The organism is Bacillus sp. cl95, assembly GCF_900115925.1.
In the GTDB taxonomy this organism is placed as follows: Bacteria; Bacillota; Bacilli; order Bacillales; family Cytobacillaceae; genus Neobacillus_A.
In genome coordinates this window covers 57,672-173,014 of record NZ_FOYF01000006.1, presented here as the reverse complement: position 1 = coordinate 173,014, position 115,343 = coordinate 57,672, and the positions used below count along the sequence as shown (strand labels likewise).

Annotated in this window: 115 protein-coding genes, 2 pseudogenes and 1 riboswitch (2 of these 118 cut by a window edge); of the genes and pseudogenes, 85 read left to right on the top strand and 32 right to left on the bottom strand. The window is 38.7% G+C overall.

Annotation, left to right across the window (positions count from 1 at the left end; all coding sequences use genetic code 11):
* A protein-coding gene (locus tag BMZ31_RS16535) for an NAD(P)/FAD-dependent oxidoreductase (protein ID WP_090833035.1) crosses the window boundary here: on the bottom strand, window positions 1-120 show its 5' end (the start). It extends 945 nt beyond the left edge of the window; 120 of the gene's 1,065 nt are visible here — the first part of the coding sequence; the start codon lies at window positions 118-120; its stop codon lies off the left edge, out of view.
* 287 nt (window positions 121-407) lie between these two features.
* Between BMZ31_RS16535 and BMZ31_RS16530 the strand changes: the two genes are divergently transcribed.
* A complete protein-coding gene (locus BMZ31_RS16530) occupies window positions 408-647 on the top strand; it encodes a YuzB family protein (RefSeq protein WP_090833034.1) in 240 nt (79 codons plus the stop codon).
* Window positions 648-712: 65 nt separating this feature from the next.
* Here BMZ31_RS16530 and BMZ31_RS16525 read toward each other — a convergent pair whose 3' ends face one another.
* On the bottom strand, window positions 713-1,405 hold the full coding sequence (locus tag BMZ31_RS16525; protein WP_090833033.1) for a DUF2225 domain-containing protein: 693 nt from the start codon (window positions 1,403-1,405) through the stop codon (window positions 713-715).
* Between the two features lie 273 nt (window positions 1,406-1,678).
* Here BMZ31_RS16525 and BMZ31_RS16520 point away from each other — a divergent pair, with 273 nt between their 5' ends.
* A complete protein-coding gene (locus tag BMZ31_RS16520) occupies window positions 1,679-2,041 on the top strand; it encodes a HesB/IscA family protein (RefSeq protein ID WP_090833032.1) in 363 nt (120 codons plus the stop codon).
* A 59-nt stretch (window positions 2,042-2,100) separates the two neighbouring features.
* On the opposite strand, the gene BMZ31_RS16515 is transcribed toward BMZ31_RS16520, so the two are convergent.
* Window positions 2,101-3,096 (bottom strand): NAD(P)/FAD-dependent oxidoreductase, encoded by a 996-nt coding sequence (locus BMZ31_RS16515; RefSeq protein WP_090833031.1) that lies wholly within the window; start codon window positions 3,094-3,096, stop codon window positions 2,101-2,103.
* Between the two features lie 392 nt (window positions 3,097-3,488).
* Here BMZ31_RS16515 and BMZ31_RS16510 point away from each other — a divergent pair, with 392 nt between their 5' ends.
* The 7 genes from BMZ31_RS16510 to BMZ31_RS16485 all read left to right on the top strand — a co-directional run bounded on the left by BMZ31_RS16510 (window position 3,489) and on the right by BMZ31_RS16485 (window position 9,191).
* Window positions 3,489-4,706: an NAD(P)/FAD-dependent oxidoreductase gene (locus BMZ31_RS16510; RefSeq protein ID WP_090833030.1), complete on the top strand. Its 1,218-nt coding sequence runs from the start codon at window positions 3,489-3,491 to the stop codon at window positions 4,704-4,706.
* Between the two features lie 88 nt (window positions 4,707-4,794).
* Window positions 4,795-5,283, top strand: a complete 489-nt coding sequence (locus BMZ31_RS16505; RefSeq protein WP_090833029.1) for an NUDIX domain-containing protein — start codon at window positions 4,795-4,797, stop codon at window positions 5,281-5,283.
* Between the two features lie 140 nt (window positions 5,284-5,423).
* Complete coding sequence (locus BMZ31_RS20445) at window positions 5,424-5,561, top strand: YuiA family protein (RefSeq protein ID WP_175478155.1); 138 nt, start codon at window positions 5,424-5,426, stop codon at window positions 5,559-5,561.
* Window positions 5,562-5,692: 131 nt separating this feature from the next.
* Entirely contained in the window at window positions 5,693-6,016 is a 324-nt protein-coding gene (locus BMZ31_RS16500) for a YuiB family protein (RefSeq protein ID WP_090833168.1), read from the top strand.
* Window positions 6,017-6,431: 415 nt separating this feature from the next.
* Entirely contained in the window at window positions 6,432-7,157 is a 726-nt protein-coding gene (locus BMZ31_RS16495; RefSeq protein ID WP_090833028.1) for a 3D domain-containing protein, read from the top strand.
* Window positions 7,158-7,241: 84 nt separating this feature from the next.
* Window positions 7,242-7,622 carry a DUF309 domain-containing protein gene (locus tag BMZ31_RS16490; RefSeq protein ID WP_090833167.1) on the top strand — a complete coding sequence of 127 codons (381 nt, stop codon included), beginning with the start codon at window positions 7,242-7,244 and terminating at the stop codon, window positions 7,620-7,622.
* 60 nt (window positions 7,623-7,682) lie between these two features.
* Window positions 7,683-9,191, top strand: coding sequence for a leucyl aminopeptidase (locus BMZ31_RS16485; RefSeq protein ID WP_090833027.1), 1,509 nt, complete (start codon window positions 7,683-7,685; stop codon window positions 9,189-9,191).
* A gap of 100 nt (window positions 9,192-9,291) precedes the next feature.
* Here BMZ31_RS16485 and BMZ31_RS16480 read toward each other — a convergent pair whose 3' ends face one another.
* Window positions 9,292-9,747, bottom strand: coding sequence for a YuzC family spore coat inner layer protein (locus BMZ31_RS16480; RefSeq protein WP_090833026.1), 456 nt, complete (start codon window positions 9,745-9,747; stop codon window positions 9,292-9,294).
* Between the two features lie 274 nt (window positions 9,748-10,021).
* Between BMZ31_RS16480 and BMZ31_RS16475 the strand changes: the two genes are divergently transcribed.
* The 3 genes from BMZ31_RS16475 to BMZ31_RS16465 all read left to right on the top strand — a co-directional run bounded on the left by BMZ31_RS16475 (window position 10,022) and on the right by BMZ31_RS16465 (window position 12,336).
* Window positions 10,022-10,405: a hotdog fold thioesterase gene (locus BMZ31_RS16475; RefSeq protein WP_090833025.1), complete on the top strand. Its 384-nt coding sequence runs from the start codon at window positions 10,022-10,024 to the stop codon at window positions 10,403-10,405.
* Window positions 10,406-10,572: 167 nt separating this feature from the next.
* Window positions 10,573-11,727, top strand: a complete 1,155-nt coding sequence (locus BMZ31_RS16470; RefSeq protein ID WP_090833024.1) for a cation:proton antiporter — start codon at window positions 10,573-10,575, stop codon at window positions 11,725-11,727.
* Between the two features lie 51 nt (window positions 11,728-11,778).
* Window positions 11,779-12,336 carry a DUF5366 family protein gene (locus BMZ31_RS16465; protein WP_090833023.1) on the top strand — a complete coding sequence of 186 codons (558 nt, stop codon included), beginning with the start codon at window positions 11,779-11,781 and terminating at the stop codon, window positions 12,334-12,336.
* A 62-nt stretch (window positions 12,337-12,398) separates the two neighbouring features.
* Here BMZ31_RS16465 and BMZ31_RS16460 read toward each other — a convergent pair whose 3' ends face one another.
* A complete protein-coding gene (locus tag BMZ31_RS16460) occupies window positions 12,399-14,264 on the bottom strand; it encodes a transglycosylase domain-containing protein (protein WP_090833022.1) in 1,866 nt (621 codons plus the stop codon).
* A gap of 309 nt (window positions 14,265-14,573) precedes the next feature.
* Between BMZ31_RS16460 and kapD the strand changes: the two genes are divergently transcribed.
* Window positions 14,574-15,194, top strand: coding sequence for a 3'-5' exonuclease KapD (gene kapD, locus BMZ31_RS16455; RefSeq protein WP_090833021.1), 621 nt, complete (start codon window positions 14,574-14,576; stop codon window positions 15,192-15,194).
* A gap of 45 nt (window positions 15,195-15,239) precedes the next feature.
* Here kapD and BMZ31_RS16450 read toward each other — a convergent pair whose 3' ends face one another.
* Window positions 15,240-15,620: a kinase-associated lipoprotein KapB gene (locus tag BMZ31_RS16450; protein ID WP_090833020.1), complete on the bottom strand. Its 381-nt coding sequence runs from the start codon at window positions 15,618-15,620 to the stop codon at window positions 15,240-15,242.
* Between the two features lie 170 nt (window positions 15,621-15,790).
* Between BMZ31_RS16450 and BMZ31_RS16445 the strand changes: the two genes are divergently transcribed.
* From BMZ31_RS16445 to gndA, 6 genes are all read left to right on the top strand, one after another.
* Window positions 15,791-16,513, top strand: a complete 723-nt coding sequence (locus BMZ31_RS16445) for a peptidylprolyl isomerase (RefSeq protein WP_090833166.1) — start codon at window positions 15,791-15,793, stop codon at window positions 16,511-16,513.
* A gap of 178 nt (window positions 16,514-16,691) precedes the next feature.
* Entirely contained in the window at window positions 16,692-16,901 is a 210-nt protein-coding gene (locus tag BMZ31_RS16440; RefSeq protein WP_090833019.1) for a hypothetical protein, read from the top strand.
* A 92-nt stretch (window positions 16,902-16,993) separates the two neighbouring features.
* On the top strand, window positions 16,994-17,545 hold the full coding sequence (locus tag BMZ31_RS16435) for a superoxide dismutase family protein (RefSeq protein WP_090833165.1): 552 nt from the start codon (window positions 16,994-16,996) through the stop codon (window positions 17,543-17,545).
* A 522-nt stretch (window positions 17,546-18,067) separates the two neighbouring features.
* Window positions 18,068-20,368: a glycoside hydrolase family 65 protein gene (locus BMZ31_RS16430; RefSeq protein WP_139205968.1), complete on the top strand. Its 2,301-nt coding sequence runs from the start codon at window positions 18,068-18,070 to the stop codon at window positions 20,366-20,368.
* 14 nt (window positions 20,369-20,382) lie between these two features.
* The gene (gene pgmB, locus BMZ31_RS16425; RefSeq protein ID WP_090833017.1) at window positions 20,383-21,051 is read left to right on the top strand and encodes a beta-phosphoglucomutase; all 669 of its coding nucleotides are present in this window, start codon (window positions 20,383-20,385) and stop codon (window positions 21,049-21,051) included.
* Window positions 21,052-21,395: 344 nt separating this feature from the next.
* Complete coding sequence (gene gndA / locus BMZ31_RS16420; RefSeq protein WP_090833016.1) at window positions 21,396-22,808, top strand: NADP-dependent phosphogluconate dehydrogenase; 1,413 nt, start codon at window positions 21,396-21,398, stop codon at window positions 22,806-22,808.
* 42 nt (window positions 22,809-22,850) lie between these two features.
* Here gndA and BMZ31_RS16415 read toward each other — a convergent pair whose 3' ends face one another.
* Window positions 22,851-24,011: a MalY/PatB family protein gene (locus tag BMZ31_RS16415; protein ID WP_175478154.1), complete on the bottom strand. Its 1,161-nt coding sequence runs from the start codon at window positions 24,009-24,011 to the stop codon at window positions 22,851-22,853.
* 94 nt (window positions 24,012-24,105) lie between these two features.
* Between BMZ31_RS16415 and BMZ31_RS16410 the strand changes: the two genes are divergently transcribed.
* On the top strand, window positions 24,106-24,360 hold the full coding sequence (locus tag BMZ31_RS16410; RefSeq protein WP_368086655.1) for a DUF1871 family protein: 255 nt from the start codon (window positions 24,106-24,108) through the stop codon (window positions 24,358-24,360).
* Window positions 24,361-24,401: 41 nt separating this feature from the next.
* On the opposite strand, the gene BMZ31_RS16405 is transcribed toward BMZ31_RS16410, so the two are convergent.
* A complete protein-coding gene (locus BMZ31_RS16405) occupies window positions 24,402-25,232 on the bottom strand; it encodes an alpha/beta fold hydrolase (protein ID WP_090833013.1) in 831 nt (276 codons plus the stop codon).
* Between the two features lie 176 nt (window positions 25,233-25,408).
* On the opposite strand from BMZ31_RS16405, the gene BMZ31_RS16400 reads away from it, so the two are divergent.
* The 3 genes from BMZ31_RS16400 (at window position 25,409) to yugI (ending at window position 27,801) form a co-directional block, all read left to right on the top strand.
* A complete protein-coding gene (locus BMZ31_RS16400) occupies window positions 25,409-25,909 on the top strand; it encodes an Lrp/AsnC family transcriptional regulator (RefSeq protein WP_090833012.1) in 501 nt (166 codons plus the stop codon).
* The gene (locus BMZ31_RS16395; protein WP_090833011.1) at window positions 25,909-27,072 is read left to right on the top strand and encodes an aminotransferase; all 1,164 of its coding nucleotides are present in this window, start codon (window positions 25,909-25,911) and stop codon (window positions 27,070-27,072) included. The genes BMZ31_RS16400 and BMZ31_RS16395 overlap by 1 nt, the downstream gene beginning before the upstream one ends.
* A 330-nt stretch (window positions 27,073-27,402) precedes the next feature.
* Entirely contained in the window at window positions 27,403-27,801 is a 399-nt protein-coding gene (gene yugI / locus BMZ31_RS16390; protein WP_090833010.1) for a S1 domain-containing post-transcriptional regulator GSP13, read from the top strand.
* A gap of 84 nt (window positions 27,802-27,885) precedes the next feature.
* On the opposite strand, the gene BMZ31_RS16385 is transcribed toward yugI, so the two are convergent.
* Window positions 27,886-29,280: a sigma-54 interaction domain-containing protein gene (locus tag BMZ31_RS16385; protein WP_090833009.1), complete on the bottom strand. Its 1,395-nt coding sequence runs from the start codon at window positions 29,278-29,280 to the stop codon at window positions 27,886-27,888.
* 358 nt (window positions 29,281-29,638) lie between these two features.
* Between BMZ31_RS16385 and BMZ31_RS16380 the strand changes: the two genes are divergently transcribed.
* Window positions 29,639-30,838 (top strand): ornithine--oxo-acid transaminase, encoded by a 1,200-nt coding sequence (locus BMZ31_RS16380; RefSeq protein WP_090833008.1) that lies wholly within the window; start codon window positions 29,639-29,641, stop codon window positions 30,836-30,838.
* Window positions 30,839-30,903: 65 nt separating this feature from the next.
* On the top strand, window positions 30,904-32,190 hold the full coding sequence (locus BMZ31_RS16375) for a Glu/Leu/Phe/Val family dehydrogenase (protein WP_090833007.1): 1,287 nt from the start codon (window positions 30,904-30,906) through the stop codon (window positions 32,188-32,190).
* A gap of 257 nt (window positions 32,191-32,447) precedes the next feature.
* On the opposite strand, the gene BMZ31_RS16370 is transcribed toward BMZ31_RS16375, so the two are convergent.
* Window positions 32,448-32,681, bottom strand: coding sequence for a DUF378 domain-containing protein (locus BMZ31_RS16370; protein ID WP_090833006.1), 234 nt, complete (start codon window positions 32,679-32,681; stop codon window positions 32,448-32,450).
* A gap of 143 nt (window positions 32,682-32,824) precedes the next feature.
* Here BMZ31_RS16370 and BMZ31_RS16365 point away from each other — a divergent pair, with 143 nt between their 5' ends.
* From BMZ31_RS16365 to BMZ31_RS16355, 3 genes are all read left to right on the top strand, one after another.
* Complete coding sequence (locus tag BMZ31_RS16365) at window positions 32,825-33,988, top strand: iron-containing alcohol dehydrogenase (RefSeq protein WP_090833005.1); 1,164 nt, start codon at window positions 32,825-32,827, stop codon at window positions 33,986-33,988.
* Window positions 33,989-34,219: 231 nt separating this feature from the next.
* Window positions 34,220-35,566: a glucose-6-phosphate isomerase gene (locus tag BMZ31_RS16360; protein ID WP_090833004.1), complete on the top strand. Its 1,347-nt coding sequence runs from the start codon at window positions 34,220-34,222 to the stop codon at window positions 35,564-35,566.
* A gap of 397 nt (window positions 35,567-35,963) precedes the next feature.
* Window positions 35,964-36,371 carry a YugN-like family protein gene (locus tag BMZ31_RS16355; RefSeq protein WP_090833003.1) on the top strand — a complete coding sequence of 136 codons (408 nt, stop codon included), beginning with the start codon at window positions 35,964-35,966 and terminating at the stop codon, window positions 36,369-36,371.
* Here BMZ31_RS16355 and BMZ31_RS16350 read toward each other — a convergent pair.
* Window positions 36,352-37,362, bottom strand: a complete 1,011-nt coding sequence (locus tag BMZ31_RS16350; RefSeq protein ID WP_090833002.1) for an ion channel — start codon at window positions 37,360-37,362, stop codon at window positions 36,352-36,354. The genes BMZ31_RS16355 and BMZ31_RS16350 overlap by 20 nt on opposite strands.
* Before the next feature lie 221 nt (window positions 37,363-37,583).
* Between BMZ31_RS16350 and BMZ31_RS20975 the strand changes: the two genes are divergently transcribed.
* Window positions 37,584-37,712 carry a hypothetical protein gene (locus BMZ31_RS20975; protein ID WP_302846857.1) on the top strand — a complete coding sequence of 43 codons (129 nt, stop codon included), beginning with the start codon at window positions 37,584-37,586 and terminating at the stop codon, window positions 37,710-37,712.
* Between the two features lie 136 nt (window positions 37,713-37,848).
* Window positions 37,849-38,022: an aspartyl-phosphate phosphatase Spo0E family protein gene (locus tag BMZ31_RS16345; RefSeq protein ID WP_090833001.1), complete on the top strand. Its 174-nt coding sequence runs from the start codon at window positions 37,849-37,851 to the stop codon at window positions 38,020-38,022.
* 165 nt (window positions 38,023-38,187) lie between these two features.
* Here the strand turns inward: BMZ31_RS16345 and BMZ31_RS16340 are convergent, their stop codons facing one another.
* Window positions 38,188-38,697, bottom strand: a complete 510-nt coding sequence (locus BMZ31_RS16340; protein ID WP_090833000.1) for a CBO0543 family protein — start codon at window positions 38,695-38,697, stop codon at window positions 38,188-38,190.
* A 228-nt stretch (window positions 38,698-38,925) separates the two neighbouring features.
* Here BMZ31_RS16340 and BMZ31_RS16335 point away from each other — a divergent pair, with 228 nt between their 5' ends.
* The 3 genes from BMZ31_RS16335 (at window position 38,926) to BMZ31_RS16325 (ending at window position 41,712) form a co-directional block, all read left to right on the top strand.
* Window positions 38,926-39,552, top strand: a complete 627-nt coding sequence (locus BMZ31_RS16335) for a LysE family transporter (RefSeq protein ID WP_090832999.1) — start codon at window positions 38,926-38,928, stop codon at window positions 39,550-39,552.
* 133 nt (window positions 39,553-39,685) lie between these two features.
* Complete coding sequence (locus tag BMZ31_RS16330; protein ID WP_090832998.1) at window positions 39,686-40,783, top strand: carbohydrate kinase; 1,098 nt, start codon at window positions 39,686-39,688, stop codon at window positions 40,781-40,783.
* Between the two features lie 14 nt (window positions 40,784-40,797).
* On the top strand, window positions 40,798-41,712 hold the full coding sequence (locus BMZ31_RS16325) for a pseudouridine-5'-phosphate glycosidase (RefSeq protein WP_090832997.1): 915 nt from the start codon (window positions 40,798-40,800) through the stop codon (window positions 41,710-41,712).
* A 147-nt stretch (window positions 41,713-41,859) separates the two neighbouring features.
* Here BMZ31_RS16325 and sugE read toward each other — a convergent pair whose 3' ends face one another.
* Window positions 41,860-42,180 carry a quaternary ammonium compound efflux SMR transporter SugE gene (gene sugE, locus BMZ31_RS16320; RefSeq protein ID WP_090832996.1) on the bottom strand — a complete coding sequence of 107 codons (321 nt, stop codon included), beginning with the start codon at window positions 42,178-42,180 and terminating at the stop codon, window positions 41,860-41,862.
* 421 nt (window positions 42,181-42,601) lie between these two features.
* Here sugE and BMZ31_RS16315 point away from each other — a divergent pair, with 421 nt between their 5' ends.
* Entirely contained in the window at window positions 42,602-43,858 is a 1,257-nt protein-coding gene (locus BMZ31_RS16315) for a tetratricopeptide repeat protein (protein WP_090832995.1), read from the top strand.
* Window positions 43,859-43,872: 14 nt separating this feature from the next.
* Window positions 43,873-44,013: a hypothetical protein gene (locus tag BMZ31_RS20440; protein ID WP_175478153.1), complete on the top strand. Its 141-nt coding sequence runs from the start codon at window positions 43,873-43,875 to the stop codon at window positions 44,011-44,013.
* A gap of 254 nt (window positions 44,014-44,267) precedes the next feature.
* Here BMZ31_RS20440 and BMZ31_RS16310 read toward each other — a convergent pair whose 3' ends face one another.
* The gene (locus tag BMZ31_RS16310; protein WP_090832994.1) at window positions 44,268-44,504 is read right to left on the bottom strand and encodes a helix-turn-helix transcriptional regulator; all 237 of its coding nucleotides are present in this window, start codon (window positions 44,502-44,504) and stop codon (window positions 44,268-44,270) included.
* A gap of 147 nt (window positions 44,505-44,651) precedes the next feature.
* Here BMZ31_RS16310 and BMZ31_RS20970 point away from each other — a divergent pair, with 147 nt between their 5' ends.
* The 8 genes from BMZ31_RS20970 (at window position 44,652) to BMZ31_RS16270 (ending at window position 53,170) form a co-directional block, all read left to right on the top strand.
* Window positions 44,652-45,227 (top strand): TetR/AcrR family transcriptional regulator, encoded by a 576-nt coding sequence (locus BMZ31_RS20970; protein ID WP_090832993.1) that lies wholly within the window; start codon window positions 44,652-44,654, stop codon window positions 45,225-45,227.
* A gap of 519 nt (window positions 45,228-45,746) precedes the next feature.
* On the top strand, window positions 45,747-45,953 hold the full coding sequence (gene copZ / locus BMZ31_RS16300; RefSeq protein ID WP_090832992.1) for a copper chaperone CopZ: 207 nt from the start codon (window positions 45,747-45,749) through the stop codon (window positions 45,951-45,953).
* Window positions 45,954-46,175: 222 nt separating this feature from the next.
* Window positions 46,176-48,614 carry a heavy metal translocating P-type ATPase gene (locus BMZ31_RS16295; protein WP_090832991.1) on the top strand — a complete coding sequence of 813 codons (2,439 nt, stop codon included), beginning with the start codon at window positions 46,176-46,178 and terminating at the stop codon, window positions 48,612-48,614.
* 21 nt (window positions 48,615-48,635) lie between these two features.
* Window positions 48,636-49,466 (top strand): hypothetical protein, encoded by an 831-nt coding sequence (locus BMZ31_RS16290; protein ID WP_090832990.1) that lies wholly within the window; start codon window positions 48,636-48,638, stop codon window positions 49,464-49,466.
* A gap of 148 nt (window positions 49,467-49,614) precedes the next feature.
* A complete protein-coding gene (locus tag BMZ31_RS16285; protein WP_090832989.1) occupies window positions 49,615-50,475 on the top strand; it encodes a hypothetical protein in 861 nt (286 codons plus the stop codon).
* Window positions 50,476-50,546: 71 nt separating this feature from the next.
* Window positions 50,547-51,098, top strand: coding sequence for an RNA polymerase sigma factor SigX (sigX, locus tag BMZ31_RS16280; protein WP_090832988.1), 552 nt, complete (start codon window positions 50,547-50,549; stop codon window positions 51,096-51,098).
* On the top strand, window positions 51,073-52,287 hold the full coding sequence (locus BMZ31_RS16275) for a hypothetical protein (protein ID WP_090832987.1): 1,215 nt from the start codon (window positions 51,073-51,075) through the stop codon (window positions 52,285-52,287). The genes sigX and BMZ31_RS16275 overlap by 26 nt, the downstream gene beginning before the upstream one ends.
* Before the next feature lie 109 nt (window positions 52,288-52,396).
* Entirely contained in the window at window positions 52,397-53,170 is a 774-nt protein-coding gene (locus BMZ31_RS16270) for an SDR family oxidoreductase (protein ID WP_254778888.1), read from the top strand.
* A 346-nt stretch (window positions 53,171-53,516) separates the two neighbouring features.
* Here the strand turns inward: BMZ31_RS16270 and BMZ31_RS16265 are convergent, their stop codons facing one another.
* Window positions 53,517-55,601, bottom strand: coding sequence for a transglycosylase domain-containing protein (locus tag BMZ31_RS16265; RefSeq protein WP_090832985.1), 2,085 nt, complete (start codon window positions 55,599-55,601; stop codon window positions 53,517-53,519).
* A 155-nt stretch (window positions 55,602-55,756) separates the two neighbouring features.
* On the bottom strand, window positions 55,757-57,250 hold the full coding sequence (locus BMZ31_RS20965; protein ID WP_090832984.1) for a TerD family protein: 1,494 nt from the start codon (window positions 57,248-57,250) through the stop codon (window positions 55,757-55,759).
* A 436-nt stretch (window positions 57,251-57,686) separates the two neighbouring features.
* Here BMZ31_RS20965 and BMZ31_RS16255 point away from each other — a divergent pair, with 436 nt between their 5' ends.
* The 4 genes from BMZ31_RS16255 to BMZ31_RS16240 all read left to right on the top strand — a co-directional run bounded on the left by BMZ31_RS16255 (window position 57,687) and on the right by BMZ31_RS16240 (window position 62,132).
* Window positions 57,687-58,991 (top strand): ABC transporter substrate-binding protein, encoded by a 1,305-nt coding sequence (locus BMZ31_RS16255; RefSeq protein ID WP_090832983.1) that lies wholly within the window; start codon window positions 57,687-57,689, stop codon window positions 58,989-58,991.
* 213 nt (window positions 58,992-59,204) lie between these two features.
* A complete protein-coding gene (locus BMZ31_RS16250; protein WP_090832982.1) occupies window positions 59,205-60,065 on the top strand; it encodes a carbohydrate ABC transporter permease in 861 nt (286 codons plus the stop codon).
* On the top strand, window positions 60,065-60,880 hold the full coding sequence (locus tag BMZ31_RS16245; RefSeq protein ID WP_090832981.1) for a carbohydrate ABC transporter permease: 816 nt from the start codon (window positions 60,065-60,067) through the stop codon (window positions 60,878-60,880). The genes BMZ31_RS16250 and BMZ31_RS16245 overlap by 1 nt, the downstream gene beginning before the upstream one ends.
* Window positions 60,881-61,085: 205 nt before the next feature.
* The gene (locus BMZ31_RS16240; RefSeq protein WP_090832980.1) at window positions 61,086-62,132 is read left to right on the top strand and encodes a LacI family DNA-binding transcriptional regulator; all 1,047 of its coding nucleotides are present in this window, start codon (window positions 61,086-61,088) and stop codon (window positions 62,130-62,132) included.
* A 23-nt stretch (window positions 62,133-62,155) separates the two neighbouring features.
* Here BMZ31_RS16240 and BMZ31_RS16235 read toward each other — a convergent pair whose 3' ends face one another.
* The gene (locus BMZ31_RS16235; protein WP_090832979.1) at window positions 62,156-62,491 is read right to left on the bottom strand and encodes a helix-turn-helix domain-containing protein; all 336 of its coding nucleotides are present in this window, start codon (window positions 62,489-62,491) and stop codon (window positions 62,156-62,158) included.
* A gap of 276 nt (window positions 62,492-62,767) precedes the next feature.
* Between BMZ31_RS16235 and BMZ31_RS16230 the strand changes: the two genes are divergently transcribed.
* The 5 genes from BMZ31_RS16230 (at window position 62,768) to BMZ31_RS16210 (ending at window position 66,212) form a co-directional block, all read left to right on the top strand.
* Window positions 62,768-63,361 carry a CalY family protein gene (locus BMZ31_RS16230; protein ID WP_090832978.1) on the top strand — a complete coding sequence of 198 codons (594 nt, stop codon included), beginning with the start codon at window positions 62,768-62,770 and terminating at the stop codon, window positions 63,359-63,361.
* Between the two features lie 155 nt (window positions 63,362-63,516).
* The gene (tapA, locus tag BMZ31_RS16225) at window positions 63,517-64,293 is read left to right on the top strand and encodes an amyloid fiber anchoring/assembly protein TapA (protein WP_175480301.1); all 777 of its coding nucleotides are present in this window, start codon (window positions 63,517-63,519) and stop codon (window positions 64,291-64,293) included.
* A 24-nt stretch (window positions 64,294-64,317) separates the two neighbouring features.
* On the top strand, window positions 64,318-64,881 hold the full coding sequence (sipW, locus tag BMZ31_RS16220) for a signal peptidase I SipW (protein WP_090832976.1): 564 nt from the start codon (window positions 64,318-64,320) through the stop codon (window positions 64,879-64,881).
* A 31-nt stretch (window positions 64,882-64,912) separates the two neighbouring features.
* Window positions 64,913-65,545: an LPXTG cell wall anchor domain-containing protein gene (locus BMZ31_RS16215; protein WP_090832975.1), complete on the top strand. Its 633-nt coding sequence runs from the start codon at window positions 64,913-64,915 to the stop codon at window positions 65,543-65,545.
* A gap of 43 nt (window positions 65,546-65,588) precedes the next feature.
* Window positions 65,589-66,212 carry a TVP38/TMEM64 family protein gene (locus BMZ31_RS16210; protein WP_090832974.1) on the top strand — a complete coding sequence of 208 codons (624 nt, stop codon included), beginning with the start codon at window positions 65,589-65,591 and terminating at the stop codon, window positions 66,210-66,212.
* A gap of 27 nt (window positions 66,213-66,239) precedes the next feature.
* Here BMZ31_RS16210 and BMZ31_RS16205 read toward each other — a convergent pair whose 3' ends face one another.
* Window positions 66,240-66,578: a cupin domain-containing protein gene (locus BMZ31_RS16205; protein ID WP_090832973.1), complete on the bottom strand. Its 339-nt coding sequence runs from the start codon at window positions 66,576-66,578 to the stop codon at window positions 66,240-66,242.
* A gap of 111 nt (window positions 66,579-66,689) precedes the next feature.
* Here BMZ31_RS16205 and BMZ31_RS16200 point away from each other — a divergent pair, with 111 nt between their 5' ends.
* From BMZ31_RS16200 to BMZ31_RS16175, 6 genes are all read left to right on the top strand, one after another.
* Window positions 66,690-67,151 (top strand): DinB family protein, encoded by a 462-nt coding sequence (locus BMZ31_RS16200; RefSeq protein ID WP_175478151.1) that lies wholly within the window; start codon window positions 66,690-66,692, stop codon window positions 67,149-67,151.
* Window positions 67,152-67,456: 305 nt separating this feature from the next.
* Window positions 67,457-67,635, top strand: a riboswitch (cobalamin riboswitch).
* A 95-nt stretch (window positions 67,636-67,730) separates the two neighbouring features.
* Window positions 67,731-69,536 (top strand): DUF4430 domain-containing protein, encoded by a 1,806-nt coding sequence (locus tag BMZ31_RS16195; protein ID WP_090832971.1) that lies wholly within the window; start codon window positions 67,731-67,733, stop codon window positions 69,534-69,536.
* Between the two features lie 29 nt (window positions 69,537-69,565).
* Window positions 69,566-70,291: a DUF4430 domain-containing protein gene (locus BMZ31_RS16190; protein ID WP_090832970.1), complete on the top strand. Its 726-nt coding sequence runs from the start codon at window positions 69,566-69,568 to the stop codon at window positions 70,289-70,291.
* Between the two features lie 14 nt (window positions 70,292-70,305).
* Window positions 70,306-71,184, top strand: coding sequence for an energy-coupling factor transporter transmembrane component T (locus BMZ31_RS16185; protein WP_090832969.1), 879 nt, complete (start codon window positions 70,306-70,308; stop codon window positions 71,182-71,184).
* Window positions 71,166-72,797 carry an ABC transporter ATP-binding protein gene (locus tag BMZ31_RS16180; protein WP_090832968.1) on the top strand — a complete coding sequence of 544 codons (1,632 nt, stop codon included), beginning with the start codon at window positions 71,166-71,168 and terminating at the stop codon, window positions 72,795-72,797. Before BMZ31_RS16185 ends, BMZ31_RS16180 begins: the two co-directional genes overlap by 19 nt.
* Window positions 72,798-72,817: 20 nt before the next feature.
* Window positions 72,818-73,471 carry an ECF transporter S component gene (locus BMZ31_RS16175; RefSeq protein ID WP_090833164.1) on the top strand — a complete coding sequence of 218 codons (654 nt, stop codon included), beginning with the start codon at window positions 72,818-72,820 and terminating at the stop codon, window positions 73,469-73,471.
* 219 nt (window positions 73,472-73,690) lie between these two features.
* On the opposite strand, the gene BMZ31_RS16170 is transcribed toward BMZ31_RS16175, so the two are convergent.
* From BMZ31_RS16170 to BMZ31_RS16155, 4 genes are all read right to left on the bottom strand, one after another.
* Complete coding sequence (locus tag BMZ31_RS16170; RefSeq protein ID WP_254778886.1) at window positions 73,691-75,145, bottom strand: HAMP domain-containing sensor histidine kinase; 1,455 nt, start codon at window positions 75,143-75,145, stop codon at window positions 73,691-73,693.
* Window positions 75,129-75,815 (bottom strand): response regulator transcription factor, encoded by a 687-nt coding sequence (locus BMZ31_RS16165; RefSeq protein WP_090832967.1) that lies wholly within the window; start codon window positions 75,813-75,815, stop codon window positions 75,129-75,131. The genes BMZ31_RS16170 and BMZ31_RS16165 overlap by 17 nt, the downstream gene beginning before the upstream one ends.
* A 76-nt stretch (window positions 75,816-75,891) precedes the next feature.
* Entirely contained in the window at window positions 75,892-76,953 is a 1,062-nt protein-coding gene (locus tag BMZ31_RS16160) for a hypothetical protein (protein WP_090832966.1), read from the bottom strand.
* A 210-nt stretch (window positions 76,954-77,163) separates the two neighbouring features.
* Window positions 77,164-78,693 carry an ATP-binding protein gene (locus BMZ31_RS16155; protein WP_254778884.1) on the bottom strand — a complete coding sequence of 510 codons (1,530 nt, stop codon included), beginning with the start codon at window positions 78,691-78,693 and terminating at the stop codon, window positions 77,164-77,166.
* Between the two features lie 148 nt (window positions 78,694-78,841).
* On the opposite strand from BMZ31_RS16155, the gene BMZ31_RS16150 reads away from it, so the two are divergent.
* The 5 genes from BMZ31_RS16150 (at window position 78,842) to nadE (ending at window position 83,102) form a co-directional block, all read left to right on the top strand.
* Window positions 78,842-80,287, top strand: coding sequence for an HD-GYP domain-containing protein (locus BMZ31_RS16150; protein WP_090832964.1), 1,446 nt, complete (start codon window positions 78,842-78,844; stop codon window positions 80,285-80,287).
* A 174-nt stretch (window positions 80,288-80,461) separates the two neighbouring features.
* Window positions 80,462-80,923 carry a VOC family protein gene (locus tag BMZ31_RS16145; RefSeq protein ID WP_090832963.1) on the top strand — a complete coding sequence of 154 codons (462 nt, stop codon included), beginning with the start codon at window positions 80,462-80,464 and terminating at the stop codon, window positions 80,921-80,923.
* 175 nt (window positions 80,924-81,098) lie between these two features.
* Window positions 81,099-81,548 (top strand): SRPBCC family protein, encoded by a 450-nt coding sequence (locus tag BMZ31_RS16140; protein ID WP_175478159.1) that lies wholly within the window; start codon window positions 81,099-81,101, stop codon window positions 81,546-81,548.
* A gap of 101 nt (window positions 81,549-81,649) precedes the next feature.
* Window positions 81,650-81,997 carry a VOC family protein gene (locus tag BMZ31_RS16135; protein ID WP_090833162.1) on the top strand — a complete coding sequence of 116 codons (348 nt, stop codon included), beginning with the start codon at window positions 81,650-81,652 and terminating at the stop codon, window positions 81,995-81,997.
* 277 nt (window positions 81,998-82,274) lie between these two features.
* A complete protein-coding gene (gene nadE / locus BMZ31_RS16130) occupies window positions 82,275-83,102 on the top strand; it encodes an ammonia-dependent NAD(+) synthetase (RefSeq protein WP_090832961.1) in 828 nt (275 codons plus the stop codon).
* Window positions 83,103-83,151: 49 nt separating this feature from the next.
* On the opposite strand, the gene katA is transcribed toward nadE, so the two are convergent.
* Entirely contained in the window at window positions 83,152-84,609 is a 1,458-nt protein-coding gene (gene katA, locus BMZ31_RS16125; protein ID WP_090832960.1) for a catalase KatA, read from the bottom strand.
* A gap of 479 nt (window positions 84,610-85,088) precedes the next feature.
* Between katA and BMZ31_RS16120 the strand changes: the two genes are divergently transcribed.
* The 5 genes from BMZ31_RS16120 (at window position 85,089) to BMZ31_RS16100 (ending at window position 90,425) form a co-directional block, all read left to right on the top strand.
* Window positions 85,089-86,522, top strand: coding sequence for a GntP family permease (locus BMZ31_RS16120; RefSeq protein WP_090832959.1), 1,434 nt, complete (start codon window positions 85,089-85,091; stop codon window positions 86,520-86,522).
* Between the two features lie 56 nt (window positions 86,523-86,578).
* Window positions 86,579-87,280 (top strand): CoA transferase subunit A, encoded by a 702-nt coding sequence (locus tag BMZ31_RS16115; RefSeq protein WP_090832958.1) that lies wholly within the window; start codon window positions 86,579-86,581, stop codon window positions 87,278-87,280.
* Between the two features lie 15 nt (window positions 87,281-87,295).
* A complete protein-coding gene (locus BMZ31_RS16110) occupies window positions 87,296-87,949 on the top strand; it encodes a 3-oxoacid CoA-transferase subunit B (RefSeq protein ID WP_090832957.1) in 654 nt (217 codons plus the stop codon).
* Between the two features lie 14 nt (window positions 87,950-87,963).
* Window positions 87,964-88,749: a 3-hydroxybutyrate dehydrogenase gene (locus tag BMZ31_RS16105; RefSeq protein WP_090832956.1), complete on the top strand. Its 786-nt coding sequence runs from the start codon at window positions 87,964-87,966 to the stop codon at window positions 88,747-88,749.
* A gap of 275 nt (window positions 88,750-89,024) precedes the next feature.
* A complete protein-coding gene (locus tag BMZ31_RS16100) occupies window positions 89,025-90,425 on the top strand; it encodes a sigma-54 interaction domain-containing protein (protein WP_090832955.1) in 1,401 nt (466 codons plus the stop codon).
* A gap of 70 nt (window positions 90,426-90,495) precedes the next feature.
* Here the strand turns inward: BMZ31_RS16100 and BMZ31_RS16095 are convergent, their stop codons facing one another.
* The 3 genes from BMZ31_RS16095 to BMZ31_RS16085 all read right to left on the bottom strand — a co-directional run bounded on the left by BMZ31_RS16095 (window position 90,496) and on the right by BMZ31_RS16085 (window position 93,468).
* A complete protein-coding gene (locus BMZ31_RS16095; RefSeq protein WP_090832954.1) occupies window positions 90,496-92,175 on the bottom strand; it encodes a hypothetical protein in 1,680 nt (559 codons plus the stop codon).
* A 144-nt stretch (window positions 92,176-92,319) separates the two neighbouring features.
* Complete coding sequence (locus BMZ31_RS16090) at window positions 92,320-92,874, bottom strand: cysteine hydrolase family protein (RefSeq protein WP_090833161.1); 555 nt, start codon at window positions 92,872-92,874, stop codon at window positions 92,320-92,322.
* 162 nt (window positions 92,875-93,036) lie between these two features.
* On the bottom strand, window positions 93,037-93,468 hold the full coding sequence (locus tag BMZ31_RS16085) for an Lrp/AsnC family transcriptional regulator (protein WP_090832953.1): 432 nt from the start codon (window positions 93,466-93,468) through the stop codon (window positions 93,037-93,039).
* A gap of 136 nt (window positions 93,469-93,604) precedes the next feature.
* Between BMZ31_RS16085 and BMZ31_RS16080 the strand changes: the two genes are divergently transcribed.
* On the top strand, window positions 93,605-94,312 hold the full coding sequence (locus BMZ31_RS16080) for an MOSC domain-containing protein (protein WP_090832952.1): 708 nt from the start codon (window positions 93,605-93,607) through the stop codon (window positions 94,310-94,312).
* Window positions 94,313-94,454: 142 nt separating this feature from the next.
* Here BMZ31_RS16080 and BMZ31_RS16075 read toward each other — a convergent pair whose 3' ends face one another.
* Window positions 94,455-95,459 carry a YeiH family protein gene (locus BMZ31_RS16075; RefSeq protein ID WP_254778882.1) on the bottom strand — a complete coding sequence of 335 codons (1,005 nt, stop codon included), beginning with the start codon at window positions 95,457-95,459 and terminating at the stop codon, window positions 94,455-94,457.
* A 156-nt stretch (window positions 95,460-95,615) separates the two neighbouring features.
* A pseudogene (locus BMZ31_RS16070) lies at window positions 95,616-95,936 on the bottom strand (ABC transporter substrate-binding protein); the annotation flags it as partial.
* 235 nt (window positions 95,937-96,171) lie between these two features.
* On the opposite strand from BMZ31_RS16070, the gene BMZ31_RS16065 reads away from it, so the two are divergent.
* The 3 genes and pseudogenes from BMZ31_RS16065 (at window position 96,172) to BMZ31_RS16055 (ending at window position 99,556) form a co-directional block, all read left to right on the top strand.
* A complete protein-coding gene (locus BMZ31_RS16065; protein ID WP_090832950.1) occupies window positions 96,172-98,352 on the top strand; it encodes a malate synthase G in 2,181 nt (726 codons plus the stop codon).
* A gap of 182 nt (window positions 98,353-98,534) precedes the next feature.
* Window positions 98,535-98,675 (top strand): annotated as a pseudogene (locus BMZ31_RS16060) (ureidoglycolate lyase); the annotation flags it as partial.
* Window positions 98,676-98,779: 104 nt separating this feature from the next.
* A complete protein-coding gene (locus tag BMZ31_RS16055) occupies window positions 98,780-99,556 on the top strand; it encodes an IclR family transcriptional regulator (protein ID WP_090832948.1) in 777 nt (258 codons plus the stop codon).
* A gap of 190 nt (window positions 99,557-99,746) precedes the next feature.
* Here the strand turns inward: BMZ31_RS16055 and BMZ31_RS16050 are convergent, their stop codons facing one another.
* Complete coding sequence (locus BMZ31_RS16050) at window positions 99,747-100,826, bottom strand: YsnF/AvaK domain-containing protein (protein WP_090832947.1); 1,080 nt, start codon at window positions 100,824-100,826, stop codon at window positions 99,747-99,749.
* A 270-nt stretch (window positions 100,827-101,096) separates the two neighbouring features.
* The gene (locus tag BMZ31_RS16045) at window positions 101,097-101,957 is read right to left on the bottom strand and encodes a YsnF/AvaK domain-containing protein (RefSeq protein ID WP_090832946.1); all 861 of its coding nucleotides are present in this window, start codon (window positions 101,955-101,957) and stop codon (window positions 101,097-101,099) included.
* Window positions 101,958-102,144: 187 nt separating this feature from the next.
* Here BMZ31_RS16045 and BMZ31_RS16040 point away from each other — a divergent pair, with 187 nt between their 5' ends.
* The 9 genes from BMZ31_RS16040 to BMZ31_RS20435 all read left to right on the top strand — a co-directional run bounded on the left by BMZ31_RS16040 (window position 102,145) and on the right by BMZ31_RS20435 (window position 110,448).
* Entirely contained in the window at window positions 102,145-103,026 is an 882-nt protein-coding gene (locus BMZ31_RS16040; protein ID WP_090832945.1) for an ABC transporter permease subunit, read from the top strand.
* A complete protein-coding gene (locus tag BMZ31_RS16035; RefSeq protein ID WP_090832944.1) occupies window positions 103,019-105,406 on the top strand; it encodes an ABC transporter permease subunit in 2,388 nt (795 codons plus the stop codon). The genes BMZ31_RS16040 and BMZ31_RS16035 overlap by 8 nt, the downstream gene beginning before the upstream one ends.
* A gap of 180 nt (window positions 105,407-105,586) precedes the next feature.
* Window positions 105,587-106,540, top strand: coding sequence for a Gfo/Idh/MocA family protein (locus tag BMZ31_RS16030; protein ID WP_254778896.1), 954 nt, complete (start codon window positions 105,587-105,589; stop codon window positions 106,538-106,540).
* 147 nt (window positions 106,541-106,687) lie between these two features.
* Window positions 106,688-107,605, top strand: coding sequence for an ABC transporter ATP-binding protein (locus tag BMZ31_RS16025; RefSeq protein ID WP_175478149.1), 918 nt, complete (start codon window positions 106,688-106,690; stop codon window positions 107,603-107,605).
* Window positions 107,598-108,443, top strand: a complete 846-nt coding sequence (locus BMZ31_RS16020) for an ABC transporter permease subunit (RefSeq protein ID WP_175478148.1) — start codon at window positions 107,598-107,600, stop codon at window positions 108,441-108,443. The genes BMZ31_RS16025 and BMZ31_RS16020 overlap by 8 nt, the downstream gene beginning before the upstream one ends.
* 38 nt (window positions 108,444-108,481) lie before the next feature.
* Entirely contained in the window at window positions 108,482-109,249 is a 768-nt protein-coding gene (locus tag BMZ31_RS16015) for a hypothetical protein (protein ID WP_090832940.1), read from the top strand.
* A 23-nt stretch (window positions 109,250-109,272) separates the two neighbouring features.
* A complete protein-coding gene (locus tag BMZ31_RS16010; RefSeq protein WP_090832939.1) occupies window positions 109,273-109,737 on the top strand; it encodes a GNAT family N-acetyltransferase in 465 nt (154 codons plus the stop codon).
* 34 nt (window positions 109,738-109,771) lie between these two features.
* Entirely contained in the window at window positions 109,772-110,209 is a 438-nt protein-coding gene (locus BMZ31_RS16005; RefSeq protein WP_090832938.1) for a VOC family protein, read from the top strand.
* Between the two features lie 62 nt (window positions 110,210-110,271).
* The gene (locus BMZ31_RS20435; protein ID WP_217644045.1) at window positions 110,272-110,448 is read left to right on the top strand and encodes a hypothetical protein; all 177 of its coding nucleotides are present in this window, start codon (window positions 110,272-110,274) and stop codon (window positions 110,446-110,448) included.
* A 40-nt stretch (window positions 110,449-110,488) separates the two neighbouring features.
* On the opposite strand, the gene BMZ31_RS16000 is transcribed toward BMZ31_RS20435, so the two are convergent.
* A complete protein-coding gene (locus BMZ31_RS16000; RefSeq protein WP_090832937.1) occupies window positions 110,489-111,316 on the bottom strand; it encodes a GNAT family N-acetyltransferase in 828 nt (275 codons plus the stop codon).
* Between the two features lie 135 nt (window positions 111,317-111,451).
* Here BMZ31_RS16000 and BMZ31_RS15995 point away from each other — a divergent pair, with 135 nt between their 5' ends.
* Entirely contained in the window at window positions 111,452-111,931 is a 480-nt protein-coding gene (locus tag BMZ31_RS15995) for a GNAT family N-acetyltransferase (protein ID WP_090832936.1), read from the top strand.
* A 45-nt stretch (window positions 111,932-111,976) separates the two neighbouring features.
* On the opposite strand, the gene BMZ31_RS15990 is transcribed toward BMZ31_RS15995, so the two are convergent.
* Complete coding sequence (locus tag BMZ31_RS15990) at window positions 111,977-112,870, bottom strand: CPBP family intramembrane glutamic endopeptidase (protein ID WP_090832935.1); 894 nt, start codon at window positions 112,868-112,870, stop codon at window positions 111,977-111,979.
* A 203-nt stretch (window positions 112,871-113,073) separates the two neighbouring features.
* Between BMZ31_RS15990 and BMZ31_RS15985 the strand changes: the two genes are divergently transcribed.
* From BMZ31_RS15985 to BMZ31_RS15975, 3 genes are all read left to right on the top strand, one after another.
* Entirely contained in the window at window positions 113,074-113,634 is a 561-nt protein-coding gene (locus BMZ31_RS15985) for a TetR/AcrR family transcriptional regulator (protein WP_090832934.1), read from the top strand.
* A 56-nt stretch (window positions 113,635-113,690) separates the two neighbouring features.
* Window positions 113,691-114,632, top strand: coding sequence for an SDR family NAD(P)-dependent oxidoreductase (locus BMZ31_RS15980; protein WP_090832933.1), 942 nt, complete (start codon window positions 113,691-113,693; stop codon window positions 114,630-114,632).
* A 141-nt stretch (window positions 114,633-114,773) separates the two neighbouring features.
* On the top strand, window positions 114,774-115,343 hold the beginning of the coding sequence (locus BMZ31_RS15975) for a methyl-accepting chemotaxis protein (RefSeq protein WP_175478146.1). 1,128 nt of this gene lie beyond the right edge of the window; only the first 570 of its 1,698 coding nucleotides appear in the window; it begins with the start codon at window positions 114,774-114,776; its stop codon lies off the right edge, out of view.

The following is a 115,343-nucleotide window of genomic DNA, read 5'->3' as shown; positions in this document are numbered from 1 at the left end:
ATGGTATGGGACGCGGTCAACGAGAGTAATGGCCACATCATCTGGAAGATGATCGGGCAAAAGTTCGTTAAGCATTTTCATGCCGCCGTATCCTCCACCGAGAATCACGAGATTTTTCATCTTGAATTTCCCCTTTTATCCGAATACTGTTAAAGTTCCATTCCCACTCCATTTATATTATAAACAAACTGGGTTTACCTAAAGACGTGTAGCTTTTGAAAAAAGAAATCGTTTGCATAGTAAATTAAAAAAATTTCTACCGATTAAATACCATTAAAGATTATAACGAAATTATGGCAAAATAACAACAATTAATGTGAATTCCTTGACAGTTCTTGTCGATTAATGGTAATTGACGGTACCGTGGAAAAAAGGTAGAGTAGGTAGTTAGTAGAGAGGTGAAAAAGATGATTCAGCCAATCATTGAATTTTGTATCAGTAATTTGGCCAGTGGTGCCCAACAAGCTCGTGAAAAGTTAGAGAGAGATCCTAATTTAGATATAGTGGAGTACGGTTGCCTTGGATATTGCGGTAAATGTGCTTCAACATTGTACGCGTTAGTAAACGGCGAAGTTGTAACCGGTGACACCCCAGATGAATTAGTCGATAACATTTATCAATATTTGGACGAAAATCCAATGTTCTAATAGAAAGGGAGCTCAGCATTTGCTGAAGCTCCCTTGTTTTTATTTTATTAAACGAGACTTTTACGCTAAACGTCCAATAATCTGCTTTCACGAATATCATGCCAACGGTCACGAGCCATTTCTATAATCCGAGGTTCAACCGATTGCTTCTGCTTTTCAATCACTTTTGAGAAATACTTAACAGCTTGGTCAATTGCTCCATTTCTTCTTGATAGTTCACCAACCAAGTATAGGATCTTTATTTCCGATACTTGTGTTCCACGGAAATCATCATTCAAATATGATTCGACGTATTCATGAACGGCTAATTTGATAAAACGCTGTTCCTGTGCGGAATCTTCTAGTGTACGATACAGCCAAGCCACGCGTAAGTACATGCCTGCGAGTGTAATATGCTTTTCCTTTTTTAATAAGCCACAAAAGATGGCTAATTTATAGGCTTGGATAGCTTGGTGAATGGTCCTTTTTCCGCCAAAGTCTCTTGTGACCCATTGGCTGCTCACTTTTTCGAATATTAATTGCTCAGCGCCAGGTGGGAAGTATTTCGTTGAATCATCGGAAAAGGAGAATCCGCAATTCGGGCAAACGTTTATATGATAAAAAATAGGATTGGTATCGTCACTTGCATAAATTGGGAAGAAGTCAGTATCATACTCGGTTACTTTTACAAAACGGGAGCGGACTCGCTTTGTTGTAAAAGCTTTCTTACATACGAGGCATTCACATTTTTTGTCAAAAATAGGTTCTAATTGAGTCATCGTCCTCACCCCGATTGATCGTATTTGAACACGTTGTTAATACCATTGTCATGGTTCTTATGTACTACATATTATAACGTATATTGTATTTAAGTGGTGAAAAAGTCTTGTGATTTTGTAAAAAAGTCTGCAAATGGGGTATGTTGAGCAGAGATAGAAGAGGTTCAAATGGTTGAGTGCATGGCTGAGACTGTATATACTATAATTAGTAAGATGAAATGAGCTAAAACCTTAATGGGTAAAATAGAAAATGGATGTAGGGGAGGAAGTAAAATGAGTCAAGTTGTAATTTTGACAGAAGCGGCAGCATCTCAGGTAAAAGAAATGATGAAACACAATGAGGAAGAAGGCGCCTTTTTACGTGTAGCAGTTAAAGGTGGAGGCTGTAGCGGACTTTCATACGGCATGGGGTTCGAGCACGAAGTGGGAGAAGATGACCTGCAAACAGAACAATTTGGCGTTCGCGTACTAGTTGATAAAGAAAGTTCACTTATTTTGAATGGTACTACAATTGATTATAAGCAATCGATGATGGGCGGCGGATTCACTATTGAAAATCCGAATGCTATCGCTAATTGTGGCTGTGGATCTTCATTTAAGACAGCTACAAATGCAGGCAAGCCTGAAGATTGCTAAAATATGTTTCTAAAAACAAAGGCGTCCGAATACGGACGCCTTTGTTTTTTGGTCTTATGTTACTTAAACATAGAAGAGCTGTGTAGAGGTTGGATCTTAGCTTTTGGATCGATATATGCTTTGGCATTGTTGACAGCGGTTGGAGCTTCACCAAATCCGCAGGCAATTAGCTTTACTTTTCCATCATATGTGCAGATGTCACCAGCTGCATAAATTCCGGGTACATTTGTCTCCATTTTAGAGTTAACGACGATCGAGTTCTTATCGATTTCAAATCCCCACTCTTTAATAGGTCCTAGAGAAGAAACGAATCCATAGTTTACAACTACTGAATCAACATCTAGCGCTTCTCTTCCTTCTCCATTTGCTCCTTCTAATACTACTTGTTTAATTCCCGTTTCGTCTCCAACAAGGTCAGCAGGAACGAAAGGAGTCTTAATTTCTACTTTTGAGTTGTTTAAGTTTTCAACGCTATGTTCATGAGCACGGAATTTATCACGGCGATGAACAATTGTTACTTTCTCAGCGATAGGTTCTAACATTAATGCCCAATCTACTGCGGAGTCTCCGCCTCCAAATACGACTACCTTTTTACCAGCGAATTGGTTTAGGTCATCGATGAAGTAGTGAAGATTCTTGCCTTCGTATTGCACAGCGCTTTCCAATTCTAAGCGGCGTGGTTGAAATGCACCGTTCCCAGCTGTAATGATGACTGTTTTTGAATAATGCACTTCCTTATTGGTAGTCAGTTTAAAAACGCCATCCTCTTGTTTTTCAAGTTTTTCAACAGACTGCTCTAAAGCCACAGCTGGTTCAAACTTTGCCATTTGCTCTTTTAGATTGTCGATTAGTTCTTGAGCGCGTACTTTAGGGAAGCCTGCTACATCGTATATGTATTTTTCAGGGTAAAGCGCAGACAATTGACCTCCAAGTTGTGGCAAGCTTTCGATGATTTTTACAGATGCTTGTCTCATGCCGCCATAAAAAGCAGTGAACAATCCAGCCGGACCGCCACCAATAATTGTTATGTCATAAATTTTTTGATCTTCCTTCACACCATATCCCCCCAACACTGTTGTAAGAACTCCACATTATATAATATCACATATGAGAATTTATCTCATCAATTGTGAGGAATATTGAGAATAATATAATTAAAGGCGTTATTTTTGTAAAAGTGTTGATATATCAAGGAAAGGCTAGTTTTTGTGCTTTAAAAAACTGAATTTTCTTAAGTATTACAAACTAGATAATTCGCTTGAAAAACGTATTAAAAAAGCATAAGATGAAGTGTAGGATTATTTGTGACGAAAATAGCACATTTTTTTGTAATCTATAGTGAAGTAAATCACAAACTTTTTCATGCAACTTAAAATAATTTTTTGAGATGCAGTGGAAGCTAAGAGAAAGAAACTAAATGAAAATATAAAAGGTGGAAGTGATCACTTTGAGAAAGCCTAAAATTGTGATTCTAGGAGCTGGCTACGGCGGTTTGATGACTACTGTACGCTTGCAAAAGTTAATCGGAAACAACGAAGCAGACATCGTATTAGTCAACAAGAACGACTACCACTATGAAACAACTTGGTTACATGAAGCTTCTGCTGGTACAATGCATCATGATCGTGTACGTTACGACATCCGCGATGTAATTGATACTAGCAAAGTTCAATTTATTCAAGACACAGCTCTTGAAATCAACAAAGAAGAAAAGAAAGTTATTTTAGAGAAAAGTGAAATCTCTTATGACTATCTTGTTGTTGCTCTTGGTGCTGAGCCTGAAACTTTCGGTATTAAAGGCTTAAAAGAATACGCTTTTGGAATCGTAAATGTAAACTCTGCTCGTCAACTTCGTGAGCACCTTGAGTATCAATTTGCGACTTACAACACTGAAGAAGAGAAGAACGATGATCGTTTAACAATCGTTGTTGGTGGTGCAGGATTCACTGGAATTGAGTTCCTTGGTGAATTAACAAACCGTGTTCCTGAGTTATGCCATGAATACGATGTTGACTTCCATAAAGTTAAGATCGTATGTGTTGAAGCAGCTCCAATGGTTCTTCCAGGATTTGATCCTGAGCTTGTTACCTACGCAGTTGCTCAACTTGAAAAGAAAGGCGTAGAATTCTTAATTGGAACTGCCATTAAAGAATGTACTCCTGAAGGTATTATCGTTGCAAAAGGCGAAGAAGAACCTAGAGAAATCAAGGCAAATACAGTCGTTTGGGCTGCAGGTGTACGTGGTAACTCAATCATTGAAAAGTCTGGCATCGAAGCAATGCGTGGTCGTGTAAAAGTTAATTCAGATCTTCGTGTTCCAGGTCATGATGATATGTTCATCATCGGTGATTCATCATTAATCATCAATGAGGAAATTAATCGTCCATATCCGCCAACGGCTCAAATCGCAATGCAACAAGGTGAAGTTTGTGCGCGTAATCTAGCAGCATTGATTCGTGACAAGCAAGATCTTGAGTCTTTCACTCCTGACATTAAGGGTGTTGTATGTTCACTAGGTGAAGATGATGCAATCGGTCTTGTATTTGGGAAAAAGTTATATGGTGGATCAGCGTCATTCATGAAGAAAATGGTTGATAACCGTGCTCTATTCATGATTGGTGGACCATCACTTGTATTGAAAAAAGGTAAATTCAAAGTATTATAATAAATGGGGCTGATTCAAAGACAGATGCTATATGTCTTCGAATCAGCTTTTTTGAATAGGTAGGTAAGTTCTTTAGGGAGGTAGTTGAATGGGCACTACCCATAAACGTGGTCATGTGTGGCTTGCAGTATCGGGTCTGGTTAAAGACAAGGACGGAAATTGGTTAGTTGTGAAGAAACGTTATGGTGGATTGAAAGGGCAATGGTCTTTACCTGCAGGTTTTGTTGAGGCTGGTGAAACAGCTGATGAAGCCATAATAAGAGAAGTACGAGAAGAAACAGGGATACAATGTAAAGTGGAAGGTCTCATTGGTCTTAGAACAGGAGTCCTCAACGAAGAAATTAGTGACAATATGCTAATCTTTTCACTTATTCCAAGTGAGAAACAAAATATCAGTCATCAAGTCGCTGAATTGTTTGAGGCGCAATTCATGTCGCCTGAAAAACTCAAAGCGGAAAAAAATACATCCATCCTCCTTCACTACATAATGGGATTAAATTCTTCTATAAAGCCTGGAAAAGACGATTTAAACCCAGGAGATCACTTCGGATATACAACGTATAAAGTATTTTTGTAATTTTCCGTAAATTGAAGAAACGAAGAGAAAATGAAAGAAAACACTCAATGTATTCGTTTACATTTAAGAATTTGAGCCTTTCCCTTTTTGGTTTTTCTTGATATATTATCAGAAAATTAAAATAATTTATAAGGGAGCTGATGAGAGTGGCAAGTTTGAAAATCGATACAAAGGATTGTGTGTACTGTTCTGGAAAGGGGTATTTTCAATTACTGTTAGGTGGATCTGAAACTTGCACTTGTTGTGGAGGCTCCGGCAAGAAAAACGCGAAATCTTAATTAAGTTTTCTAATCGTAAGCGCGTTCTGCGTTTACGATTTTTTTATTTGTATTTTAAACGAGGTGGACATTATGTATTGACTCCTATTTTTACATTCAGTACACTTAAAAGTGATGTGTATAGGGAGGTTATGCAAATGTCCATCGGTGTATTAATCATATCGATGTTACTCTTTTTCGTCCTATTTTTTGGGATTGGCTTTTTATTAAACATGTTATTGAGAATGTCTTGGGTCATGGCGATTATTTATCCGATTATCTGTATCTTCATTGTAGATAAAGTTCGTTTTATTGAATATTTTAGGAACTCGGAAAGTGCTTTTAGCCAACTTGGCGAAAATTTTGCTTCTTTGGCAGCAGCCGATTTACTCATTTTGTTTAGTGGGCTCGCTGGTGCGATTGTTGCCGGAATAACGATTAAACTTTTACGTAAAAATGGTTACCAAATGTTTTAAAGTAGAGACTGAAGCCTTTTTTAAGAGGTTCAGTCTTTTTTTATGCTCTTTTCGCAAACTTTGTTGTTTTCACAAGCAAAAGTAAAAGTCGGTTTCTGGATTTTTACGATTTTTTATGAATTCTTGGTTCAGTAACTTTTCGAAAAGAGCCTCGAAGCCATAAAGAATGCGGGATGAAAGTAGCATCTCAAAAGCAACAATCAGTGCGAAAACAGCCTTATTGCATAGAAGAGTGTTGATACCTTAGAAACCCTTTTTTCAAGAGGTTTCTAAGGTGTATTTTTATGTTTAGATGAATATTGATTTTTGTAAGAAAATTTCCATTTTTTGAATCTTTTTTTATTTTTTTCCCGAAAGTATGAATATTTCTCTGTAGCTTGGGAAATTAATACTCTTGGGAGGAGTGATAGATAGAATGCTTACTTTAAAAATTTGGACAAGGCGTTTTGCCATGACATGTTTGTTTCTGATGGCATTAATGACGACCTTTCAATCAATCTCTGGAGTAGAGGCTAAATCACTCGTACAAGGTGGAACGTATCACCAAAATGAGACGAAGAGTAACAAAGATGAACGAAAAGCTTCTTATTTTTCTCATAAACTTAAAAGCATTGGAATCGCACTTAAGAAAATCAAAAGAGCTGCGCAAGAGGAAACGCTTATTTCCGCAAGTCATGCAGTCGCAGCGGAGCCGAAAAGCTTAGAAGAACAAATCAACTGGTCACAATATCCGAAAAAGACCGTTGTGGCTACAGGCTACACAGCGGGGGTTGAATCCACTGGTAAGGATAAAAATCATCCCGCATATGCCATTACATACTCAGGAGTAAAGGTAAAGCGTGATTTATATTCGACAGTAGCAGCTGACCTGAATGTATTCCCAATTGGAACAGTTCTTTTTATCCCTGACTACGGTTTCGGAGTGGTCGCTGATAAAGGCGGAGCCATTAAGGGAAACGAGCTTGATCTCTATTTTGATACTGTTAAGGATGTATTCAATCAATGGGGGAAAAAGACTGTCGATGTTTACGTAGTTGAGATGGGTGACGGAGATTTGTCAGAAGAAGAATTAACACTATTGAATGAAAATGAATCGATGCAAGTATTCCGTCAGCAATATACAGGCTCTGAAAGCCGTTAAAACAGGCTTAGGCCTGTTTTTTTTGTGTTAATTTCCTTAGGTTTGCTAAAATAAATAGAACAAGGGAGGGTGAAGAGAATGGCAGTGGGAGATTACCCGCTTGAGTACTATGAGTTTTTTGTAAAGTTTAATGAAGGAGACTATTACACATGCCATGACCTCTTAGAAGAAATGTGGATGTCTGAAAAAGACAATCTGTTTCTTAAAGGCCTGCTTCAAATGAGTGTAGCCATTTATCATTATGAATATGGCAATATAAAGGGCGCACGGACGATGATGCAAACAGCTCATAATTATTTACAAAAATATCGCCCTACTCATTGGAGTCTCAATTTGGAGAAAGTATATGTTTTTATTGAGACATGTTTAAAACTGATACCTCCGGATATTGATAAGGTGCTTTTTGAAGAAGTGAGTAATCTTCCATCCTTCCCGGTATTGCACCTATATATGGAAGAAGAGTAGAAATTCGAAATATAGGCACTTTTTCGTTATAATATAATTAAAAACTTTGGGGGAATAAGAATGTTTGTATTAAAAAATGAAATTCTTTTTTCAAATGAACATGAAAACATTGTAATCGGACTTTTCGACAAGAATTCAAAACTTGAGGGAATTTTAAACGAATTAGATAGTCTATTCGAGGGACACCTTCAAAATCTAATGAAAAGCGGAGATATTTCTGGTAAATATAAAGCTATTTCTAAAGTACATAGTTTCGGGAAAATTGGTTCTAAGAGAATTTGGTTTGTAGGATTGGGGAAAGAAAAGGATTTTACTTTCGAAAAGGGACGCGAGGCTTTTGGGAAGCTGTTTAAGCAACTAAAGGCTGAGAAACAAGAAGAAACAGCAGTTTTATTGGACACCTTTGTCAGTGAGAAAGTGGAAGAAATTGATGCTGCTCATGCCTTAGGTGAGGCGCTTTCATTATCTACATATAAGTTTGAAGGATATAAACAAAAATCAAATGAGCCAGAGAAGAACATGAAAGAAGTCAATGTATATAGTGGCAGCCTTGATCAGGATGAAATCAAAGCTTCCTTAAATGTTGGTTACGTATATGGAAATGCAACAAATTCTGCGAGAACGCTTGTAAATATTCCTGGAAACATTTTGACTGCTACGGCAATGGCTGATTATGCAAAAGAATTGGCTGCTACGTACGATTTTGAAATTGAGATTCTTGAAAAAGAAGATCTAGAAAAGTTGGGTATGGGAGCATTCCTTGCGGTTAACCAAGGATCAACTGAGCCACCAAAAATGATCGTTTTAAAATATCAAGGAAAAGAACAATGGGAAGATATAATTGGTTTAGTAGGTAAAGGGATTACATTTGATACAGGTGGTTATTCGATCAAGCCAAAAGACGGCATTGTCGGGATGAAGACTGATATGGGCGGGGCTGCTGCGGTATTGGGAGCAATGGAAATCATCGGAGAACTTAAGCCTGAACAAAACGTAATTGCAGTCATTCCAGCTACAGATAACATGATTAGTGGAAATGCATTTAAGCCTGACGATGTGATTACTTCTCTGAGTGGGAAGACCATCGAAGTTCTCAATACTGATGCGGAAGGCCGACTTGTTCTGGCAGACGCTGTAACCTACGCAAAGCATCATGGTGCGAATTATCTTGTGGATGTAGCAACATTAACAGGTGGAGTAATCATTGCTTTAGGAAATGATACAACAGGTGCAATGACAAACAATGAACAACTATTTGAGCAAGTTCTGGAAGCATCATTTGAAGCGGGTGAACCTGTATGGCAATTGCCTATTTTCGAAAAGGATAAGGAAAGAGTGAGAGGAAGCAAAATTGCTGACCTTAATAACTCTCCTGGAAGAGATGGTCACGCCATCATGGCAGGCGCTTTTATTGGAGAATTTGCCGAGGATACACCATGGGTACATCTTGATATTGCAGGAACTGCGACAGCTAGTAAGGACTCTGACCTTGGACCATCAGGTGCGACTGGGGCAATGACAAGGACACTCGCGATTTTTGTGGAGCGTTTTGAAACACCAGAAAAGTAATCTAAATGAAAAGCTTCAGGATAATGTCCTGAAGCTTTTGTGATTTTCGTGCATTTAGCATTATGACTATAGGAAGTTGCATGGATTCCGCTTTTCTGGTTTATGACCAGCGGAAATTTAGGATAAGTCTGCAACAGTTGTTTTCTGGTGTAGGAGTATACCTGAAATCAAAATGGATGCCGTCAGGATCGTAGGTAATAACTGGAGTGTGCTTAATGCCAGTTTTTCTAACGATTTGATTTATACGATCTGTTTTTGATTCTTGGGCAAAGCGCATCAGGGAGTCGGCAAACTCCTTTGATTGAGCAATTGTTGATGAGAGTAACCTCGCATCAGAAAGAAGCTGATCCATTTGCTTTCCAGCAGTCATAAATGTTTTCGAGTTGATAGGTGGGTAATTTCTTGGTGGCACAAATGAAGTTTGGGAATAGGACTGATAACTATAGGGATACTGATATCCGGTTGGATAGTAAGTTTGAGGAATACCTATTCCAGTAGGGTATGTGATGGATTTGTTTGAGTGATTTATGTAAGGGTTCCAGTAGTTCATATTCATGGACAGCTCCCCCTCTATACTTTCTTAACTGTGAGACGGTTCATTTTATGCAAAGCCATTCTTCTATAGACCGCCACATTGAGAAAGTACAATTAAAAAAGGAAAAAGGACTAGACATGTAGAATTTGTAAGGTGCCAGCGTTAACCTGAAAAAAGGGGAAGTGACTGGACCAAAAACTTAATTCATTCGTCCTTATAACAGGACATCCATTAGTAGCAGTTAAGAATGATGAATCTAAAAATAGAATGTTTTACATAAAAGGAGGAGAAAAAGATGGAATTAAAGGGTACGATGATTGAAGCGCTAGGGATTGAAATTACTGTCCTTGAAAAAGGTAAGGTAGTTGCAACTATGCCAGTCGACAGTCGCACACGTCAGCCATTTGGAGTGCTGCATGGCGGGGCATCTGTTGCTCTTGCTGAAACAGTGGCAAGCGTTGGTGCTTTTCACCTTGTTGATCAGGAAACAGAATCAGTTGCAGGTCTTGAAATCAATGCCAACCATATTAGGGCAGTGAAGGATGGCATAGTAAGAGCAGAGGCTACGGTACTACACCAAGGCAGGACAACAATGGTATGGGATATTAAGATTTTCGATGAGCAGGAACGCCTTGTATGTGTTTCGCGTTGCACAATGGCTGTTATAAAAAGGAAATAAAAGTTTAAAAGGACCGTTACTCGACTATTTATGTTATAATGTTGGAAACAGTATAAACGTATTTTTGGAGGAGCCTGTCACTATGGGATAACTATGTCCTAATGGTGGCGGGCTTTTGTATTTTTTTCTTCTAGATACGAAACATAAATAAGAGGGGTGGTCATTTGATGTTGATTCTTCAATTGGCATTGATTTTATTTGCTTCAAAAATTGCAGGGGAGATAAGTGTGAGACTTGGTCAACCCTCAGTTCTTGGGAAATTGTTAATAGGAATAGTTCTTGGGCCATCAGTCCTGGGGCTCGTGACAGAAACTGAAACGTTAAAGGAATTTAGTGAAATCGGCGTAATCTTACTTATGTTCATTGCGGGGTTAGAAACGGACCTTGACGAATTTAAGCGTACAGGCAAGGCGGCATCTTTTGTCGGTGTAGGGGGAATTATGGTACCTCTTTTTATTGGATACGGTACGGGTATCGTTCTTGATATGAGTCAAATTCAGGCTTGTTTTTTAGGTTTACTCTTGTCAGCCACAAGTGTAAGCATTTCCGTTCAAGCTTTGAAAGAAATGAATTATTTAAAATCGAGAGAAGGATCGACCATATTAGGAGCCGCTGTTATTGATGACATTCTTGTCATATTAGCATTAGCATTCTTGATGAGTTTCGCCGGTGGAGAAGTGAATCTTGGCATAGTAGTACTTAAGAAGGTAATTTTCTTTGCAGGTGCCATTTTGGTAAGCTGGAAAGCAGTTCCTTGGTTTCTAAAATTGTTCGCACCACTTAGAGTAACAGAATCTGTTATTTCTTCGGCCTTGATTATTTGCTTTGTATTTGCATATTTAGCTGATTACGCGGGGGTTGCAGCAATCATTGGTGCCTATATTGCCGGCATTGCGATTAGCTTGACTGATCATAGGCATGTTGTTTTTGAAAAAGTGGAAACGATAAGTTATTCCATTTTCGTACCTGTTTTCTTTACTTCTATTGGAGTTGCGGTTGGTTTTAGTGGTGTTGTCGAAAATATCGGTCTGGTACTAATACTCAGTGTGTTAGCTATTCTTACGAAATTAATCGGAGCTTCTCTTGCAGCGAAGTTTTCGGGTTTTTCATGGAACAGCTCACTGGGAATCGGTTCTGCGATGGTATCGCGTGGTGAGGTTGCATTAATCATTGCTGGGATTGGACTAGATGAAAAATTGCTAAATCAAGATATGTTTGCTGTTATTGTAGTAGTGGTCTTAGTTACAACCATCGTTACACCACCAATGATGAAGATGTTTTTTAAGCCTCAAAATGAAATTAGGCAGTCTAAGGTTGTCTAGGTAATAAATTTCCTTCATACTGTTCTCATCAAGACTTAGGAGAAACAAGAAATGAAGAACACATATTTAACGAGCTACTTCCCGCTCTTATCCATGATATTATTTGGATTGGCGCTTGCTATCCGTTCAGAGTTTGTACTGCTTGGTTTTTTAAAAGAAACGGGCATATATGAAGGAATGCTTGAGTTTTTTACCGACAGTTCTATGAAACTTTCGCTGCTTATTCTTCTTGTAATGTTATTTTTTATGCTATTTGCTACTCTAAAGGTCATTGCGGATACATTGAATGAGCTTTCACTCCTCTTTTTCTCGCGTGACGATGACGGTGAGAGTTTAAAGAAAGTAAGGAAAGGACCTATCATTTATTTGATTGGTGGACTTGTCTCTTTGTTTAGTGTCAATAGCTTTGTCGGTATTGGCGCAATTTTTGCACTAACGACACTGATTTATTTTATCTACTTTGTATTTGCTGTCAGCATAAAGATTACGATGTCAGGTTTGATCGGAATGATCTTTTTCCAAGTGATGGTATGGTCTACACTCATTTTAGGGATGCTTTACTTAGTTCTTAAAGTGTATAACAGCGTCATCGCAAGCTTGCCTATTTAAAAAAAGGATGATCACCGATTTAATTTTGGTGTCATCCTTTTTTCATTATTTAAACAGAAATTTTATCGTACAATATCCCTCCAAATGAGAAGGTGTGGGGCTTTGCTTTCGATAGGTTTCATGTTTTCGGGGCGATCTTTACCGACCCAAACACTTGCTGTCAGTTGATCTGTTAAACCAACGAACCAAAAATCTTTATAATCGTTCGTTGTTCCCGTTTTTCCACCTGCATAAGGATGAGGAACAGCTGCTTTTTTGGCGGTACCTGACTGTATCGTTTTGCTAAGTAAAGTGCGCATTTTAACGTTTGTCGTGTCACTCCATATTTTTATAGGCTTGTCATTCCATTCGTATAGAAGTTCACCCTTCAGATTGGTCACTTTCCTAATAGCTCGAGCCGGCTGATATTGGCCATTATTTCCGAATGTCGTGTAAGCCGATGCCATTTCAAGAGGCGTCATTCCTGTAGTGAAACCTCCGATAGCGGCAGACAATCCGTAATCAGCTTCAGTCACTTTCTTAAAATTGAATTTTTCCAGATCAGTGAAGCCCGCCTCCACTCCAATTTCATTTAACATCCTAACCGCCGGTGTGTTATATGAATGAATAAACGCATTCTCAATCGTCACGTTTCCATACGTAGAATGTCCGTAGTTTTCAGGGCAGAAGCCATTTTTACAAAAAGCAGCACCGCTGATTCGCTTTGATAAATCTGCATGTGTTCTTTCAATATAAGGAGCGTAGACAAGCAGAGGCTTAATTGCTGAACCAGGCTGGCGGTAGGCTTGATATCCTCGATGAAAGTCGTATTTGTGATAATCTTTTCCTGCGGTAAGGGCGATGAGCTGATGACGCTGCTGTCGAATGACAGCACTCGATCCCTGAATTCCATCATCATTCAAATGTTTTCTTAACGCATCGGAAGCTTTAACTTGCACGTCCGGTTCAAGTGCGGTGTATATTTTAATCCCTGATGCTAAAACCTCTTTGTAACGTTTATCCAGATTACGGAGGACCTTTTGTTTTTGTTCATCGCTTGTAGAGATCAAGAGTTGGTCGTGAAAACCCTCTTTTTCTGAAATAAGCATTTTAAGTTCTGCCTCTGCATAAGTTGTGTATTCCGGAAATAAATCACGTTTTTGTTTTGGGTTTAGTTGGATATACTCACTCTTCATGGCGGTAGATTCTTCGGGTGAAACATATCCTTCATTCTGCAGTTGGTCTATTAATCTTTCTTGGCGTGTTTTAGTTGCTTCAAAGTTTTTCAAAGGGTCATATAGAGAAGGATTATTTGGTATAGCACATAGGAATGCTTGTTCAGCACGGCTAAGGCTATTTACGCTTTTTTGAAAATAGGTTTGTGAGGCTGCTTCGACTCCATATGCTCCGTTTTGAAAATAAATAGCATTTATGTAAAGCTCGAGTATTTTTTCTTTAGAAAGTGATCGTTCAAGTTGGTATGCATACAATACCTCACTTAACTTTCGATTGTATGTCCGTTCATGATTTAGATATAGATTGCGAACAAGCTGTTGCGTAATGGTACTGGCTCCTTGATCAATTTGTTGGTTTTGAAGATTGATTGAAAGAGCTCGTCCCATTGAAACTAAATCAAACCCTGGATGTTCATAAAACTGATGATCCTCTGAAATGATGAATAAGTTCTTTATAAACTCCGGAATTTCTTCTGAATCAAGGTTAATACGGTTTTCAGGTAGAGATAATTCAGTTACAATTTGATCTTTATGATCAAAAATCAAACTCGTTTGTGAAAGTTCAAAAGTATCCAGTTTTACTTCTTCGTCAAGAAATTCGTGAATGTCCTTTACCTGTCCTGCCTGAACCGCAGTTAATGAAACAAGAAGGGCAAAGAAAGGCAGAAGGGCAAAAGTCATCATAAAACCAAAAGTAGTTCTTACATTTTTCATCGTATTTTGTATTCCTTATCTTCTTTAGGTTAAAATTCGTATTGTTGTAATTGTGGTCTTGTGCGCTTAGATTTAAGTTTATGAGGGTTGAAGGCAAGGCGATTTCGTTTTTCTTATTATCGGATGGATAGTCTATTACTTGAGGGTTTTTTGAAATCGTTTATTGTGGAAAAATTTAAAAAAATCCGCTAACATTCATGCTATAATAAGAGAAATAATAAAATAAATAGATAAGTAGCACAGTTATTTGTACAGGTTTATTAATATATTATTAACAACAGGTGAGAGGAAAGGAGAGAAGATATTTCGATGAAAAAACCAAAGCATTATTTGTTTATAGATTTTGAATTTACAATGCCTGAGAGAAATGGCCGCAATAAAAACTTTTTCCCGGAAATTATTGAAGCGGGAATGGTATCAGTCGTTGATGATGTGATCCAAGAAGAATTCTCCTCGTTTGTCATCCCAGTTGCATTTCCAAAACTTTCAGACCGCTGTAAATCATTCCTACATATCACTCAGCAGCAAGTGGATAGTGGGATCACATTTCTAGAACTCGTTGACAAAATGAAAGAATACAACAATGGCTTTGAAAATACAGTCATTACGTGGGGAAACATGGACATGAGGGTATTGCGGCAAAATTGCTTGCAGGCCGGTGTAGATTTTCCTTTTCAAGCGAAGGAAATTGACTTGTCTATGGAATATAAGCGTTTCTTTGGAGACCAAAATCAAACAGGCCTATGGAAAGCTGTTCAAGAGTATGGAAAAGAGGGGACTGGCAAGCATCATCGTGCACTTGACGATGCGTTGACGACTTTCAATATTTTCCGTCTTGTTGAGAAGGACAAAAAGTATTTAGAAAAACCCAAGCCTACAACAATCGGTGATCGAATAGATTTTACGAAGTTATTAAACGAGCTAGCATAAAAGGGGCTGAGGATCCGTCAAAGCCCCCTTTATATACACAAGCCCTTATTTAAAATAATCTTTTTCAAGTGAATATATAGATTGTAAGCTTCTTTCTGCCCATTCCGTGGATGTAGCGGATAACTCGATCTTAATATGATCCACTGCTTCACGTAATGAATCTTTGTATTCAGGCATCTCTCCATCAAAAGGTTTTACCATTTGTTTTGGTACGTTCGTTTGTTCTCTAAACGCCAGTGCACGACGCTCATGAAAAAAAGAGACCTCTGCTTCCTTCGGATTATGTAAATCTCCCTGCATTGGATGTTGGGCCACCGCTAATACTCTGACTAAATAAGTCTGAGGACGAATATCTGTAATCTCCCCGATATATTTTCCCGTTTTATAAATAGCCGTAACCTTATCCCCTATTTGGAATTCTGTCATAAGAATCGCTCCTTTATTTACGTAATGAACCAAACCTATATTGTTATTCATTATTATGAAGGATTGGTGTCCCAAAAACCATGTGCAAATGAATACATTTTCATGTAAAGTAAAAGAAAACTCTCCGTTATACGGTAGAGAAGGGTGATTGGGAGGTATTTTTTGTGAAAATGAGAAAATACGTAATGATTCTAGCTGTCATGCTATTGTTGTCAGCGTGTGGCACAACAAAGGACAAGCAGGACACAACTTCTGGAAAAAAGACTGAATCTAAAACAGAACAAACTACGGGTAGTAACGTGGAAGGGTTCCCGCAACTATTTTCAGAAGTGGCAAAGAATGAAAGATTGGTTGAAATGCAAACCTCTGAAGGAAACATTAAAATTAAGTTGTTTCCTGTTGAAGCTCCAAAAACGGTTGAAAACTTCATTAAGCATAGTGAAGAAGGATATTATGACGGTTTGATTTTTCATCGGGTCATTAAAGACTTCATGATTCAAGGCGGAGACCCTCAAGGAAATGGAACTGGGGGAGAAAGTATCTACGGACCTGCATTCGAAGACGAGTTCTCAAAGAAATTGGTTAACCTTCGTGGAGCATTATCCATGGCAAACTCTGGCCCTAATACAAATGGAAGCCAATTCTTTATCGTTCAAAATAGTAATATTGAAGAAGGTATGAAAGAACAGTTGGAAACAGCAGGATATCCGAAAGAACTTGTTAATGCTTATGTGGAAAACGGTGGAACACCATGGCTTGATTTCAAACACACGGTATTTGGACAAGTCATTGAAGGAATGGATATCGTCGACAAGATTGCTAATTCAGAAACAGTAACAAATGACAAGCCGAAAAAAGATGTCATCATCAAGAAAATCAAAGTACTTCAATAAGGCTCTTTTCGTAAACTTTGTTTTTTTCTATAATGAAACCAGTAGTAATTTAGCGTCTAGAATTTCATATTGAGGAAAAGAGCAAGAAAAAAGAATCTATACGTGTTGTTTCATTTTTCGTAAAAGCAATAATCAATGCGAAAACAGCCTTCAATAATGTTAGAAAGGGGAGAATGAGATGATTGAATGGTACATTCTATCCTTATTTTTATATTTTCCAGAAGATAAAACTGAGTATATCCCAGCCGCGATTACTTTTTCCATTTTCTTTGTAGCAGCAGTCCTAACAATGAGATTCATCATAAAAATCTCAAAAAGGGACGCAGAAAAAGCAAAGGAATTTGAAGAAAGAATCATGCAGAAACAAAATGATGAAAAGAACAGCTAATTTTAGCTGTTCTTTTTTTGTACCCATTTGTATATGTGAATGTTGGTTGGGCAAAAATAATCACAAATTGTCTTTTGGAGGATACTTTTATGATGAAAAAGAGCTGGATCATCATTCCGATGCTGTTATTATCGGGATGTTTGGAGGAAGAGATCAAGAACGTCAATGTTGATATGTTCAACCCTGCAGGGGATTCCCTAGGAAAAATAAAACTTACTCAACAAGCGAGTGGAGTGAAATTGGAGTACGATTTGTCAGGACTTGAACCAGGGGAGCATGCCATACATATCCATAATGCCGGTAAGTGTGAACCGCCTGATTTTAAATCTGCTGGCAACCATTTCGATGCAGACAATAAAGAACATGGCTTACTGCACCCGAAAGGTCCACATGCAGGTGATTTGCCAAATCTAATCGTAGGAGAAGATGGAAAGGCAAAAGGAGAATTTATGGCAGCGCAGGTATCCCTGAAGGAAGGAAAAACGTCCCTTTTCACGAAGGATGGAACTTCCATCATCGTACATGAAAAAAAGGATGACGGTATGACCCAGCCAGCAGGAAACTCTGGAAATCGAGTTGCTTGTGGAGAAATATCCAAGAATAAAGATAAAAAAGACCAGAAAAAAGCTCAGGATGAAAAGTGATGAGACTGCTTTTAAAAGCAGTCTTTTGTTTTGGGATGAGAAGTTAAACCATTCTAACACCTGCCCCAAAGCAAAGAAAGTGGGGAGGTTAATATTTGATTGCTTTTCTCAAAATTCAGTCACGCGTAATTATAGGGTATTCGCACGGGATTACGTTCCAAGTTCGCGGGATTTCAAAGAATAGCCGTGGGATCTTTGCTCATCTTAGATAGTTAATGAAAAGATTGCTAATATGTTTGTGAAATAGGCTTATATTTTTTGCAGATGATTTGGTGGTTCATCTTATGACTTTCTTAGATTTTCAAAGCCCATCGCTTTTCTGATAGTAATTAGTGCAAACGCTTTTATTTTTTGATATACTCAAATTGCCCTAAAATGTTCTTAAATAGGCGTTATTATATTACTTAAATGAATTTATAATAGATTCATATTGACCGAAAGGTAATTTTTTTTCTGATTTTGGGAAAGCGGTTGCACAAATCGGTAAATGTTTGGAAAAATCGAAAATAAAGGATGAAAATCATGAAAAGATTATTTGAAGTTAACAGTTGGAAGATAGTAGAGAATGAACTTCATAAAGAGGATTTTCGTTTAGCAGAAAGTATGACAAGCCTTGGTAACGGGCACATGGGTATGAGAGGGAACTTTGAAGAATCCTATTCTGGAGATTTTCATCGCGGCTCGTATGTGGCTGGTGTATGGTTCCCGGACAAAACACGTGTTGGCTGGTGGAAAAATGGTTATCCAGAATACTTTGGCAAAGTAATCAATTCAACCAACTTCATAGGAATCCGTGTGTTGGTAGATGGAGAAGAAATCGATCTTTTCAAAAATGATGTAAGAGAATATTATCGCGAACTTGATATGCAGCATGGTGTTCTAACTCGTACGTTCACTGTTACGCACGGGGAAAAGGAAACGGATGTTAAAGTGGTGCGCTTTCTTTCTGTAACGGATAAAGAGCTTGCGGCAATTCAATATACCGTAACGCCGAAGAATTACGATGGCGAGATTACGTTCATTCCTTACTTGGATGGAGATATTCGTAACGAAGACTCTAACTACGATGAGGATTTCTGGACGGAAATCAGCAAGGAAGCAACAGAATACCATGCAAGCCTTGTGATGAAAACAAAGGATAATCCTTTTGGTACACCGACTTTCCAAGTTGCTACATCGATGAAAGTTGAAGTAGGTGGCGAGGTAGTTAGCGTTGAAGCAACTTCAAAGAACGAATATGTTGAAAATAAAGTGGTTGTGAAGGCTAGCCAAGGAAAAGCGGTTAATCTTGTTAAATACGTGGCAGTTACAACGGACCGTGACTATCTAACAAATGAACTGACTAACAAAGGCAAAGAAGTATTAGAAAGAAGCTCAGAGAAAGGCTTTGAACAACTTCTAAATGAACACAGCAATGGATGGTTGAAGCGTTGGGAAATGGCAGATATTGAGATAAGCGGGGACGACGAAGCACAGCAAGGCATTCGTTTCAATCTTTTCCAACTGTTCAGTACGTATTACGGAGAAGATGCTCGATTAAATATTGGACCGAAAGGTTTCACTGGGGAAAAGTACGGTGGTGCGACCTATTGGGATACTGAAGCTTATGCAATCCCATTATACTTATCAACGGCTTCACCTGAAGTAGCACGAAATCTTTGTGTTTACCGTCACAATCAATTGGATGGAGCCTATCACAATGCTAAACAACAAGGTTTAAAGGGTGCGCTTTATCCGATGGTAACTTTTACTGGTGTTGAATGTCATAATGAGTGGGAAATCACTTTTGAAGAAATCCACCGTAACGGAGCCATTGCTTATGCGGTTTATAATTATGTTAATTACACTGGTGATAAGAATTACCTTCATGAATACGGAATAGATGTCCTAACAGGTATTTCACGTTTCTGGGCAGATCGTGTTCATTACAACAAGAAGAAGGACCAGTATATGATGCATGGCGTAACAGGGCCAAACGAATACGAAAATAATGTGAATAACAACTGGTACACGAACTTGATTGCAACATGGACACTAAGATATACGCTTGAAGTCATCGAAGCACTTAAGGCAAACGGCCATGGTGACCGTGTAGAGGGACTAGCGATTAATAGTGAAGAAACTTCGAAATGGCAGGACATAATTAATAAAATGTACTTCCCATATGATGAAGAACTGGATGTATATGTTCAACATGATACTTTCCTTGATAAGGAATTAATGACGGTTGATGAATTGGGAGTAGAAAATCGTCCAATTAACCAAAAATGGTCTTGGGATCGTATTTTGCGCAGTTGTTTCATTAAGCAAGCCGACGTACTTCAAGGACTATACTTCCTAAATCATGAGTTTTCGATGGAAGAAAAGCGTAAGAACTTTGAATTTTATGAGCCAATGACTGTACATGAATCATCATTGTCGCCATGTATTCACTCCATTCTTGCTGCAGAACTTGGCATGGAAGAAAAGGCATATGAAATGTATAACCGTACAGCAAGATTAGATCTTGATAATTATAATAATGATACGGAAGATGGTCTTCACATCACGAGTATGACTGGCGCTTGGCTTTCCATTGTCCAAGGGTTTGCTGGAATGAGATCCGCTAACGAAGAGCTTTCATTTGCTCCATTCATTCCAAAAGCATGGGACCGCTACTCATTTAAGATTGTATACAGAGATCACATGATTACAATTGAAGTCAATAAAGATGAGGTTACACTAACACAGGAAGGTCCTGCATTATCCATGAAGCTTTACGGCAAAGAAGTTACGCTTCTGCAAAATGGAAAATTGACTGTGCCTGTGGAAGTACGCCATTAAGAGGAGGCTACAACTTGAGTAAACCACTACAAGCATTCATTTTTGACCTGGATGGTGTTATCACGGACACAGCCGAATATCATTATTTGGCATGGAAAGCTCTCGGTGAAGAGATCGGTGTACCATTTACACGTGAATTCAATGAAGAGTTGAAGGGCGTTTCCAGAATGGATTCACTCGAAAAAATATTGTCACTAGGCAATAAGCAAAATGATTTCACGCAAGCGAAAAAGGAAGCGTTGGCAGCTAGCAAGAACGACCATTATGTACGCTTGATTGAAGGAATTTCTCCAAATGATATCTTGATTGGGATAGAGAAATTAATCGCTGATATTAAGAGTAGAGGCTACAAATTAGGTCTTGCTTCTGTTAGTAAGAATGCTTTTAGTGTTATGGATAAATTGGGGTTGACTTCCCAGTTCGATATTATTGTGGATGCGGCGAAAATTAAGAATGGAAAGCCAGATCCGGAAATTTTTCTAAAAGCGGCCGAAATGCTCAATGTAGAACCGACAGCGTGCATTGGAATTGAAGATGCAGCCGCTGGAGTTGACTCCATAAAAGGAGCAGGCATGTTTGCGGTTGGAGTCGGTAGTGTGGATTCCTTAAATAAAGCTGACATCGTATACGGAAGCACAAAGGAACTTTCACTTGATCGAATTTTAGATGCATACGAAAAATAATAAAGTGTAAAGGGTAGTCTGGCAAAAGTCGGACTGCTTTTTTTTTTGCATTTTTGGAATACTAAGATTGAAGATTGTTGCTATGAAATTTTTTTTGAATTATTATAGATTTATATGAAATATTTTTTATTGTGATTTAAATAATCTTAGTTCTTCTTTGACCACTTTTGATAGAGTCAAAATTGATTATTGGGGTAAAGAATGTTGATATGCTAATGAAAATTCTGTGCGTATTAAGGAAAACTAAGGTGAACTTGCAATGAAGTTTGCATTTAAACAAAGATTACTGTCGGCAATGGCTACCAATAGTGGGTGCTTATGCTCTTTTGGAAAGGATGATTAGGATGGAAAAACAGCAAATTGGTGTAGTGGGTGTCGGAGTAATGGGGAAAAGTCTTGCTCTCAATTTCGAAAGCAGAGGATTCGGTGTATCACTTTTTGACATTTCCGCTGAAAAAGTAAATGAAATTATAGAAGAAAATCCAGGGAAGAAGCTAAAAGGAACGAGCGATGTAAAAGAATTTGTCACTTCATTGGAAGTGCCACGCAAAATCCTGATCATGGTCAACGCAGGACCAATCACAGACAAAGCGATCGATTCGTTGCTTCCTCATCTTGAAAAGGGCGATATCTTAATTGATGGAGGAAACAGCTACTATGAAGAAACGATTCGTCGAAATAAACGACTTGAAAGCGAAGGAATTCACTTTATTGGAGCAGGTGTATCCGGTGGTGAAGAAGGTGCCTTAACAGGTCCAGCTATCATGCCTAGTGGACAAAAAGAAGCGTACGATCAAGTTGAGCACATGCTGACAGCTATTTCTGCAAAAGTAAATGGCGATCCATGTTGTACATATATTGGTCCCGATGGAGCGGGGCACTATGTGAAAATGGTCCATAACGGGATTGAATACGGTGACATGCAATTGATTTGCGAAGCATACCACCTCATGAAGGACAGCATGGACTTAAGCGCTCAAGAGTTACATGAAATCTTCAGTGAGTGGAATAAAGGTGAACTTGATAGCTACCTTATTGAAATCACAGCGGATATTTTTACTGTTGTCGATGAAGAAACAGGAAAGCCGCTTGTTGACATGATCCTCGATACAGCTGGACAAAAGGGTACAGGAAAATGGACGAGCAAGAGTGCGCTTGATCTGGGTGTACCATTATCCATTATCACTGAATCTGTTTTCACAAGATTCTTGTCAGCAATGAAAGAAGAACGCGTGAAAGCAAGTAAGGTTCTTAACGGCCCAAGCCATAAACCTTTCTCTGGCAATAAAGAAGAGTGGATTGAAAAAATCCGTAAAGCTTTATATTTGAGCAAGATTTGTTCTTATGCACAAGGGTTTGCTCAACTTCAACATGCTTCTAAAGAGAATGGATGGGACTTGAAGCCAGGTGAAATCGCGATGATTTTCAGAGGCGGCTGCATTATTCGTGCAGGCTTCCTTCAAAATATCAAAACAGCTTATGACCGCAACCCAGCTCTTGACAATCTGTTATTAGATTCTTACTTCAAGGAAATTGTTGAAAGCTATCAAGAAGCAGCTCGAGAAGTAGTAGCAACAGCAATCATTTCTGGAGTGCCAGTTCCTGGACTAGCAAGCGCACTTGCTTACTATGACAGCTACCGTTCAGAAACATTGCCTGCTAACCTTCTGCAAGCGCAAAGAGATTATTTTGGTGCACACACATATCAACGTATTGATAAAGAAGGCACTTTCCACACTGAATGGCTGAAGAAATAAAACGAAAGCGGCAACCGAGAAAGAATCGGATGCCGCTTTTTTCTATTCAAATGCGATTCTTAATCTTTCAAGCCCTTCTGAAAGCAGGGATCGTGGGCAAGCGATGTTCATCCGCATAAATCCTATTCCTTCCTTACCATACTTGGATCCAGGCTCAAGGGCGACTTTTCCTTTTTTGATGAGACGCTTCACCAATTCGGTCTCGTCGAGATGGAGTTTGCGGCAATCTAGCCATAACAAGTAAGTTCCTTCTGGAGTGCTAAATGTAATCTCTGGAAGGTGTTTAAGCAGGTACTGTTCTGTGAAGGAGATATTACCACTTAAGTATTCCAGCAGTTGTTCCAGCCATGGTTCCCCGTAACGATAAGCATTTTCCATCGCGATGATACCAAATGTATTCAAAGTGAAAAAGCCTTGTCGCTCTGACATCTCCTTATATTTTTGCCGCAAATTTTCATTCTCAATAATCACTGCAGATGCTTGGAGTCCCGCGAGATTGAAGGTTTTACTTGGTGATACAAAGGTGATGACGCGGTTAGAAAGGGTTATACTTAAAGATGCAATAGGTACATGAGTGCCTTTGACAATGAGGTCTGAATGAATTTCATCGGAAAGTATCAAACAATCGTATTTCTCGCACAATTCACCAATTTTGATTAGCTCATTCTTGGTCCAGACCCGCCCAACCGGGTTGTGCGGATTGCATAAGATGAGGAGACGAACACCAGACTGCAACTCTTTTTCCATGTTATTAAAATCAATCTCATACAAGTTGCCCTTTAAAAGTAGTGGGGAATGAATAGCTATACGGTCATTCTTATTAATCATCTCAAAAAAAGGTGTATAAACAGGTGTGTGGATCATGATTCTATCACCCGGATTGCTAAAGCTCTGAATCGCTGTACTTAGCGCTGCTACAACTCCGTTGGCATATAGAATCCAGTTAGACTGTACCTGCCAATCATGACGTTTCTTGAGCCAATTGCTAATCGCTGTAGCCGTCGTTTCAGGGACGAAGGTATATCCATAGACAGGATGCTCGGCCCTCTTTAAGATAGCATCAATCACTTCTCTTGGTGGTTCAAAATCCATGTCTGCTACCCACATCGGGAGTAAACCTTCTCCGCCAAAAATATCCTTAGTTAGCCCCCACTTAACTGATCCTGTATCATTTCTGTCAATCCTTCTATCAAATATGCTCATATCCACACCTCTAACATAGGATTTATGTGTTCTTCTATAATCTATGATAAAATATGATTGATAAATGTGAAATTGAAAAGGTGATAATATGGAGATGCAAAAGACGAACCTGCAGATTGTTGATATATTAAATGACTGGGATCCTTTTCAGTTTGGTCATGGTGGTTACGAACCTGAAATTGCGGATATCGTCCAGGCTGTTCATGAACTTGATAGTCCTACAGAACTTGCCCTTAGGATACAGTCTATTTTTGAATTTTCCTTTGAAAAGATTCTTCCACTTGAAGAATGCTTAAGAATAGCAAATGAGCTTCTACTAGTGAAAAACGATGGATCTTGTTCTATATAAAAACGGCAGCCAAAGAGCTGCCGTTTTTTCTATTCAAACTCTTAAGCCGACTCAATGAAAGATTTAATCATTTCATAAACTTCCTCGGGCCGTTCTTCTGGAACTAAATGACCTGTATCATCTAAAACGATTAGATTTGAATTTGGAAGATCTTTGTTAAGCCGTTTACCAACAGATAAAGGTACCACCTTGTCATGTTCACCCCAAATAAGTAAACACTTCGTATCGATTTTTCTAAGGTCCTCAACTGATAAATCCCCCTCACGATGTCGAATCATCTTAGTGAGTGCAATGAAAATTTCGTCCTCAAGGAAGGGCTGTAAATAACCGTACAGCATTTCATCGTTAATAAGTGATTGGTCATGTACCACTTGTTGCAAATTTTTACGAACACCTGAACGTGCCAGCCAGAATTTTACGTATAAATGGAAATATGGAATATAGCTTGTAAAAATTAATGGCAGGTTAGAACGCTTTAAGTAGCCAGAACTACATAGAAGTATTGCTTTCTCTGCAAAATCAGGTCTTAACTTAAGGATGTTCATGACAATTTGTCCGCCCATAGAATGTCCAATCAAAATCGGATGCTCAATCGACAATTCCTCCATCAAAGCTACAACGGTATTCGCTATATTTTTATATGAGTAAATAAAATGATGAGATTTTCCGCTTTTCCCGAAAGGTGGAAGATCGACAGAAATTACCTGATATGTTTGATTAAGCAATGGAATCAGCCTTCGAAAGCTGAATGTTGAAGAAAGAAACCCGTGCAATAAGACGATTGTTTGGTTAGAGCTTGGATTAGGATAACGCTCGTAATAAACCTCTATTCCATTGACCGTCTGATTTCCGGAAAAAATGGTTTGTTCCATAAGACCGTCACTCCCAGTTCCACAATTTCTATTCAGGATAATTAATCCTTATTTTCCCCAAGAAAACAAACTTCACACGTTCATTTTGGAAAATAATAAGAAAGAAAAAGCTAAAAGGGAAGGAATTTTGTTATAATATCGATATTTCAGAAAAATATAAAATGGGGGTAACACAATTGAAATTGACCCAAAAAGAGTTGGAAGTCGCAGGTTTACTAGAAATGGATTCACGGATTTCAAATGAAGATTTGGCCAAAATGGTCAGCATTAGCATGGAGGAATTAACAGAAATCATTACGAAGCTGGAAAAAGAAAAAATTCTCGTTAAATATACTTCAGTTATCAATTGGTCACGTGTTGAAGGACATGAGGGTGTGACCGCAATGATCGATGTCAAAGTAACACCAAAGCGCGGTGTTGGTTTCAATGAAGTCGCCCAGCGTATATATCGCTTTAAGGAAGTGAAGTCCGTATATCTCATGTCAGGCGCGTATGACTTGTCGGTTATTATTGAAGGAAGATCAATGAATGAAGTGGCACATTTTGTTTCGGAAAAGCTTTCAACCCTTGATTCAGTACTTTCAACGACTACACACTTCATCCTAAAAAAATATAAGCACGATGGAACAATTTTTGAACAGAATGATGAAGATCGTAGAATAGTGGTGTCGCCTTAATGAATCAAACAAAACGTTATTTGTCTCAAACCATTGAACAACTTAAACCTTCAGGCATTCGGAGGTTCTTTGATTTGGCAGCTGGAATGGAAGGGGTCATTTCGTTAGGAGTTGGGGAGCCTGACTTTGTAACACCTTGGAACGTCAGGGAAGCAGCGATTGTTTCCCTTGAGCAGGGCTTTACATCCTATACTGCAAATGCTGGCCTCATTGAGCTGCGCAATGAAATAAGTAAATATATGACTTCATTTGCAGTTGATTATTCTGCCCAATCAGAAATAATCGTTACAGTTGGGGCTAGTCAGGCAATCGATATAGCTTTTAGAGCCATATTGGACCCCGGTGACGAAGTCATTGTATTTGAACCTAGCTTTGTATCTTATGTGCCCCTCATCGTGCTTGCAGGAGGTAAGGCGGTCACAGTGCAAACGACAAAAGATAATGATTTTAAGGTTTCACCAACAGAACTAGAAAAAGCCATTACTGCAAAAACGAAAGCGATCCTGTTATGCTCTCCTAACAATCCGACTGGTACGATGCTTGGTAAAGAAGATCTGCAGGAAATTGCAAATATTGCAGCCAAATACGATTTGCTTGTAGTTTCTGATGAGATTTATGCGGAATTGTCTTATGATGAACCATTTACGAGCTTTGCCTCATTAGAGGGAATGAAAGAGCGCACCATTTTGATTTCAGGTTTTTCAAAAGGATTTGCCATGACGGGCTGGCGATTAGGCTTTGTTTGTGCTCCAGAGCAATTAACTGCAGCGATGTTGAAGATTCACCAATATGCCATGATGTGCGCTCCTACTATGGCTCAATTTGCCGCTTTGGAAGCATTAAAGAATGGAAAAGAAGATATTCTTCATATGAGGAAAAGTTATCGACAACGAAGAAACTATTTTGTACAGTCGTTAAATGAAATGGGACTAATCTGTCACAATCCAGGTGGAGCCTTTTATGCATTCCCGTCGATTGAAAATACCGGGATGAATTCAGAAGAATTTGCAGAAAAATTGCTTCTTGAAGAAAAAGTGGCAGTCGTTCCAGGTAATGTTTTTGGTCAAAGTGGAGAAGGGCATGTAAGATGCTCTTATGCATCATCTATCGAACAACTTCAAGAAGCCATAAGGCGAATGAAGAAGTTTGTTGATAAGCTTTAAAGCGGTCTTTATGTTCAAAAAAAAAGAGGACAAACCATGAAGGTAAGTCCACTTCAAAAAGGGGGAATACTAGAAATCCTTATATGAAAAGGTTATCCAAATTCCACCTTTTTATACATCCTGATCTTCCTAAAAATATTTTTTTGGACAATTTTACTAAAGATAAAATTTAAGTGGTTAAATCCCTTTGAATGTTAATCTTTTTTTGTATGAATGGGAACAATAAAGGGAGATTATAAATATTGAGCTTTGATTAATTGGAGTAACTGTGATATAATTTTTAATTGCGTATATAAGAGATAAAATAAATATTTATTTAGGAGTGTTCTCATGTCAGAAAAGATCGAAACTGGAAGTGTTTTAAAAGGTAAAGTAACTGGAATTCAGCCATACGGTGCATTCGTTGCATTAGACGAAAATACACAAGGGCTTGTGCATATTTCTGAAATTACTCACGGTTATGTTAAGGATATCAACGAGCATTTAAAAGTGGGCGATGAGGTAAATGTAAAAGTTTTATCTATCGACGAAAAAGCTGGAAAAATCGGTCTTTCTATCCGCGCTACAGAAGAAGCACCTGCTCAACCAGCAGCTGCTGCAAAAGCTAAGAAGCCTCGTGCTAAACGTCAAGCAGCTCCAATCATGACTAGCACTGAGCCACAAGAAGGCTTTAACACACTTAAAGACAAGCTTCAAGAGTGGATCGACCAATCACAAATGAAGATCTAATGAATCATTACGCAAAAAGGGTGTCAGAACCAATCGCATTGTGCGAAAGGTACTGACACTTTCTTTTTTGGAAATCATTTGTTCCTATGCCTTTCGTAACCCATGTTTTCTCACTCTATACTGAAGGTTTTGCCTGCTCATGTTCAGTGCCTTTGCTGCCTTCGTAATATTGTTTTGATGGTGTTCAAGTACTTTTAAAAGATAAAATTTCTCGGCATCCTCCATATAATCTTCCAACGATTTGATGGGCTGGTTGCTTGGAAGAGAAGGTGCAGGTGAATAAGGGACCTCTGGTTGTAAGGGTGATTTATTTCTAAAGTGTATTGGTAAGTGTGAAAAAGTTATTTTTTCCTCATAATCAAGTAAGTTCAATGTACCTTCGATAACATGTTCGAGTTCACGAACATTACCAGGCCAATTGTACAATAGAAAGGCATCTAAAACTTCCTTTTCTACACCGGTAATGGTCATGCCAAAAAGCTGACTATATTTCTCGATAAAATAATAAACTAAATCCTTAATGTCCTTTTTTCGTTCCTTCAAGGGAGGAATGAAGAGTGAAACGACGCTTAAGCGATAATAGAGGTCTTTTCTTAATCTCCCATTGGCAATGGCGTCGATGGGATCTTCGTTTATCGTAGCGATAATTCGAACATCTATATCTCGATCCTTTGTATCCCCAATTCTTCTCACGGAACGCTCTTGGATTACTCGTAGAAGCTTTGCCTGTAAGGCGGGACTCAATGAGTTTAACTCGTCGAGCAACAGTGTGCCTCCTTCAGCTTGTTCAAATAAACCGGCTCTTTCTATCGCGCCTGTAAATGCCCCTTTTTTCGTGCCGAATAATAAGCCTTCTATCAAAGTGTCAGGCAGTGCTGCACAGTTCTGAGAGATAAAGGGTTTGGATGAACGAGAGCTGCCATTATGTATGCTCTGAGCGAATAATTCCTTACCTGTACCGGTGTCACCAATAATTAAAACAGATGAACTGGTCCTTGTCGCACGCTTGCTGCTTTCAATCACTTCCATCAATTCTTTGCTCTTACCGATGATACTGTCAAAAGTATATTTTGCTGCTCCTTTTCGGTCCATATTTTCTCGGATGAGTCGTTCGAGTTTGGTAACGTCTCGAGCAACTTCAATGGCGCCTACCTTTGTTCCGTTATCGATAATAGGAAAGGTATCATTGATTGTAGTGATCATATGACCTTTATTATTGAAATAAGTTTGCTTAACATTTTTGATTGTTTTACCGTATTTTAAAGCTGCCAATAAGGTGCTGTCTTCATTTTGATGAAAGGAAAAAACGTCCAGAAGATTTTTGTCCAAAACATCCTGCACTTCCATACCCTCTATTTTCTTCATCTTTTCATTGTAAATAATCGTTTTTCCATTCGTATCAATCACATGGATACCGATATCAATCATTTGTAAAATTTGTTCGTAAATCGTATTTTTAAGCATTATATCTTCTTCCATCTTTAGCTCCTTTTTGATTCAGTGTAATCCTTAAGGGGTTTAAGGGCAATTAATTTTTGCATAGAAACCGCCAAAATATTTTGCATAAATGGGACGTGTCTCTTAACTCGCCCCACATCATCCACCGCGCTTTCGTTCAAATACAGTGGCTTGTCAAGCAGTTGTTCTGATGAAGTAACTATTCAGAGTCATTATAGAAATCACTTATTACAACTTAATTAACGTTGGCATGAAAATTGCACGGATGAATTAATAGGGGAATGGTTCAAAATTTTAACGGAAGACTATGAAAAGGCTTTCTTGTCCGTTAAAATGATAATGTTAACCAAACTCATCTAGAGAATGGAGGAATATTCATATGACACAAACGGTTAAATCAAAATCTTTAATTGAACAAACTGAAAAATTTGGTGCCAATAACTATCATCCTCTTCCAATTGTTATCTCAAAAGCGGAAGGTGTGTGGGTGGAAGATCCTGAAGGTAATAAATTTATGGATATGCTAAGTGCCTACTCAGCAGTGAATCAAGGCCATCGCCATCCTAAAATCATTCAGGCGTTAAAAGATCAAGCGGATCGCGTAACATTAACATCTCGTGCTTTCCATAATGACCAACTTGGTCCTTGGTATGAAAAAATATGTGAACTAACGAATAAAGATATGGCATTGCCGATGAATACGGGTGCTGAAGCAGTAGAAACGGCTGTTAAGGCTGCTCGCCGTTGGGCATATGATGTTAAGGGTGTTGCAGATGATCAGGCTGAAATCATTGCTTGTATCGGTAATTTCCACGGACGTACGATGACAGCTGTATCATTGTCATCTGAAGCAGAATACAAGCGTGGATTCGGCCCAATGCTACCTGGCATCAAATTGATTCCTTATGGTGATATTGAAGCGCTAAAAGCGGCTATTACGCCTCAAACTGCTGCATTCTTGATTGAGCCAATTCAGGGCGAAGCTGGTATTGTCATTCCTCGTGAAGGATTCATGAAAGAAGCATATGAAATGTGTAAAGAAAACAATGTGCTTTTCATCGCTGATGAGATTCAAGCAGGTCTTGCCCGTACAGGCAAAATGTTTGCTTATGAGTGGGAAGGCATTGAACCTGATATGCTTATTTTAGGCAAAGCATTAGGAGGGGGCGTATTCCCGATTTCATGCGTTGTAGCGAATAGAGAAGTGCTTGGTGTCTTCAATCCAGGTTCACATGGTTCCACTTTTGGAGGCAATCCAATGGCATGTGCCGTATCCATCGCTTCATTGGACGTATTAGTTGATGAAAAGCTTCCTGAACGTTCTTTAGAACTTGGGCAATATTTTATGGAAAAGCTACAAACAATCAACAATCCTATGATAAAAGAAGTTCGTGGACGCGGTCTTTTCATTGGCGTCGAATTGACAGAGCCTGCTCGTAAATATTGTGAAGCATTAAAAGAAGAAGGACTTCTATGTAAAGAAACGCATGATACAGTTATCAGATTTGCACCACCACTTGTCATTACAAAAGAAGAATTGGACTGGGCAATCGAACGAATCAAAAAAGTACTTGCGTAAAAAGATAGAGCAAATGTACTTTGTATTAATGATAAACATTTCTAAATATAACTAGGGGTGCCGTAATGGGGAAAGTAGAGACGAAAGATCCTAAAGTAAATCAAAAAGCTGATGAATCACTGAATTTGTTAACATCTACACAAGTTGTCATCAAAGAAGCATTGGACAAATTAGGTTACACGGATGAAATGTACGAACTGTTGAAGGAACCATTAAGAATGTTGGCGGTTCGTATACCAGTTCGCATGGATGATGGCTCAGTAAAGATCTTTTCTGGGTACCGTGCCCAGCATAATGATGCGGTGGGTCCTACAAAAGGTGGAGTTCGATTCCATCCAGAAGTGGATGAAGAAGAAGTAAAAGCACTTTCTATGTGGATGAGCCTTAAATGCGGTATCGTTGACCTTCCTTATGGGGGAGGAAAAGGGGGAATCATTTGTGACCCGCGCACGATGTCAATGGGCGAATTAGAGCGATTAAGTCGTGGCTATGTTCGTGCCATTAGTCAAATCGTTGGACCAACAAAGGATATTCCGGCACCAGATGTTTATACAAATTCACAAATCATGGCTTGGATGATGGATGAGTACAGTAGGCTTCGTGAATACGATTCACCAGGGTTTATCACTGGTAAGCCACTTGTACTCGGAGGATCTCAAGGACGCGAAAAGGCAACTGCACAAGGGGTTGTAATCTGTATCGAAGAAGCTGCTAAGAAACGTGGAATAAGCGTTGAAGGTGCAAGAGTTGTTGTTCAAGGTTTCGGAAATGCTGGAAGCTTCCTTGCGAAATTCTTGCATGATGCTGGTGCGAAAGTAATTGGAATCTCTGATGCCTACGGAGCTCTCTATAATCCAGATGGCTTAGATATTGATTACTTACTTGATCGTCGTGACAGTTTTGGAACTGTAACTACATTATTTGATAATACGATTACGAATCAAGAACTTCTTGAACTTGAGTGCGACATTCTTGTCCCAGCAGCAATCTCTAATCAGATTACTGCTAACAATGCGCACAACATTAAAGCTTCGATTGTTGTTGAAGCAGCTAATGGTCCAACAACGCTGGAAGCAACTAAGATCCTTGCTGAGCGAGGAATCTTGCTTGTACCAGATGTATTGGCTAGCTCAGGCGGAGTAACCGTTTCTTATTTTGAATGGGTTCAAAACAATCAAGGATATTATTGGAGCGAAGAGGAAGTAAACGAAAAGCTTCAAAAGGTACTTGTACAGTCATTCAACAATGTTTATGAAACGGCAGAACAACGAAAAGTAAACATGAGACTTGCAGCATATATGGTCGGGGTCAGAAAAATGTCTGAAGCGTCCCGTTTCAGAGGTTGGGTCTAAACTCGTCTTCTCTTAACGTAAACCTATTCTCGTTAAGATTGTTGCTTTTACGTTTTGAGCAAAAACACGTATAAAGACTTATTTCGTGCTCTTTTCCTAAACAAAAATTTTAAAACGCTAATTTTTACGTGGTGAAAGGATAGAAAAATCCTTACAGCCGGCTTTTCTTGTTTCCATAGCCACAGATTATGAAAAGAGCCTAACGCAAAAAAACCTTGCAGTAACTGCAAGGTTTTTTTGTTGTATATAAATTGAAACTACCGAGTTGGTTTTGTTTCAGGAGATCTTTCATGCTCTTCATTTGGAACGAAGAGTAGTCCTAAATTAATCAAACCGGCGATACCCACTAAGCCATAAATAATTCTGGCTATTGCAGAATCCTGACCGCCAAAGATATTGGCTACTAAGTCAAATTGAAAAAATCCAATCAGGCCCCAGTTTATTGCGCCGATTATTGTAAGCACTAATGCAATTCTTTGAATTGTACTCACTGTGATTCCTCCTTAAGTTAGGGATTCGTATTTATTTTGTGCAATCTTTATTCAATTATTCACGTATTTTTAAGCCTTCTTTTTTGCAAAAGGGGGGAAAATAATCAATAATAGACATGCTATAAAATGGGAGGATGATGAATATGCAAAGCTTTACATATTGGAACCCTACAAAGTTGATTTTCGGTAGTGACCAATTAAGTCAGCTTAGAACTGAAATTCCTAAATACGGAAAGAAAGTATTGGTTGTGTATGGTGGCGGAAGTATAAAACGTAGTGGTTTATATGATGCAGTAATGTCTGAACTCCAAGAGCTGGACATTGAAGTGTTTGAATTAGCTGGAGTCGAACCTAATCCTCGTATATCTACTGCACGAAAAGGCGTGGAACTGTGTAAAAAGGAAAATATCGATTTCCTTCTTGCTGTAGGTGGAGGGAGCGTAATCGATTGTACAAAGTTGATTTCAGCAGGAGCTCTATACGATGGAGACGCTTGGGATATAGTTACAAAAAAGGCAATGGTGAATACTGCCCTACCTTTTGGAACGATTCTAACTTTAGCTGCGACAGGATCTGAGATGAATTCTGGTTCTGTCATCACGAACTGGGAAACAAATGAAAAATACGGTTGGGGAAGCCCTGCAGTATTTCCAAAGTTTTCGATTCTTGACCCAAAGAATACATTTACTGTACCAAGAGATCAGACCATTTATGGAATTGTCGATATGATGACTCATGTAATGGAGCAATATTTCCATCAAGTTGAAAATACTCCTTTGCAAGATCGTATGTGTGAAGCCGTTCTTACTACGGTTATCGAAACAGCTCCTAAGCTTCTAGAGGATCTTGAAAATTATGATTACCGTGAAACGATCTTATATAATGGGACAATTGCATTGAATGGAATGTTGCAAATGGGATACCGCGGTGATTGGGCAACTCATAATATTGAACATGCGGTTTCGGCTGTATATGATATCCCTCATGCAGGCGGACTGGCTATACTTTTCCCAAATTGGATGAAGCATAACTTAAAAGTTATGCCAGCTCGCTTTAAGCAGCTTGCTGTTAGAGTGTTTAATGTTGACCCGACTGGGAAGACAGACGAAGAAGTTGGTCTTGAAGGCATCGGCAAACTTCGTGCATTCTGGACAAGTTTAGGCTCTCCAACCCGACTTGCAGATTACGATATCGATGAAAGCAAACTTGATTTGATGGCTGATCGTGCAATGGCGAATGGAGAATTCGGTAACTTTAACAAGTTAAACCGTGAAGACGTCATGGCTATTTTAAAAGCTTCTTTATAAGAAAATAAAAAGAATCCGGAAATAATATATTCCGGATTCTTTTTATAAACGCATTCGTTTGCTTCGAGGTGCTCTAAAATTTGTCGAATATCACTGGTCGTTTTAGCGTTTTTTTCAAAATGTAAGAAAAATATCGAAATTGGACACGCTTACATGGTGGGTACTTTCTTGATAAAGACGCTCGCAACCGTTAAAGTGATTATTGAAAATAAAATTAAGGAGGATCAACACATGACACATGTTCGTTTTGATTACTCAAAGGCACTTACTTTTTTTGGTGAACACGAACTTACATACTTGCGCGATGCTGTAAAAGTAGCCCATCATTCTCTACATGAAAAAACAGGGGCAGGAAATGACTTCTTAGGTTGGATTGATCTCCCATCAGAATACGACCGTGAGGAATTCTCTAGAATCCAAAAGGCGGCAGAAAAAATAAAATCGGATTCCGATATTTTGCTTGTTGTGGGAATCGGCGGATCGTATCTAGGAGCTCGTGCTGCCATAGAAATGCTTCAACATAGCTTCTATAATGCTATTACAAAAGAACAACGCAAAACACCACAGGTTATTTTTATTGGAAATAACATCAGCTCAACTTATTTGAAGGATGCAATGGATTTATTAGAAGGCAAAGATTTCTCCATTAACGTCATTTCTAAATCGGGAACGACAACTGAGCCAGCAATTGCTTTCCGTATCTTCCGCAAACTTCTTGAAGAGAAGTATGGAGTTGAAGAGGCACGTAAGCGTATTTACGCAACGACAGACAAAGCAAGAGGGGCACTAAAGACTCTTGCATCTGAAGAGGGATACGAGTCGTTTATCATTCCGGACGATGTCGGAGGCCGTTATTCTGTCCTTACAGCAGTTGGTTTATTGCCGATCGCAGTAAGCGGAGCAAACATCGAGGAAATGATGAATGGTGCTGCAAAGGCACAAGAAGATTTCGGGCAGTCAGAGCTTGAAGAAAATGCTGCCTATCAATATGCTGCCGTAAGAAATGCATTATATAATAAGGGCAAGACCATTGAAATGTTGATTAACTATGAACCAGGTCTTCAATATTTCTCTGAATGGTGGAAGCAATTGTTTGGTGAAAGTGAAGGAAAAGATCAAAAAGGAATTTTCCCTTCTTCAGCCAACTTCTCTACAGACCTTCATTCATTAGGACAATATGTACAAGAAGGAAGAAGAGATTTATTTGAAACCATCATCAAGGTCGAAAAACCTCGTCATGAACTAGTGATTGAAGAAGCGGCTAGCGATTTAGATGGATTAAATTATCTTGCTGGTCAAACAGTTGATTTTGTGAACAACAAGGCCTTCGAAGGTACAATGCTGGCTCATATGGACGGAGGAGTACCTAACTTGGTCGTTTCCATTCCTTCTATGGACGAGTACACATTCGGATACTTAGTGTATTTCTTTGAAAAAGCTTGTGCGATGAGCGGCTATTTACTCGGAGTAAATCCGTTTGACCAACCAGGTGTAGAAGCATATAAAGTGAACATGTTTGCATTACTTGGTAAGCCAGGATTCGAAGAAAAGAAAGCCGAGCTAGAAAAACGCTTATAAGAAAAGCGCAAGCGCCCTGATTAGCCCCGACAGGCATAAGACGAAGCGCGCAGTTCATCCTCGAAAAGGCTATCGCCTTTTCTTCGTGCGATGATGATGCTTTCGAAGCGTTCCTTGTCCTGATTTCTGGAGCGATTTGGCTTATGACCAAGGTTGTTTCGGCTTTAGGAAACAACCCCGAGGGGCTGGGCGCTGGAGCTAGACAGTTATCTCTGTTAAATTTATATACTATACATTCTTATCTGAAATAAAATACGAAAGAGCTGACTCAAAATTATGAGTCAGCTCTTTCGTTTTTCTGCTTTGCTCCAGCACAATTAAGGCCGATTGAGCTTTATATCATGAAAATCACTCTTTAGGAAATACTAATAAAAAATGCTGAAATGAGGGTGAAACGATGTTTAAGATTACGTCAAGACTTGAAAATCAACAGTTTGACTTGTTTAAGCTTGAACAAAAATTAAAGCCAATCGGATATGAGATTGGAGGAAACTGGGAATATGATCACGGCTATTTTGATTATAAAATAGATGATCAAGTTGGTTATCAATACCTCAGAGTCCCGTTTAGAGCCATTGATGGTCAGCTTGATGCTAGAAATTGTACAGTAGCTTTAGAAAGGCCTTTCCTGTTATCGCATAAGTATCAACGAGGCATTGACGATCATGCCGAAATTGGGAACCTTTCAGCATCGTTCAATCAATTTCAGGAGCCTGTTGATAAGGATGCGAGTTTTCCGCTAAAATACATTGATACAGGAAAGGCGTTAGTAACGGAACTTGAATCTATTCTATTGGGTGATTAGAAGCGTTCATTGTAATCAGAAAATCACCAATTTCAATTAACATATGATGAGGGGGATGAACGATAATGTTCTCCCCTTTTTTTAACCCAAGTAAAAGTAAGCCTCGTAAAAGCAAGACATTACTTGCTTCAGAGAAATTGCAGGCTATGACCGAGTCATCTGAAGGGATGACTTGTAATTCACGACTTCGTAAATGTTCAAACACCTCTTGAATCAAACCATGACTGACTGAGGAGTCAAGGCTATTAAGCATGAAAACACTGATGAAATTGTTTGTTTGAATGATTTCATCAGCACCTGCACGTTTTGCGTTAATAACCTGATCTTTTGTGAGGATTTCCACTATGCAAGGAACCCCAGGAGCTATGCCCTTAATGGAAAGTAGGGTCAGAATACTATTCATATCTGCTTGTAATTCATCTTTGTTGGGATCAGCTGTAATTAAAACTTTTCGTGCTTCCTGAATGTTACAACGCATCATTGTTTCATCAAGATGTGCTTTTCCTTTTATAAAATGGACGTGCTTAAATGGAAGTGGATTTGCATTGAGTGTATCATCAACAAGAACAATCTTCACTGGAGGCATAAAATTTAAAAGGTTGGAAATTACTTCCTTAGATCGTTCGTTCCAGCCGATTATGATGTAGTGTCCCTTTTCCTTGTAGGTGCTTTTACCGACAAAAAATGAATTTTGTTTTGTTACCGTGGAAGCTGCAAGAGTCGAAAAGTAAGAAGTAACAAAGCCCGCACCGAGCATGATAAGGAGGACGGCAGCAATCCTTCCAGGCAACGTTTGAGGAACAAAGTCCCCATACCCTACAGAAGTCGCCGTAACAATGGCCCACCAAATTCCATCAGTTACATTTGGGAATGTCGCTGGTTCCAAAAAATGAATGATAATTCCAAATAGGAAGAGGAAAAGTACTGTGATTGTAAAAATCCTCATGATTAATGGGAGTCTAATAAATAAGGAATGTAATTGATTAGCCACTTTTAAACCTCTTTTCAACCAAAACTACTAAATAGTATTCCCTTATTTACTTTTTTTAACAGTTAGACTTCTTCTTGCTCACTAACTAAACTAATTCGAAATGACTAGTTTTTTAAGGAAATAAAGTTTAACGGTTGAGTAAGATTGTCTTATGAAAATAGGAATGGTCGACTACTTAAAGTATAAATTTCAAATTATGGGGCATGAATGGAGGAAGCAACATGAAAATCACAATCGATGGAATTATTCTTGCAGTAAATGAAACACTAGAAGACCTTGAAACAGCGATGAAAACTGGGAATCAAGCATTCACAAGGATACCTAGGAAGACCGATGTCGTTATCTTCTAGGATTTTCAAAGAGGAAAAAGTGCATTCTTAATAGAAGATGTTATATCTAGAAATATGTTTTACTTGTTGGATAAATGGAAAAAACTTTAACATTACGGAGCTCATATTTACCACTTTTTAAAAAGGAGAGAAACTCATGGATTTTCATATGGATAACCTCATTTCCCAAATAGAAGAAAAAAGGCATTCCATGATTAATCTTGCCCATCAGCATGGCTATACGAGTTCTTATGTTGTTCAATGCAGTCAAGAATTGGACGCGCTTCTAAATGAGTATCGTCTTCTTAGGGATGGTACTGGTCTCCATTAATTTTTTTCTATATTTTCAGTTATGAGATTCTGACTAATCATGTCAGGGTCTCTATTTTTTTATTTTCCACAAGTAAATTGCCATCAAGGCATAGATAATGAAGAGTATTATCATGAAAAGAGGGGTGGAAAAATGACTTTCAAACATTAAAATCAACACCCTTATTTATTTTAAATGACTAAAAGGTGGATGGAAGAAAATCAGTAAGACAACAATGATTGGGAAAGAAAGGGCTAAAGCTAAGATTGGCTTCTTAAAGTGCACCCTTAAGAGAGTGAACATGATGATATTAAACATGATGGACCATTTTAGATTCCATCCATTTTCATAAACAAAAAGTCCCTTTTTTGCAAAGAGCCATTCAATCACAGAAAAATAAGCAATCCAAGCAACTAGATATATGTATTTTCTACGCCCTGTTGGAAAAAAACGCAGATAAATCATGATTATCACCGGGATAATAAAATAGGAAAATACAAGGTCAATAATTGTATGATTAAGCCATCCGGATTTGGCCTTATACATCCAGAGCGTATGATCATAAAAAACAAAATTATATGTAAGATTGCATACGATAAAGTATAGAATGGTCGGGTAATACTCTTCCCATCTTTTCCAATCTACAAAATACTTTGCAAAAAAAATATATACCGCCACAACTAAAAGTAAGTACATTCGTGCTAAGCCCCCAAAATCATTTTTGGATGTAATTATATTATCTGTTATTTTATAGGTAATTATCATAAGCTTTGAAAAATAAAAATAATCTTAATCCCTCATATGGAGAACTAGAAAACCGACCATTGAGTAAAGTTTCTTTCTTGTAGGGGTTGTACTTTCGCTTTTTGCTGAATAGAAATCATTAGACAGGCTTTCTATTTTGCAAAGGAGTGAAATTCCTGAATGAGTATATTTGTTAGTTATATCTTGTTGGGACTATCCCTGGCAGCACCAATCGGACCAATCAATGCTGCCCAAATTGACAGGGGGATTAAATTCGGCTTTTTTCATGCTTGGATATTGGGAGTCGGAGCCATCTTCGCTGACGCCATTTACATGCTGATTGTATATATTGGTATCGTCCAATTTATCGATACACCTTTCATGAAGTCATTTCTTTGGTCATTTGGTGCCTTTATTCTTATTTATACAGGGATTGAAGGTTTGGCAGGGGCAGGTAAATTGGAATTGAAAGAAAATCGGAAGCCTGAACCGCTATGGCAGGCATTCCTATATGGATTCTTTATGTCATTGTCTAATCCGTTGACTATCTTATTTTGGCTGGGGATTTATGGTGCTGTTCTGGCTAAAACTGCAGCTACTGTTGGCAATAGTAAATTGATTTTGTACAGTTGCGCCATTTTTATCGGCCTTGTTACTTGGGATATTTGGATGGCCGCCGTATCAAGCAGTTTTCGGAGATTTTTACATAAAGGCATTTTGAAGTTCATTTCCATGATTTCAGGAGTAACGCTCATTGGATTCGGTATCTATTTTGGATATCAAGCTATTAAAACGATATTCCTTTAAGTTTTGAGGTACTAAAGGTAACTTTAGTGCCTCTTTTCATTTATAGAATGTTATGAAAAAGTAAGCAATTGCAAAAATTGGTAAACTAAGTTTATAATTTAAACAAATGTTTATAAGGCGAGGAGCAATGGACATGAATGAAAAGGAATCTCAGATTTTAGCTCTTATCAATGAAAATCCATTTATTTCTCAAAACGATCTCTCTGATAGATTGGGATTATCACGCTCTGCCATTGCAGGCTACATCTCTTCGTTAACAAAACAAGGAAAACTATTAGGCAGAGCTTATGTGCTTCCGCAAACAAAGGATGTACTTTGTGTAGGCGGTGCAAATATAGATAGGAAAATTCAAGTGCTGGAAACCATGCAATATGGCACTTCCAATCCTGCTCAAAGTTCTCAGTCTGCAGGCGGAGTCGCTCGAAATATTGCAGAGAATTTAGGAAGATTAGGATGTAAGACGGGATTGCTTACAGTCGTTGGAGACGATAAAGAAGGTGCGTGGCTACTGGACCATACAAAGGCTTATTCTGATATTACGGCCACGCAAACGTTTAATCATGCTGCAACAGGTTCATATACGGCCGTATTGGATCAGAAAGGTTCCATGGCGGTGGCATTCGCAGATATGTCCATTTGTAATTCCGTCGATTGGGCTTTTATTGACAAGAAATGGGGTCATTTTAAGTCTGCTAGAATGATAGTTGTAGATACTAACTTTCGGCCAGATGTACTAGAAAAAATCATTAGACGCTGTGAGGAAGAAAATATTCCGATTTGCATCTCTCCCGTTTCTTCCCCAAAGGTAAAAAATTTGCCTGAGGATTTAAATGGGGTAACGTGGCTAATAGCCAATCAGGGTGAAGCGGAAGCTTTAACTGGTACCGAGATAAACAGTGAGGGTGAATTTTATAAAGCGGCTGAAATGATCTTGAAAAAAGGTGTTAAGAAGGTCGTCATCACAAGAGGTGACAAGGGCCTTATTTATTTTACAGAATCTAATGAAGCAGGTGCATTACTCCCACCTGAAGTCAATGTCTTAGACGTAACGGGTGCTGGAGATTCACTTGTTGCAGGTATCATTTATGGAGAACTCAAAGGGTTGAACACAGACGATGCATGTAAAATCGGCATGACGTGCTCCATGCTAACCTTGCAGTCGGGTGAAACAGTTAACCCAGAGCTTGATCATAAACAATTGTTGGAAGCTTATAAAAAATACTTCCGCTAGGAGATGGACGAGATATGTTAAACGAGTGGTTGCAATATTCAGATGAAGTTTTAAATGCACAAAAAGAGAACATGCCAATTGTTGCTTTAGAATCTACCATCATATCTCATGGCATGCCATACCCTCAAAATGTGTCAACTGCAAAGGAAGTTGAAAACATCATTCGTTCACATGGGGCCGTTCCAGCTACCATTGCTATCCTAAATGGGAAAATTAAGATTGGTCTTTCGAATGACGAACTGGAATTCTTAGCCCAAAGCAAGGATATCGAAAAAGCGAGCAGACGCGACATTCCATACTTAATCGCAAAAAAGAAACACGGAGCAACCACAGTGGCAGCTACGATGATCTGCGCAGAACTTGCTGGTATTGAAGTCTTCGTAACAGGTGGAATCGGCGGTGTGCATCGCGAGGCTGATAAGACCATGGATATCTCTGCAGACCTACAGGAACTGGCTCAAACCAATGTGGCTGTAATTTGTGCGGGAGCAAAATCAATTTTGGATATCGGTTTAACACTTGAATACCTTGAAACTCATGGAGTACCTGTTGTAGGCATGGAAACGGATGTGCTGCCAGCATTTTATACAAGGACCAGTCCTTTTCATGTGAATTACAAAGTGGATTCAGTAAGTGAAGCTGCAGACCTTATAAGAACGAAGTGGGAGCTTGGGCTAAAAGGCGGGGTTGTCATTGCGAATCCTATTCCGACAGAAGATGCCTTGGAAGAAAGCTTTATAACAGAAGTTATCGAAAATGCTTTGCATGAAGCTAAAATCAAGCAGATTACGGGTAAGAAAGTGACTCCATTTTTATTAGGAAAAGTGAAGGAACTTACTGAAGGCAAGAGTTTAGTAGCCAATATTGCCCTTGTGAAGCATAATGCTAAAGTTGGCGCAGGAATTGCTGTGCAATTGCAAAGAAGATAAAAAAGAATATAAGAATTTAACGGAGTTAGCTGTCTAGCTCCAGCGCCCAGCCCCTCGGGGTCATAAGCCAAATCGCTCCAGAAATCAGGATTTCCTGCGCGCTTCGTCTTATGCCTGTCGGGGCTGAACAGGGCGCTTGCGCTTTTCTTAATTTCCGGCAGTGAACTTTAAACCGATGATTCCGACTAAAATGAACGTTACAAACATGATACGCATCAAATCCTTTGGCTCATTAAACAAGATCATTCCTAATATGACTGCTCCTACAGCACCTATGCCTGTCCAGATAGCATAGGCAGTTCCAATCGGAAGTGTTTTTGTTGCCAAAGCAAGAAAATAAAAACTGATTGCCATGCCAACGACTGTAATGACCGAAGGATACAACTTAGAAAATCCATTAGAATATTTCAACCCAATCGCCCAGACGACTTCAAATATTCCTGCTATCAATAAATACACCCACGCCATTTATGTATTCCTCCTATTATTTCATTTCCTTACTGGTTAAAGTCAGTGCTAACAGAGTCTCCTAATAACACAACTCTTATCAATAAAAGCCCGGAAAGTATTAGTTTTAATATCCTTCCAGGCCTTTTGTTCGGTTGAAAAACTTAGTCCAATTTATTATATAAGAAGACGAGGGAGTGTCAAGTATTTATACTTGATTGGTTTGTAAATCCCGAAAGTAGTAGGCAATAAGATGAGGTAGGCTTAAAAAGCAATCATTCTAAAATACTAAATGATTATTTTAAATAAATTATTTTTGTTAATTGTTCATCAGAAAAATTAGTGTTTTTAGAAAATTTCCCAACTATTTAAACTTGCCAAATCGCATAAATTGATAGAAAAGTCTAAAAATAGTTCTTTTAGTATCTTTACATAACGTACAATGGTGGTAGATTTAAGGAAAAAGGTTGGTGAAGCTATGAAACTCGGTCCGCTGATTAAATATTACAGAACCCAAAAAGGGTTGAGGCAGAAGCAATTGGCTGTAGGTATTTGTTCGATCCCACATCTGAGTAAAATAGAAAACAACTCAAAAGAAGCCAATCCCGAAACAATTAATCTTTTACTTGAGAGGCTTAACATTGCTTGCGAGGAGATCCATGAGAAAGAGACTTTGATCAAGGAACAGTTGATAGAGCTCAATGAAAAGATCAGCTACTACTTCAAAAATGATGCTGAAATCATCTTTCAAAACTTGCAAAAGTGGGAAGAGTTAATCCCTTTTTCCTCATATCTTTATACATACGAACTTTACAAGTACAGATATCTTTTATTCGTTGGAAAACTGTCGGAAGCAGCCGCTCAACGAGACCTATTAAACAAGTGGAAAAATAATTTTTCCCAACAGGAGAGGTATTTATTTTCCTATTACAATGCTGTATTTTGGATAATGAAAGGAAAATATTCAAAAGCTGATCTCATTCTGGAAGACATATTTACTGACCAGAATATTGAAGTTACTCCTGGTGAGGTTTTCTACCATCGTGCACTTGTAAAAAGTGCATTAGAGGAATCGGGTCACGCGATCCATTTTGGCAAGTTGGCACTGCAGTCATTCATGAATCAACACAATTTTACCAGAATTCTTCATACACTCATGTTATTGGGTATTAACTATACTCATTCAAAAATTTATGAAGAAGCACTCGGCTGTTTTAATCACTTAATCAGGAATGCTGAATTGCTAAACGGTAACACGTTACTGCCACAGATCTACCATAACATGGGGTTTTTGCAGAAACAGATGGGGCAGTTAAAGAAGGCTCTATTTTATTTTGAAAAAAGTCTAGAACTTCAAAGTGAGGACACGCAGCATTATATCATTACATTATATGCATACGGTGATGTTCTCTTCATGACAGAAGAGCGGGAGAGAGCAAGAGAGAGTTTTGAAAGGCTTTCGGACTTGGCAACAAAAACTGAAAATAAGAAATACGAAAGGTTGTCAAGGTACTTCTTAATGGCACTTGATTCAGATATGGAATCGATACAATATCTTGAGCAAAGTGTCGTACCTCTTCTAGAGGAAAGTCATGAACATCGTGAAGACTTGATTGGATTCTATAAACGCCTAGCTGAACACCATAAGAATATGAACAACTACGAAAAGGCTGTTTATTATATGGAAAAAATAAAATGATGGAGGAGAAGCGAATGAAAAAGACTTTGTTATCTTTATTTGGTGGGAGCGTTCTAGCATTGGGGATTTTAGGGTTTGCTGGACTGGGAGTCTACTCTCATTCCGCAGTGGAAAACGATAAACCGGTTGAGCATCCTATTCAACCTCCAGTTTGATCAATTGTACAGTTTAATAATGAATGAAATTTGAGAAAGAAGGGAATGTGGCCTTCTTTCTTTTATTTAGGCTCTTTTCGTAAACTTTGTTGTTAGTGTAACAAGAAAAAGCCGGCAGTAGGGCTTTTTCCCAAACCATTACGGGTTTTGCGTTTAAAACTTTAAATGGAGGAAAAGAGCACGAAATAAGAATTCCTACGTGTTTTCACTTTCATCGTAAAAGCAACATTCATTGCGAAAACCGCATTTGTTTTTTAACAAAACGGTGGAGTACCTTTACTTAACTCGGAAACGATTGATGCGATATTTTGCATTTGCTGTTCATCCAAATCGAAAGCTTGTTTGATTTTACTTTCAAGATTAAATGTAATCCGTCTTTTCCCGACTTCTACTAATGCGATGAGGGCAAAACTGCAATTCACCATTTTAGCAAAATCGCGTTGCGTCAGATTATAACTTTCACGAATGTATTTAATAATCTCTTTATTCATCTTATCCCCACTTTAATAGAAGATTAATAGAAAATGGTCAAAATTAAAATTAGCATTAGGGTAGGAGAATTGTCAATACTTCCGAATCTAAGTTTACAACGAATATCAACCGTGTATAATCTTTAAGTATTAGGAGGTGCTAGTATTATGCAATATCAAAAGCCAGAGATTAAAGAAAAAATAATAGGTGCTGCCACGCAAGAGTTCCTTGAAAATGGTTTCGAAAAATCTTCTCTTCGTACAATTGCTAAAGGTGCTGGCATGACGGTTGGGAACATTTATCGCTATTACGAAAATAAAGAAGCCTTATTTAATGAAATTGTGTTACCTGCAATCCTTTCGCTAGAAGAGTTGTTCAAGATGAATAAAGATGGAAATTTAAACGCAATGGAAGTAGCTGAAAATCTAATATTACATTTACCAAATCTTCTTGATTCCTATCGCATCCCCTTGCTAATTTTATTAAAAGGAAGTAAAGGCTCCAGCGTTGAAAATGCTCGTGAACTACTTACTGACGTCTTGAAAGAGGACATTAAAAAGCATATTGAAGTATATAATCGGGAATCAAACCAAGTGAAGTTAAACCCTAGCTTAGCTAAGCCATTGGCCGTAGGATTCCTTGAAGGTATTTACGATATTATTTACAGTTACGATTGTGCGGAAGAAATACAAAAGTTGACGATAGAATATATCCACTTCTTTTTTTACTGGTCGATCAAATAATCGACCTGCTCTGTTTATTGAAGTTATTTTTTTACAATTTCCAAATAATCTCCTATAATTTAGAGGTAATTTATTCCTATGGGGATTTTTTATTTATTGTAAAAATAAACACATGTTTATTAATGGAGAGAGGTGAATGAAATGAAATTGGAATGGTACACAAGGCCAATGTGACTTGTTTGTAAAAGGTAACGTGGAATTTTGTCGAACGAAAATAATAAATATTTTTGATTAATCAGTTGCATACTATAGGGGGGTATAGTATAAATATATTAACAAGAGGAATCAGTCAGAAATTGGGGCAGCTATTGATTCCTTAAGCCTTTCACGTTTAATGGGATCAACAATAGGAACCAACATTCTCTGGAATATTGATCACAATGAACACTGTTTCGGGTTACACCTATTTGAACATTCTTATTGCATTGATATCGCTGTTTAGTGTGATATTGATACTCGGAAAAAATTTTAAATCTTATCAATAATCAATTAAACATTCATCAATTAGGAGGAATTAAAATGAAAATTGTAGACTTGAAAGTAAATGGAATGTCTTGCGGTCACTGTGTAAAAGCGATTGAAGGAAGTGTAGGGAAATTATCTGGAGTGGCAAATGTCAAAGTCGATTTACAAGGTGCTCGGGTGAGTGTGCAGTATAACGAAAATGAAGTGACCATCGATCGTATAAAAGAAACGATAGATGATCAAGGGTATGACGTAGAATAAAAGTTGATTTAGAGTAAGAGTGAATCCAGCCATAAAAGTGCTTAATCCATAGGAGTGTGTGAATTCGGCGGTAATTAAGTAGAATCCGACGAAATAGGAAATTATTCCGACGGAGCACAGCAATAATCCGACGGAGAACTAAGATAATCCGACGAAGAGGACGAATCCTATGCGGAAAGTTAATTTTTCGTCGGTGATCCAGAAAGAAAGGAAATGATTCGTATGAGTCAACAACTTGCTAAAGATACGAGCATGCAAATAAGTGGAATGACATGTGCGGCTTGTGCAGTCCGAATCGAAAAAGGTTTGAAGAAAACAGAAGGAGTCATGGATGCCAACGTAAATTTTGCTTTAGAAAAAGCAATTGTCAGTTTTGATCCTTCCAAGACCAATCTTGATGTACTTCAAGCCAAAGTCAGAGACCTCGGTTATGAGGTTGTAACCGAAAAAGTTGAATTTGATATTCTGGGAATGACATGCGCTGCGTGTTCTACTCGAGTAGAAAAGGGCCTCAATAAAATGCCAGGGGTTTTCCAGGCAACAGTCAATCTAGCTTTGGAAACGGCAACGGTCGAGTATGATCCAGCAACTGTGACCGTGAATCAATTGATGAAGAAAGTGGAGAATATTGGATATGAAGCTAAGTTAAAAGAAGACTTAAAATCGCAGGAAACAGCCGATCATCGTACTCGTGAAATCGAAAACCAGAAAGGAAAGTTTGCTTTTTCTCTGATACTCTCGATTCCGCTTTTGTGGGCGATGGTCAGTCATTTTGAGTTTACTTCATTTATTTATTTACCTGAAATGTTCATGAATCCTTGGGTACAACTCGCATTGGCTACACCTGTTCAATTCATTATTGGTAAGCAGTTTTATGTTGGTGCATACAATGCTCTTAAAAATAAGAGTGCCAACATGGATGTGCTTGTTTCACTTGGAACATCAGCAGCTTATTTTTACAGCTTATATTTATCGCTTAAGTCTTTGAGCACAAACGAGCATATGGTGAATCTCTATTTTGAAACAAGTTCCGTGTTGATTACACTAATCATTCTTGGAAAGCTTTTTGAAGCGCAAGCAAAAGGTCGCTCCTCGGAAGCGATTAAGAAGTTAATGGGGATGCAAGCGAAAACAGCTATTGTAGTCCGTGAAGGTGTTGAACAGGAAATTCCTTTGGAAGAAGTAGTTGTCGGAGATGTCCTTTATGTTAAACCAGGTGAAAAGGTACCAGTGGATGGAGAAATCATCGAAGGTCGCTCAGCACTAGATGAATCCATGTTAACGGGTGAAAGTGTTCCGGTGGATAAAACGGTTGGTGATTCAGTCATAGGTGCGACGATTAATAAGAATGGCTTTTTGAAAATGAAAGCAACAAAAGTAGGGAAAGACACAGCACTCGCTCAAATCATAAAAGTAGTTGAGGAAGCGCAGGGTTCAAAGGCTCCAATTCAACGCCTTGCCGATCAAATTTCGGGTATTTTCGTTCCAATCGTAATAGGCATCGCGGTCATCACATTCTTGATTTGGTTCTTATGGGTGGCACCAGGAGATTTTGCCGAAGCGCTGGAGAAATTGATTGCAGTACTTGTCATTGCCTGCCCATGTGCACTTGGCTTAGCAACACCTACAAGTATTATGGCAGGTTCGGGACGCGCTGCTGAATTCGGTATCCTCTTTAAAGGCGGAGAGCACCTGGAAATGACTCATCGCATCACATCGATCATTCTTGATAAGACGGGAACAGTGACCAATGGTACACCTGTATTAACAGATGTGATTGTTGAAAACGGGATTAGTGAACAAGAGTTTTTGGCCCTGGTCGGTTCTGCAGAGAAACAATCTGAACATCCTCTGGCCGAAGCAATTGTATCTGGAATAAAGGAAAAAGGAATCTCTCTACACGATGTTACCGATTTTGAAGCGATTCCAGGTTACGGTATTAAAGGTTTTGTGAATGGCAGAGAACTCCATATTGGAACAAGAAAATTGATGGCTAGCAATGCCATTATTGTTGACAAAGGCCTTGCACAAATGAATGCACTTGAACGAGAAGGAAAGACAGCCATGCTGGTGGCAATTGATCAAACTTTTGCAGGAATTGTTGCGGTGGCGGATACAGTGAAGGAAACTTCCAAACAGGCCGTACAGCGCCTGAAAGATATGGGTCTTGATGTCATCATGATTACGGGGGATAATCGGCAAACTGCCAGTGCGATCGCTTCACAAGTCGGTATAAATCACGTCATCGCAGAAGTTCTGCCAGAAGGAAAAGCTGAAGAAGTCAAAAAGCTACAGGCAACCGGCAAAAAGGTTGCTATGGTCGGAGACGGAATTAATGATGCACCGGCGTTGGCGCTTGCGGATATTGGGATGGCAATCGGTACAGGTACAGATGTGGCAATGGAAGCGGCGGATATTACTTTGATGCGCGGAGACTTAAACAGTATTGCTGATGCCATATTGATGAGTAAAAAGACAATTCAAAACATACGTCAAAATTTGTTTTGGGCATTCGCATACAACACATTGGGCATTCCTATTGCAGCATTAGGCTTCCTTGCTCCGTGGCTTGCTGGAGCAGCGATGGCATTTAGTTCGGTGTCCGTCGTCTTGAATGCTCTTCGTTTGCAAAGGGTTCATTTAAATCAAAGAAATTCATAAATCCAGATTGGAGAGTTATTTATGAAAAAGTGGATATTTTCAGGGATCTTCTACCTTTTGATAGTGGTAACTGGATATTGGGGTTATACAAATTTCATTGCTGATGAAAAAACAGCGGACCATGAAATGGCGGAAGAAAGTGCAGGGCATGGTAGTGAGCATGAATCTGAGGATAATGATGACAATCACAAGGAAGAACATGGCGCGGGGAATAGTGATGTGCAGGTCGATGTTTCATATATAGATGGAAATATTGAAATTTCTTTAAAGAATAAAAACAATCAACCCGTAGATAAACTTGAAGTCAATCATGAAAAGCTTTTGCACTTGATCGTTGTAAATGAGCATCTCGATCAGTATTATCATCTTCACCCTGAACAAACAGGAGAGGGGACTTTCACGGTTAAAAAAGACTTTGAAGAAGGTTCTTATAAGGCGTTTGTGGATATTAAACCTAAAGACTTGTCTTACGAAGTGAAGCCCATTCCGTTTAAAGTCGGGAATCCAGATACGACTCATGGACATAATGGTGGTTTAGAACCTGACAAAGAACATATACAAACGATTGATCAAGAAACAGTTGAAATGGAAATGAGTTCAATGAATGCAGGAGAACCTGTTACTCTGACATTTAAGCTTAATGAAACAAACTTACAGCCATATCTTGGTGCCATGGGGCATGTCGTCATTTTAGATGAGGAAGCAAATCAATATTTGCACGTTCATCCTGCCGATCACGATAAGCCAATTTTTGAAACAGAGTTTCATGAACCTGGCATTTATAAGATCTGGGCTGAATTCAAGCAAGATGGCAAAGTCCGAGCCTTTCCGTTCATTGTAGAAATTAAGTAGTCGAATTATCTAGCAAACCATGAACCCCTTTCGGTAATGAAAGGGGTTTTATATTTTGACAATTAATAGAAATATGTAACTATTACCATTTCTCATCCGTCTAAGTCTTAGCGGTAAGTAGAAAAATTTGGTTAAGGGGGCAGGTAGGATGATGAAACGTGTTTTAGTCGTAGGTACTTTACTATTGCTCATTATTGCGGGATTGATTCTGATTCAACCGAAAAAAGAGCAAGCGAAAGAGGGCGATACCTTTTATAAAATCAACACGTCCGAAAACATCAAATATGCATTTCCATCAAGACCTTTCGATTCAACTGTGACACTTGAATCAGTTGGGTGGCATAAGGGGAAATTCACAGCGATCATCAGTACAAAACTATACAATGAAAATGAATACTCAAGTGCCTTTAAGTTTTTTTCACCCACCATTCACTATAAAAATAAGAAATACATACTTATGGATAAAATTTGGGTGTCCGGTGCACTAGAAGGTTATAAGAATAGTATTAGCACTTACGCAATCACCTCTAAGAATCCATCTGTTCCTGAAGGAGAATGGCCAGATAAAATTACGATGAACGGAGTGGAGTTCAAGCTTCCTCCTAAACCTACCAAGGTTGCTAGCATCCCAACCTTCAAGCCTTTAGTGAAGAAAACATCCGACTTGAAAAGCGAAATTAAGCTAGGTGAAAAAATATATAAGATTAGTGCTTTTGATTTTACTAGCAAGGGTGGATCAGTCTCTCTCAATGTCAACGTTTCAGGTGAGGGATTAAAAGAGAACCGGACCTTCCTCTTAAAAGATGAACATGACCGAATTTACAGTTTTAAAAGAAGCACGCTTCCGATAGACTATCAACAAGGTGACAATCATGCGGAACTGGAACTCAATCAGCCTATCTCCAATGATGCCACTCATCTTGAGTTTGTTGTTGCAGATGCAGAATTCGTCCAATCCTTCCTATACAAAGTAAAAGATGAAAAATCGACCATTTTATACGAAAAGTAAAAACCATGGGTAATTGTTGTAACTTTTTCGAGGTTGCCTACGACTCATCTAATGGATAGGGGGCGACGGAGATGCGCGACGTTTTTGATGAATTGTATGAAAAGTATCATCATGATATTTTTACTTTTCTATTTTACATGACGAATAATCGTGAACAGGCTGAAGACCTGGTTCAGGAAGTATATATAAGGGTATTCAAGTCTTATGAAGGTTTTAAGGGAAACAGTTCAGAAAAGACGTGGCTATACTCTATTGCAAGACACGTGGCCATTGATCATTTTAGAAAAAGTAAGAGTTGGAAGCAGAAAGTTTTGGCTACTTTTGATTGGACGAGAGATCAAATCATCGATACTACGCCCCTACCCGAAGATCTGACACTTTTAAATGAACAGTCCCGTGAAATATATAAATGCTTGGAAAAATGTTCAGTTGATCAACGGGCTGTCATCGTTTTAAGATACATGCAGTCCTATTCCATAGCGGAAACGTCTGATATTTTGGGATGGTCAGAGAGTAAAGTAAAGACCACTCAGCATCGAGCTCTAAAAAAGTTGAAAGAGTTGATGGAAAAAAAAGTTGGAAGGGAGGTGAGCAGTGATGCAAGACAAGAAGTTGCAAGATAAGTATATAATCGATTTGTTAAAAGAAATGCCAAATGTTCGTGACGAACGCTCCAAACAAGAAGTGTTTGCCAAAGTAGAAGCAGGTTTACGAAAAAGGAAACAAAAGCAGTGGATCATGCCGCTAATATCTATGGCAGCTGTTGCATCTCTTCTCTTCCTTCTTACACCACCTTTTATGGACCAAATGCATCACAATAATAAGGCGGAGAAAAGCGAATTCAAATCGAATGAAAATCAAATTTCAATGAAAGCAGAAACCGGCAAAATGGATAAAGCTGTGAGTGATGTGCAGCATTTTGATCGTTTGGATCCCTTTCAAGGAAATGTGCTAAATGAAATTCCAACTGGTAAAGTGTTGATAACATTCGGTGTTCCGGATAAAAATGCCCAAACGGTCATACCTGTTAGCGTGCTAGTCGATGAATCTAAAGAAACACCAGTTGCTGAACTTTACGAATATGCTCCACAGTTGCCTTTGGAAGATTTGGGTCTGGGAGAATTCAATTTAACTAATTATGACATGAAAATGGTTGATGAAATCGTGACTGATGACCAAGGTCAAAAGGTCGATGTAGGAGACTATGTCACCATCACCGTTCCAGAAGGCAGTGACCTGGAACATGGAACTGATACTCGCGAAATATTTAACGAATCAGTAAATGAAACGTTTCGTTGGCTAAATTTCTCTAAGGCGGAATACTACTCAGGAACGAAGAATGGTATTTTATTTGAGCAAATGTCTGCTCCGGAATCAGGCATCCAAGTGTATAAACATCAAAGTAAAGCTTATTGGCTGTATCAATTTGATGAGAAGCATCCGGTATTGTTGGCTCCTTATAAGGGGGATCTTGAACAGTATGATTTTGAAATTGCTTTAAGAGAAATGCAGAAGGATATCCCTGAAAGAGGCTTAAAAGCATCGATTCCTGCTGATGTTGTCATTGAGGGTGTGACAGAGACAAAGGGTGATCCGAATGTCGTCGTAAAGTTTAAGCCTGGTACAGTGTTAGAAAATAATGAGGTTTACATGCAAATGATGGAAGCCATTATGATGACAGCGGCGGACTTTGCCTTAGGTTCGGTCAGTTTTGAAGGCGTCGATAATATTGATCAAATTGGAAATGTCATGCTAAAGGAGAAGAATCCCGTGCCGATAGCACCAAATCCAATTATATTAATGAATCCATAAGTGTGAAAAGGAACCTGTCTTTAGTGACAGGTTTTATTTTTGGTAAAAGGAAGGTAGTGGTACGATATAATAGGTAATGGAAGATAAAACCAAAGGGGGGCGAGTGAGATTGCAAAATCTTAATGGGAAGATAGCAATAGTAACTGGAGCAACTCGCTTAAAAGGAATCGGCGCCGCCATATGCAAAGAGTTAGCAGCCAAAGGTGCGCACATATTTTTTACATATTGGAAAACGTACGATGTGGATATGCCTTGGGGCGTAGAAGAGGAAGAACCTGCAAATTTACAAAAGGAAATTAGAAGTTTGGGAGTCAAATGTGAAAAGATAGAATTGGATTTATCATTGGAAGATTCAGCCGTACACTTGTTTGATGAAGTGGAAGACCGAATGGGAAGACCGGATATCTTAATCAACAACGCGACTTTTTCTGTCAACGACACATATGAGACCATAAGTGGAGAAGCTCTAGACAAGCATTATGCCGTCAACGTTAGGGCTACGACACTACTGAGTTCAGAGTTTAGTAAACGCTTTGACAAGGGCAAGGGAGGCCGCGTTATCAATATGAGCTCTGGGCAAGCTCTTGGGAAAATGTCTGGAGAAATATCATATGCGATCACAAAGGGAGCGGTGGAGACATTAACTTACACGCTATCTTCCGTTCTGATGGAAAAGGGAATTACCATAAACGCTGTTGATCCAGGACCGACGGACACAGGATGGATGAATGATGAATTAGAAGCAGAAATCGCAGTGCAATTTCCACTTGGAAGAGTAGGTCAACCTAAAGACGCCGCAAGATTAATTGCTTTTTTGGCAAGCGATGAAGCAGAGTGGATAACCGGGCAAATTATTCATTCAGAAGGCGGGTTTTCTAAATAGAGGTTTTGTACAGTTGGATATTCATTGAAGAATTAACTAGTTGGTGACTTGTAAACGCCTTGTTTCTGGGCGGTTTCAAGTCTTTTTTTTGTTGGAAACGAACTTGGAGGTAAGAAAATACTCTAAATGTGTAATTAGAATCAGTGGAAGTATGGTGAAGATGATTAACTCATTTACAGGGATGGAGATTTGTTATGTTGGACGAGATTTATGCGGTGTAAAAAATATTTGTTATGTTCAGCAACTTTTGCGTTTACTTCAGATTATTCAGAAAACTAAACGGAGCAAAAAGTAATTTCAAATTAAAAAAAGGAGAAAGCCATAACAGCTTTCTCCTTCAACATTATTATTGTGTAATTTGCTGTAACTTATCTTTTAGACGTCCTGCATTTTCTATCATTTTGATAATAGTCGCATCGATTTTTTCTTTCCACTTAGGCGCTTCTTCTTTAAGCTTTCCGCCTACTTTGTCAGCATTTTGTTTCAGTTCCTCTTCTAACACTCTTATTTTTTCGGTGGCAGCTTTATCTGATTTTCCTGCTAATATCGTATTAACCGAATCGACATCAAATTCGGCAGGTTCCACATCATCAAGAGATCTTTCCATGATCGCTCTAAAAATTGGAACGACAGTCTCTGAGCTGCTGGTTGAGAGATAATGTTGTCTGTCCGTTTTGTCATAACCAAGCCAAACAGCTCCAACGAGGTTAGGGGTATAGCCAACGAACCATTGATCTTTCGTTCCGTCAATATCCTTGTATGGCAATTGAGTAGAGCCTGTTTTTCCAGCAATATCGACTCCGCTAATTTTCGTTCGTTTTCCGGTACCAGTTTCAACGACATTCAAAAGCATGGATGTCATTTTATTTGCCACCGAACGCGATGTTACTTTAACGGTCTCTGAATCGTGTTCCGCAATAATGTTTCCGGTCGGTCCCACGATTTTTGTAATGATGTGGGCATCTTCTCGTTTGCCCTCATTTGGAAATGCTGAGTAGGCTTCTGCTAATTGTAATGGTGAGATGCCATTATACATGCCGCCTAGTGCGATACCTAAGTTCTTGTCTTCTTTCTGAATAGGAATCCCAAAGCGTTTCAGAGAATCAAGTCCTTTATTCAAACCAATTTGGTCTAAGAGCCAAACAGCAGGAATATTGAGAGATTTTTCAACTGCTTCGTACATAGGGACTTCACCTGCATAAGTTTTTGAAAAGTTCTCAGGTTTGTAATTATCAAATGTTAACGGCTTATCAATCAAGTTAGAATTGTAATTATAGCCTTCTTCAAGAGCGGGTGTATACACAGCCAATGGTTTTAACGTAGAACCAGGCTGAGCCTTAATATGGGTCGCGCGGTTAAAGCCACGAAACACTGTTTCACCACGTCCACCGACTAGACCTCTCACTCCGCCTGATGCAGGATCAAGCAAGACTGCTCCACTTTGTACGGAACGGCCAGGGAACAGTGAATTTCTCTGATAAACCTGTTCAAGTCCCCCTTGCAAGTTTTGATCCATTTCCGTGTAAATACGATAACCCCTCGTTAGGATTTCATCCTGAGTAAGTCCATACCTCTTAATCGCTTCATCAAGAGCCGCATCCACATAATAAGGATACTTACGCTTGACCAAACTTCCTCCACCATCACGAAGCTTGATTTTCTCATTCTTGGCATCTTTATATTCTTGATCTGAAATCATGCCATGTTCATTCATTTTCATCAAAACAAGATTTCTACGCTTAATCGCTCTGTCATAATTATTGTAAGGATTCAGATAAGAAGGGGATTGTAATAACCCGCCTAAAAGTGCTGCTTCACTTATGGTGACCTCAGAAATATCTTTATCAAAATACCGCTGTGAAGCCTGTGCGATACCCCAAGCACCACTACCAAAGTAAACCTGATTTAAATACATTTGGAGAATTTCATCTTTTGTATAGGTTTTTTCAATTTTTACTGCCAGGAAGAGCTCCTCAGCTTTCCTCCGGTAAGACCGCTCAGATGATAGTAAGGCATTTTTCGTCAGCTGTTGTGTCAGTGTACTTCCGCCACCGGTAATTCTTCCAGCAAATATGTTCCCGAACAAAGCGCGAGCGATTCCCTTCACGTCAAACCCGCTATGCTCATAGAAGCGTTCATCCTCAATCGCAACTACCGCATTCGGCACATGTTTAGGCAATGTTTTTATTTCAACGCCTTTTGTCCGGTTCGTTCCAACATACGTAGCCACGTCGCCGTCTTTATCATAAACGACAGTCGATTGACTTAAGCCGGCTTTCAAAGACTTAACATCAACCATGCCTGCTATGACGGCAAAGTACAGAATCGTAAACAGAAGAACCGTAAGCGAAATCAATAAGATATATTGAGTAAAATGTTTTCTTTTCCAGAAGCGCACAAAGGCTTCCAAATACTTGTGTTGTCTTTCCATATTAGACCTCGGACTTTCTTTGCATTCAGCATTGCATCAATCTTTGAACAGTGCCCATGCTTTTTATCATTCTTTGAGAATTATTATAGTACAAATAGTTGAAAATATGAAAACAGCCTTATCCAATAAGTTGGACAAGGCTGCTTCTTCAAAAATTACGATAAAAATTCAGCTGGATTTAAGCCAAGTTCACGGCAAATTTCAGATACCATTTGCTGTTCATTTTTATCAAAGTGTCCGTCAGCAAATCCAATCGCAATACAGAATCGTGCGACGAGACGGGCGATTTCTGGCTTTGAGCGAACCTTGCCTAAAGCTCTAAACGCTTCAGCACGTCCTAAAATAAAGTCGTACTCGATTCTTTGCACGAAGTGATTGAATTGCTGGATTACCTTATTAGTATCAAACACTCTGAGTTCTTCACTTTGGTTTACAAACTCGAGCATCTTTTGACGTTCAGCAGGATCTAATCGGCCATCCGCCATACCAACTAGGGCGCAAGCAGCAACGACTGCATCAAGTACATCCTGACTCTTGTAACGATTGAAAAGTTCCATGGCACGACGTTTTTGCTGATTAGCCCATTCCATATAATCCGTTTGATTAGGTGACCAGCCATTTCCACAGCTATTGCAACTGAATTTCAATTGATTTTTGCCAATGAATCCGCCAAGCAGCCCCACAGGACCTAAAATTAGCCCACCAATCGCAGCTTTCCCGATTCCAAAGCCCTTTTGACCAGTGCGTACATTCGTCGAGTGGCAGCGTGGACAAGCAATACTGTCGCCGCCGTAAGTTTGTGAAGATGATAATGGCTGTAGATTGTGATGAGATGGTGACATTTGATTTTGTGAAAAAGAACCCTGATTTGATGTTGGATAGGTATGTTGTTGTCCAAAATTATTTTGTGTACCATAACTTGATTGATTCTGACTCCCAAATCCAGTTTGTCCAAATCCTTGAGGGGACCCCATTCCGTTTTGACTGCCAAATCCACTTTGACCATTAAAATTTTGTTGGTTGAACGAATCTTGTCCGCCAAAATTCTGAGTAGGAGGTGGTGGTGCCGGAGCGTCGTCGACACTTACCCCAAAGTTTCGGCAAAGAGCTGCAAGTCCACCTTGAAAGCCGCTGGCAATGGCATTGAATTTCCATTCGCCGTTATGACGGTATAATTCGGAAGCAACAATTGCCGTCTCAACCGTAAAGTCTCTGCCAAGGTTAAAGCGAATCAACTCTTCACCATTCCGTTCATTAAGAATTCTCACGTATGCATTGGAAACTTGCCCAAAGCTTTGACCTTTCATTTGAGCATCGTGAATAGTGATTGTAAAAGCGATACGATGAATGTGCTGTGGTACTCGTCCTAAATCGATGCGAATTTGTTCATCATCGCGTTCACCCGTTCCCGTTCGATTGTCTCCGCTGTAAAGAATCGAGCCGTTGCCTCCAGAAGGATTGTTATAAAAAATAAAGTCTTGATCACTTTGAACTTTTCCGGTTTGACCTAGCAAAAATGTAGAGGCATCGAGGTCAAAATGAGCACTATGCTGACTGACGTCCCAGCCCAATCCGACGACGACATTTTGCAAGCCAGGATGAGATTTCGTTAAATCTACTTTTTGACCTTTGCTTAAGGTAACACCCATATCAATCACTCCTATTAAAAGATAACGTACTATAGAAACACTTCTACTCTTTACGTTATCAAAAAGGAAAAGGTTTCACAATTTTGACAGATATTTATTCGCTGTTTTTTTAGGGAAAAATAGCCATGGAAGTATATATATATCTAGTAGAAACAAGCATTTCCAATACGTTGGTCCAAGTGCCGAAGGAGATCTAAAGAAAAACCTTCTAATAGTTTGATAATTTAATATTGTACATTTTTCGGAAGTATGGTACATTGGTTTTGCAGATTAATGCAACCGATTTCATTGGTTGGTTTTTTTCAAATGATAAGGGTAGTATATACATAGTTAAAGTTTGGGAGCATACTTTTTGTGAGGGTTTCTCGCAATTTTTTGCAATTGTATGCAACCGCTTTCCTTATCAAGCCAAATAAAAAAACGGAGGGTGAATTCAATGAGAGGCAAAAAGACGTTATTAAGCATCATCTCAATCATGTTCATTTTTAGCATCGTTCTTGCTGGCTGTTCTTCTAAGAAAGAAGGCGGTAATGCTGAAGGTGGTAAAGACAAAGAAGTAACGCTTGATATTTTCCAATTCAAAGTGGAATTCAAGGATCAATTCGAAACTGTTGCTAAGGAATACGAAAAGAATAACAAAGGTGTTAAAATCAACATCACAACTGTTGGTGGCGGAGAAGATTACGGAGTTGCTCTTAAATCTAAATTCGCTTCAGGTCAAGAGCCTGCAATCTTCAACGTTGGTGGACCACAAGACGTTGCTGACTGGGAAAAGAACCTAACTGACTTAACTGATACAGAAGCAGCTAAAGCAGCTCTAGATGGCACTTTAGACGGCGTTACTAAGGACAGCAAAGTTCTAGGATTACCGTACAACCAAGAAGGTTACGGCTTAGTTTATAACAAAGCAATTTTTGAAAAAGCTGGCATCAAAGCTGAAGATATCAAAGATATGGCAAGCTTAGAAGCAGCAGTTAAAACTTTAGATGAGAAGAAGGGCGACCTAGGTCTAAAAGCTGTATTCGCTTTACCTGCTAAAGAAACTTGGGTAACTGGATTACACTTATCAAACGCTTTCATCGCGCCTGAATTCGATAACAACGTTCTAAAAGCTTTCGAAGCTAAGAAAGTTGAGTTCAAATACGGCGAGCAAATGAAGAACTTCTTAGATCTTCAAAACAAGTACTCTGCACAACCAGTAGTAAGCCTTGACTACTCTCAACAAGTTGAAGAATTATTCTCAACTGGTAAAGTTGCGATCATCGAACAAGGTAACTGGGTATACGGTTCTATCGCTGGTATCGACCAAGAGTTGGCTGACAACGGCGTAGGTCTTCTTCCAATTCCAGTTCCAACTTATAAAGAAGATGCAATTCCTGTAGGCGTACCAATGTACTGGGCTGTAAACAGCAAGAAAGACGAAGCTACAGTTAAAGAAGCTAAGAAATTCTTAGACTGGTTATACACTTCTGAAGAAGGTAAGAAAAAAGTTGTTGAAGATTTCAAGTTCATTCCTGCTTACGAAGGATATGACACTTCTAAAATCTCTGATCCACTTTCTAAAGCAATCTACCAAGCTGCACAAGACGGCAAGACAATCGGCTGGACTTTCATGGGCTACCCAAGCGCATGGGGTATGGATAAGCTTGGCGTTAACATGCAGAAATACCTAAGCAAAGAAATGACTTGGGAAGAGTTAGTTGCTGATTCTCAAAAAGCTTGGGAAGATGCACGTAAATAAGGAACTGTCCCTTTAGAATTTCATATGAGCAGAAACAAAGTAGCATTCTATGCTACTTTGTTTTGCTAAAATGACTCTGCATATTAGGTCAGTTAAACAAGCCTTGCGGGCAGTTTGACTCCTCTTCTAACCGAGGAGGAGGACTAGTGCTCGTTAACGTTTGTAAGGCACCATAGAACCACACATACTTTTAGTTTTTAGGAGGGATTCACCATGCGATCACGCGATTTATCGTATTGGCTATTTCTGGCACCTGTATTGTTTGCATTAACGATGGTAGTAATCTTGCCACTAGGAATGGGTGTTTATTACTCATTTACTGATTGGAACGGAATTGAAGCAACTGCATTTGTAGGCTTCCAAAACTACATGGATCTATTAAAAGATAAGGAATTTAGAGATGCATTATGGTTTACAGTTAAATTCTCAATTGTATCCATCATTCTTATCAATTTCTTTGGTCTTTCATTGGCACTGATTGTTACTTCAAAAATCAAATCAAGCAAGTTTTTAAGAACAATTTTCTTCATGCCTAACTTAATTGGTGGTCTTATTCTTGGATTCATCTGGCAGTTCATCTTTTTGAAAATCTTCGCTAGCATTGGCGAATTACTAGGTATTGAAGCATTACAAGGTTGGCTGTCTACGACTGAGACAGGCTTCTGGGGAATGGTTATCTTAATGAGCTGGCAAATGGCCGGTTACATCATGATCATCTACATTGCTTACTTGGAGAGCTTACCTGCAGAATTGCTTGAAGCAGCTGAAATCGACGGTGCAAGCCCGTTACAGCGCCTTCGTTATATCGTATTCCCGCTTGTGGCACCTGCCTTTACGGTAAGTATGTTCTTAACTCTTTCCGGGTCATTCAAACTTTACGATCAAAACTTGTCATTAACTGGCGGTGGACCATACAATTCAACACAAATGGTCGCGATGGAAATTTTCAAAACAGCCTTCGGTGAAAACCAAATGGCATACGCACAATCAAAAGCAGTTATATTCTTCATCATCGTTGCAGCAATCTCATTGACACAAGTTTATATCAACAAGAAAAAGGAGGTTGAAATGTAATGGGGAAAAAATATAGACTTCCTTTAGAAATACTCGGTATTGTACTGGCCCTATTATGGCTTTCACCTTTCTATTTAATGATCGTCAACTCTTTTAAAACGAAAAAAGAAATGTTTACCGATGTATTAAGCCTTCCTGCTGTATTCACTTTGGATAATTATAAAGAAGCGTTTATTGAGCTCGATTTTATCAAAACCTTCTTTAACTCATTGCTCATTACAGTAATCAGCGTTGCCATTATCATTGTTTTCTCATCCATGGCGGCATACGCTCTGTCACGTACAAAAAGTAAGATCAGTACAGTATTGTTCTTCTTGTTCGTAGCAGCCATGTTAATTCCATTCCAATCAGTTATGATTCCTCTTGTGACGATCTTCGGAAAAATGGAACTATTGAACCGTTTCGGAATCATCTTCATGTACCTAGGTTTCGGAAGCAGCTTATCGATCTTCCTCTACCACGGAACATTAAGTGGTATTCCGAAGTCTCTGGATGAAGCAGCTACAATCGACGGATGTAACAAGTTCCAGGTGTTCTGGTATGTAATTTTTCCAGTGTTAAAGCCTATTACAGTAACCGTTGCAATCCTTAACACAATCTGGATTTGGAATGACTACTTACTTCCATCTCTTGTTATCAATCAAGAGGGTATGCAAACCATTCCGTTAAGAATGTTCTTCTTCTTTGGAGAATATACGAAGCAGTGGCATTTAGCTCTTGCTGGATTAACAATCGCAATCATTCCTGTCATTATCGGATACTTCATTGCTCAACGTGAAATCATTAAAGGGATTTCTGAGGGCGCTGTTAAGTAAACGAACTATAAAAACAGAAGCTTAGCGGAAGCCCAGATTATGGCGCTTCCGCTTTTCTAAGATAAATACCAATCAAAGGGAAATAACTGTCTAGCGCTAGCGCTGGCGCTTTTCTAAGAACAATGAAATTCAAATTTAATGTAGATAACGGTCTAGCTCATCGCCATAATCAGGGCGATTGCGCTTTTCTAAAGAGGAGGAACCAATGGCTGTTACGATTAGAGATGTCGCGAAAGAAGCGAACGTTGCACCATCCACGGTTTCACGGGTCATTGCGGACAGCCCAAAAATAAGTGAAGAAACAAAGAAACGTGTCCGCGAAGTAATGGAAAAGCTTGCCTATTACCCCAATTTTCAAGCACAAAGCCTTGCTCAAAATAGTACACAAACAATCGGTGTCATCATGCCGAACTCTGCGTACCATTCATTTCGAAACCCGTTTTTCCCTGAAGTGTTACGTGGAATCTGTACAATTGCGCATGCGAGCAAATTTGGAATCTACTTATCTACTGGTGCAACAGAATGTGAAATCCATGATGAAGTAGTTTCTATGGTGCAAGGAAGAAGAGTGGATGGGATTGTCCTTTTATACTCCCGTGCTAATGATAAAACAATCAAATATTTGCTTGATGCGGATTTTCCTTTCACAGTTGTCGGAAGACCTTGTTCATATATTAGCGAAATCACATTTGTTGATAACGATAATGTCGCAACGTCAAAGTCCGTGACAAACTATTTGATCGAACTTGGCCATCGTAAAATTGCCTTTATTGGAGGAAATCAGGATTTTGTCGTGAATGTTGATCGATTAAGTGGTTACAAAGCTGCATTAAAAGAGGCGGGTATTACTTTTAACGAAGATTACGTCGTTCTCGATCATATTGTTAAGACAGAAGCTCAACAAGCCATCAAAACACTTATGGCCCTTGATACACCGCCTACAGCACTTGTCACAAAGGATGATCTGATTGCCTATGAATTAGTCAGTCATTTGGAAGAACTAGGATATAAGGTTCCTGAAGATGTTTCAATGGTCAGCTTTAACAACTTGATGCTTTCTGAACACTCCAAACCGCCACTATCTTCTGTAGATATCAATATTTACGATCTTGGCTACGAAGCAACGAATTGTTTAATTGAAAAAATAAAGAGTCCTGCCAAACTCGCAAAACATATCATCATTCCGACGAAGTTTATCGAAAGGAAATCGTGTTCAAGAATAATGGAAGCGGCTTCAAAAGAAAGAGGATAATCTGATGATTATCCTCTTTCTTTTCACCTTATTTCCTGCTTTTTGAACTTGTTATACCTTCGATATTCCTCAAAGTCTTCTTTACTCATTCCTTCTTTAATCGCCATCAGCAACATGTTTGTCCACTCTTCGTCTAGTACATGGTTACCAACTTTACCTTTATCGCTTATTCCAAGAAGATAGTCAATTTTACACTCCAAAGTACCTGATACCTTCATTAAGAATTGCAATGAAGGATTGGTTTGGAGATCTCTTTCTATTTGACTTAGATAAGATTTTGAAACATCTGAAAGTCTAGCAAGCTCGGTTATCGAGTAACCTTTTCTTTTTCTCAGCTTTTTTATTCGTGAACCTATCATACCCCTCCTCCTACTTTGAAAAAGCATACATATCGTTCATTATAAAGAAAAATACGTTCTTTATAAAATGCGAATTAGTGAGGATTTGAGAGTAAAATACAGATTTAAATTGAAAAATGTTCGTTTTAACGAAAATTCGGACTTTTTTGAGGTTTTATATCTCGGGACTTTTGTCTTATACTCGGAGTATGAGTTCTTTAAAGAGAACGAAAACGTTCGTTTTAATCTCTATAAAGAGTTCTCATAAAAATTAATGGGTTAAGAGGAGGATTTCAAATGAGTCTTAAAAAGAAATTAGGTCTGGGCGTAGCTTCAGCGGCTCTAGGCTTGTCATTAATCGGTGGGGGTACATATGCATACTTCAACGATAAAGCAGAAACAACTGGGAAATTCCAAGCTGGAACATTAGACCTTAATGCTAATCCAACTACAATCATTAGTGTTGATAAGATTAAACCAGGTGACACAATGTTACGTTCTTTCAAATTAAAGAATGATGGAAATCTAGATATTGCAAAAATCTTACTTGCAACAAGCTACACAGTTACTGACGCGAATAATAATAATACAGATGATTTCGGAAAGCATATCCGTGTAAACTTCCTTTCAAATGCGGATAAATTGAATCTTCCAATTTATTCTACTACTCTTGACCAATTAAAGACATTGTCACCTGATGTAATACAAAATAGCATCTTTGGCGGTTGGTTAGCTGAAAGAGGCGGAAAGCTTGCAGCTGGAACAGACGATACTCTGTGGGTACAATATGAATTTGTTGACAATAACCAAGATCAAAACATGTTCCAAGGAGATACTTTAGATCTCAAATGGACATTCGAAGGTAAACAAGGTGCAGGTGTAGCAAGATAATTTTTTACGAGGAAGGGTGGAGTTCCACCTTTCCTTTGGTTAATTTTCTACAAATCAAATTGAGTTTAGTTTACCAATTTGATTTGTAGAAAATTAATTTCAATTAAGTTTGTTTAATCATAAGTACTTTGCCGGGGGTGTTAACAATCAGATGCTTGAGAGCAAGAAAATACCAGAATAAGAGCTTGGGTTTAATAATATCAATTAAACTATTTACGTTATGTTACATAGGTATATTTTTATTTTCATACTTAACTTTTAATACTGGTGCTTTTTATAACGATACTTCCAAGGTTGTGGGTACTTTTGAAGTAGGAACGTGGGAAACTCCTCCAGATAAATGGGATAAGAGCTCTTTAGCATTTCAAGATCAGGACAGAACAATTAATATGACTTCTGTTGATAGCATTAGTTGTAAGCCATTAGAAATCGGAGCACTGATAAAAAATAATGGCGCTGACATGAATGGACCTTCTGAATACGAAGTATATTTCAGTGCCAATCAAAATCCTATGAAAGGTCAGAAAGTGAGTTCTGGGGTGATTAATCCACTTATTTCAAATCATTCCGAAGTTCTAAAATTTATTGCTGCCAATCCTGGTAATTACAAATTTAGGGCATTTCAAAGACCTGGCCACGGTAACAAGAGTGATAGGCAAGACTTATGGAGTGAAACGATTACCTTGACTTGTGATAATAAGGCAATAGATTCAAGTGCAGACGTTGAAAAAGAAAAAGTCGAAGATTCAACTCCACCAGAAGGAGAGAATACTCAGGATAAAACTGTTCAACCTGAAGAAGAAAAAGTAAATACGGATGCAGTGAATGAACAAACTGATACATCAAATACTCAACTAACAGATCAGCCAAATGAGAATAATGAAGAGACTGGAACAGAGATCGTGCCATCTAACGATACAATTTCTCCATAGTATTTTTAAAGAGAAGGTGAAAAAATGAAAGTGAAAAAAGTTTTTAGCAACTTAATTACTTTATCATTGATATTACTCCTAATTTTAATGGTATATATAGTGGTTTCGTCGAAGCTAGCTGGAGGGGAGCCACAAGCATTTGGATATCAATTCAAGACTGTTCTATCTGGTTCAATGGAACCTGGAATCAAAACGGGATCAATTATTGTAGTAAAACCTGTTGATGAAAATACAAAATATGAAAAAGATGACATTATTACATTTAAAGTTGATGAAAAAAATTTGGTCACTCATAGAATTGTTGAAGTTGTGAAAAATGCAAATGGGGTAATGTATCGAACTAAAGGAGATAACAATAAATCTGAGGATATGGAATTAGTTTTATCTCAAAATGTCGTTGCAAAATATGTGGGAATAAATATTCCTTATTTAGGCTATCTAACAGACTATGCAAAGTCCCAAAATGGCAGCGCGTTATTACTTATTCTTCCTGGATTATTGTTAATTGGTTACTCGATAGTATCCATTTGGAGAACTATATCACAGATTGAAAAAGCAACCAATAATAAAGTTGAAAAATCAGCTTAAAAGACTATAAATATAAAAAAGGGGGTTAATAATGAGATTAAGAAAGATACTTCCTACTTTATATCTCATGATTGGATGTATATTGATAAACAATCTGTTTTCCAACTCCATATTGACGGTCTCTGCTGAAACTCAAGAAATAGATATATCGACTTCACCAGAAAAAGTATTGTTTGAGATAACGAATTTTAAGCCAGGTGATTGGGCTGAAAGGACATTAACGATTACAAACAGTGGAAAACAGGATTTTAACTATTTATCTTCCATAAAATTAAAAAATGGTTCAGAAAAATTATATAATGAACTATTATTAACAATTACAGATAAGGAAAAAACGTTGTTCGATGGAAAAATGAAAGATTTCAATAAATTAGAAGTCAGATATTTAGAGAAAAATAGTTCCGAAAAGCTAAATTTTAAAGTTACAGTTCCTCTGGAGCTAGAAAACGATTTCCAAGGGTTAGGTAGTGAAGTCGAATTCAAGTTCTACGTTGATGGTACTCTTGGGGGAGTTCTTCCTGTAAATGGCCCACACCTTCCTAATACAGCAACGAACATGTTTAATTACATAGTTGCAGGTGTTGGATTGATAGGGACAGGTTTATTTCTCCAATTTTTCTTATCAAGAAGAGTGAGAATTGAAAAGTGGTTAAGAAGATCTTGATGCAATTGATCAAGATCTTTCTTCTATATAGGGAGGTTCTTAAATGAAGCGAATTATTACCATCATAATCATGAGTGCTTTTTTCTTTTGGGGTTACTTAGAAAAGGAAGTATTCCTCTCAACAATTGAGCTCGGAGGTCCGTTGGCTATAATGTCAGGCATCCTATTTGTTGGATTACTGGTATTTTTTCCAATAATTCCTTTTTCAGTTTTTGCAGGGACTTTAGGAGCAACATTTGGTGTGTCAATTGGTGTAGCCATTTCATTGTCAGGTATCATTCTAGGCACTACTTTCATGTTCTCCATGGCTAGATATGGCTTTTATGATTGGGCACAGAAGACGATGAATAAATATCCTAATCTTAAAGAATATGAAGGTATTTTTCAAAAGAATGCTTTCCTTGGGATATTGGTAGCTCGATTAGTACCAGTCATTCCATCACCGATTATCAATATTTTGTGCGGGGTAAGTAATGTTTCGTACATATTATTTATCTTGGCTTCAGCCATTGGAAAGTTGCCGTCCATTTTAATTTTTACGTATGCAGGCAGTATGTTTACAGAAAGTAAAATTTTATCCTTTTCTATATATGGTGCTTATTTTATGGTGATTTTGATATTATCTTTCATAAAATTAAGAAGAAAACAAGTCAAGATAACAGTCTAAATTACTTCGAAGAATCGAATCCTGTGTCTAGCTTTTAACTCGATCTCCCCGACTATTAGGCTGGGAGGTTACCAAAAATTCGATCCGTTCATCAGACTCGTTAAACATTTGATGTGGAACAAGGGGTGGGACTTCCATTCCTTCTTTTTCGTGTAGGATGACTTTGGTCCCGTTCATCTCAAGTGTGGCCGTACCCTTTAGGATGTAGAAAAATTGCTGTGCTTTTTCGTGATAATGACGAACTTCTGCAGTATGGGGCGGCATTTCTTCATAGATGATGCTAAGATTATCATTTTTAACAAGATGCCAGCCATCACAATCCTTACCCCATTTGTAATGTTCAGCGGTCTCTTTTGTTACTTTCATAACGTTTACCCCTTTAATTCATTTACTTATTATTCTATTACTCTTTACTAGATTCCTACTATATAATTCTCGATAATTTAATTGTAAAGAAACAGAAATGGAGGAATGTTTATGAAAAAATCGCAACAAATGTTTAATTACCATGTGTGGGCAACGGCAAGCTTACTGGAATTCATTAATAATTGTCCGGAACTTTATGCTAAAAACCTAGAAAGTGTCTTTCCATCCATTCGAGCGACATTTGAGCATATTTATGAGATTGATCGAATGTGGTTTGTTCGCATCACCGGAAAGGAAGAGTTAGAGCATGCTGGATTGAAAACGCCTTACGATGCAAAAATAACTCTAGCAAAACTACATGAAACAATGATTGACTACTTTAAAAAAGAAGATTCTAGTAAAAGAGTCACCTATTACAACTCGACTGGTTCAAGTTTTGAAAATAAGTTATCGGATTTGCTCATTCACCTCGCAAATCACGGTACGTATCATCGAGGGAATATCACGGCTATGCTGCACTCGCTTGGACATAAGAGTATTTCTACCGATTATATCTATTTTTTAAGGAAGTAACGGGGTATATACAGGTGGAAATTTGGTAGGTGGAATATTTTAACGGCGGTTACGGACTTTCTAACGGCGCTTGTTGAGATTTAACGGCGGTTATAGACGCTCTAACGGCGCTTGTTGACCCTTTAACGAAATTTCGACAAATCCGAAACTTGTTTTACCTCTAGAGGTATTTTCAACTTACACCAATGCAACAACTACGTCATGAATTTTCAAAATAGTATACAAACAAATCGTGTATTTGTATAATAAGCATGACATAAAAAAATAGATCGGCAAAAACAGGTGCTAATGCTTGGTTTCAACTTAACCTCAGTTGGGGAGAAAGCAAAACTATTAGCTTAATAGGGAAGTTTGGTTAAAAGCCAACGCGGTCCCGCCACTGTAAATGGGAGCAACCTATATGAAGTCACTGTCCAACAGGATGGGAAGACATAGGGAGCTATGATCATGAGCCAGGAAACCTGCCTGTTTTTTCGCACCAAAAGCCTACGCGGATAGGAGGGTGTTAAGAATGGTAGCGTTTATCCTGCTTGCCTTCTTAACCTACAAAACCTCCTCCTTTCATAGGGGGATTTTTTTATGTGTAAAAAGGAGAGGGGTAAGAAGATGGTAAAACGTAGCAGTAATTGGTTCTTATTGATAACGCTTGTATTTGGGTTCATGATGAACGCCTTACATATACCTGTACAAGCAGCCGAACAAACACAAGCATCGACACTTACGGTTGTTGGCGGTGAAACGGAAGGTACGATCTTTCCAGAAACATCAATCACACTTGGAGAGAGTGAAACAGCATTTGATACGCTAGTGAAGGCTGTTGGACAAGACGAAGTTGAGTATATGGAATCACCCTACGGAAAGATGATTTCAGGTATAAAGAACGTTAAGGCAACAGGCAACAATTATTGGGCTTTTTATATCAATGGAATTTCTGCACAAGTGGGTGCTGATAGCTATCAGGTGCAAGATCAAGACAAGCTTACTTTCAAATTAGTGGATTGGACAAAGCCAGCTGAGGCTTCGGCTACCCTTTCAGTTATTGGAAAAGACGGCAAAGAGTTGGTGACACCTCTTAGTGAAGTTGCCTTTTTAGGTGAACCTACCGCATTTCAATTTTTGCAAGTAGCCGTTGGCCCTAACCAAGTACAATATGAACAATATGACTTTGGGAAAATGGTTACTTCCATTAACGGTGTAGCTGCTGAAGGTTCAGATTACTGGGGCTTTTACGTGAATGGAAAAATGGGAGAAGTGGGTGCTGACAGCTATAAGCTTAAAGCAGGAGATGTGGTAAGCTTCAAGTATGAATCCTCGTCACCACCGGTTACTCCAGGAGAAGGAAATGACAAGCCAGCGGATTCAATTGCAGCGGATACTGTAAAAAAATCGGTCGGAGGTGCCATTCAATACGCTTTAAAAAATCCAATTGGCGACTGGGAAGCCATTGCGCTTAAACAAGCTGGCAAGGAAATTCCGACTACTTATTTGGAAACCTTAAAGAAACTTATCAAAGACAAGAACGGTAGATTTTCAAGAATTACTGATTACGAAAGATATACGCTCGGCATTTTAGCCGCAGGTGGCAATCCCACAAATATTGAAGGATTCAATCTAGTAAAGAGCATTTATGAGGGGAACGTAACAAAACAAGGATTGAACGGCGTTGCCTACGGTCTAATAGCTTTAGATAGTACGAATTTCGAAGTGCCGCAAACTGCAAAGTGGACAAAACTGAAGCTGATTACAGAGCTTTTGAACAAGCAAAATGCTGATGGCGGCTGGTCATGGGATGGCAGTGTAACAAGTGACTCCGACACAACTAGCATGGTGCTAACAGCTCTAGCTCCTCATAAAGAAGAGACAGGAATACAAGCGAGCATAGACAAGGGTACTGTTTTCTTGGCAGATCAATTCACTGCTGGAAAAATTGATAATAGCTCAACAGCTTCCCAAATCGTTATTGCCCTTTCCGCTCTTGGTCTAGATGCGAATGAGACAAAGTACACGAAAGCAGATGGGACGAGCGTGATGGAGTACTTATTATCCTTTCAAAATGCTGATGGTGGATTTGATTGGCAAGGAGGCGATGTGAGTGATACATTCTCAACTTCTCAAGGAATACAGGCAGTTGTGGCCTATCAGCTGATGCTAAATGGAAAAGGTTCACTATACAATCTTCCTTTATCTCTTGTAAAAAATGAAACGGTCACCCCTGCGCCAAAACCGGTAGAACAACCGCAAAAACATACCGATAAAGCTGCTGGAGACAAAGCAGGTCATCGACTTCCTAATACAGCAACAAATGACTATAATGTTTTAGCTTTCGGTATTTTGTTGATGATGATAGGTGTATTTTACTTTACGATACAAAGAAGGAAAGCATAAATTATTGATTGCTGGGAGGATGATAAGATATGCAACGATGGATGAAATTTGCAGCGATCATTCTGGCTATTGTTCTCTGTTTCAATTTAGCTGGCTGCAGTTCAGAAGCTGAGAAAGGCCATATTTCTGAAGAGAAAAAGATGGTTTCCAAAGTTGAGGAATCCGAGGAAAAGAACAAGGATGAGAAAAAAACGGAAGCAACTTCTCCTGCAAAAGATTCTCCTGTTTCCGAGGCACCTGCAAAGACTGAAGCAACTGAAAATAAAGAAACAACCTCAGTTCCTGACAATACAACGGTTCAGTCAAAACCTGCTGCCCAGACGGCAAAGCAGCCAGCACCTGCGACAGCACCGACTAAGCAACAGCCAACAACACAACAACCTGCAACGACTACTCCGACTCCAACGCAAAAGCCTGCTGCGAAACCAGCTGCACCTGAGATGGCTGTCACAGTTTCAATTGTCGGACCGAGTGACCGTGGAACCATCTTAGGGGCAACGAAAGTTACCTTTAAAGAAGGAGCCACAGTCTTAGATGTGCTCGTTCAGTTAACAGGAAAACGAAATATCCAGCTTGATTATAGTGGAAGCGGAGCAACCGCCTATGTGGCTGGGATTGATAACATATATGAATTCGATTACGGTGCGAAAAGTGGCTGGATTGGCAAGCTAAATGGAACGAGTCTTGGTAAAAGTGCTGGCACGGTCAAAGTGAAAGACGGAGACAGCATTCAATGGCTTTATACTGAAAAGTAAACGGAGAAACTCCAATGGAAAATAGATTCGAACGACTACATCCGATTGTGAATTTCATATATTATGCAGGGGCGTTAACCTTGCTCATCTTATTGCTGCACCCGATTTTTTCAGGTGCAGCTTTTGTGGTTATCTTATTCATCCATTTTGTCCAAGACCGTTTCAAAGGACTGAAACAATGGTTAATTTTCATGGTGATGAGTGGGAGTTTGATTTTCCTATTTAATCCGCTTTTTAATGAACGGGGGCGCCACGTCTTATTTGTCGTTAGTGAACATCATATTACTTTAGAGGCAGTTGTTTATGGAGGGATGACAGCACTATCAATCATGGGAGTAATTGCACTTTTTGTATCATATAACTTGGTCATGACTCCTAATAAACTGCTATTCCTCTTTTCAAAGCTTCTTCCGCAATTTGCCGTGTTGCTGATGCTTACATTGCGATTCATCCCGCTTATGCGCCGGAGGCTAGAGGAAATCACGGTCGTCCAGAGCAGCAAAGGTTTATCTCTCGCACAAGGAACGTGGCGGTCAAAAGCCCGCATTGGCATGCAATACATTCAAGTCCTTCTCACCTTTTCCTTAGAGGAGGCTATACAAACAGCTGACTCCATGAAAGCAAGGGGTTATGGTCAGAAAAAGCGCACAAGCTATGATTTTTTTATTCTTAATAAGATCGACATTGCCAGCATGTTTTTTCTGATTCTCTTGCTGGTCATCGTGTTTTATGGGCGTTTCATCGGCCATGGTCAATTAGTCATTTATCCGCTTATGGAAAAAATAAGTCTGCAAGGAAATGAGATTGTCTTTTTGATAACATATATGATGTTTCTCAGTTTTCCGCTTTTGATTGAAATAGGGGGCAAAGTCCGATGGAAATTATTCAACTAAACAACGTGTCATTTACCTATCCGAACTCAGACAAGCCCGCGTTAAAAGACGTTTCACTGAAGGTTAATAAAGGACAGTTTGTTGTGCTTTGTGGTCCCTCTGGATGCGGTAAAAGTACCATGCTCCGCTTATTAAAAGAGGAAATCAGACCACACGGTGAGTTTTCCGGGGAAATCTTCGTATCAACTGGGGAAGAAGGTGGGGCAGAGAGTCGTGGGAACGATGTGGGTTTTGTGTTTCAGGATCCTGAAAATCAAATAGTTTCCGATGACTTCCTTCACGAAATGGTATTTGGACTAGAGAACCTCGGTTTGCCAACAAACGAAATGCGGAGCCGAGTGGCCGAAATGGTTGGTTTCTTTGGGGCAGAATCGCTGTTAAATCGAAAAACACATGAGCTCTCAGGTGGAAAAAAACAACAGATGAATCTTGCTTCCGTGTTATTGATGCAACCGGATATCTTATTGTTAGACGAACCGACAGCTCAACTTGATCCTGTCAGTTCAAGAGAACTTCTCGACATGCTGGTCCGATTGAATGAGGAGTTCGGAATGACAATCATTATGGCAGAGCATCGTTTAGAAGAAGTTTTCACGCTTGCGGATCAAATTGTGATGATGAAGTCGGGTGAAATCATTCATAATGGTGCACCAACAGAAGTGATTGAAGAAATCTGGAATACACCACGGAAAGTATATGTTCCAACCATCCCATCACTTTTTTTGAGTGTTTCACCTAATGATAACCTTCCTCTTACGGTAAAAGCGGGAAGACAACAAGCCACCAAGTTGGAGTTTTATCCGAAGGCACTAAAAGAATCATGCTGTGGCGATGAAATTATGAAAGCAAAGGATATTTACTATCGGTATAACCATGATACAGAAATGGTGCTAAACGAAATGTCCTTTACTCTTCAAAAAGGTGAAATTTACGCACTGTTAGGTGGAAATGGAGCAGGTAAATCGACTTTCCTTAAGTTGATGTGCGGAGTTTGGAAACCGGTAAAAGGAAAGATCACTTTACATAATCAACCATTAAAGTCGTATCGAAAAAAAGAACTTTCCCGACAGATCGGATATTTACCGCAAAATCCAAAGTTATTTTTTATCGAAGATAGTGTTCAAAAAGAAATAGAGATGACTATGGAGCTTTGGGATGTAAGGGATAAGGTATTTGTTTCGAAGATTGTTGATGAGCTTGAGATTGGTCATCTTTTAGAAAGCCATCCTTATGATTTGAGCGGAGGAGAGCTGCAAAAAGCTGCGCTGGCCTGCATCCTTCTTAGAAAACCAGAAATTCTCCTATTAGACGAGCCAACGAAAGGGCTTGATCCTATTTCCAAAGGGAAGCTTGCACTTATTTTAGAACAACTTCGTAAAGAGGGAACATCTATCTTATTATCCACTCATGATGTTGAGTTTGCTGCGCAGTACGCAACCCGTTGCGGTTTGATTTTTCAAGGGAAGATAACTGCCGAGGCGGCGCCAAGTGATTTCTTCCAAGGCAACTTCTTTTATACGACGATGATTCAAAGACTGTTGCGAGGTCTGCCCAATCAGAATGTCGTTACCCTCAAGGAGGCGATTGAGCGGTGCAAAGTAAAAGAATTCTAGGAGTGATCATTTTACTTGTGATGATTGCTGGCTTCCTGCTTGTCTCGGTGAAGTGGGAAGAGTCATATTTATGGCTAAGCTTTGCCATGGTAGGTTTGTCACTCCTTATGTTTCTTATCCGTTTTGAAAAAAGAAAAGTCGAACCCCGTGAATTAGTACTGATAGCAGTATTAGCCGCGATTGCCGCTGTGGGGCGAATTCCGTTTGCGAGCATCCCAAGTGTGCAGCCGACGACTTTCATCATTATGATGTCGGGCTTTGTGTTCGGCTCGGAAAGTGGTTTTTTGATTGGAGCGGTTGCAGCACTTGCATCGAATATGATTCTTGGTCAAGGTCCTTGGACGCCATGGCAAATGGTAGCCTGGGGGCTGGTAGGGATGACAGCGGGATTGCTTCGCAAAACGCCTGTTATGAACAATAAATATGGAAGAATCTTCTTTGGTATTGTGTGGGGATTCTTGTTTGGGTTAATCATGAATGTTTGGGGATTGCTAAGTTTTATCCAATCTGGCGTTCCGCTTGATTATAAAACGTTTATCACCTATTTCGGGGCAAGCGTATTATTCGATTCCATGCACGCCGTGTCAAATGTATTCTTTTTGCTTGTTTTTAGCGGTACTTGGCTCAAAATATTGATGAGATTTAAGAGTAAGTATGGTTTGTTGGAACGTTGATGAGTTTTATTGTGGAGAAATTACACCAATAGTGGGTTTTTGCTATTGGTTTTTTTATTTCAAATGGTGAGTGGGGAGGTTATTGTGTAACTGTTTGGTTTACTTGGGGTAAATCGCACTTTTACTCGCGCAATTCTATATTCTACTCGCACCTATCCTTTTTTGAACACAAACTCATATAAAAAAGAAAGGACGGCCATCCACGATGGACCGTTCTCGCTACATCCATTTTATAAAAAATGTACTGCCCTCATCTGAACTCTCTTCTAAAAACAAATCCGCACCAAGTGCCTTGGCGAGCATCTTGCTAAATGGTAATCCAAGTCCAAGACCCCGTACTTTAAGTTTTTTATTTTCTCCTCGGAAGAACCTCTCGAAAATGAACTTTCGCTCGGCTTCAGGAATGCCACTACCAGTATCCGTTACTCGAATACCTTCTTCGGTAAGGGTGACGGTAATTTTCCGTGGCTCATTTTGCAAAGATTGATATGCGTTATTTAGTAAATTAATCAGAATCTGCTGAAGGCGAAGCGGATCCGTTGTACGATAAACCGTATCCTCAGGCAGTATCGTTTCATAATCAAAATTATTTTCCTGTGTTTTAACCCAATCTTTCACAATATCGGAAATCATATCGTTCAAGTTACAATCTTCCGGACGAATAGTGACCGCTCCTGCAGATAAGGAATTAAAATCAAGTAAATCCGAAATCATCGTTTGCATGCGGTATATTTCTTTCATGGTAATATCTAGGAATTCAGTCTTTTCTTCTCCATCGACGACCCCGTCACGAACTGCTTGGACAAGTCCACTAATTGCCGTAATAGGCGTTTTCAAATCGTGGGTCACACCCGCCAAAAGTTCAGCTCGTAATTTTTCAAGCTGCATTAAACGTTCAGCCATTTCTTTAAAAGAAGTAATAAGATCGTTTATTTCCAACTCATTACCGCTGGTATTCAATAATATATCGTAATTTCCCTCTGCCACGAGCTTTGCAGCTTTAGAAACCTCTTGGATTGGCTGTGCTATTTTTCGTGAAAGGAGGTAGATGATGCTCCAACCGAGCATTCCAAGCCCTACTAGCAGAATAATCAACAATCTGTATTCCTGATTCACATTTTTTAAGTCATCCGCATTTTGCATGACAAATACCCAACCGACCGGTTCATCATCAAAAACAATTGGCGATTTAACGAGATAAACTTCCTTAGAATTCACTATTTGCAGCTTTTGAATGGTTTCTTCGCTGCTTAAAACTTCGGAAGGGATTCTTTTTAGAAGGAGGGGATGATTGTCTTTTGGACCTGAGTGCATCCGCTTTTTATTGGTCAAGATTTCACCATCTACACTGCTGATCAGTACCATCGGCTCCTTTTCAAGCTGAAGCAGCCTCGAACGATCCTCAAGCATCTTATTAAAAAAAGGATCAAATCCTATATTTCCATTTTGTTGAACGACGCGGTCTGCCGTCTCGTTAGCCAAATATTCCATTAAATTTAGACGGTGTTCTAACGTAGTTTTTTGAATCCACCAAATCGAACCAGCACCTAAAATCAGCAACCCAATTAATAATGTAAATAAGTACCTGGTTGTCCAATAACGCAATAAAGTTGTCCTGCTTTTTTTTGGAAAAATGATTTTCCCATCTGAATTGTCATTATTTATCGTAAACACTGAATTGATACCCCAATCCTCTTAGCGTGCGAATTTCACCTTGTGTTGTTGGCCATGGTTCGAGAACTTGGCGGATGCGTTTTATGGCTAAATCCACCGCTCTGTCACTACCATCATAATCCATGCCCCATACGTGTTCGATTAAGTCTTCCCGTGTAAAAGTACGGTTTGGATGTTCTGATAAAAAAAGAAGTAATGAAAGGTCTCGTGGTGTTAAATTCACTGTCGCACCATTTATACTTACTTCATGTGAATCAATATTTATTTTTAAGCCGCCGAATTGTCGGATGTTAGCTGCTTCAAGTGCAATACTAGAACGTCTCATGACCGCGTTTACCCTCGCAACGACTTCTTCCCCGATGAAGGGTTTGGATATGTAATCGTCTGCACCTTGATTGAGTCCTTTTAGGCGATAATCAATATCTCCAAGTGCGGTAAGCATGATCACTGGACAAGCGCTCATTTTCCGGATTTCTTCAAGGACTGTCCAACCGTCCATATTAGGCAGCATTATGTCCAAAAGCACAAGGTTCGGCTGCTCATCAGCAAAAATCATTACTGCATCACTACCGTCATAAGCTTGCAATACTTGATAGCCTTCACGCTGTAAGTAGACGGTTAAAACCTTCGATATGGAAATCTCATCTTCAACGACAAGGATCTTTTTCATAGCACGACCTCCTACTTCCAATATACAAGAAAAATCCCCGTAATTGTACCGGGGATTAAGTTATTAACATTTATATCTAAAAATTATTGAAAGATGTTGCCTCGGCTCCTGTAACTTCATCCATTCCTGGTCCAGACTGCATGCCACCATGTCCGCCTTCATGTCCCATGCCTTTACAGCCGCCATGCCCCATACCCATGCCGTGTTTACCACCAAAACCATCGTGACCCATGCCTTTCATTTTGAAACCGAATCCGTCTTCATTTAGCAATGCATCAAGTTTATCGGAATCTTTGTCCTTGATTGCTTTTATCAATTCGTGGACGGATTTATCTTTTGTATCGATTTTTAGTTCTTTTGCCAGTTTTGTGATTTTCTTCTCTTGTACTTCAGCCGCAATTTGTCTGATCGTTTTCCCGTCGATCGTGACATCATATTGCTTAGCTTCTTTTTTCACCTTTGCTGTCATTACTTCTTGCGCCACTTCGCGAATATCCTTACCTTCCACAGTAATATCATATTTCGCTGCCTCTTTCTTTACAGATGCAGTGAATACTTCTTGAGAAAGTGTTTGTAGATCTTTGCCTTCTGAGGAAACACCTAATTCTTTAGCTTTTTTATTAAGAGTGGCTGTGCGGATTTCCTGCATGATGGTTTGCTCGTCTTTGCCATCTGTGGATACACCAAGTTTTTTAGCTTCTTTCTTCAAGTTGGCAGAGCGGATTTCCTCATGAAGTGTTTGAATGTCTTTTCCAGTTGTTTTAATCCCTAATTCTTTCGCTTCAGCTTGAACTCTGGCAAGGGCTACTTCTTCTGCTAATGTTTGAACATCTTTTCCAGTAGTCTTAATGCCAAGTTCTTTTGCTTCTTTCTTCAGCTGGACTTCACGGATTTCTTTCATTAGCGTTTCAGCATCTTTACCGGATGTTTTAATACCCAATTCTTTCGCTTTTGCGATTAGCTCTTCTGAATCAACTGCAAATCCTTTGTGACCAAATCCTTTTCCAACATCCCATTTGAATACTTTCTCTGCGACAGCTCCCACCGGAGTGTCCGACTTTGCTGCGAAAGATGTAGTAGTGTAAGCTCCGAATAATAATGCTCCTGCAACCGTTAATCCTAAAACTGACTTTTTCATGATATTTTCCTCCTAAGTACTTGTATTGTTGTAAAAAGCTCTTGCTGAACTTCTTACTCATAATTTATCAAGGCAATGTGTCAGGAAAATGTCAGGATAAAACTTTATTAGATTAAATAGAAAATTTTATTTCAATCTGTAAAGGAGTCCGAGGTTGTGAATGTGTCAGGTAGGTGTCAAACGCTTAAAAACGCGAAAAAAGATCAGCTATCAGCCGATCTCTTTTTGAAGAGGAAGTGTTATGGTGAATGTCGTTCCTTTATTTAGTTCACTATCAACCTTGATGATCCCTTTATGATGATGGATAATCTTATGGCTCACCATTAGCCCAAGGCCGTTACCTGTTTCTTTTGTTGTGTAAAAGGGTTCGCCTATGCGTTTTATTTGTTCTTCATTCATGCCAAGTCCTTCGTCGGTAATGGAAATGGAGATATCTTTATCAGTTGCGTTTACTTTGATGGCAATTCTCCCGCCAACAGGCATGGCTTCTATTCCATTTTTGATGATGTTTAAAAATACTTGTTTTAACTGATTTCGCTCCCCATAAACAGTGATTTCTCCAGGAGGGAAATCATAATCGATGACAACGTTTTTTAGATTGGTTTCAGCTTCCAGCAACTTGATGACACTTAGGACTATTTCTGTAATATTGCATTTGCTGAAATAGTAGGTATGTGGTTTGGCGAAAACCATGAATTCACTTACGATAAAATTAATGCGGTCGATTTCTTCAAGTACAATGTCGGAATACAACGAGGGAGGATTTTCTTGGGATTGACTTAATAGCTGTACGAATCCTTTAATCGTGGTCAGTGGATTACGTATTTCATGAGCAATCCCAGCAGCCAGTTCTCCGACCATTGATAGTTTTTCTGCTTTATGGAGCGACTCTTCTGCAGCTTTCTTCTCCGTAATGTCGTATTGGATGGAAATATGTTGATAAGTTTGGCCATCTTCATCGACAAAAGGAACGAACGTCGTATCGACCCAATATTTTGTTCCATCCTTTGCTTGGTTGAGAATTTCACCCTTCCAAACTTTTCCTGATCGAATCGTTCTTAATATCTCTTGGAAAAATTCTTCAGAATGATAACCTGAATTATATATGGAATGATTCTGACCAAGCAGTTCTTCCTTCGAGTACTTAGTGATTTTACAGAATTTATCATTTGCATAAATGATACGGTCATCTTTATCAGTTACCGCAAAAATGGTTGCTTCATTTAATGCTTTCTTTAAATCTGATAGTTCTCTTAATGTAATTCTTAGATCCTCATTAGATTCATCCAAAGCAAATCTTGTTGTTAACAAACTATCATCATAATGGTTAATGATTGTTTTTGAAACAAGATTGATGAGTGGTTCTACAATCTTAATAATCTCAAACAATGATTTGGTCGATAGTTTTCCGTTATCAAATTCCTCTTCCATCATTTCTAGTATGTAAGTTCTTGATAATGAGAGATAATGCACGGCAAGGTCAAAGCTTACGAATGTCCCAACGGCTTTTTTCCCGATTTGGTTTGCCCAATCAATTAAGCATTGTTTGATTGATTCGTCTCTCGTAATCAAGTACTCTCCGATAAAAGAAAAGATTTGTTGCCATTCATCTTCTTTCAATTTTTCAGTAAAGTAATGAATTGGATTGTCCTCTGTTTGACGATGCATCGTTTCTAAGGCAATAAAAGTGCTTTTCTGTTTGATCTTCCTGCCAATCCGTTCGATATCTAGGTCCATCATTTATCCCTCATCAATATAAGTTATACGGAATTTCCATAAGTAATAACTTTCAACATGAATCAGCAAATTTCCTGCATTTTTTTATCTTTTCAGAATTAACAATATGTTATTATGTAGCTATCAGTCTAAAAAGTAAACGGAGATCAAGATGAAAAAATCTCATTTCATTCCACACTTTCTCATAATCGCTTTTCCTTATCTTATTTTTGAATGTTTTAGATTAGGTATTTTTCAAGACAAAAGTATCGGTACGCCGATTGAACATTTTTACGTCGTGAGTATCGTTGCATTATTTGCCATGGGAATAGCGATTGCTGTAGGGATCGCAGGTTACCGGGTCAGGAATATAAAAATTGGTTTCTTGTCATTATCTTTTATTTCGCTCGCAGAAATGTTTTCTGTTCACGGTCTCTCCACACCAGAATTCCTTTTAAACACGAATCATTTAATGGGAGCTGCCGCACAATTAAGCATGTTGCTTGCGACAATTTGGCTTTGGTTATCTTCTTTGCCAACAGACCACAAATTCATAAGTGTCCTATCAAAATTTCAGCGTTCCTTGATTCCTATTTGGACTCTCATGTTAGCTGTTTTTAGTGGAACAGGTTGGTTCTTTCCTCATTTAGTACATTTCATCCCATTAACAGTTCAACCAATTAATTATTTTATAACGTTCATTTTACTGGGATTGAACGGTATTACGATGTATCGCTATTATCAGTCTTACCGTTTTTCAAGGTTTCCTCTTCAAATAGCCATTGTGTATAGTTCTGGATGGATCAGTATCTCTCAGTTGATCATGATAGGTGGGCAGCCTTGGAATATTTCTTGGTGGATTTATCATTATTTACTGTTAGCATCCATGATTGTCATGTTAGCTGGTCTGATCAAGCAATATGGAGTAAAAGGAAATTTAGCTGCTGGAGTTAGGGCTTTGTTTACCAATGATCCATTCGAGAGGGTGACAGGCAGTATGTCGCCAAGTGTAAAATCACTAATACTTGCAACGGAAAAGAAGGATTCGTATACCGCTGGGCATACATTCAGGGTAACGATGTATGCTTTAAATCTTGCTGATGAGCTTCGACTGAAGCCTGATCAACTGCGTGCACTGGCACAAGGAACTTTACTGCATGATGTTGGCAAGGTAGAAATTCCAGATTCGATTTTGAACAAGCCTGGCAAACTTACCCTGGGAGAGCGTAAGATCATTGAAGAGCATCCCATTGTCGGTTATGAGTTGTGCAGAGAACTAGGTATCATGAAAGAAGAGTTAGGCATTATCCGATCTCACCATGAAAAATGGGATGGAAGCGGATATCCTGATCAGCTAAGTGGGAAAGACATTCCAATGTTGGCACGTATTACTGCTGTAGCAGACGTTTATGATGCCCTTACTTCTGACAGGGCCTATCGGAAAGGCTGGGAACACGGGAAAGCAATTGAATTTTTGATAGAGCAAAAAGAGAAGCATTTCGATCCTGTTTGTGTGGATGCATGGATCAACCTTTGCGAACGTAATCCTGAAGTTTACCTATATCCAACTAAAAAGATTAATGAACAGACAACGAGCGAATTAATTTCTACTTTTTAATTTAAGATTCAAAGAAGTTGTGGGCACATCCTATTTATGGCTCACAGCTTTTTTTATTTAGTAATTATATACTCAGTCTTTTGTCTGAGAACAAGTTAAGTCTAATTTCCAATGTTAGATTTGCAGTGGACTATTAAAATGAGGATAGAATTATAACATTGGGAGGAAATGGTCATGAGTATGATTGAAGGAATCTTTGAAACTCATTTAGAGGTAAAGAACCTAAAGGAATCTATGGAGTTTTATGAGAAACTGGGTCTAAATCTAGGATTGTTTGAAGAAGGAAGAAGAAGGGCCTTTTACACAATGGGAAAGGAAGCTCTTTCAATGATTTCAATTGTTGAGAGAGAGAATCCTAATTTACGTCACATGGCTTTTCGCATTGATATAAATAATTTAATGAACATGATTTCTTTTCTAAAAGAAAGAAACATCACCATCCTTCCAGGTTGGGAAGGGGCAAGTATTGAAGAACCGATGGTATACCCATGGTTAGGTAGTGCTTCCGTATTCTTTAATGATTATGATGGCAATAGGCTTGAGTTTCTGGCGGTATTACCTGAAGGTCCGAGAAATGATATTGATCAAATTTTCCTTTCGCTAAGTGAGTGGGAAAAATTACATCGTATCTCATAATAAAATATATTGGTGCATAGTCCAAGAAGGATTCATGCGCTTTTTTGTGGAAGTAAACAATTGTATCACAGGAATCTAGTTCAATAAGTACCATAAAAGTAACGAAACTTTTTGATGTATAACTTAATGATGTAACGGAAGAATTAAGTAAATGTTGTGAAAGGGAGTTGATTTTATTTTGGATACTAGAGTAAAGACGAAATTAAAGATATTAAAGCCAGCTCATGAGGTATTTGAAGCCATAGTAGATCCTGAGAAAATCGGGAACTTTTGGTTCTCGTCAAGTTCTGAAAGATGGCAACAAGGCAAGACTGTCACATTAAGATATGAAGAATACGAAGCAGAAGGGGATATAAATGTATTAGAAATCGAAGAAAACAAGAAAATTGTGTTTTCCTGGGGAGGGGGAAATAATACAGAGACGATTGTGACAATTACTCTAAAAGAGTTGGATAAAAAAATAAACACAATTATTGAAGTGAACGAATCAGGTTTGAAAGCAGATGACCCTGAAATGGTAACCAGAATGATTGGTCAAAAGGAAGGCTGGGTCTATATGTTATGTTGTTTAAAGAGTTATTTAGAAAATGGTGTTAAAAACATGAGAGCATCATTAATTCATTAGTATCATGTCAAAAAATACTGATAGTTACTAATTTACTTGAGAGTTGTTGGAAGTTATTGTGATTGTATAAATACCATTTTTGATAAAGGGGGATTATGATGTTGATCAAAGGTTTTGGAGGCATCTTTTGGAGAACTAAAAACTTGGATGCTATAAAAAAGTGGTACAGTGAGGTTTTAATGATTGATATACAAAATTGGAACGGGGCTATCATCACGCCTCAATCGGGGAACCAAACAGTATTTTCGTTTTTTTCTGAGGATGACAACTATTTTCCAAAAAATCAGCAAGTGATGTTGAACTTTCAAGTTGAGAACTTGGAGGAAAGTATGAAGCACCTTAAAGAAATGGGTGTAGACCTTGTGAAGGAACAAGAAAACAGTGAATATGGAAAGTTTATTTGGATTGAAGATCCAGAAGGAAGAAGAATTGAGCTTTGGGAGAAATAGTAGAGTTTTGATGAGAGCTTTTATACTAGGTGTCTCTCATAGAAGAAGCAATCATGGAAAGGGAGCTTCCTGAATTCCACTTATATGGGTGAACGTTGCACATTCAAAAGATTATATACATATTAATTGACTAATTTCCCGTGTTTAGACAATATTAAAATAATCATGGAGTCCCTTATTTGCAAACAGAGTTTTTGTTCTGCTGAAACTGGGCATATCATAAAGAGAGTGGCTTTTCCGTTCCTAATGGAGAGCTTCATGACAGGAGGTAGTTGAATTGAATTTACAAGAGCAAATTATTCGCGACTTGGATGTGAAGCCATCCGTTGACCCTATTGAAGAAATCAAGAAAAGGATCGCTTTTTTGAAAGAATATTTTCATGGAGCAAAAGCAAAAGGATTCGTATTAGGAATTAGTGGAGGTCAGGATTCAACACTAGCAGGTAGATTAGCACAACTGGCGGTGGAAGAGCTTCGTTCAGAAGGACATGAAGCCAAGTTTGTTGCTGTCCGTTTACCGTATGGCGTTCAGAAGGATGAAGACGATGCACAAGCAGCATTGGATTTCATCCAGCCTGATGATATCATCACTTTTAATATTGAGGCGACTGTGCATTCCTTTGGGGCAAACTATTTAGAAGCAGCAGGTGAAGAGTTGACCGACTTCAATAAAGGTAATGTAAAAGCACGACTTCGTATGGTGACGCAATATGCCATTGCAGGCCAAGTTGGTTTGCTTGTTATCGGAACAGACCATGCGGCGGAAGCCGTTACAGGATTCTTCACTAAATACGGTGATGGAGGGGCAGACTTACTGCCGCTTTCAGGATTGAACAAACGGCAGGGAAGGGAATTATTAAAGGAATTGGGCGCAAGTGAACGTTTATATTTAAAAACGCCAACTGCCGACCTTCTTGATCAAAAGCCTCTGCAAGCTGATGAGACTGAACTTGGTTTAAGCTACGACCAAATCGATGATTACCTAGAAGGGAAGAAAATTCCTGACGAAGATGCGGCAAAAATCGAGAATCGCTACTTGGTTTCACAACATAAGCGCCATTTACCGGCTACAATGTTTGATACATGGTGGAAAAAACAATCTTAAATACCAAAATGCCTGGCTGCAATTGCATCCAGGCATTTTTCTTTTAAGACTATTTCACTTCCTGTGGCAGGGCAATTCCAAGACCTTCAGCAACACGTTTGCCGTAATCAGGGTCTGCTTTTAAGAAGTGTTGGATTTGACGTAGTTTAATATCTTCGCGAGCAACAGGTTTAATGGCTGCTACGATGTTTTCAACTAGACGTGCCTTTTCTTCTTCCGATAACAAGCGGTACAAATCACCTGCTTGAGTATAGTGGTCGTTATGGTCGTATCCAACGCTATCAGCTACACCAGTAACAGGTAGTGGACTTGGTTTATGTTCAGCAACTTCTTTAGGTCCGCCAAAGCTGTTTGGCTCGTAGTAGACAGAACCGCCGCCATTATTGTCAAAACGCATTTGTCCGTCACGCTGATAATTGTTTGCTTCGTTGCGCGGTCGATTGATTGGTAGCATTTGATGATTGGTTCCAACACGGTGACGATGAGCATCGTGATAAGCAAACAAGCGACCTTGCAACATTTTATCTGGAGATACTTCAACACCAGGAACTAGTGTGCCAGGTGAAAACGTAGCTTGCTCTACTTCAGCGAAATAATTCTCAGGGTTTTTATTGAGTACCATTCGGCCCACTTCAACCAGAGGGTAATCCTTTTGTGACCATACCTTCGTCACATCAAATGGATCGAAACGATAAGTATTCGCATCCTCAAGCGGCATGATCTGCACATAAAGTTTCCAAGCAGGGAAGTCACCTTTTTCAATTGCATTAAATAAGTCCTCTGTATGATAATCAGGATTCTCTCCTGCAATTTGAGCCGCTACTTCTGGAGCCAGATTCTTTACGCCTTGCTCTGTTTTAAAATGGAATTTTACCCACACTCCTTCACCTTGTTCATTCACCCATTTGAATGTGTGGCTGCCAAATCCGTGCATATGACGAAGAGTTGCAGGAATACCACGATCTGACATCAGAATCGTTACTTGATGCAGTGATTCTGGCGAAAGTGACCAAAAATCCCAAATAGCTGTTGGGTTTTTTAAGTGTGTTTTTGGGTCGCGCTTTTGTGTATGGATAAAATCAGGGAACTTGATTGCGTCACGGATGAAGAATACAGGTGTATTATTTCCGACTAAATCATAGTTTCCTTCTTCTGTATAAAATTTGACTGCAAAACCGCGTGGGTCACGAACAGTGTCAGCAGAACCAAGTTCTCCTGCAACTGTAGAAAAACGAACGAAAAGCGGTGTGCGCTTGCCAAGATGAGATAAGAACTTAGCTTTCGTATATTCTGTTACGTCATTTGTTACTTCAAAATAGCCGTGTGCACCTGCGCCTTTAGCATGAACAACGCGCTCTGGAACACGCTCTCTATTAAAGTGGGCCAACTTTTCTAGCAAATGAACATCTTGAATCAATGTTGGGCCACGCGATCCAGCAGTCATTGAATTCTGGTTGTCCCCAACGGGAGCACCCCAGCTTGTAGTAAGACCATTTTTATTACTCATCTCAGCTTCACCCCATATTAATTATTAAATTAGAATCATTACAATTACGATGATAACATTTTTCGATCGAATTGCAATGCTAAATTATAATTATTATAAATAAATAAAAATTATTCCTATTAGGACAAGAAAATTTCTCGACAAAATCCAAGCTCTATAAAAAGACTTACATTTTCTTCCTGATAAAATTCCGAAATTCCGTAATTGTGGAAATGATAGTGAAACAAAATTCCAGAAATACGGAATATGTTAAGGGATTTAGAAAGTATAAAATATGAAGTTATTACTATAAATAACTTGTTAACCAAGCCTTCTAACGGGAAATTCGAAATTAGTTGATGTATTATTTAGAAAAAACAGAAAAGTTGGCACGTTAATTGCAAAATAGATTATGTAATGTAACTTGGCGGAAAGGAGTTAGAGATGTTTTGTAACCGCTTTCTATTTTAAGTAGAAAATTATCTTAAAGGGGGATCTCTATGGACTTGATTGTTATTTTATTAGCGCTCGGACTTCTCATGTTTGTGGCATATCGCGGTTTTTCAGTTATTTTATTCGCTCCGATTTGTGCACTTTTTGCTGTTTTATTGACTGAACCGGATTATGTCCTCCCATTCTTTTCGAGCATCTTCATGGAAAAAATGGTTGGCTTCATTAAGAACTATTTTGCTGTTTTCTTATTGGGAGCTATCTTTGGAAAAGTTGTTGAAATGTCTGGATTGGCTGAATCAATCGCAAAAACGATTGTTCGTGCAATTGGTGCAAAAAGAGCCATTCTTGCCATCGTTCTTTTAGGTGCAATTCTAACATACAGCGGTGTGAGTTTATTCGTTGCCGTGTTTGCGATTTTCCCATTTGCAGCACAATTGTTCCGCGAAGCGAATATTCCAAAAAGGCTTATTCCTGGAACCATCGCTCTAGGTGCATTCACGTTTACAATGGATGCATTACCAGGAACACCACAAATTCAAAATGTTATTCCTACTACATTTTTCAAAACAAATATTTATGCTGCACCAACTTTAGGAATTTTAGGAGGGCTTTTTGTCCTCGCGGTTGGACTATTTTACTTAGAATCTCGTCGTAAGAAGGCTGAAAGAGCAGGGGAAGGTTACTTTGGATTTGCCAGCGAAACAGCTGCAGCAGCGGAAAAGCTAAGCAAAGAAGAAGTTTTTCAAGAACTATCTACAAGTCAGCCACTTGCTCGTCAAATTTTAGCATTTGTTCCTCTAATTCTTGTAGGAGTTATGAATAAGGTTTTTGTAACGGCAATTCCGAAATGGTATCCAGAAGGCTTTGATTTTAAAAAGGTTGGATTAGAAGCACTTGGTGTAGTGGATGTTTCGACTGTTGCTGCGATTTGGGCTGTTGAGATGGCGTTGATCGTCGGAATTGTTGCGACAATCCTATACGATTGGAAACGCGTGACGCAAAACTTTAAAGAAGGTTTGAATGCAAGTATCGGTGGTTCGTTATTGGCAACGATGAATACGGCTGCTGAGTACGGATTCGGTGGTGTCATCGCAGCTTTACCTGGCTTCAAAGTCATTAGTTCTGGAATCGCTGGAACTTTCTCAAACCCACTTGTTAACGGTGCAGTAACAACGACTACGCTTGCTGGTATCACAGGTTCAGCATCAGGCGGTATGGGAATTGCATTAAGTGCTATGTCTGAAACGTATAACAAGGCCATTGCGGCAGCCAATATTTCTCCAGAAGTCATGCACCGTGTTATTTCGATGGCATCGGGTGGTATGGATACACTCCCACACAATGGTGCGGTCATCACATTACTTGCGGTTACAGGATTAACGCATAAGCAATCATATCGTGATATCTTTGCCATCACAATCATCAAGACATTGGCGGTATTCTTCATCATCGCACTTTACACGTTATTTGGCATCGAATAAGACTTCTCTCTGAAGCTTGAACAAGGCCAAAGTGATTATTGAAAGGAGACTGAAGTATGGCAAATGGAAAACTATTAACTTCTTTTGAAAAAGCCATTGAAGGAATTCAAGACGGAGCGACCTTAATTGTCGGCGGATTTGGATTGTGCGGGATACCTGAAAAAGCCATTTTAGCCTTGAGAGACAAAGGTGTAAAGGACTTGACGATCGTCAGCAACAATTGCGGTGTCGACGATTGGGGGCTTGGGTTATTACTTGCCAACAAACAAATCAAGAAGATGATTTCATCTTATGTGGGTGAAAATAAAATCTTTGAACAGCAATTCTTAAGCGGGGAATTAGAGGTCGAACTTGTGCCTCAAGGTACGCTTGCTGAGCGAATTCGCGCTGGTGGAGCAGGTATTCCTGGTTTCTATACGGCCACAGGTGTGGGAACGCCGATAGCAGAAGGGAAAGAGCATAAGGAGTTTGACGGGAAGACATTTATTTTAGAAAAAGGGATTGTCGGAGATTTTGCGCTTGTTAAAGCATGGAAAGCCGATCCGCTTGGTAATCTCATTTACCGAAAAACGGCTCGAAACTTTAATCCACTTGCAGCATCAGCTGGTAAGGTAACAATTGCGGAAGTGGAAGAAATCGTTCCAGTTGGAGAGCTTGATCCTAATCAAATTCATACGCCAGGCATTTATGTTCAACACGTCCTGGATGGCGGAGCTTACGAAAAACGTATCGAACGTAGAACGGTAGCCCGAGTTTAAAGGAGGTCATGAACCATGGATGTTCGTTTGAAAATTATTAAACGTGCTGTAAAAGAAATTGAAGATGGCATGAATGTAAATTTAGGAATCGGGATGCCAACGCTCGTAGCGAATGAAATTCCTTCCGATTACAGTGTCCTTTTACAATCTGAAAATGGCTTGCTTGGAATCGGGCCCTATCCAGATGAAAGTGAAGTTGATGCAGACTTAATCAACGCAGGGAAAGAGACTGTGACTGCTGTTCAAGGTGCTTCATATTTTGATAGTGCCGAATCGTTTGCGATGATTCGTGGAGGTCATATTGACCTAGCTATTCTTGGTGGTATGGAGGTATCTGAAAATGGTGATCTTGCCAACTGGATGATTCCTGGGAAAATGGTTAAAGGTATGGGCGGAGCAATGGACCTTGTCAATGGCGCAAAGAGAGTGGTCGTTGTCATGGAACATGTAAATAAGCATGGTGAATCTAAGGTGAAGGATGCATGCTCACTACCTTTGACGGGAAGACGTGTTGTTCATCGTTTAATTACAGAGTTGGCCGTATTCGATTTTACAGAAGATGGAATGGTTCTATGTGAATTGCAGGAAGGTACGACTTTAGAAGAAGTACAAGCGAAAACAGAGGCTGCATTTTCTATCAGCCCACAGTTACTATCTAGAATCAATTAGAAGGAGGGGCAGCAATGGGAAAGCTTCTAGAAGGTAAGACAGCATTTATTACAGGTTCCGGCAGCGGCATTGGTTTGGAAATCGCCCGAGCGTTTGCTCTTGAGGGTGCAAAGGTTGCCATTTCGGATTTGAATGTGCAAAGCAGTGAAGCAGTGGCAGCAAAGCTAGTAGAAGAAGGCTTTGAAGCGATTGCAACTCCATGTGATGTGACAGATGAAGTTGCTTTTAAGAATAGTTTAGAAAAGGCCTATCAGACCTTTGGGCGCCTGGATATTCTTGTGAACAATGCTGGTTTACAATACGTATCACCTATTGAGGAGTTTCCTACTGAGAAATTCGAATTCTTGGTTAAAGTGATGCTCACTGCGCCTTTTGTTGGCATAAAAAATGTATTCCCAATCATGAAGGAGCAAGGATTTGGCCGTGTGATCAACATGGCTTCCATAAATGGTTTAATTGGTTTTGCTGGTAAAGCAGCATACAATAGCGCGAAACATGGAGTGATTGGCTTAACGAAGGTCGCTGCCTTAGAAGGAGCAGCCCACGGTATTACGGTAAATGCGCTTTGTCCAGGCTATGTGGATACACCACTCGTTCAAAATCAGTTGAAAGACTTGGCGGTAACAAGGAATGTTAGTCTGGATCGCGTCATTGAAGATGTCATCTTCCCGCTAGTTCCACAAAAAAGGTTATTAGCCGTTTCAGAGATTGCTGATTATGCTGTGTTCTTAGCGAGTGATAAAGCGAAAGGCGTCACAGGGCAGGCTGTTGTCCTGGATGGCGGATATACTGTGCAATAACAATTGGGCCCGGCTTGCGCTGGGTCTTTTTCTATTTTGAGTGAATTGGGAGGAAAAATGGCTTTCGCAAGATTCTAGTATATTTTCGCAAAATTCCATGTGAATTTCGCTAGATTCCTCCTCACTTTTGCAAGAATGGGAGTCTGTTTCGCAAGATTGAAATATATTTACAATTAAATAGAAAGTTATCCCAATACCTATTTTTCTTATATTTCGTAAATAGAAGGAACACTTTGTTATAATATTAAGAAAAAGTGGTAAAGGTGAGAAAAGTGATGAATCTTGGAATAGAACATATCCCTTATAGTTGGCTCCAGGAAATTATCAATCTCTCAGCAGAGCGAATTGTAGTGGTGGATCGTGAGGGTGTCATTTGTTATATCAATGAAAAGTATTGCGAATTTCTTGGAACGACGGTCGAGTTCGCTACGGGCCGCCATGTAACAGAAATAATTGACAACACCAGGATGCATATTGTGGCAAAAACAGGTCAAGCAGAAATAGCGGCACTTCATCCTATCAATGGGAGCGATATGATTGCAAATCGTTTTCCGCTTATCGTTGAAGGAGAATTAGTTGGCGCATTAGGAACGGTAATGTTCCGTACACCTGAAGATTGGTGGGATTATAAAAGAAAAATCCAGCCGTTGCTTGAAGAGCTCAAATACTATAAGACTAAACTTGAAAAAGATTTAAAAAGTAAATATAGCTTTCAAGACTTAATAGGGGAAAGTAACTCTTTCCAGGCCGTAAAAATGCTTGCAGAAAGAATATCGGGTAGCCAATCAGCCGTTCTACTATTAGGAGAATCGGGGACTGGTAAAGAATTATTTGCGCATGCGATACATAGTAACAGTGCGAGGGCATCGTTTCCATTTGTTCCGATCAACTGTGCGTCGATTCCGGAACATTTATTGGAATCAGAACTCTTCGGCTATGAAGATGGAGCCTTTACGGGGGCGAAAAAAGGCGGTAAAAAAGGTCAATTTCAAATAGCAAACTATGGGACGATTTTTCTCGATGAAGTAGGTGATATGCCGCTCCCGATGCAGAGCAAACTACTTCGTGTTCTTCAAGAAAAAGAAATTCAACGGGTAGGTGGACAGACGTCCATTCCTGTAGATGTACGTATTATCGCCGCGACCCATCGAAATCTTGAAAAAATGGTGGAAGAAGGAAAGTTCAGGCAGGACCTGTATTATCGCTTGAATGTCATAAAAATAGAAATTCCACCTTTGAGAAAACGCAAAAATGATATTGCATTGATTGCAAGTAACCTTCTAAAAAAGCTGGAGAAGAAGTTCCATCGTCAACATTTGCACTTATCAAGGGAAGTCATCGCAAGATTAGAATCTCATGATTGGCCAGGGAATATCCGTGAACTTGAAAATGTTCTCGAGCGGGCCATCAATGTTCTTGATGATTCAGTCGTTGAACTTCACCATTTGCCATTATATTTAAAGGACCAGGAATTATTAGTCGAAAATCAATTGACATCGCCACAAGAAAAAGAACTTCCATTAAGACCTTTAAAGGATACAATGGCAGACGTAGAAAAACAGGCCATTCAACAGGCGCTTGAAGTAACGAACGGCAATAAGCTTGAAGCCGCCAAACTTCTGCAAATTGGGAAGACTAGCTTTTATGAAAAATGTAAAATTCATCATATCTCTTAAGAACCTTAAGTTAACAGTTCAAACAAAAAGCAGTCCAACAAGGCGTTGGTCTGCTTTCGATTTCTTAAACTTAATCTTGAATATAAGGAATGTTCTTTAGATGACTCGTATGCTCACGCATATAAACGTAAAACTGATCGTACCGCACCCATTTTAAAGGAAACTTTACGCTAAGCTTATTTTCACGGTCGTAGACCAGTACGTACTTTTTGTTGTATTCAACTTTTCTAATTTCGGCGAGGTCAATACTTTGTGTATTATTGCCATCGAAGGCAAGCAACTGTTTGCCCACAATCGCCACGCTTCTCTTCTTATTTCTATTCAACTCAAAGACTGTCAATATCGCACCAAGTACCGTAAATCCTAGCGGAACAACAAAATGATCCTGAATTCCATCTAACAAAGCTCGGACCCATTGGGTAATAAGGATAGCGTAAAAAAACCACAAACCTTTACTTACTTTTGGTTTACTTTCATAATAAACCGTATTCTCATATTCAATTTGTTCAGCTTCTCGCTTTTTAAAAAAAGCGGCTTTATGCTCTTCTAAACTTAGTGAATCAAACTCAACGTAATCTGTATAAGTTCCATCCCATAAATGTGCAGTATCATCGCCATCCTCAAGTGCATAACCACCGGTCCAACCTACATAGGTGTGGCTGCCCTCTTTGAATCTCATTAAATAGTAACGGATAGGCTGCCCGTAAGCATTCTCGGTTTGTACCTCATCGACAATTTTAATTTCCTCAGGAAAATGTGCAAAGCCATCTTCTTCTGGTAAATTGATAATCGTTGTAAAGAGACGGGTTTTTGCTAGTAACTTTTGTTTTCCAGTAGTTATAGGGTACAAATGCGCTTTATTTTGATCAGATAACTCCCAATACACCATTTCTGCACTTTCAATATGTTCAGCACATTCACGTAAAGTTTCTTTTTCGTAAGGTAGGTTTTTGCTCACGCAAACAAGCAGTGCTTCTGTCCTAATCAGAGGGTCATTAAAATGAAGAGCTTCTTGCAATGCCTGTTCTGTTTGAGTTGAAAAATAAAACTCCATTGAATTTAACAGCAACCGCAAGTGATCACGGAGAGAAAAGTAGCTATCTTTCCATGATGTATACACAAATTTTGTCGTGTATTCCTTATCGTATTTCAAGTATTCTTCCTTTAAGTTTTGATAATCGCTTATCAATAGTGGAAGGACAAAATTTCTATTATAGCTACGTTCCAAACCTGATTTATGGAGTGACAATATGAGTTCATACATCATGAACTTATAATGAGGAGACTGGATTTGTTCAATTGTCTTATCAAGTATTCCCTTTGTAAAGGTAGGATAATTACCTAGTTCCACAACAGGTAAATAGGCTTTTTCCGTTTGGATGAGATGGATGATTTTATCCTCTAAAACAGAAAATATCACATCGTCTTCCGTCGGAAGGAGAAATTCAATGGCTCGTTCTTTTGCCATTAAATGAAATCCATCAAAGTGTTTTAACACAGCTTCGATGACTTCAGGCATCGGAAAGTCACAGACAAAATCAATCAAGTAATAGGATGGGTTATCCCATTTGTCTACCGGATCAGGAAATCTTGACGCAGCCGTTTTAACAAAATCCTTAAGCACATCAATTTGAACTTCTAAACCTTCATCTAATTTATACTGATAAAGCTGATCCATAGCTTCGAAGCGCTTAGCGGGATCTTCGCTTTTGACCCCTCGTAAAATCCCTTTTAGTTTTAACTCGACCATTTTATTCCGCCCTTATGTATGTAGTTAATAACTTCATTCTATTTCAAGTCTATTTTTACCGTCAATTACAAATAGCGGAATGGTCCTATTAAAATGAGGGGGGATGAAAAAGGCGTAGTTCCAAAGAGAACTTACGCCACCTGTTTAACTTAAACTAAGAAGTGTATCCGTATCAATAATTGTAGCAAACTCTTCATTAAGATTCACAAGCGTCATATTATGAATGGTTTCTGCCGCATAAATCTCGCCATCAGGGCCTTTGCGATCGAAGGTAGCTGTGGCATCGGAAACTAGATAAGTATCAAATCCGAAATTCCCTGCCATTCTTGTTGTGGTTTCCACACAATGGTTTGTAGTCAAACCTACGACCACAATTGAACGAATGTCTTTTTCTCTTAATCTTTGCTCCAAGTCAGTTCCGATGAAAGAGCTATTCACATTCTTTTGAAGAACCGGCTCGTCATTATGGGGCTCAAAGCCTTCTTTAAATTTATGTGTATCCTTTAAATGGTAAAATAAAGAACCTACTGTCAGTCTCGAAGTGTGTTGGATGTGAAAAATCGGGCGTTCAGTTTTACGCCAATGAGCAAGTAGCCTCAAAATATTTTTTTCAGCTTGTGGATTATTGCGTCTCCCCCAGCTAGGATCATTAAAAGCTTGCTGTACATCAACAATAATCAAAGCGGTGTCCTGCGGAATATTTTTCAACGTTCATTTCCCCTTTTCATTTGATATCTTTATTTTACGTAGATTGTTAGAAGGAAGAAATGCAACAATGAAAGTAGATGCCACCGCAAAACTTTTTAATGTAAGAGTATAATAGTTGAAACTTAACTTTTGAAAGTACTGCTCTTTCAAGGTTTATTCATGAAATTGTATCGGTCTTCCATCAATGGGAGAAGAAAGGGTAATCAAGGTGGAGGATTTTCCGTATTTCATTGTGTTGTTAATGAAATCTTCAAGCTTGGCTACAGATGATGTCATAATCCTAACTATGTAACTATATTGTCCAGCCAAACGGTGACACTCAACGACATCTGGATAAGTCTTGCAATATTCAACGAATTGATGGCATTTTTCCGTATCAAATAAAATAAATGCTGATATCGGTTTATTCACTTTTTCAGGATTTAAGGCAATCGTATAGTTTCGGATAACGTCTTTTTCTTCCATCTTTCTAATTCTTTCTGCGGCAGCCGGTGCTGTAAGGGCTACTTTTTTGCCAAGTTCTGTCATCGTTATTCTTCCGTTCAATTGAAGTTCTTCTAAGATTTTTAAATCGGTAATATCCATTTTCATCTTCCACCTTTTCATTAAAGGGTGTGCAAGGAATAAATTTGCATCATATATATTTAAAATATTACAATAAATGAAATAATTGGTCACCCTAGAATTATATAGCTAAAAGAGTTGTTGGGAGGTTAAGAGATTGAGAGTAGGCATTGTGAAAGAAATATATAGATATCCAGTAAAATCAATGGGTGGAGAAAGATTAACTGAAGTACCTATTATGGCCAATGGTATAGTTGGAGATCGTTCATTTGCCATTAAAATGAACGATAAGTATTTAACGGCGATCGAAATGCCGGAGTTATTTGCCCATCAAGCAGTGCTCAATAGTGATGAAGAAGGCTATGGTACTAAGGTGACAACACCTGATGGCCAAGAGTTTGATTGGAATGACCAAAGTTTCATCAACTACATGGCCGATAAGACAGGTGATCGTAATCTTGAACAAGTGGAGAGTCAGCCAGAAGAAAGAGGGGCTTATTGGGAAGATCATCTTTTAATCATCTCTGAATCCTCATTAATGAAAGTTGCGGACTTATGTAATGAAGATGAATTAAATATGAAAAGGTTTAGGCCGAATGTTGTTATTGAACTGGATAGTGGGGTTCCTTTTGAAGAGGAGCAATGGTTCGGAAAGAAATTGGTTATCAACGATATTGAATTGACCATCAACTCACATTGCCCACGTTGTGCGTATGTCAATATCGATCCCAATGATCCTGCCAAGAAAAACCCTAAAATCCTAAAGACAATAGTAAAAGAAAGAAAAGGGAACTTAGGTGTTTACGCCTCTGTTGTAAACCAAGGGACGTTAACAGTTGGGGCGGAAATATTTCTAGTAGATTAGGAAAAAGGTTGTTTTCGCATTGATTGCTGCTGATAGGACCCAAAGCAAATACACGTATTCATTCTTATTTTGTGCTCTTTTCCTCAATATAAAATGCTTTTGGTTTCAATCCAATAACAACAAAGTATACGAAAATAGCCTATTAAAAAAACATCCATATCATGGCTAAACTAGCTAACGAGACCAACAGTGATGCGAACAAACCAGTGAGGAGCGGTTTAATTCCAAGCTTGGCAAATTGTTTTACATTTACCTGAAGACCTACAGCAGCCATGACCATAATAATTAGGAATTTAGCAATATCCGTTAAAGAGTCTGCAAGTTTGTGTGGGATGAGCCCAATGGAATTCAAGATACTCATGAATAAGAAAACTAAAACGAACCAAGGAAAAGCCTTCGTTAGGGATTCTTTTGTCGTACCTTTTGTTTTCATCAAAAAGGGCAGAATCAAAATCACGGGTAACAGAAATAGGGTACGTACAAGTTTAACTGTCGTAGAAATCTGTCCTGCTTCATTGCTATATACATAACCGACGGCAACTGCTGAGGAAGTATCATGTACAGCCGTTCCCGCCCATACACCGAATGCTTCGGCATTGAAATGAAATAGATGGCCAACAAGTGGGTAGATGAAAAATGCCAACAGGTTAAATAAAACAATTGTAGAAATGGCGTATGCAGTCTCATCATCTTTTGCTTCGAGAGTCCCTTTTACGCAAGAAATGGCAGTTGCACCGCAAATGCTCGTTCCGACGCCAATCAAAAGGGAGAGTCGACGATCAAGTTTCAGCAGCTTACCAAACCATAATGTAAGACCAATTCCAAGGATTACTGACACAAGAATAACACCAAGGGATTTGGCTCCGATAGATAATATTTGTGTGAGGTTAAGACTTGCCCCGAGTAAGATGACGGAAACCTTTAAAAGCTTTTTAACCGTTAGATTCAGTCCAGGTTCAAAAGCCGTATGGACGCCAACTGTATTTTTTATTAGTATTCCTATTAAAATCGCAATCAATATTCCTCCAACAAGCGGAAACATCTCACCGAAGTATTTAGCGATAAGTGCAATCAAGATTGTAAAAAATACACCGATTACCCAATTAGGGAGGCGATGATTGATTTTTATTAAATATGTGTTGTTCAATTTCACTTCTCCTTTTGAACAGTCATGATGGAGTGTTTAGAGATTAAATGCAACTTCGAAACTCGTAGGAGACCCAAGCGCTATTAACTAGAATAACAGAAAAACGTGCACCAAGGGGAACTCCTTGATGCACGCACCGTACATATTACTGAACTGCTAATTAATAAACTGCTTATCAATTAATTTATCGAATGCAGGCTTATCTTTTAAAAATTTCAATGCATAGGAAGAATCAGAGAATGCTTGAATCGCTTCTTCGTCGACTTCGTATGTGAAGCCAATTCGATTCCATGCTTTATCCATGACAGATTTCTTTAATTCTTGGCCTGTTACATCTTTAATGTCTTTAATTGTGATTTCTTTCGCTTCTTCTGGATTTTTCAAAATGAAATCAACAGCCTCTTTATGGGCGTCGATAATTTTTTGAACAAGCTCAGGATTTTCTTTCACATTCTTACCTGACGTTACCATCACTGATGCAGGTAATGTGGTACCGAAGAACCTATTTCAATTGAACTACTAAGTTCAATTGACTATTAGGCTTCGATGCTTATGGGCAAATTCAAAATAATGGTTGGAATTGAATAAATTTTTTGAAAATTATTGAAGTACAAACGAATGACATGGTATCATTTTATTAAACCATATTAGAAACAGTGTTTTGTAATAACAAACATTAAAACGTGTTTCAAATCAAAGGAGGAAATCTTCAATGGAAAACTATGTGAAAGTAGGAAGTCTTCAAGTAGCTTCAGAGCTCTATGAATTTATTAATTCAGAAGCTCTTCCGGGAAGTGATTTAGAACCTGAGAAATTTTGGTCTGGTTTTGAAAAGTTAGTTCATGATTTGACTCCAAAAAATAAGCAATTACTCGCTCGTCGAGATGAAATTCAAAGCAAGATTAATACCTGGCATCGTGAAAACAATCAAAGTTTTAACTTTGAAACTTATAAATCATTCTTAGAAGAAATCGGCTACTTGGAGACGGAAGTCGAAGATTTCGATATCAAGACAGAAGGGGTAGACGATGAGATTGCGGTTCAGGCTGGACCTCAGTTAGTTGTTCCAGTAAATAATGCGCGTTATGCGATCAACGCTGCGAATGCGCGTTGGGGAAGCTTATATGATGCCCTTTACGGCACAGACGCCATTAGCGAAGAAGGTGGTGCAACTCGTGCAGGAGGTTACAATCCTGTACGTGGTGAAAAGGTCATTGACTTTGCAAGGGAATTCCTTGATCAAGCTGTACCATTGAATGGCTTCTCACACAAAGAGGCTACAAGTTATCTTGTAGTGGATGGAAAACTGACTGTAAAACTTAAGAATGGAGAATCAACTGGGCTTAAAAATGAAGAAAAGTTTGCGGGTTATCAAGGTGCACCTGAACAACCTAGCGCTGTTCTTCTGAAGAATAATGGTCTCCACTTTGAGATTCAAATCGATCGTAGCCATCCAATCGGTCAAACAGACGAAGCGGGTGTGAAAGATTTACTCTTGGAATCAGCTGTAACGACGATTATGGACTGTGAGGATTCTGTAACAGCAGTTGATGCAGAAGATAAAGTGCTCGTATATCGCAACTGGCTGGGACTTATGAAAGGCGATTTGGAAGCTTCTTTTTCAAAAGGGAATAAGTCCATGATGCGTAAGCTCAATGCTGACCGAAAATATTCTTCTCCTACGGGTGGAGAACTGTCCTTGAAAGGACGCTCACTTCTGTTTGTCCGAAACGTTGGACATTTAATGAGCATCAATGCCATCTTGGACCAAGACGGGGAAGAAATACAAGAAGGTATTTTGGATACAGTCATGACGAGTCTCATTGCCAAGCATACGCTATTAGGCAATGGTTCTTATCAAAATACTTCTAAAGGATCAGTGTATATTGTAAAACCAAAAATGCACGGATCAGAGGAAGTTGCTTTTGCAAACGAGCTTTTTGATAGAGTGGAAGATTTATTGGAGCTTCAAAGAAATACGCTTAAAATTGGAGTAATGGACGAGGAACGTCGTACATCCTTGAACCTGAAAGCATGTATTCGCCAAGTGAAGGATAGAATCGTGTTCATCAATACAGGATTCCTTGATCGAACAGGTGATGAAATCCATACTTCAATGGAAGCAGGTCCAGTTGTTCGGAAAAATGAAATGAAGTCTTCCAAGTGGCTTCAGGCTTACGAACAATCCAATGTCATTGCAGGTCTATCAAGTGGCTTTCAAGGTCAAGCACAGATTGGAAAAGGTATGTGGGCAATGCCTGATTTAATGAAAGAGATGATGGAACAGAAAATCGGTCATCTGAAGACAGGTGCAAACACAGCTTGGGTTCCTTCGCCTACTGCAGCTACATTGCACGCCTTGCACTATCATCAAGTTGATATTACAAAGGTACAAGATGAGAGAGCAAACGATAAACGTGACCTTCGTGATGATATTTTAGAATTCCCAGTTGTAACGAATCCTCAATGGACTCCTGAGGAAATCCAAAATGAGTTGGATAACAACGCTCAGAGTATCCTGGGCTATGTTGTGCGATGGGTTGAGCAGGGAGTCGGCTGTTCTAAAGTACCTGATATAAATAACGTAGGACTGATGGAAGACCGGGCTACACTTCGTATTTCCAGCCAGCATGTTGCTAACTGGCTGCATCACGGTATTTGTAAGAAAGAACAAGTCATTGAGACCTTGCAGCGTATGGCAAAAGTCGTGGATGAACAGAATGCAGGAAATTTGGCATATCGACCTATGGCTGCTAATTATGATGATTCAGTGGCGTTCCAAGCTGCCTGCGACCTCATTCTTCAAGGCTATGACCAACCAAGCGGATATACGGAACCAATCCTTCATCGTCGCAGAATAGAAGCAAAAGCGAAATTTGCGATAAAACAATAATCTTTTAACCTTAATCTAAGGCTGACTCAAATAAAAGGCTGAGTTTGTGGATCAACCTGGTATTGGGTCAGCTTTTTTTATGAAAGGTCATTGTTGATTTTTGTGCCTTATAAGTGACAAGCACCAGAAATGTGAGATTTATCCACGTAAGCCATGCATATGTCTTGACCCTTAAGCCAGCCCAGCCAGGATGTGTAATTTTAACAGGAAGTCCTGTAGGCGCGGAAATGGTTGACTCAGACGATGTCATTGAATGTACGATTAAAGAGATTGGAATATTGCGCAACACTTTCACCGCTGTAAAAGTCGGCGCTAACGGCTAATATTGGCCAGATAAACTTAAAGAAACTGTATGCTATAATATTTCATTAGTGAAGAGCTGCAGTACTGCTTGTAATTACGTAAATATCGAAGTAGGTGAAAGATTGTGGAAAGAGAAAATGTAGTGAAATCTGTCAGCAGAGCCCTTGATATCATAACGATTGTGAGCATGAAAAAGGGTGGCATTGGTGTAACAGAAATTGCTAAACAAATAGATATAAACAAAAGCTCTGTATATAGAATACTTTCCACTCTTGTTCAATATGGCTACATTGAGCAGGATAGTGAAACAGGAAGATATAAGCTGGGCTATAAGTTCTTAGAAGTAAGTACAAAACTGCTAGATTCGATAGATTTGAGGGAAGAAGCAAAACCTTTCTTGCTTGAATTAGAAAATGAGACCAATGAAGTAATCCATTTGGTTGTTTATGATCAAGGGGAAGTCGTCTATATCGAAAAGTTAGAAGGAAACGAAACGTTGCGCATGCATTCCAAGGTAGGGAAAAGGGCACCAATGCACTGTACTTCTGTAGGAAAAGCAATCCTTGCCCACTTGCCATCAAGTGTTGTTCTTGAAATTCTTGAACGAAGAGGAATGGCGATGCATACGGAACATACGATTACTGACAAAGACCAATTCCTTAAGGAGTTAATCCAAGTGAAACAAAAGGGTTATGCGCTTGATTTAGAGGAAAATGAAACAGGAATTACCTGCATAGCGGCGCCTATCTTTGATCATTTAGGCAAGGTCATCGCAGCTATCAGCATTTCTGGTCCAACAATACGAATGACTGATGAACGAATGGAATCGCTACAAGATCGGATGATTGAAATAGGTAAACAAATCTCAGCAAGACTTGGTTACGTAAGCAGAATCAATTAAAACAAAACCATGAAAATTTGTTCAAGCTTTTTAAAAAGGTATCTTTATCAAAAAGCGTTCCAATTTAATCTTGAATAATAATGCCTCAATGAATGTGAATCCTAAGTCTTAGACTTATAGATTACAAAAAGACAAGAGCCAGTCGAAAAAGGCTCTTGTCTTTTCATTTTAATTATTGAATTTTAAGTTATTAAAACCTATTGTTAAACTTATCATCAGATAAGTCACAGTCTTTACGATTATTATCTAACTTGTTTGTTGTTAAGTTATCAGTCTCAAATTCGTTTTTTAAGACGCCACCTTCAGTGTAATCCTCAACGTTGACTTCCTCACGTTTTAACGTATCGCGAACTTCTACAGATTCTTCAACTTCACGCTTACCAACAACGACTTCGCCCGTTACGACTGTGTCCTTAGACACATTAACTTTTTCTTCGCTAACCGGGATACGAATGGTTTCGTCTGAACCGATTGGTGTAGTGTCGTCTGTTAATCTGTTTGTAACGTCGCGACGTTCAATGTACACTTCTTCCTTAGAAACAGGAACATTTACCGTTTGTTGATCTTCAACAACTTCTTTATGAAGTTCGACTTCACCAGCTTGAACGCGGTCTTTAGAAATGTTCAATTGTTCTTCCTTTAGCTTCAAAGTGCGTTCTTCCGTTTCGTTAAGAGTAGAATCAGCGAAAGAATTACGAACGCCCTCACGGTTTGTGTCGGAATAATCGAGATCACTATTTGTGTAATCTAACTTTGTGGTGTCAGTAAGTGAAGAATTTACACGATCAGCATCAGAATATAGGTTTGGATCAGCATCGTCCACCAATGTATTCAAACCAGGTTGCTCGTCCACTAAGACAAGAATTTTCCCTTCGTCAACATATGAGTTGTACCGTTTCGCCTCATCTTCTGGAATGCCCATGCCAATTAATGCTCCAGCAACTCCACCAGCACCAGCACCTACTGCAGCTCCTGTTAATGCTGCTGCGATTGGACCTGCCGCTACGATTGGACCAACTCCAGGAATGGCAAGTGCCCCGATACCAGCTAGTAGACCAGTAACTCCGCCGATTGCACCTCCAGTTGCTGCACCAGCAACTGCACCTTCATCTGCTTTTGTACCAGTTTCTCTTTCGACCATGTCAAGGTCGTCCTTGTTTTTGGCAACCACTGAGATGTTTTCTGAATCATAACCTCTTGCTGTTAAATCCTGAATGGCCTCAATTGCTTCATGTTCTGTGTCATATGCTCCTACAATACGCTTGTCCATTTTTCTTCCTCCTTTAATAATTGGCTCTGTTTACATCCCTGTTGATTTCCGCTCCAGTCGCTTTCTTTCCTGGGGGCGTTCGCCGAGCCTCCTCGTCGCTAACGCTCCTGCGGGGTCTCGCCTGTAACGCTGATCCCCAAGGAGTCAGGCGCCTTCCACTCCAATCAACAAAGTGCAGAAAATCAATAATGATCTTAAGCATAGCCTTATAAGTAGAGCTGTTACGATGGTATGTTAAATGTGTACCACCTCACAAAGTTTTGAAACCTTTTATTTTTCTCTGATGATAACATCTCCACTTTTATTTACACGAAGTTCTTCGCGCTTGACAGTGTCGCTTACTTGTTGCATTTCCTGAACTTGACGCTTGCCTATGACTACTTCTCCCGTGACGACTTGTTCTTTTGTGACCTTTAGTCGTTCTTCGACTACAGGGACACGAATGAGTTCATCGTCCTCATCACTGATCTCTGAAGAAGCCACTTCATCGGCCGTTCTATGCTCAACAAATACCTCGTCCTTTGATACTGGAACTTGGACTGTTTGTTGTTCTTCAACGATTTGTTTGTGAAGTTCAACTTCTCCTGTTTGAATTTGATTCTTGGAAATTTGCAATTGCTCTTCCCTTAACTCCATCTTTCTTTCCTCTATTAAAGGTTCTTCAGTGGTGAAACCTTGTTTTGGATTTAATTTAGGACTAGAATTCAAGGGCTTTTTCGGTTGAATGTTTGTTCCAAAATAAGTGGGATGACTTTCAGTCGTTTTACCCTCGGAATTTGTAAGGACCAGAATTTTCCCGTCATTAATACCTTCCTCATAAAAAGGAATTTCCTCTTCACTTAAGCCAAAATCACTTAAGGGAGATGGGGAATTGTTCTGCGGTTTGCCCTCTTCGAAAAGGGCTGCGAACCATTCGGAGAATGATTTCTCCGTCTTAGGTTCTTCAACCATTAAGCTTGAAGTATCTGCGGAATCGACACCCGTTCTATAGGTGATGCTGTCGGCAGCAGTTTGCTCCTTAGCGATTACGGTGATATCACTTGGCCGATACCCAAGATTTCTGAGTTTTTCAATTTCAAGAATAGCAGCATGTTTGGTTTCATAAAGACCTACAACATTTTTGTTGGCCACAGTAAGTTCGCCTCCTTTTATTAATCAATTAGTAATACTTTTTCTACCCTGCCTAACGTCATTTAAACAAGATTAAGAGGCTGCGAGATAAATGTTTTAGAAGAGTATGAGGAATTGTAACCTTTTGGTAAAAATAGGCGTCTAAATAATATCTTTATCATGAAAATGAAAACAAAAGGAGGACGAAATGGTTAAAAAAGTGGATTGGATTGGTATTGCTCAGCAAACTGTTATCATTGTTGGGCTTATCTTATTCTTGGCAGGTGTTCCAAGCACAATCTCCATGAGCGAGAACAGAGATGCAATTGAGTGGCACCCTGAAAACTTGCCAAAGATTTATGGGGAATTTTTTAAAACAATTAGCAGCGGAACACTCGGAACTTATCAGGTTGGACAGTATGAGCGGAACATCGCTGATGATATCGGCGATAATATCATGACGAGTCTGAAAATCATGGTGATTGGTGTAAACGCAGGCATCTTATTCTCTATTCTGTTTGGGATATTTATCAGCCGCTTTAGACCAACGAGATTCTTCAATCAAGTATTAAATATTTTAGCGGCCATTCCTGATTTCATCTTAATCATTGTAGGGCTGATATTAGCGGTGAAATTCTACAAAGTCACTGGTATTAGAATCATCTCCCTTAGGCCGGACACAGGAGCGTTAAATATCTGGTTTCCTACCCTATTGCTCTCGCTTGCTCCTACACTATATTTATTTAAGCTTGTTTCACTTAAGTATTTTCAAACAAGTGGTGAGGATTATATTAGAACTGCAGTTGCAAAGGGACTGAAGGTACACTACATAAACATGCAACATGCCTTTAAAAACGTTGAACCGTTTATTCTTGCAGAACTTACAAAAATTATATCGTTGGCAATTGGGAATTTGTTTATCATCGAATACTTGCTTAATGTTTCGGGTATTACTAAATTCATTTTTCAAAATGGTGGGGTGCAAACGATAGCAGTTGGGTTATTTTCCATGCTGATTATCTCATTGATCGTTTATCTATCAATCAGAGTGTTACTCTATTTGTTTAAGAGGTGCTTTATCCATGAATAAGAACATCAACTTGCCTTTATATGTAGGTAGCGTGTTTGTTGCTCTATTAATCTTTTTGTCTATCTTCGGTCCTACCATGGCTCCGCATCACTTAAACGATGATTTTGAAACGAGTTATGTAGATGGTGATATTAAGACGTCTCCTATCAAACCATTTGAAGAAGAAGGGTGGATATTAGGGACGGATAGATGGGGATATGATATGTTGTCATTGCTTTTAAATGGCATTAGGTATACGGTTCTCATCTCACTGGTGGTAACAATACTTAAGATGGTAATTGGCTCAGTTATTGGCCTTTATTTGGGGACACGTAAGAAACAGTTAAGTATCATCACTGCATTTGAAAACACTTGGAGTTATGTTCCATTGTTCCTAATTGTTTACTTTTTTCTAGTACCTTTTTGGTTCGGATCGGAAATCGAACCAATCGTATTGGTTGTTTACTTCGTCATTGTTACTACAATTGTAAGTATTCCAAGCATCGTATCTTCTGTCAGACAAAAATCGGTTGAAATAGGTAAAACCACTTATGTAGAGTCCGCTAAAACATTAGGCGCAAACAGGCATAGAATTGTTTGGAAACATATTTTTCCGCAAATGAAAGAATCGCTCTTAATTATGTTTGTATTAGAAATCGTGTATGTCATCACGATTATGGGGCAACTAGCACTGTTAGAAATCTTCGTGGGCGGTACCAAATGGACAATGGACCCAAGAATGGCCTTTTCCATTACTAAAGAAATCGCTGGACTCGTTGGTCAAGCTCGTGGGAATATATATGGAAATCAATACATTTTGCTTATACCACTAACAGTCCTCCTGTTCACAACAGCTTCGTTCAGTTTATTAGCGAATGGTTTGAAAAATAGTTTTCAAACAAATTACCAAAGAACACCGTGGATCTTTACAGGACAAATCACTAATTTGCTTCCTTCAAGGGAGAACATTGGTTCGAAAGGTAAACTATCCTTTTTAAAAGGCGAAAGTTTGGCTACCATCGCTGTTTTCCTTGTTTTTGTATTTGCAGGCAACTACGTCTATGCTGTTAAAGACGACAATTGGGGCGTTCCAAACGGAAGCAAAGCAACTTATAATCTGTCCGTAGAAATGGATAAGGACGGGAATTTCAAAGGGGTTTCCGAGATCAAGGCAGAAAATAAATCAAGTAAGAAGTGGGATGAACTAGTATTCTATTTCATTCCAAATAGCTTCCAAAGGGGGCATTCATTTGAAGGGATTAATGGTTATTCGGAAGTTAAGATTAATGAAGTTGAAGTCGATGGAAAAAAGGCTGAAGTCGAGCTTAAAAATGACACATTAAAAGTGAAATTAAAGAATGGAATGAATAGCGGACAATCATCGAAAGTGAAAATCTCTTATGATTTTACCGTGCCTGAGGGAGGGCATCGTTTTTCGCAATATAAGGAGCATTACTACTTAGCTCAATGGTACCCGATGCTGGCAACCTTCCAAAAAGGCAAATGGAATAAGCATGATTATATGGAAGGTATGGAGACTTATCATACTGATTTCTCTGATTTTGAAGTTTCGTATTCGGTACCAAAAGGTTACTCAGTTATTTCTACAGCAGATGAAGATCCTGCGTACCGAGAAAATAAAGGCACTCTTAAAGCGAAAAATGTAAGAGAATTCTTCTTGGCGGTAGTAAAGGATTTTGCTGTCAGAGAGACTGAATCAGACGGAGTGAAAATAAGGTTGTTCTCTAGAGAAGACCATAATAAAGATGGCACACAAGCCATTGAGTTAGCCAAAAAAGCATTGAGCTTTTACCAAAAGAACATAGGTGAATATCCTCATAAGCAGTTGGATATCGTGTTAGATTGCAATCTTAATATGGAATATCCAGGTATCGTCACTGTAAACCCGTATATTGAACAGGAACAGTACTTCAGATACAATATTGTTCATGAAATTGCACATCAATATTTCTATGGTGTCGTTGCGAGTGATCCATATCAGGAAGGATGGATCGATGAGGGCATAGCAGAACTTGCCACCGATATGTATTTTTACATTGGGGAAGGCTATGGCACCTATGCTGCTCTAGACGTAACACGAACAAGGATGAGTAATGCAAAAGAATTAGGATTGAGTCGTCAGTATTCAAATGTTCCGTTGGACAAAAACCAACACACAGCTTATTTATACAGTCAACCAGCCTTAGAAATCTTTGATTTGGTAAATAAAAAGTATATGTATGTCGATACTGAACCAAAGAAAGTAATGATGGGTTATTTATCCGACTATTATCATTTGTTTCAGTATAAACAGGTGGATACCGCACAGTATGTTTTATTTACGAGAAATTACTTTGATTTAACCTCTGGATATTTTGAAGAATGGCTTGAATTAGAATAACTTGAAAGACCATGGATGAGCAAATAATCCGTGGTTTTTTACTTTGGAATGTAATGTCCCTTATTTGGTAGGATCAAGAAATGTGGAAATTACTTAAAGATAAATTTCAATTTTTTATTTCTGAAAATTTGGTATGCTTGTAATAAATTAGCCGCAACAAAGGGGATGAATGATTTGACAGTGTTAAATATTGGTGTGATTGGTGTAGGTGGAGTCGGAGAAAAAGTAATGAAAGCTTTCATTGAACACCCTGAAACAATCGTGAAGGGCGTATATGATGTATCGAAGGAAAGAGCGCTGGAAATAGCTGAAAAATATGATGTTGTCAATTTTGAAAAATGTGAAGAACTTTTTAAACAGGAAGATATAGATTTGATTTATATTGCTGTTCCTCCTAAATATCATCACCGCTTTGTGATGGAAGCAATCCAGCATGATAAACATGTGTTTTGTGAAAAACCGCTGGCGAGTAATCTTGAAGAAGCTCAGGAAATGCAGAGGGAAGCAGAACAACGTGGATTGTTAACCTCGATTAACTTTCCAACCATTCATAAACAGGAATTCAAGATGATTGAAAAACTTCTTCATGAGAACTTCATTGGTGACTTGAGAAGAGTGGAAGTCCACTGTCACTTTCAAGATTGGCCAAGGCCATGGCAAAAAAACGCATGGATAAGTTCGCGTGAGCAAGGTGGATTCACTAGAGAAGTGCTTCCGCACTATATTCAAATGATTCAAATGCTTTTTGGCGATATCAAAATTGTCCATAAAACAGTAGAATACGCACTCGATTCGAGTAAATGTGAGACTGGGATGATTGCGTTTGGAGAAGTAAATGAGGGAGTGCATATCCTCCTTCATGGAAGTGTAAATCTTGGGATGTCGGAAAAACTTCAATTTACCATTTATGGCACTGAAGGCAGTATGTCTCTAGTTGATTGGAGCCAATTATGGATTTCTCGTAAAGGCCAACGACCAGAAAAGATGGAATTGCCTGCCGAAAATCATATTCATGCCTTCATTGATCAATTGGTTAAGAGTTTTAAAGGAGAGGAAGCAAGGATTGTTTCATTCAAAGATGGCTGCGCGGTTCAAGCTGTTTTAGATGATTTGCTTATCCAAGAAGATTATTAAGGTGAAGCTGCCCTGAAGGATTGGGCAGCTTTATTTTTTCGTAAGTAACTATCAAATTATTTATAGAAGAATGAGATAATTAAACTGTAGAATATATTTCCAATTTGCTATGATAAAAGTAAAAGAGTTTACATGGGGGATGAGTTTTTGGGGAACAGGATCATTGAGGTTAAGAATGTTAACAAGGAATTTAGAGGTCAAAAGATACTTCATGATATCTCATTTACGATTGAAGAAGGCTCTATCAATGGCTTGCTTGGACCAAACGGAGCGGGAAAGACAACGATGCTTCGATTGTTAAATGGAGTCATTGATGCAACAGGCGGCCAAATGAAGATTCTTGGTTTTGATCCGAAATCGCACGGCGAAGAAATTCGTAAACGGGCAGGTATTGTAACCGAAAGCGCCTCTCTTTATCACGATATGAGTGCTTGGGACAATCTTATTTTTTTCTCGAAAATTTATGATGCCTTTGATAAAAACAGAATTACTTATCTACTAGAACAGTTTGACTTGTTTAGTGTTAAGGATCAACTTGTAGGTACATTTTCAACAGGGATGAAGAAGCGGCTTGCGCTGGCAAAGGCTCTTTTACATAAGCCACAGTTGCTCTTTCTTGATGAACCAACCAATGGTCTAGATCCAGAGGGGATAAAAGAAGTTATTCATTACTTAAGTAAAGTGAATAAAGAAGATAACGTCACCATTGTCATTTGTTCACATGTCCTGCTTCAATTGGAAGACATATGCGATTCGTTCCTTTTTCTAAAAATGGGCCGCATAATTGAAAGCGGAAAAAGAAAGGATCTCGAGGAAAAGTACTTAAGCGAGGTTAAACTTCGTATTGAAACAGGCTTGCAAATAGAAGAAAAAGGTTTATTTATGGGGCATCCATATACAAGAAAAGAAGATCAGCATTTTGAATTTACTCTCCCTTCTAAGCAAGAAATCACACCTTTGTTAAACGGAATCCTAAAGCAATCATGGGTGCATTCTTGTGAAATAACAAATAGAAGTCTTGAAGCACTTTACTTCAAGATTAAAGGAGAAGATGAACATGAATAAGAGGATTATTGGAGCGATTGTTCAAAAAGATATAAAGTCTACATTCGCTTCTAAAAAAATATGGGTGCCTATGATTATCCTTTCCATTTTGTTATGTACCGTTGTACCCTCTGTCGTTTCGTACATCGGTTTGAATACTGAATTGATCAATCAAACGACTGATAAGGATATCCAAAAACCAATAAATGCTTTTATCGAAGGTTTTCCAAATGAAACGATGAGGGAAAAACTAGCAGCCTTACCGGAGTTAGGCGACAAATTTGTGTATTTCTTTTTAAACTTCATGCTTATTCCTTTCTTTTTAATGGTCGCGATTATTAATTCTCTTGTAACCTCTTCAAATAGTTTCGCAGGGGAGAAGGAAAGAAAAACGCTAGAAACTTTATTATTTGCTCCTATTTCAATTATGGATTTATTTTTAGGAAAAGTAATTGCATCATTTATCCCCACTTTCATGATTACTTTTTTGACGTTTTTAATTAACATCTTTGTGATTAATACTATTACCTATTCGTCATTCAATGAATTTGTATTCTTAAGTTCCACATGGATTTTGCTCATGTTCTGGGTCATTCCGGCTCTTGTCATTTTTAACATCGTACTGAATGTGCTCATCTCTGCAAAAGTGAAATCATTTCAGGAGGCACAGCAATTCGGTGGTATTTTGGTCTTGCCCATTGTCGGACTCATCATAAGCCAAGCAACCGGATTATTCTTTATGAGTCCAATGATGCTTTTTATTATTGGAGTAGCTTTGTTAGTTGCCAATGGTGTTCTCTTAAAAGTGATTACAAAATTTAATCAAAGGAATGCGCTTTTTGAGAGTCAAATTCATTAAGAACCTGCTAATCATCTGAAAAGAGGAATAATAGTTTTATGAAAAAGATATTAATTATCATTGCCATCATTATCTTGCTTCCAGTTTTGGGCTTGTTATTATATTTTCTCGAGATAACCTATCATGATTTCTTTGGATATAAAGCTGAAAAGGCTGCATTGGAATACCTAGATAAGAAATATGGTGAGAAGTTCAAGATTGATGAGACTGAATTTGGCCAAGCATTGGGAGATGCAATGGGAATGTACCAAGTTACTGCCCATCCAGTTAAACAAAAAGGTATCTCCATTACGATGGACGTCTCTGAAGACTTTCAAATAACTAGAGACAACTATAAAGAAATGAAATGGAGAAACGAGGCAAGAGAGGAATTCTTACCATTAGTAAAAGAGCTCTTTCCCACGTATGGTCATATGTTTGTAAATCCTTCTTTTCAAGAAGAAGTGTGGGAAAAGTATACCTTGGAAGATCAGTATCAGACTATCTTTAAAGAAAATTTGAAACAAAGCTCTGAATTCGTACATTTGCTTGTATTTGAGGAAGAGTCATTTGATAAGGAACTCCAATTGCAAAAGATCTACAAATTATATTCATTCGTAAAAGACAGACAAGTAAATGACTTTACGATAGAGATCAGATTCTTTCCACAAGAGTTAAAAAAGAGGTTTTATGAACTTAAAAATCCGCATCAATTTGAAGGGGAATATTACTCAAAAGTGATTCTTTCTTGCCGTTTTAGTAAAGATCAGAGTGAAAAAGCAGAATTGCAGGATTACAAAGATATAAGTCAATTTTGTGGTCCTTAAATTAAATCTGGAAGAGGTTAAAGATGAATTTAATAGATAAGAAGGAAATTTCAATAGAACTGATTACACAGGATCAGGTAGAGGAGGCGAGATACCTTGTTTTAGAAGGTTTGAAAGAAAGATTCGGTTTTTTGGATGATTCCTATAATCCTGATTTAAAGGATATCGTGGGGCATTATATTGATAAAGGTAACGTATTCCTCATCGGAAAGTTGGACTCAGTGATTGTATGTACCGGGGCATTGACCATTGAATCACAGACAGTTGGCAGGATAGAGAGAATGTCGGTGAAGAAAGATTATCGAGGCAAAGGATTTGCTAGGACGATGCTCTCAGAACTAGAGACTTATGCGAAAACGAAAGGCATCGCAAAGGTGATTCTAGAAACAAATAATGAATGGAAAAGTGCGATTGATTTGTACCAATCACAAGGATTCTCTTTATATCTAATAGACGAAAGAAGCAGCCATTTCGAAAAGTCGATTTAGTATTTTTCAAAGTAAACAGGAAGGATGATCATTCATGATTCCACAAAGAGTTAGTTTAATCACAATTGGCGGTTGGGATATTGCGAAATTACGTCAATTTTATCAGTTGCTTGGCTGGGAAGAAACGGAATTTAGTTCTGATGAGTATGCCGTTTTTAAAACAGCAGGTGGTATGTTGTCTATATGGAGCATTGAACAACTCGGGGAAGATGTTTCCTTACCTAAGCACGAATCTCCAGATTATTTTAGAGGGGTAACGCTTAGCATAAATGTAGATGCGGCTGAACAAGTGGATGAAGTGGCCATGTTGGTAGAAAATGCAGGCGGAAAGATAGTGAAAGCACCTGAAAATGCATTTTGGGGCGGCAGGATTTTTCTCTTTTTAGATCCTGAAAATAACCTATGGGAAGTGGCACATAATCCTGGATCAGTGTTTGACGAGCGCGGTGCAATCATCGATATGAAGGGCTAAGTGGAAAAATTCTTATAATCAAGGAATTATCAGTTCGTAGTATTCGTCTATATCAGGGAAAGATGTCCAAACTTAGAGGCGAGAATATGGAAGAGAATAAGAATAGAAGAGTTGAGTTTGCCATTAAGTTGTTCTACATCATTAACTTTGGAATCATCCTGCTATCCTTCTTGATACTATGGTTGATTATCAAGTATCCTCAACTGCACGATTTTTTCAGGGAAATCTTTACTCTATAGAAAAACAAGAAGCCTGAAATTCCATCAGGCTTCTTGTTCATTATTGAAGTAACTCATAATACTCTTGAGCATGAAATGTCTGGAATCCACATGATTCATATAGTCTTAGGGCGTTAGCGTTTTTGGCTTCGACTTCTAAAAATACGGGATACCCTTCTTTTACTTCCTTAGCGACAGTCAGTTTCAAAGCTTTCCTGCCAATTCCTTTTCCTTGATAATCAGGAAGAACCGCAAAACCATAAATCCAAGCCTCGCCACCCGTACGACCAACACGAAGCTTTCCAACAGATACTCCTTCCGATTCGACTATATAAAATTCATCAGAACCTTCACTCTTCACTTGTTGGTTAAACTCTCTGGCTTCTTCAGGCAAAAATCCGAAACAAGCTACTTCTAGTGTAATCTCCAGCTCAACATCACTTTCAGTTGATTTTCGCAACGTAACTCCACTTTCTTCGACTTCAGCTTTATCGCCTTCCCATTTCATCTGGTATTCAGTCATATGCTGCTGGTGAGGGATATTCGCCAAAAAGCCTTTTGCAGACAGTGATGAAGCCGGGGCATTTAACAGAATGAGTCTGAAATGACGAGATTTAATTTCGTCGGAAGCTTTATTAAATAATTTAGTAAATATACCTTTCCGACGATATTCTGGATCAACCATGCCGCAAAGCTCCACCTTGTTTCCGAATCCATAAATACCTAAAAATCCAACAAGTTTACCATTCTCATAATGTAAGAAATCATTTCGCTTGTCATCTTCACGTGAAGCGAGCATGTCCCAATTCAACTTTAGTTTTAATGGTTCAAATTGCTCGCATTTATTTTGAAGTTCCTTAATCTCGCTTAATTGTTGTTTTGTTAACATCTAAATCCTCCTAAAGACATAGTGGTCCCACACTATTCATTCGGCGATGTTCCTATTTTTTCCTGCAAAAAAAGGATATTCATTACGTTAGTAAGAATAAGAATGATAAATATTTGTGATGAAAGGTAGATTGTTATGGAAATCGCACTTGAAAAATATGAACCAAAAGATAATGCAGCATTGTTTTCCTTTGAACGAGATAATCGTGCATATTTCGAAAAAATGGTCCCTGGGAGGGGGGAAGAATATTACAACTTTCATGTGTTTGAAGAGATTATGAAAAGCTTACTGGAGGAACAAAATCGAGGTATTTCCTATTTTTATTTAATCAAGAATGATTCAGGAGAGATACTTGGACGAATGAATTTAGTTGATATTGAAAATGGTAATAGTGGTCATTTAGGGTATCGAGTAGCGGAAAAGGCAGTTGGAAAAGGGATAGCAACCAAAGCTGTTCAATTGCTTGTAAAAGAAGCTAGAAAAATCGGAATGAAAGAGATACATGCTAAAACGACTGTTGATAATATTGGCTCCCAAAAAGTTCTCGAGAGAAACGGGTTCAAGAATGTACCTTCTGAAGAAGTAGGATTCGTTTATTATTTTTGGAAGAATTAGAAGAGAGAGGTTGTTCCCAGTAGTGTGGGGACAACCTCTTCCTTTTTATAAGGAAATTGATGTATCCTTATCCCGATCAATGGGGCGATTTGAGCTGCCAAATTTCCTTATTGATAAGTAGGTAAAGGTGGATAAACTAAAAATGGTCCATAAAAGGGTAATTTTCGGATCAATATTTTTAATGACAAATAGGGAAGGGATATTACCAAAGGCGGTATTATCCATCGTCAAGAACCAGCCGAGAAACATATTGTTCGCAGCATGCGCACCAATGGTAAGTTCGGAACTATTCGTTTTTGCGCTAATGTAACACCATAACAAGCCGGAAAGGATATAATCGCTGCCAACAAAGAATGCTGAGTATTCCATTTCTGGATTTGAAAAATGTAATGAACCGAAAATGCCGCCAGCTACAATCGAAAGGAAGAGTGCATTATTAATCTTTTTACCTAACAACTGCATTAAATATCCACGGAAAAATAATTCCTCGGCGGTCGTTTGAATGGGTGTTAAAATAAGAACAAATAAGAATAAGGTAAAGAAATGGCTAGCTTTAAAGTGATTCAGTTCGTAATCTGATGGATTTAGAGCAAAGTCGATTAGAGTTGTCCCTAAAATGAGCATGAAAAATACGCCGAAGCCCCAAAAAATCTTGTTCCAATTGATTGTGGAATGTGGGGTAATCAATGTTCTTAGCCTACGCTTGTGAATCAACCTCATACTCAAGAATAACCCCAATACCCAAGCGATGTAGGTGATATGCGCAAGAGCAAAGTCTATTACCGGATTTACATGGACCCCAATGCCTTTTGCAGCATCGTAATAACTATCTGAATTCCCATCGTTTGCAGCATACCAATCAAGTGCTGCCAGATATCCAAAGGAGCCTAGAGCCAGGAAAACAAAAAGAAAAGGAACGAAGAAAAATAGCGCTTCCAAGTATTCTTTCCATCAACCACTTTAATGAAATTTTTTTGCAAATATAACACTCCTTCAATATTTTGGAAAACTCGTATTCATTATAAAAAGAAAGACCTACTTTGTATATATATAAAGGGAATAAAGGTAAATATGTTAATCGTTGACAATTTTTGAAAGTTAGCATATGATTTTATTGAACAGTGGTCAATAAGGAGGACACGATGTCACCGCGTAAATCTGTACAACAAGAATTAACAAGAGAAATGATTATGGATGCAGCAAATGATCTCTTTGTAAAAAAAGGATATCAACATGTCTCAATGCGGCAAATAGCGAACGAACTAAAATATAGTCATGGTGCCATTTATTATCATTTTAAAAATAAAGCAGAATTATTTTATGCTTTAGTGGAGAAGCATTTTCAGATACTTGATGATGTATTGGAAAAAATCATGTTGAAGGAACTTCCACCAAGGGAAAAACTGATCTCCGTACTGGTAGGCTTTATCGAATTCGGTATAACCCACCAAAGCCATTATGAAATCATGTTCTTAACAAAGGATGAAGAAGTGCGAAGTTTTATTAACCAAGGACCAAATAAAAGTTATGAAAAATTTGCGTATAGTGTTTTTACCTTGAGTGACAAAAAGCTAACTTTACAGGAAATATGGTTAATATTTTTATCATTACACGGATTTATCACCCACTATAGCCGACATGTTAGCACTTATTCAGAAGTAAAAGACTTAGCGTATTCACATGCGAATTTTCTTTTAAGATAAATTCGCTTTCATTTTGAATTTAATTGAACAGTGGTTAATAAAAGGAGGAGAATATAATGAAAAAAGCTTTAGTGTTAGGTGCATCAGGTGGAATGGGCTATTCGATTGTCAAAGAATTATCATGTAGAGGAATCAGTGTGATTGCTTTTGCACGCAATAAGGAAAGACTTGAAAAACTGTTTGGAAATGATGAGAATGTCGACATATTCAAAGGTGACATTTTTCAAGTGGATGATTTAAAAGCTGCTGCCCAAGGGGTGGATGTGATATTTCAATCAGCCAATATTCCTTATAAGGATTGGGAAAGCAAGTTGTTGTCTTTCATGACAAATATCGTTCAGACGGCAAAAGAGTACTCAGCCAAGTTAGTGTTGGTTGATAATATTTATGCATATGGCCGCAGTACTGGAAGAAAAGTAAGCGAGTCTACAGAAAAGAATCCACACACGAAAAAAGGAAAGATTCGCTTACAACTCGAAAACATCGTCAAAAGCTCAGAAGTAGAGGCGCTCATCGCACATTTTCCAGATTTCTATGGTCCAAATGCTGAAAATACAATTTTACATTTTACCCTGCAAAAAGTAGTGGAGAATAAGAAAGCCAGCTATGTCGGCAATAAACAAATTCCTAGGGAGTTTATTTATACGCCGGACGGTGCGAAAGCCATTGTCGAACTGGCCACGAATGAAAAGGCATACGGACAAAACTGGAATATCCCTGGCGTGGATGTCATATCAGGGAATGAGATTGTTGAAATCATTAGAGAAGTTTCAGGATATCAAAAGAGTGTTTCAACCATCTCCAAAAATATGATTCGTTTCCTTGGTTTATTCAGCGCAAATATGCGTGAGGTGGTAGAGATGTTTTACTTAAATGAAGAGCCAGTTGTTCTTGATGGAGAAAAATATGAAAGTCTTATTGGATCAATACCAAGAACACCTTACAGGAAAGGGTTACAAGAAACCCTTGATTACATGAAAAGGAAAAATATCATTTGAAAAGAGGAAAGTTTATACTTTTCGAATTATTTCATAATATTTCATAGTACAAAATTCACCAATTGGTGATAAAATATTCCTAGTTTTGATATTTAAGAATTAGGATGGAGATTAAGAATGCGAAAAAGTTTGCAAGTCAAAATGATTTTAATTTTTTCATCACTTACCATGCTTTCATGTTTGACTATAAGCTACTTGATTTATCAGTCATCAGTCGAACTTGTTACAAAATCTATTGGAAATCAAGCGGAAATTATTGTGAAAAGGGTCATGACCCAAATTGATGTTCAAGACTACTTAGACATTAATGCGAAGTCAGGAGAAACAGACTACTATTATGAATTAAGAGAGAAATTAAACTTAATAAAGGAAACGAATGGAATAGACTATTTATATACAATGGGTCGTCAAAAGAAAGGAAATGGATACGAATACTTTTATGTAGTTGACGGTATGCCAAAGAACGACAAAAGTGCTGCTACAATAGGAGAAATCGAAAAAGACATGGAGTCGTTTCCGAAAATTGTAGAGACTTTTGAGACGGGCAAGATTCGCACTGAAATGACCAATACTAAGGACTATGGAGGAGTCTTGTCTGCCTATGCACCTATTAAGTCCACCAACGGTGAAATTATTGGTATTGTTGGGGCAGACATTAATGTGAATCACGTTTATAAAGGGCTTCAGTCCAATAAGTTGCGAGTTCTTCTA

What these genes read in the sequence shown, in the direction of transcription:
- BMZ31_RS16530 (WP_090833034.1), top strand. Translation starts at nt 408, where the DNA reads ATGATTCAGCCAATCATTGAATTTTGTATCAGTAATTTGGCCAGTGGT.
- BMZ31_RS16525 (WP_090833033.1), bottom strand. Translation starts at nt 1,405, where the DNA reads ATGACTCAATTAGAACCTATTTTTGACAAAAAATGTGAATGCCTCGTA.
- BMZ31_RS16520 (WP_090833032.1), top strand. Translation starts at nt 1,679, where the DNA reads ATGAGTCAAGTTGTAATTTTGACAGAAGCGGCAGCATCTCAGGTAAAA.
- BMZ31_RS16505 (WP_090833029.1), top strand. Translation starts at nt 4,795, where the DNA reads ATGGGCACTACCCATAAACGTGGTCATGTGTGGCTTGCAGTATCGGGT.
- BMZ31_RS20445 (WP_175478155.1), top strand. Translation starts at nt 5,424, where the DNA reads ATGAGAGTGGCAAGTTTGAAAATCGATACAAAGGATTGTGTGTACTGT.
- BMZ31_RS16500 (WP_090833168.1), top strand. Translation starts at nt 5,693, where the DNA reads ATGCAAATGTCCATCGGTGTATTAATCATATCGATGTTACTCTTTTTC.
- BMZ31_RS16495 (WP_090833028.1), top strand. Translation starts at nt 6,432, where the DNA reads ATGCTTACTTTAAAAATTTGGACAAGGCGTTTTGCCATGACATGTTTG.
- BMZ31_RS16485 (WP_090833027.1), top strand. Translation starts at nt 7,683, where the DNA reads ATGTTTGTATTAAAAAATGAAATTCTTTTTTCAAATGAACATGAAAAC.
- BMZ31_RS16480 (WP_090833026.1), bottom strand. Translation starts at nt 9,747, where the DNA reads ATGAATATGAACTACTGGAACCCTTACATAAATCACTCAAACAAATCC.
- BMZ31_RS16475 (WP_090833025.1), top strand. Translation starts at nt 10,022, where the DNA reads ATGGAATTAAAGGGTACGATGATTGAAGCGCTAGGGATTGAAATTACT.
- BMZ31_RS16470 (WP_090833024.1), top strand. Translation starts at nt 10,573, where the DNA reads ATGTTGATTCTTCAATTGGCATTGATTTTATTTGCTTCAAAAATTGCA.
- BMZ31_RS16465 (WP_090833023.1), top strand. Translation starts at nt 11,779, where the DNA reads ATGAAGAACACATATTTAACGAGCTACTTCCCGCTCTTATCCATGATA.
- BMZ31_RS16460 (WP_090833022.1), bottom strand. Translation starts at nt 14,264, where the DNA reads ATGAAAAATGTAAGAACTACTTTTGGTTTTATGATGACTTTTGCCCTT.
- kapD (WP_090833021.1), top strand. Translation starts at nt 14,574, where the DNA reads ATGAAAAAACCAAAGCATTATTTGTTTATAGATTTTGAATTTACAATG.
- BMZ31_RS16450 (WP_090833020.1), bottom strand. Translation starts at nt 15,620, where the DNA reads ATGACAGAATTCCAAATAGGGGATAAGGTTACGGCTATTTATAAAACG.
- BMZ31_RS16445 (WP_090833166.1), top strand. Translation starts at nt 15,791, where the DNA reads ATGAGAAAATACGTAATGATTCTAGCTGTCATGCTATTGTTGTCAGCG.
- BMZ31_RS16440 (WP_090833019.1), top strand. Translation starts at nt 16,692, where the DNA reads ATGATTGAATGGTACATTCTATCCTTATTTTTATATTTTCCAGAAGAT.
- BMZ31_RS16435 (WP_090833165.1), top strand. Translation starts at nt 16,994, where the DNA reads ATGAAAAAGAGCTGGATCATCATTCCGATGCTGTTATTATCGGGATGT.
- BMZ31_RS16430 (WP_139205968.1), top strand. Translation starts at nt 18,068, where the DNA reads ATGAAAAGATTATTTGAAGTTAACAGTTGGAAGATAGTAGAGAATGAA.
- gndA (WP_090833016.1), top strand. Translation starts at nt 21,396, where the DNA reads ATGGAAAAACAGCAAATTGGTGTAGTGGGTGTCGGAGTAATGGGGAAA.
- BMZ31_RS16415 (WP_175478154.1), bottom strand. Translation starts at nt 24,011, where the DNA reads ATGAGCATATTTGATAGAAGGATTGACAGAAATGATACAGGATCAGTT.
- BMZ31_RS16410 (WP_368086655.1), top strand. Translation starts at nt 24,106, where the DNA reads ATGCAAAAGACGAACCTGCAGATTGTTGATATATTAAATGACTGGGAT.
- BMZ31_RS16405 (WP_090833013.1), bottom strand. Translation starts at nt 25,232, where the DNA reads ATGGAACAAACCATTTTTTCCGGAAATCAGACGGTCAATGGAATAGAG.
- BMZ31_RS16395 (WP_090833011.1), top strand. Translation starts at nt 25,909, where the DNA reads ATGAATCAAACAAAACGTTATTTGTCTCAAACCATTGAACAACTTAAA.
- yugI (WP_090833010.1), top strand. Translation starts at nt 27,403, where the DNA reads ATGTCAGAAAAGATCGAAACTGGAAGTGTTTTAAAAGGTAAAGTAACT.
- BMZ31_RS16385 (WP_090833009.1), bottom strand. Translation starts at nt 29,280, where the DNA reads ATGGAAGAAGATATAATGCTTAAAAATACGATTTACGAACAAATTTTA.
- BMZ31_RS16380 (WP_090833008.1), top strand. Translation starts at nt 29,639, where the DNA reads ATGACACAAACGGTTAAATCAAAATCTTTAATTGAACAAACTGAAAAA.
- BMZ31_RS16375 (WP_090833007.1), top strand. Translation starts at nt 30,904, where the DNA reads ATGGGGAAAGTAGAGACGAAAGATCCTAAAGTAAATCAAAAAGCTGAT.
- BMZ31_RS16365 (WP_090833005.1), top strand. Translation starts at nt 32,825, where the DNA reads ATGCAAAGCTTTACATATTGGAACCCTACAAAGTTGATTTTCGGTAGT.
- BMZ31_RS16360 (WP_090833004.1), top strand. Translation starts at nt 34,220, where the DNA reads ATGACACATGTTCGTTTTGATTACTCAAAGGCACTTACTTTTTTTGGT.
- BMZ31_RS16355 (WP_090833003.1), top strand. Translation starts at nt 35,964, where the DNA reads ATGTTTAAGATTACGTCAAGACTTGAAAATCAACAGTTTGACTTGTTT.
- BMZ31_RS20975 (WP_302846857.1), top strand. Translation starts at nt 37,584, where the DNA reads ATGAAAATCACAATCGATGGAATTATTCTTGCAGTAAATGAAACACTA.
- BMZ31_RS16345 (WP_090833001.1), top strand. Translation starts at nt 37,849, where the DNA reads ATGGATTTTCATATGGATAACCTCATTTCCCAAATAGAAGAAAAAAGG.
- BMZ31_RS16340 (WP_090833000.1), bottom strand. Translation starts at nt 38,697, where the DNA reads ATGTACTTACTTTTAGTTGTGGCGGTATATATTTTTTTTGCAAAGTAT.
- BMZ31_RS16335 (WP_090832999.1), top strand. Translation starts at nt 38,926, where the DNA reads ATGAGTATATTTGTTAGTTATATCTTGTTGGGACTATCCCTGGCAGCA.
- BMZ31_RS16330 (WP_090832998.1), top strand. Translation starts at nt 39,686, where the DNA reads ATGAATGAAAAGGAATCTCAGATTTTAGCTCTTATCAATGAAAATCCA.
- BMZ31_RS16325 (WP_090832997.1), top strand. Translation starts at nt 40,798, where the DNA reads ATGTTAAACGAGTGGTTGCAATATTCAGATGAAGTTTTAAATGCACAA.
- sugE (WP_090832996.1), bottom strand. Translation starts at nt 42,180, where the DNA reads ATGGCGTGGGTGTATTTATTGATAGCAGGAATATTTGAAGTCGTCTGG.
- BMZ31_RS16315 (WP_090832995.1), top strand. Translation starts at nt 42,602, where the DNA reads ATGGTGGTAGATTTAAGGAAAAAGGTTGGTGAAGCTATGAAACTCGGT.
- BMZ31_RS20440 (WP_175478153.1), top strand. Translation starts at nt 43,873, where the DNA reads ATGAAAAAGACTTTGTTATCTTTATTTGGTGGGAGCGTTCTAGCATTG.
- BMZ31_RS16310 (WP_090832994.1), bottom strand. Translation starts at nt 44,504, where the DNA reads ATGAATAAAGAGATTATTAAATACATTCGTGAAAGTTATAATCTGACG.
- BMZ31_RS20970 (WP_090832993.1), top strand. Translation starts at nt 44,652, where the DNA reads ATGCAATATCAAAAGCCAGAGATTAAAGAAAAAATAATAGGTGCTGCC.
- copZ (WP_090832992.1), top strand. Translation starts at nt 45,747, where the DNA reads ATGAAAATTGTAGACTTGAAAGTAAATGGAATGTCTTGCGGTCACTGT.
- BMZ31_RS16295 (WP_090832991.1), top strand. Translation starts at nt 46,176, where the DNA reads ATGAGTCAACAACTTGCTAAAGATACGAGCATGCAAATAAGTGGAATG.
- BMZ31_RS16290 (WP_090832990.1), top strand. Translation starts at nt 48,636, where the DNA reads ATGAAAAAGTGGATATTTTCAGGGATCTTCTACCTTTTGATAGTGGTA.
- BMZ31_RS16285 (WP_090832989.1), top strand. Translation starts at nt 49,615, where the DNA reads ATGATGAAACGTGTTTTAGTCGTAGGTACTTTACTATTGCTCATTATT.
- sigX (WP_090832988.1), top strand. Translation starts at nt 50,547, where the DNA reads ATGCGCGACGTTTTTGATGAATTGTATGAAAAGTATCATCATGATATT.
- BMZ31_RS16275 (WP_090832987.1), top strand. Translation starts at nt 51,073, where the DNA reads ATGCAAGACAAGAAGTTGCAAGATAAGTATATAATCGATTTGTTAAAA.
- BMZ31_RS16265 (WP_090832985.1), bottom strand. Translation starts at nt 55,601, where the DNA reads ATGGAAAGACAACACAAGTATTTGGAAGCCTTTGTGCGCTTCTGGAAA.
- BMZ31_RS20965 (WP_090832984.1), bottom strand. Translation starts at nt 57,250, where the DNA reads ATGGGTGTTACCTTAAGCAAAGGTCAAAAAGTAGATTTAACGAAATCT.
- BMZ31_RS16255 (WP_090832983.1), top strand. Translation starts at nt 57,687, where the DNA reads ATGAGAGGCAAAAAGACGTTATTAAGCATCATCTCAATCATGTTCATT.
- BMZ31_RS16250 (WP_090832982.1), top strand. Translation starts at nt 59,205, where the DNA reads ATGCGATCACGCGATTTATCGTATTGGCTATTTCTGGCACCTGTATTG.
- BMZ31_RS16245 (WP_090832981.1), top strand. Translation starts at nt 60,065, where the DNA reads ATGGGGAAAAAATATAGACTTCCTTTAGAAATACTCGGTATTGTACTG.
- BMZ31_RS16240 (WP_090832980.1), top strand. Translation starts at nt 61,086, where the DNA reads ATGGCTGTTACGATTAGAGATGTCGCGAAAGAAGCGAACGTTGCACCA.
- BMZ31_RS16235 (WP_090832979.1), bottom strand. Translation starts at nt 62,491, where the DNA reads ATGATAGGTTCACGAATAAAAAAGCTGAGAAAAAGAAAAGGTTACTCG.
- BMZ31_RS16230 (WP_090832978.1), top strand. Translation starts at nt 62,768, where the DNA reads ATGAGTCTTAAAAAGAAATTAGGTCTGGGCGTAGCTTCAGCGGCTCTA.
- sipW (WP_090832976.1), top strand. Translation starts at nt 64,318, where the DNA reads ATGAAAGTGAAAAAAGTTTTTAGCAACTTAATTACTTTATCATTGATA.
- BMZ31_RS16215 (WP_090832975.1), top strand. Translation starts at nt 64,913, where the DNA reads ATGAGATTAAGAAAGATACTTCCTACTTTATATCTCATGATTGGATGT.
- BMZ31_RS16210 (WP_090832974.1), top strand. Translation starts at nt 65,589, where the DNA reads ATGAAGCGAATTATTACCATCATAATCATGAGTGCTTTTTTCTTTTGG.
- BMZ31_RS16205 (WP_090832973.1), bottom strand. Translation starts at nt 66,578, where the DNA reads ATGAAAGTAACAAAAGAGACCGCTGAACATTACAAATGGGGTAAGGAT.
- BMZ31_RS16200 (WP_175478151.1), top strand. Translation starts at nt 66,690, where the DNA reads ATGAAAAAATCGCAACAAATGTTTAATTACCATGTGTGGGCAACGGCA.
- BMZ31_RS16195 (WP_090832971.1), top strand. Translation starts at nt 67,731, where the DNA reads ATGTGTAAAAAGGAGAGGGGTAAGAAGATGGTAAAACGTAGCAGTAAT.
- BMZ31_RS16190 (WP_090832970.1), top strand. Translation starts at nt 69,566, where the DNA reads ATGCAACGATGGATGAAATTTGCAGCGATCATTCTGGCTATTGTTCTC.
- BMZ31_RS16185 (WP_090832969.1), top strand. Translation starts at nt 70,306, where the DNA reads ATGGAAAATAGATTCGAACGACTACATCCGATTGTGAATTTCATATAT.
- BMZ31_RS16180 (WP_090832968.1), top strand. Translation starts at nt 71,166, where the DNA reads ATGGAAATTATTCAACTAAACAACGTGTCATTTACCTATCCGAACTCA.
- BMZ31_RS16175 (WP_090833164.1), top strand. Translation starts at nt 72,818, where the DNA reads ATGATTGCTGGCTTCCTGCTTGTCTCGGTGAAGTGGGAAGAGTCATAT.
- BMZ31_RS16165 (WP_090832967.1), bottom strand. Translation starts at nt 75,815, where the DNA reads ATGAAAAAGATCCTTGTCGTTGAAGATGAGATTTCCATATCGAAGGTT.
- BMZ31_RS16160 (WP_090832966.1), bottom strand. Translation starts at nt 76,953, where the DNA reads ATGAAAAAGTCAGTTTTAGGATTAACGGTTGCAGGAGCATTATTATTC.
- BMZ31_RS16155 (WP_254778884.1), bottom strand. Translation starts at nt 78,693, where the DNA reads ATGATGGACCTAGATATCGAACGGATTGGCAGGAAGATCAAACAGAAA.
- BMZ31_RS16150 (WP_090832964.1), top strand. Translation starts at nt 78,842, where the DNA reads ATGAAAAAATCTCATTTCATTCCACACTTTCTCATAATCGCTTTTCCT.
- BMZ31_RS16145 (WP_090832963.1), top strand. Translation starts at nt 80,462, where the DNA reads ATGAGTATGATTGAAGGAATCTTTGAAACTCATTTAGAGGTAAAGAAC.
- katA (WP_090832960.1), bottom strand. Translation starts at nt 84,609, where the DNA reads ATGAGTAATAAAAATGGTCTTACTACAAGCTGGGGTGCTCCCGTTGGG.
- BMZ31_RS16120 (WP_090832959.1), top strand. Translation starts at nt 85,089, where the DNA reads ATGGACTTGATTGTTATTTTATTAGCGCTCGGACTTCTCATGTTTGTG.
- BMZ31_RS16115 (WP_090832958.1), top strand. Translation starts at nt 86,579, where the DNA reads ATGGCAAATGGAAAACTATTAACTTCTTTTGAAAAAGCCATTGAAGGA.
- BMZ31_RS16110 (WP_090832957.1), top strand. Translation starts at nt 87,296, where the DNA reads ATGGATGTTCGTTTGAAAATTATTAAACGTGCTGTAAAAGAAATTGAA.
- BMZ31_RS16105 (WP_090832956.1), top strand. Translation starts at nt 87,964, where the DNA reads ATGGGAAAGCTTCTAGAAGGTAAGACAGCATTTATTACAGGTTCCGGC.
- BMZ31_RS16100 (WP_090832955.1), top strand. Translation starts at nt 89,025, where the DNA reads ATGAATCTTGGAATAGAACATATCCCTTATAGTTGGCTCCAGGAAATT.
- BMZ31_RS16095 (WP_090832954.1), bottom strand. Translation starts at nt 92,175, where the DNA reads ATGGTCGAGTTAAAACTAAAAGGGATTTTACGAGGGGTCAAAAGCGAA.
- BMZ31_RS16085 (WP_090832953.1), bottom strand. Translation starts at nt 93,468, where the DNA reads ATGGATATTACCGATTTAAAAATCTTAGAAGAACTTCAATTGAACGGA.
- BMZ31_RS16065 (WP_090832950.1), top strand. Translation starts at nt 96,172, where the DNA reads ATGGAAAACTATGTGAAAGTAGGAAGTCTTCAAGTAGCTTCAGAGCTC.
- BMZ31_RS16050 (WP_090832947.1), bottom strand. Translation starts at nt 100,826, where the DNA reads ATGGACAAGCGTATTGTAGGAGCATATGACACAGAACATGAAGCAATT.
- BMZ31_RS16040 (WP_090832945.1), top strand. Translation starts at nt 102,145, where the DNA reads ATGGTTAAAAAAGTGGATTGGATTGGTATTGCTCAGCAAACTGTTATC.
- BMZ31_RS16035 (WP_090832944.1), top strand. Translation starts at nt 103,019, where the DNA reads ATGAATAAGAACATCAACTTGCCTTTATATGTAGGTAGCGTGTTTGTT.
- BMZ31_RS16020 (WP_175478148.1), top strand. Translation starts at nt 107,598, where the DNA reads ATGAATAAGAGGATTATTGGAGCGATTGTTCAAAAAGATATAAAGTCT.
- BMZ31_RS16015 (WP_090832940.1), top strand. Translation starts at nt 108,482, where the DNA reads ATGAAAAAGATATTAATTATCATTGCCATCATTATCTTGCTTCCAGTT.
- BMZ31_RS16010 (WP_090832939.1), top strand. Translation starts at nt 109,273, where the DNA reads ATGAATTTAATAGATAAGAAGGAAATTTCAATAGAACTGATTACACAG.
- BMZ31_RS16005 (WP_090832938.1), top strand. Translation starts at nt 109,772, where the DNA reads ATGATTCCACAAAGAGTTAGTTTAATCACAATTGGCGGTTGGGATATT.
- BMZ31_RS20435 (WP_217644045.1), top strand. Translation starts at nt 110,272, where the DNA reads ATGTCCAAACTTAGAGGCGAGAATATGGAAGAGAATAAGAATAGAAGA.
- BMZ31_RS16000 (WP_090832937.1), bottom strand. Translation starts at nt 111,316, where the DNA reads ATGTTAACAAAACAACAATTAAGCGAGATTAAGGAACTTCAAAATAAA.
- BMZ31_RS15995 (WP_090832936.1), top strand. Translation starts at nt 111,452, where the DNA reads ATGGAAATCGCACTTGAAAAATATGAACCAAAAGATAATGCAGCATTG.
- BMZ31_RS15985 (WP_090832934.1), top strand. Translation starts at nt 113,074, where the DNA reads ATGTCACCGCGTAAATCTGTACAACAAGAATTAACAAGAGAAATGATT.
- BMZ31_RS15980 (WP_090832933.1), top strand. Translation starts at nt 113,691, where the DNA reads ATGAAAAAAGCTTTAGTGTTAGGTGCATCAGGTGGAATGGGCTATTCG.